This window comes from Bradyrhizobium iriomotense (genome assembly GCF_018129405.1).
Taxonomy (GTDB): domain Bacteria; phylum Pseudomonadota; class Alphaproteobacteria; order Rhizobiales; family Xanthobacteraceae; genus Bradyrhizobium; species Bradyrhizobium iriomotense_B.
The window spans coordinates 112,287-222,698 of the sequence record NZ_JAFCLP010000004.1; the positions used below are offsets into that span (position 1 = coordinate 112,287).

117 protein-coding genes (1 of these 117 cut by a window edge) are annotated in these 110,412 nt (G+C 65.2%); 59 read left to right on the forward strand and 58 right to left on the reverse strand.

Annotated features, from left to right (window positions below; translation table 11 throughout):
- Positions 1–47 precede the first annotated feature (47 nt).
- The 3 genes from JQ592_RS11940 to rplI all read left to right on the forward strand — a co-directional run bounded on the left by JQ592_RS11940 (position 48) and on the right by rplI (position 2,562).
- Entirely contained in the window at positions 48–476 is a 429-nt protein-coding gene (locus JQ592_RS11940) for a hypothetical protein (RefSeq protein WP_211403053.1), read from the forward strand.
- Between the two features lie 458 nt (positions 477–934).
- Positions 935–1,915: a DUF2232 domain-containing protein gene (locus tag JQ592_RS11945; protein ID WP_211403054.1), complete on the forward strand. Its 981-nt coding sequence runs from the start codon at positions 935–937 to the stop codon at positions 1,913–1,915.
- A gap of 47 nt (positions 1,916–1,962) precedes the next feature.
- Positions 1,963–2,562 (forward strand): 50S ribosomal protein L9, encoded by a 600-nt coding sequence (rplI, locus tag JQ592_RS11950; RefSeq protein WP_183239590.1) that lies wholly within the window; start codon positions 1,963–1,965, stop codon positions 2,560–2,562.
- Positions 2,563–2,675: 113 nt separating this feature from the next.
- Here rplI and JQ592_RS11955 read toward each other — a convergent pair whose 3' ends face one another.
- From JQ592_RS11955 to JQ592_RS11965, 3 genes are all read right to left on the reverse strand, one after another.
- The gene (locus tag JQ592_RS11955; protein WP_211403055.1) at positions 2,676–3,143 is read right to left on the reverse strand and encodes a PaaI family thioesterase; all 468 of its coding nucleotides are present in this window, start codon (positions 3,141–3,143) and stop codon (positions 2,676–2,678) included.
- A gap of 14 nt (positions 3,144–3,157) precedes the next feature.
- Complete coding sequence (locus tag JQ592_RS11960) at positions 3,158–3,751, reverse strand: TetR/AcrR family transcriptional regulator (RefSeq protein WP_211403056.1); 594 nt, start codon at positions 3,749–3,751, stop codon at positions 3,158–3,160.
- A gap of 104 nt (positions 3,752–3,855) precedes the next feature.
- Positions 3,856–4,809: a hypothetical protein gene (locus tag JQ592_RS11965; protein ID WP_211403057.1), complete on the reverse strand. Its 954-nt coding sequence runs from the start codon at positions 4,807–4,809 to the stop codon at positions 3,856–3,858.
- A gap of 277 nt (positions 4,810–5,086) precedes the next feature.
- Between JQ592_RS11965 and JQ592_RS11970 the strand changes: the two genes are divergently transcribed.
- Positions 5,087–6,337 (forward strand): SAM-dependent methyltransferase, encoded by a 1,251-nt coding sequence (locus tag JQ592_RS11970; RefSeq protein WP_211403058.1) that lies wholly within the window; start codon positions 5,087–5,089, stop codon positions 6,335–6,337.
- A 3-nt stretch (positions 6,338–6,340) separates the two neighbouring features.
- On the opposite strand, the gene JQ592_RS11975 is transcribed toward JQ592_RS11970, so the two are convergent.
- Positions 6,341–6,547 carry a transcriptional regulator gene (locus JQ592_RS11975; RefSeq protein ID WP_211403059.1) on the reverse strand — a complete coding sequence of 69 codons (207 nt, stop codon included), beginning with the start codon at positions 6,545–6,547 and terminating at the stop codon, positions 6,341–6,343.
- A 548-nt stretch (positions 6,548–7,095) separates the two neighbouring features.
- On the opposite strand from JQ592_RS11975, the gene JQ592_RS11980 reads away from it, so the two are divergent.
- Entirely contained in the window at positions 7,096–8,607 is a 1,512-nt protein-coding gene (locus JQ592_RS11980) for a replicative DNA helicase (RefSeq protein WP_211403060.1), read from the forward strand.
- Between the two features lie 64 nt (positions 8,608–8,671).
- Positions 8,672–9,931, forward strand: coding sequence for an alanine racemase (gene alr, locus JQ592_RS11985; RefSeq protein WP_433996415.1), 1,260 nt, complete (start codon positions 8,672–8,674; stop codon positions 9,929–9,931).
- An 11-nt stretch (positions 9,932–9,942) separates the two neighbouring features.
- Here the strand turns inward: alr and JQ592_RS11990 are convergent, their stop codons facing one another.
- On the reverse strand, positions 9,943–10,161 hold the full coding sequence (locus JQ592_RS11990) for a hypothetical protein (RefSeq protein ID WP_211403061.1): 219 nt from the start codon (positions 10,159–10,161) through the stop codon (positions 9,943–9,945).
- Positions 10,162–10,202: 41 nt separating this feature from the next.
- Here JQ592_RS11990 and JQ592_RS11995 point away from each other — a divergent pair, with 41 nt between their 5' ends.
- The gene (locus tag JQ592_RS11995) at positions 10,203–10,973 is read left to right on the forward strand and encodes an exodeoxyribonuclease III (protein ID WP_211403062.1); all 771 of its coding nucleotides are present in this window, start codon (positions 10,203–10,205) and stop codon (positions 10,971–10,973) included.
- A 3-nt stretch (positions 10,974–10,976) separates the two neighbouring features.
- Here JQ592_RS11995 and JQ592_RS12000 read toward each other — a convergent pair whose 3' ends face one another.
- On the reverse strand, positions 10,977–11,345 hold the full coding sequence (locus JQ592_RS12000; protein ID WP_211403063.1) for a GFA family protein: 369 nt from the start codon (positions 11,343–11,345) through the stop codon (positions 10,977–10,979).
- Between the two features lie 296 nt (positions 11,346–11,641).
- Here JQ592_RS12000 and JQ592_RS12005 point away from each other — a divergent pair, with 296 nt between their 5' ends.
- From JQ592_RS12005 to JQ592_RS12045, 9 genes are all read left to right on the forward strand, one after another.
- The gene (locus JQ592_RS12005) at positions 11,642–12,382 is read left to right on the forward strand and encodes a FadR/GntR family transcriptional regulator (protein ID WP_211403064.1); all 741 of its coding nucleotides are present in this window, start codon (positions 11,642–11,644) and stop codon (positions 12,380–12,382) included.
- Between the two features lie 43 nt (positions 12,383–12,425).
- Positions 12,426–13,325, forward strand: a complete 900-nt coding sequence (locus tag JQ592_RS12010; RefSeq protein WP_211403065.1) for an NAD(P)-dependent oxidoreductase — start codon at positions 12,426–12,428, stop codon at positions 13,323–13,325.
- 10 nt (positions 13,326–13,335) lie between these two features.
- Complete coding sequence (locus tag JQ592_RS12015; protein ID WP_211403066.1) at positions 13,336–14,019, forward strand: amino acid ABC transporter permease; 684 nt, start codon at positions 13,336–13,338, stop codon at positions 14,017–14,019.
- A gap of 7 nt (positions 14,020–14,026) precedes the next feature.
- On the forward strand, positions 14,027–14,695 hold the full coding sequence (locus tag JQ592_RS12020; protein ID WP_211403067.1) for an amino acid ABC transporter permease: 669 nt from the start codon (positions 14,027–14,029) through the stop codon (positions 14,693–14,695).
- A gap of 1 nt (position 14,696) precedes the next feature.
- Positions 14,697–15,452 carry an amino acid ABC transporter ATP-binding protein gene (locus tag JQ592_RS12025; protein WP_211403068.1) on the forward strand — a complete coding sequence of 252 codons (756 nt, stop codon included), beginning with the start codon at positions 14,697–14,699 and terminating at the stop codon, positions 15,450–15,452.
- A 20-nt stretch (positions 15,453–15,472) separates the two neighbouring features.
- A complete protein-coding gene (locus tag JQ592_RS12030; protein ID WP_211403069.1) occupies positions 15,473–16,264 on the forward strand; it encodes a transporter substrate-binding domain-containing protein in 792 nt (263 codons plus the stop codon).
- 68 nt (positions 16,265–16,332) lie between these two features.
- Positions 16,333–16,779 carry a ribose 5-phosphate isomerase B gene (rpiB, locus tag JQ592_RS12035; RefSeq protein WP_211403070.1) on the forward strand — a complete coding sequence of 149 codons (447 nt, stop codon included), beginning with the start codon at positions 16,333–16,335 and terminating at the stop codon, positions 16,777–16,779.
- A gap of 9 nt (positions 16,780–16,788) precedes the next feature.
- A complete protein-coding gene (locus JQ592_RS12040; RefSeq protein ID WP_211403071.1) occupies positions 16,789–17,715 on the forward strand; it encodes a ribokinase in 927 nt (308 codons plus the stop codon).
- A gap of 231 nt (positions 17,716–17,946) precedes the next feature.
- Positions 17,947–18,672, forward strand: a complete 726-nt coding sequence (locus JQ592_RS12045; RefSeq protein ID WP_211403072.1) for a sulfite exporter TauE/SafE family protein — start codon at positions 17,947–17,949, stop codon at positions 18,670–18,672.
- 6 nt (positions 18,673–18,678) lie between these two features.
- Here JQ592_RS12045 and JQ592_RS12050 read toward each other — a convergent pair whose 3' ends face one another.
- Together JQ592_RS12050 and JQ592_RS12055 are read right to left on the reverse strand one after the other, a co-directional pair.
- Positions 18,679–20,727 carry a putative bifunctional diguanylate cyclase/phosphodiesterase gene (locus JQ592_RS12050; RefSeq protein WP_211403073.1) on the reverse strand — a complete coding sequence of 683 codons (2,049 nt, stop codon included), beginning with the start codon at positions 20,725–20,727 and terminating at the stop codon, positions 18,679–18,681.
- 17 nt (positions 20,728–20,744) lie between these two features.
- Entirely contained in the window at positions 20,745–21,902 is a 1,158-nt protein-coding gene (locus tag JQ592_RS12055; RefSeq protein WP_246820373.1) for an ABC transporter substrate-binding protein, read from the reverse strand.
- A 204-nt stretch (positions 21,903–22,106) separates the two neighbouring features.
- On the opposite strand from JQ592_RS12055, the gene radA reads away from it, so the two are divergent.
- The 5 genes from radA to JQ592_RS12080 all read left to right on the forward strand — a co-directional run bounded on the left by radA (position 22,107) and on the right by JQ592_RS12080 (position 28,240).
- Positions 22,107–23,552 carry a DNA repair protein RadA gene (radA, locus tag JQ592_RS12060; protein WP_211403075.1) on the forward strand — a complete coding sequence of 482 codons (1,446 nt, stop codon included), beginning with the start codon at positions 22,107–22,109 and terminating at the stop codon, positions 23,550–23,552.
- A 166-nt stretch (positions 23,553–23,718) separates the two neighbouring features.
- A complete protein-coding gene (locus tag JQ592_RS12065) occupies positions 23,719–24,348 on the forward strand; it encodes a CvpA family protein (protein WP_011086837.1) in 630 nt (209 codons plus the stop codon).
- Positions 24,349–24,377: 29 nt separating this feature from the next.
- The gene (gene purF, locus JQ592_RS12070) at positions 24,378–25,901 is read left to right on the forward strand and encodes an amidophosphoribosyltransferase (RefSeq protein ID WP_211403076.1); all 1,524 of its coding nucleotides are present in this window, start codon (positions 24,378–24,380) and stop codon (positions 25,899–25,901) included.
- A gap of 145 nt (positions 25,902–26,046) precedes the next feature.
- Entirely contained in the window at positions 26,047–26,787 is a 741-nt protein-coding gene (locus JQ592_RS12075; protein ID WP_211403077.1) for an SDR family NAD(P)-dependent oxidoreductase, read from the forward strand.
- 229 nt (positions 26,788–27,016) lie between these two features.
- Complete coding sequence (locus JQ592_RS12080) at positions 27,017–28,240, forward strand: ABC transporter substrate-binding protein (RefSeq protein ID WP_211403078.1); 1,224 nt, start codon at positions 27,017–27,019, stop codon at positions 28,238–28,240.
- A gap of 141 nt (positions 28,241–28,381) precedes the next feature.
- On the opposite strand, the gene JQ592_RS12085 is transcribed toward JQ592_RS12080, so the two are convergent.
- From JQ592_RS12085 to JQ592_RS12120, 8 genes are all read right to left on the reverse strand, one after another.
- A complete protein-coding gene (locus JQ592_RS12085; RefSeq protein WP_211403079.1) occupies positions 28,382–29,632 on the reverse strand; it encodes a TCR/Tet family MFS transporter in 1,251 nt (416 codons plus the stop codon).
- Positions 29,629–31,011: a ribosome biogenesis GTPase Der gene (gene der, locus JQ592_RS12090; protein ID WP_211403080.1), complete on the reverse strand. Its 1,383-nt coding sequence runs from the start codon at positions 31,009–31,011 to the stop codon at positions 29,629–29,631. Before der ends, JQ592_RS12085 begins: the two co-directional genes overlap by 4 nt.
- A gap of 46 nt (positions 31,012–31,057) precedes the next feature.
- A complete protein-coding gene (locus tag JQ592_RS12095; RefSeq protein ID WP_211403081.1) occupies positions 31,058–31,606 on the reverse strand; it encodes a hypothetical protein in 549 nt (182 codons plus the stop codon).
- Between the two features lie 43 nt (positions 31,607–31,649).
- Entirely contained in the window at positions 31,650–32,303 is a 654-nt protein-coding gene (locus JQ592_RS12100) for a tetratricopeptide repeat protein (RefSeq protein WP_211403082.1), read from the reverse strand.
- A gap of 168 nt (positions 32,304–32,471) precedes the next feature.
- Positions 32,472–34,061 (reverse strand): class I adenylate-forming enzyme family protein, encoded by a 1,590-nt coding sequence (locus JQ592_RS12105; protein WP_211403083.1) that lies wholly within the window; start codon positions 34,059–34,061, stop codon positions 32,472–32,474.
- A 72-nt stretch (positions 34,062–34,133) separates the two neighbouring features.
- Positions 34,134–34,718 carry an NnrU family protein gene (locus JQ592_RS12110; protein ID WP_211403084.1) on the reverse strand — a complete coding sequence of 195 codons (585 nt, stop codon included), beginning with the start codon at positions 34,716–34,718 and terminating at the stop codon, positions 34,134–34,136.
- Between the two features lie 73 nt (positions 34,719–34,791).
- A complete protein-coding gene (locus JQ592_RS12115; RefSeq protein WP_211403085.1) occupies positions 34,792–35,370 on the reverse strand; it encodes a hypothetical protein in 579 nt (192 codons plus the stop codon).
- Positions 35,371–35,467: 97 nt separating this feature from the next.
- Positions 35,468–37,090 (reverse strand): peptide chain release factor 3, encoded by a 1,623-nt coding sequence (locus JQ592_RS12120; RefSeq protein WP_211403086.1) that lies wholly within the window; start codon positions 37,088–37,090, stop codon positions 35,468–35,470.
- Positions 37,091–37,249: 159 nt separating this feature from the next.
- Here JQ592_RS12120 and sugE point away from each other — a divergent pair, with 159 nt between their 5' ends.
- Positions 37,250–37,564 (forward strand): quaternary ammonium compound efflux SMR transporter SugE, encoded by a 315-nt coding sequence (gene sugE, locus JQ592_RS12125; protein ID WP_211403087.1) that lies wholly within the window; start codon positions 37,250–37,252, stop codon positions 37,562–37,564.
- Here the strand turns inward: sugE and JQ592_RS12130 are convergent.
- The 7 genes from JQ592_RS12130 to JQ592_RS12160 all read right to left on the reverse strand — a co-directional run bounded on the left by JQ592_RS12130 (position 37,557) and on the right by JQ592_RS12160 (position 44,053).
- Positions 37,557–38,564, reverse strand: coding sequence for an inorganic phosphate transporter (locus JQ592_RS12130; RefSeq protein WP_211403088.1), 1,008 nt, complete (start codon positions 38,562–38,564; stop codon positions 37,557–37,559). The two genes, sugE and JQ592_RS12130, sit on opposite strands and share 8 nt — an antisense overlap.
- 9 nt (positions 38,565–38,573) lie before the next feature.
- Positions 38,574–39,218, reverse strand: a complete 645-nt coding sequence (locus JQ592_RS12135; protein ID WP_211403089.1) for a DUF47 domain-containing protein — start codon at positions 39,216–39,218, stop codon at positions 38,574–38,576.
- Positions 39,219–39,374: 156 nt separating this feature from the next.
- Positions 39,375–40,343, reverse strand: a complete 969-nt coding sequence (locus JQ592_RS12140) for a branched-chain amino acid ABC transporter permease (protein WP_211403090.1) — start codon at positions 40,341–40,343, stop codon at positions 39,375–39,377.
- Position 40,344: 1 nt separating this feature from the next.
- A complete protein-coding gene (locus JQ592_RS12145; protein WP_145641006.1) occupies positions 40,345–41,208 on the reverse strand; it encodes a branched-chain amino acid ABC transporter permease in 864 nt (287 codons plus the stop codon).
- Positions 41,209–41,286: 78 nt separating this feature from the next.
- Positions 41,287–42,510, reverse strand: coding sequence for an ABC transporter substrate-binding protein (locus JQ592_RS12150; protein ID WP_211403091.1), 1,224 nt, complete (start codon positions 42,508–42,510; stop codon positions 41,287–41,289).
- Between the two features lie 48 nt (positions 42,511–42,558).
- Positions 42,559–43,305, reverse strand: a complete 747-nt coding sequence (locus tag JQ592_RS12155; RefSeq protein ID WP_211403092.1) for an ABC transporter ATP-binding protein — start codon at positions 43,303–43,305, stop codon at positions 42,559–42,561.
- Positions 43,298–44,053 carry an ABC transporter ATP-binding protein gene (locus JQ592_RS12160; protein WP_008551999.1) on the reverse strand — a complete coding sequence of 252 codons (756 nt, stop codon included), beginning with the start codon at positions 44,051–44,053 and terminating at the stop codon, positions 43,298–43,300. Before JQ592_RS12160 ends, JQ592_RS12155 begins: the two co-directional genes overlap by 8 nt.
- 342 nt (positions 44,054–44,395) lie before the next feature.
- On the opposite strand from JQ592_RS12160, the gene JQ592_RS12165 reads away from it, so the two are divergent.
- Entirely contained in the window at positions 44,396–45,037 is a 642-nt protein-coding gene (locus tag JQ592_RS12165) for a hypothetical protein (protein WP_211403093.1), read from the forward strand.
- A 7-nt stretch (positions 45,038–45,044) separates the two neighbouring features.
- Here the strand turns inward: JQ592_RS12165 and JQ592_RS12170 are convergent, their stop codons facing one another.
- The gene (locus JQ592_RS12170) at positions 45,045–45,398 is read right to left on the reverse strand and encodes an ArsC family reductase (protein ID WP_211403094.1); all 354 of its coding nucleotides are present in this window, start codon (positions 45,396–45,398) and stop codon (positions 45,045–45,047) included.
- Positions 45,399–45,504: 106 nt separating this feature from the next.
- Between JQ592_RS12170 and JQ592_RS12175 the strand changes: the two genes are divergently transcribed.
- The 3 genes from JQ592_RS12175 to JQ592_RS12185 all read left to right on the forward strand — a co-directional run bounded on the left by JQ592_RS12175 (position 45,505) and on the right by JQ592_RS12185 (position 47,481).
- Positions 45,505–45,876, forward strand: coding sequence for a tRNA-binding protein (locus tag JQ592_RS12175; RefSeq protein ID WP_026312471.1), 372 nt, complete (start codon positions 45,505–45,507; stop codon positions 45,874–45,876).
- 188 nt (positions 45,877–46,064) lie between these two features.
- Positions 46,065–46,715, forward strand: a complete 651-nt coding sequence (locus tag JQ592_RS12180; protein WP_211403095.1) for a TetR/AcrR family transcriptional regulator — start codon at positions 46,065–46,067, stop codon at positions 46,713–46,715.
- On the forward strand, positions 46,699–47,481 hold the full coding sequence (locus JQ592_RS12185; protein WP_211403096.1) for a sulfite exporter TauE/SafE family protein: 783 nt from the start codon (positions 46,699–46,701) through the stop codon (positions 47,479–47,481). Before JQ592_RS12180 ends, JQ592_RS12185 begins: the two co-directional genes overlap by 17 nt.
- Positions 47,482–47,483: 2 nt before the next feature.
- Here JQ592_RS12185 and JQ592_RS12190 read toward each other — a convergent pair whose 3' ends face one another.
- From JQ592_RS12190 to JQ592_RS12225, 8 genes are all read right to left on the reverse strand, one after another.
- On the reverse strand, positions 47,484–48,188 hold the full coding sequence (locus JQ592_RS12190) for a glutathione S-transferase N-terminal domain-containing protein (RefSeq protein WP_211403097.1): 705 nt from the start codon (positions 48,186–48,188) through the stop codon (positions 47,484–47,486).
- Between the two features lie 84 nt (positions 48,189–48,272).
- A complete protein-coding gene (locus JQ592_RS12195; protein WP_211403353.1) occupies positions 48,273–48,656 on the reverse strand; it encodes a hypothetical protein in 384 nt (127 codons plus the stop codon).
- A 147-nt stretch (positions 48,657–48,803) separates the two neighbouring features.
- Positions 48,804–49,463 carry a DUF429 domain-containing protein gene (locus JQ592_RS12200; protein ID WP_211403098.1) on the reverse strand — a complete coding sequence of 220 codons (660 nt, stop codon included), beginning with the start codon at positions 49,461–49,463 and terminating at the stop codon, positions 48,804–48,806.
- 1 nt (position 49,464) lies between these two features.
- Positions 49,465–50,670, reverse strand: a complete 1,206-nt coding sequence (locus JQ592_RS12205; RefSeq protein WP_211403099.1) for a serine hydrolase domain-containing protein — start codon at positions 50,668–50,670, stop codon at positions 49,465–49,467.
- 75 nt (positions 50,671–50,745) lie between these two features.
- Complete coding sequence (locus JQ592_RS12210; protein WP_211403100.1) at positions 50,746–51,438, reverse strand: GNAT family N-acetyltransferase; 693 nt, start codon at positions 51,436–51,438, stop codon at positions 50,746–50,748.
- Positions 51,439–51,442: 4 nt separating this feature from the next.
- The gene (locus JQ592_RS12215; RefSeq protein WP_018646107.1) at positions 51,443–51,790 is read right to left on the reverse strand and encodes a Lin0512 family protein; all 348 of its coding nucleotides are present in this window, start codon (positions 51,788–51,790) and stop codon (positions 51,443–51,445) included.
- A gap of 194 nt (positions 51,791–51,984) precedes the next feature.
- Positions 51,985–53,649, reverse strand: coding sequence for an acetolactate synthase large subunit (locus JQ592_RS12220; protein WP_211403101.1), 1,665 nt, complete (start codon positions 53,647–53,649; stop codon positions 51,985–51,987).
- 137 nt (positions 53,650–53,786) lie between these two features.
- The gene (locus JQ592_RS12225) at positions 53,787–54,680 is read right to left on the reverse strand and encodes a LysR family transcriptional regulator (protein WP_211403102.1); all 894 of its coding nucleotides are present in this window, start codon (positions 54,678–54,680) and stop codon (positions 53,787–53,789) included.
- Between the two features lie 104 nt (positions 54,681–54,784).
- Here JQ592_RS12225 and JQ592_RS12230 point away from each other — a divergent pair, with 104 nt between their 5' ends.
- Together JQ592_RS12230 and JQ592_RS12235 are read left to right on the forward strand one after the other, a co-directional pair.
- Positions 54,785–55,525, forward strand: a complete 741-nt coding sequence (locus tag JQ592_RS12230; protein ID WP_211403103.1) for an SDR family oxidoreductase — start codon at positions 54,785–54,787, stop codon at positions 55,523–55,525.
- A gap of 23 nt (positions 55,526–55,548) precedes the next feature.
- Positions 55,549–55,782 (forward strand): tautomerase family protein, encoded by a 234-nt coding sequence (locus tag JQ592_RS12235; RefSeq protein WP_211403104.1) that lies wholly within the window; start codon positions 55,549–55,551, stop codon positions 55,780–55,782.
- A gap of 15 nt (positions 55,783–55,797) precedes the next feature.
- On the opposite strand, the gene JQ592_RS12240 is transcribed toward JQ592_RS12235, so the two are convergent.
- Complete coding sequence (locus JQ592_RS12240; protein ID WP_211403105.1) at positions 55,798–56,424, reverse strand: PadR family transcriptional regulator; 627 nt, start codon at positions 56,422–56,424, stop codon at positions 55,798–55,800.
- A 160-nt stretch (positions 56,425–56,584) separates the two neighbouring features.
- Here JQ592_RS12240 and JQ592_RS12245 point away from each other — a divergent pair, with 160 nt between their 5' ends.
- From JQ592_RS12245 to JQ592_RS12260, 4 genes are read left to right on the forward strand one after another with little or no spacing between them, the layout of a single operon-like run.
- Positions 56,585–57,262, forward strand: a complete 678-nt coding sequence (locus JQ592_RS12245) for a GntR family transcriptional regulator (protein ID WP_246820376.1) — start codon at positions 56,585–56,587, stop codon at positions 57,260–57,262.
- The gene (locus tag JQ592_RS12250; RefSeq protein WP_211403107.1) at positions 57,259–58,509 is read left to right on the forward strand and encodes a dicarboxylate/amino acid:cation symporter; all 1,251 of its coding nucleotides are present in this window, start codon (positions 57,259–57,261) and stop codon (positions 58,507–58,509) included. The genes JQ592_RS12245 and JQ592_RS12250 overlap by 4 nt, the downstream gene beginning before the upstream one ends.
- Positions 58,509–59,552 carry a low specificity L-threonine aldolase gene (locus tag JQ592_RS12255; protein WP_211403108.1) on the forward strand — a complete coding sequence of 348 codons (1,044 nt, stop codon included), beginning with the start codon at positions 58,509–58,511 and terminating at the stop codon, positions 59,550–59,552. Before JQ592_RS12250 ends, JQ592_RS12255 begins: the two co-directional genes overlap by 1 nt.
- 44 nt (positions 59,553–59,596) lie before the next feature.
- On the forward strand, positions 59,597–59,959 hold the full coding sequence (locus tag JQ592_RS12260) for an MmcQ/YjbR family DNA-binding protein (RefSeq protein WP_211403109.1): 363 nt from the start codon (positions 59,597–59,599) through the stop codon (positions 59,957–59,959).
- A gap of 53 nt (positions 59,960–60,012) precedes the next feature.
- On the opposite strand, the gene JQ592_RS12265 is transcribed toward JQ592_RS12260, so the two are convergent.
- Complete coding sequence (locus JQ592_RS12265; protein WP_349630458.1) at positions 60,013–60,756, reverse strand: 2-keto-4-pentenoate hydratase; 744 nt, start codon at positions 60,754–60,756, stop codon at positions 60,013–60,015.
- Between the two features lie 77 nt (positions 60,757–60,833).
- Positions 60,834–61,325, reverse strand: coding sequence for a MarR family transcriptional regulator (locus tag JQ592_RS12270; RefSeq protein WP_211403110.1), 492 nt, complete (start codon positions 61,323–61,325; stop codon positions 60,834–60,836).
- Positions 61,326–61,435: 110 nt separating this feature from the next.
- Here JQ592_RS12270 and JQ592_RS12275 point away from each other — a divergent pair, with 110 nt between their 5' ends.
- The 3 genes from JQ592_RS12275 (at position 61,436) to JQ592_RS12285 (ending at position 63,250) form a co-directional block, all read left to right on the forward strand.
- The gene (locus JQ592_RS12275; RefSeq protein ID WP_211403111.1) at positions 61,436–61,837 is read left to right on the forward strand and encodes an Ohr family peroxiredoxin; all 402 of its coding nucleotides are present in this window, start codon (positions 61,436–61,438) and stop codon (positions 61,835–61,837) included.
- A 77-nt stretch (positions 61,838–61,914) separates the two neighbouring features.
- Complete coding sequence (locus JQ592_RS12280; RefSeq protein ID WP_211403112.1) at positions 61,915–62,328, forward strand: cupin domain-containing protein; 414 nt, start codon at positions 61,915–61,917, stop codon at positions 62,326–62,328.
- 49 nt (positions 62,329–62,377) lie between these two features.
- A complete protein-coding gene (locus JQ592_RS12285) occupies positions 62,378–63,250 on the forward strand; it encodes a bifunctional helix-turn-helix transcriptional regulator/GNAT family N-acetyltransferase (RefSeq protein ID WP_211403113.1) in 873 nt (290 codons plus the stop codon).
- On the opposite strand, the gene JQ592_RS12290 is transcribed toward JQ592_RS12285, so the two are convergent.
- Positions 63,247–63,972, reverse strand: coding sequence for an SDR family oxidoreductase (locus JQ592_RS12290; protein ID WP_211403114.1), 726 nt, complete (start codon positions 63,970–63,972; stop codon positions 63,247–63,249). The genes JQ592_RS12285 and JQ592_RS12290 overlap by 4 nt on opposite strands.
- A gap of 104 nt (positions 63,973–64,076) precedes the next feature.
- Between JQ592_RS12290 and JQ592_RS12295 the strand changes: the two genes are divergently transcribed.
- Complete coding sequence (locus JQ592_RS12295; protein WP_211403115.1) at positions 64,077–64,967, forward strand: LysR family transcriptional regulator; 891 nt, start codon at positions 64,077–64,079, stop codon at positions 64,965–64,967.
- 16 nt (positions 64,968–64,983) lie between these two features.
- On the forward strand, positions 64,984–65,370 hold the full coding sequence (locus JQ592_RS12300) for an ester cyclase (RefSeq protein WP_211403116.1): 387 nt from the start codon (positions 64,984–64,986) through the stop codon (positions 65,368–65,370).
- Positions 65,371–65,391: 21 nt separating this feature from the next.
- On the opposite strand, the gene JQ592_RS12305 is transcribed toward JQ592_RS12300, so the two are convergent.
- Positions 65,392–66,612, reverse strand: a complete 1,221-nt coding sequence (locus tag JQ592_RS12305; RefSeq protein WP_211403117.1) for an MFS transporter — start codon at positions 66,610–66,612, stop codon at positions 65,392–65,394.
- A gap of 329 nt (positions 66,613–66,941) precedes the next feature.
- Here JQ592_RS12305 and JQ592_RS12310 point away from each other — a divergent pair, with 329 nt between their 5' ends.
- Positions 66,942–67,400 carry a cupin domain-containing protein gene (locus JQ592_RS12310; RefSeq protein ID WP_211403118.1) on the forward strand — a complete coding sequence of 153 codons (459 nt, stop codon included), beginning with the start codon at positions 66,942–66,944 and terminating at the stop codon, positions 67,398–67,400.
- 127 nt (positions 67,401–67,527) lie between these two features.
- On the opposite strand, the gene JQ592_RS12315 is transcribed toward JQ592_RS12310, so the two are convergent.
- The 3 genes from JQ592_RS12315 to JQ592_RS12325 all read right to left on the reverse strand — a co-directional run bounded on the left by JQ592_RS12315 (position 67,528) and on the right by JQ592_RS12325 (position 70,171).
- Complete coding sequence (locus JQ592_RS12315) at positions 67,528–68,463, reverse strand: 2-dehydropantoate 2-reductase (RefSeq protein WP_211403119.1); 936 nt, start codon at positions 68,461–68,463, stop codon at positions 67,528–67,530.
- Between the two features lie 428 nt (positions 68,464–68,891).
- Positions 68,892–69,482 (reverse strand): DUF308 domain-containing protein, encoded by a 591-nt coding sequence (locus JQ592_RS12320; RefSeq protein WP_211403120.1) that lies wholly within the window; start codon positions 69,480–69,482, stop codon positions 68,892–68,894.
- A 104-nt stretch (positions 69,483–69,586) separates the two neighbouring features.
- The gene (locus JQ592_RS12325) at positions 69,587–70,171 is read right to left on the reverse strand and encodes a TetR/AcrR family transcriptional regulator (RefSeq protein ID WP_211403121.1); all 585 of its coding nucleotides are present in this window, start codon (positions 70,169–70,171) and stop codon (positions 69,587–69,589) included.
- 77 nt (positions 70,172–70,248) lie between these two features.
- Here JQ592_RS12325 and JQ592_RS12330 point away from each other — a divergent pair, with 77 nt between their 5' ends.
- Positions 70,249–70,746: a peptide deformylase gene (locus JQ592_RS12330; RefSeq protein WP_211403122.1), complete on the forward strand. Its 498-nt coding sequence runs from the start codon at positions 70,249–70,251 to the stop codon at positions 70,744–70,746.
- A gap of 142 nt (positions 70,747–70,888) precedes the next feature.
- A complete protein-coding gene (locus JQ592_RS12335; RefSeq protein ID WP_211403123.1) occupies positions 70,889–71,608 on the forward strand; it encodes a CPBP family intramembrane glutamic endopeptidase in 720 nt (239 codons plus the stop codon).
- Between the two features lie 27 nt (positions 71,609–71,635).
- Here the strand turns inward: JQ592_RS12335 and JQ592_RS12340 are convergent, their stop codons facing one another.
- Complete coding sequence (locus tag JQ592_RS12340; RefSeq protein WP_211403124.1) at positions 71,636–71,998, reverse strand: ArsR/SmtB family transcription factor; 363 nt, start codon at positions 71,996–71,998, stop codon at positions 71,636–71,638.
- Positions 71,998–72,660 carry an SRPBCC family protein gene (locus JQ592_RS12345; protein ID WP_211403125.1) on the reverse strand — a complete coding sequence of 221 codons (663 nt, stop codon included), beginning with the start codon at positions 72,658–72,660 and terminating at the stop codon, positions 71,998–72,000. The genes JQ592_RS12340 and JQ592_RS12345 overlap by 1 nt, the downstream gene beginning before the upstream one ends.
- A 267-nt stretch (positions 72,661–72,927) precedes the next feature.
- On the opposite strand from JQ592_RS12345, the gene JQ592_RS12350 reads away from it, so the two are divergent.
- A complete protein-coding gene (locus tag JQ592_RS12350) occupies positions 72,928–73,410 on the forward strand; it encodes a DUF3592 domain-containing protein (protein WP_211403126.1) in 483 nt (160 codons plus the stop codon).
- A 15-nt stretch (positions 73,411–73,425) separates the two neighbouring features.
- Here the strand turns inward: JQ592_RS12350 and JQ592_RS12355 are convergent, their stop codons facing one another.
- The 8 genes from JQ592_RS12355 to guaA all read right to left on the reverse strand — a co-directional run bounded on the left by JQ592_RS12355 (position 73,426) and on the right by guaA (position 83,310).
- Entirely contained in the window at positions 73,426–74,307 is an 882-nt protein-coding gene (locus tag JQ592_RS12355; RefSeq protein ID WP_211403127.1) for an AraC family transcriptional regulator, read from the reverse strand.
- Between the two features lie 205 nt (positions 74,308–74,512).
- The gene (locus tag JQ592_RS12360) at positions 74,513–75,763 is read right to left on the reverse strand and encodes a serine hydrolase domain-containing protein (protein WP_211403128.1); all 1,251 of its coding nucleotides are present in this window, start codon (positions 75,761–75,763) and stop codon (positions 74,513–74,515) included.
- 89 nt (positions 75,764–75,852) lie between these two features.
- Positions 75,853–75,975 (reverse strand): hypothetical protein, encoded by a 123-nt coding sequence (locus tag JQ592_RS38570; RefSeq protein WP_283816127.1) that lies wholly within the window; start codon positions 75,973–75,975, stop codon positions 75,853–75,855.
- Between the two features lie 19 nt (positions 75,976–75,994).
- Entirely contained in the window at positions 75,995–78,247 is a 2,253-nt protein-coding gene (locus tag JQ592_RS12365; RefSeq protein WP_246820377.1) for a hypothetical protein, read from the reverse strand.
- Positions 78,248–78,418: 171 nt separating this feature from the next.
- Entirely contained in the window at positions 78,419–78,715 is a 297-nt protein-coding gene (locus tag JQ592_RS12370) for a hypothetical protein (RefSeq protein ID WP_211403130.1), read from the reverse strand.
- A gap of 248 nt (positions 78,716–78,963) precedes the next feature.
- Entirely contained in the window at positions 78,964–79,863 is a 900-nt protein-coding gene (locus JQ592_RS12375) for an HNH endonuclease (RefSeq protein ID WP_211403131.1), read from the reverse strand.
- Positions 79,864–79,977: 114 nt separating this feature from the next.
- Positions 79,978–81,651 carry an SWIM zinc finger family protein gene (locus tag JQ592_RS12380; RefSeq protein ID WP_211403132.1) on the reverse strand — a complete coding sequence of 558 codons (1,674 nt, stop codon included), beginning with the start codon at positions 81,649–81,651 and terminating at the stop codon, positions 79,978–79,980.
- A 60-nt stretch (positions 81,652–81,711) separates the two neighbouring features.
- Positions 81,712–83,310, reverse strand: coding sequence for a glutamine-hydrolyzing GMP synthase (guaA, locus tag JQ592_RS12385; RefSeq protein WP_211403133.1), 1,599 nt, complete (start codon positions 83,308–83,310; stop codon positions 81,712–81,714).
- Between the two features lie 150 nt (positions 83,311–83,460).
- Here guaA and JQ592_RS12390 point away from each other — a divergent pair, with 150 nt between their 5' ends.
- The 3 genes from JQ592_RS12390 to JQ592_RS12400 all read left to right on the forward strand — a co-directional run bounded on the left by JQ592_RS12390 (position 83,461) and on the right by JQ592_RS12400 (position 84,989).
- Positions 83,461–83,832 (forward strand): nuclear transport factor 2 family protein, encoded by a 372-nt coding sequence (locus JQ592_RS12390; protein WP_211403134.1) that lies wholly within the window; start codon positions 83,461–83,463, stop codon positions 83,830–83,832.
- Positions 83,833–84,180: 348 nt separating this feature from the next.
- Positions 84,181–84,513, forward strand: a complete 333-nt coding sequence (locus tag JQ592_RS12395; RefSeq protein ID WP_211403135.1) for a DHCW motif cupin fold protein — start codon at positions 84,181–84,183, stop codon at positions 84,511–84,513.
- A gap of 266 nt (positions 84,514–84,779) precedes the next feature.
- On the forward strand, positions 84,780–84,989 hold the full coding sequence (locus JQ592_RS12400; RefSeq protein WP_008141931.1) for a cold-shock protein: 210 nt from the start codon (positions 84,780–84,782) through the stop codon (positions 84,987–84,989).
- A gap of 226 nt (positions 84,990–85,215) precedes the next feature.
- Here JQ592_RS12400 and JQ592_RS12405 read toward each other — a convergent pair whose 3' ends face one another.
- Positions 85,216–86,517 (reverse strand): RsmB/NOP family class I SAM-dependent RNA methyltransferase, encoded by a 1,302-nt coding sequence (locus JQ592_RS12405; protein ID WP_211403136.1) that lies wholly within the window; start codon positions 86,515–86,517, stop codon positions 85,216–85,218.
- A gap of 35 nt (positions 86,518–86,552) precedes the next feature.
- The gene (locus JQ592_RS12410) at positions 86,553–86,975 is read right to left on the reverse strand and encodes an MAPEG family protein (protein WP_211403137.1); all 423 of its coding nucleotides are present in this window, start codon (positions 86,973–86,975) and stop codon (positions 86,553–86,555) included.
- A gap of 160 nt (positions 86,976–87,135) precedes the next feature.
- Between JQ592_RS12410 and JQ592_RS12415 the strand changes: the two genes are divergently transcribed.
- The 10 genes from JQ592_RS12415 to JQ592_RS12460 all read left to right on the forward strand — a co-directional run bounded on the left by JQ592_RS12415 (position 87,136) and on the right by JQ592_RS12460 (position 95,589).
- On the forward strand, positions 87,136–87,771 hold the full coding sequence (locus JQ592_RS12415) for an acriflavin resistance protein (protein WP_211403138.1): 636 nt from the start codon (positions 87,136–87,138) through the stop codon (positions 87,769–87,771).
- 69 nt (positions 87,772–87,840) lie between these two features.
- Complete coding sequence (locus JQ592_RS12420) at positions 87,841–88,683, forward strand: metallophosphoesterase family protein (protein ID WP_211403139.1); 843 nt, start codon at positions 87,841–87,843, stop codon at positions 88,681–88,683.
- A 142-nt stretch (positions 88,684–88,825) separates the two neighbouring features.
- Positions 88,826–90,121, forward strand: a complete 1,296-nt coding sequence (locus tag JQ592_RS12425; protein ID WP_211403140.1) for an alanine racemase — start codon at positions 88,826–88,828, stop codon at positions 90,119–90,121.
- Between the two features lie 10 nt (positions 90,122–90,131).
- Positions 90,132–90,791, forward strand: coding sequence for an amino acid ABC transporter permease (locus tag JQ592_RS12430; RefSeq protein WP_211403141.1), 660 nt, complete (start codon positions 90,132–90,134; stop codon positions 90,789–90,791).
- A 10-nt stretch (positions 90,792–90,801) separates the two neighbouring features.
- A complete protein-coding gene (locus tag JQ592_RS12435; protein ID WP_211403142.1) occupies positions 90,802–91,452 on the forward strand; it encodes an amino acid ABC transporter permease in 651 nt (216 codons plus the stop codon).
- Positions 91,439–92,167, forward strand: a complete 729-nt coding sequence (locus JQ592_RS12440; RefSeq protein WP_211403143.1) for an amino acid ABC transporter ATP-binding protein — start codon at positions 91,439–91,441, stop codon at positions 92,165–92,167. The genes JQ592_RS12435 and JQ592_RS12440 overlap by 14 nt, the downstream gene beginning before the upstream one ends.
- A gap of 34 nt (positions 92,168–92,201) precedes the next feature.
- Positions 92,202–92,999: a transporter substrate-binding domain-containing protein gene (locus JQ592_RS12445; protein WP_211403144.1), complete on the forward strand. Its 798-nt coding sequence runs from the start codon at positions 92,202–92,204 to the stop codon at positions 92,997–92,999.
- 55 nt (positions 93,000–93,054) lie between these two features.
- Complete coding sequence (locus JQ592_RS12450) at positions 93,055–93,399, forward strand: RidA family protein (RefSeq protein ID WP_018645782.1); 345 nt, start codon at positions 93,055–93,057, stop codon at positions 93,397–93,399.
- Positions 93,400–93,454: 55 nt separating this feature from the next.
- The gene (locus tag JQ592_RS12455; RefSeq protein WP_211403145.1) at positions 93,455–94,483 is read left to right on the forward strand and encodes a succinylglutamate desuccinylase/aspartoacylase family protein; all 1,029 of its coding nucleotides are present in this window, start codon (positions 93,455–93,457) and stop codon (positions 94,481–94,483) included.
- 41 nt (positions 94,484–94,524) lie between these two features.
- Positions 94,525–95,589, forward strand: a complete 1,065-nt coding sequence (locus JQ592_RS12460) for a LacI family DNA-binding transcriptional regulator (protein ID WP_211403146.1) — start codon at positions 94,525–94,527, stop codon at positions 95,587–95,589.
- Between the two features lie 10 nt (positions 95,590–95,599).
- Here the strand turns inward: JQ592_RS12460 and JQ592_RS12465 are convergent, their stop codons facing one another.
- From JQ592_RS12465 to guaB, 3 genes are all read right to left on the reverse strand, one after another.
- Positions 95,600–95,893 (reverse strand): hypothetical protein, encoded by a 294-nt coding sequence (locus JQ592_RS12465; protein ID WP_211403147.1) that lies wholly within the window; start codon positions 95,891–95,893, stop codon positions 95,600–95,602.
- Between the two features lie 170 nt (positions 95,894–96,063).
- Positions 96,064–97,086 carry an NADP-dependent oxidoreductase gene (locus JQ592_RS12470; RefSeq protein WP_211403148.1) on the reverse strand — a complete coding sequence of 341 codons (1,023 nt, stop codon included), beginning with the start codon at positions 97,084–97,086 and terminating at the stop codon, positions 96,064–96,066.
- Between the two features lie 322 nt (positions 97,087–97,408).
- Positions 97,409–98,902, reverse strand: a complete 1,494-nt coding sequence (gene guaB / locus JQ592_RS12475; RefSeq protein WP_211403149.1) for an IMP dehydrogenase — start codon at positions 98,900–98,902, stop codon at positions 97,409–97,411.
- A gap of 455 nt (positions 98,903–99,357) precedes the next feature.
- On the opposite strand from guaB, the gene JQ592_RS12480 reads away from it, so the two are divergent.
- Positions 99,358–100,848 carry an MFS transporter gene (locus tag JQ592_RS12480; protein WP_211403150.1) on the forward strand — a complete coding sequence of 497 codons (1,491 nt, stop codon included), beginning with the start codon at positions 99,358–99,360 and terminating at the stop codon, positions 100,846–100,848.
- Positions 100,849–101,203: 355 nt separating this feature from the next.
- Here the strand turns inward: JQ592_RS12480 and JQ592_RS12485 are convergent, their stop codons facing one another.
- A complete protein-coding gene (locus tag JQ592_RS12485; RefSeq protein WP_211403151.1) occupies positions 101,204–101,884 on the reverse strand; it encodes an RlmE family RNA methyltransferase in 681 nt (226 codons plus the stop codon).
- Between the two features lie 2 nt (positions 101,885–101,886).
- Positions 101,887–102,960, reverse strand: coding sequence for a Ppx/GppA phosphatase family protein (locus JQ592_RS12490; RefSeq protein WP_211403152.1), 1,074 nt, complete (start codon positions 102,958–102,960; stop codon positions 101,887–101,889).
- 215 nt (positions 102,961–103,175) lie between these two features.
- On the opposite strand from JQ592_RS12490, the gene JQ592_RS12495 reads away from it, so the two are divergent.
- From JQ592_RS12495 to JQ592_RS12510, 4 genes are all read left to right on the forward strand, one after another.
- Entirely contained in the window at positions 103,176–105,548 is a 2,373-nt protein-coding gene (locus JQ592_RS12495) for a xanthine dehydrogenase family protein molybdopterin-binding subunit (protein ID WP_211403153.1), read from the forward strand.
- A 381-nt stretch (positions 105,549–105,929) separates the two neighbouring features.
- Entirely contained in the window at positions 105,930–106,433 is a 504-nt protein-coding gene (locus tag JQ592_RS12500; protein WP_211403154.1) for a YaiI/YqxD family protein, read from the forward strand.
- A gap of 2 nt (positions 106,434–106,435) precedes the next feature.
- Entirely contained in the window at positions 106,436–108,247 is a 1,812-nt protein-coding gene (locus tag JQ592_RS12505; protein WP_211403155.1) for an ABC-F family ATP-binding cassette domain-containing protein, read from the forward strand.
- 64 nt (positions 108,248–108,311) lie between these two features.
- The gene (locus JQ592_RS12510) at positions 108,312–109,391 is read left to right on the forward strand and encodes a D-TA family PLP-dependent enzyme (protein WP_211403156.1); all 1,080 of its coding nucleotides are present in this window, start codon (positions 108,312–108,314) and stop codon (positions 109,389–109,391) included.
- Between the two features lie 127 nt (positions 109,392–109,518).
- Here JQ592_RS12510 and JQ592_RS12515 read toward each other — a convergent pair whose 3' ends face one another.
- Positions 109,519–110,412, reverse strand: the 3' portion of a protein-coding gene (locus JQ592_RS12515; RefSeq protein ID WP_211403344.1) for an NAD(P)/FAD-dependent oxidoreductase. 336 nt of this gene lie beyond the right edge of the window; only the last 894 of its 1,230 coding nucleotides appear in the window; the start codon falls outside the window, past its right edge — the gene reads right to left on this strand; its stop codon occupies positions 109,519–109,521.

Below are 110,412 nucleotides of genomic sequence, written 5' to 3' on the forward strand. Positions count from 1 at the left end.
ATGCGGCGCAACCCAAGCTGCTGATTGAGGTAGGAAGGAGCCGGGTAATGGGCGAGTTGTTTCTGGTCCTAGGCGGTGTCGTACTGGTCGCGGTCATCCTTCTCGCGAGGAAGGGCCGACAGCAACGTGAGCGGGAGGAGACCGAGCGACGAGCGAATGCACGCGAGGCAAATCGCCTACTGAAGGATATTAACAAGAGCCTGGGCTTTCCCGAAGGCACAGGTCCGACCGGGATTATGGTCGATGGCGAGTATAGGGTCGTGAACATCGGTCACGCGGAGAGGATGAAGACCGACTCGACCTATGCGTTCGGCAACGAAGTAGCTGAAATCCTGCTCGAACTGAATGATCTTGAGGGCGCCCTCAAAGAAGCCGAAGCTCAATCCGACCATGGCCTCGCGGCCAAGATCAGAGTCGAGATGACAGTGCTGGAGAAACGAGCCATCGCAATGGCGGAAACGCAGCGGCGCTCATAGGCCGTCCGGATGCGGCGCGTCATCGTGGTCTGCACGATCATCAACGTGGTTGGCATTCGAAGGTACGACCACCCACCCGATGTCGCTGGCCGTTATGTCATGCGCCGCCGGTAGATGGAAACTGATTGCAGCTACTCTACTGCGGAGTCTCAGTGGCAACGATCCGGTAGACCTATCGCCATGTCATGCCGGGAACCTTCGACGACCTGCTCGACGCCGCCCATCAGATTGGGCGTTGAATATCAGGGCGAAAGTAGATAGAAGGCCGGCATTGGTTTGGGGCTCCCGTGGGGAGCCTCATTCGTTTGCGACTGCCGCGAGGTAGTTCGCAGGGCTGAGCGAGCTGAGGTTTCTGCTACGGTTTCTGCTACAGAGCATTGACCGACCTGCATAAGCCTCTGATAATACTAGCGTTCCGCTGGTCTCGCTCTAACCGCTCGAAGGGAGCGGGACAGCTGATGATGGCCTTTGGACTGATAGCCCTGATCGCCGGCGCTGCGTCGGCCCTGATGTTCGCCTCGATCGTTTCGGGCGCGCTGATCTCGCTCGTCCTGTTCTATCTCGCACCGCTGCCCTTGATGGTCGCCTCGATCGGCTGGGGACCGCTCTGCGCGAGCCTTGGCGGCATCACGGCTGCGATCGGCCTTGGCGCCCTGTTCGGCCTGCCCTACTGCATCGCTTTCGCCGTGACCGTCGCGCTGCCGGCCTGGTGGCTCGGCCATCTCGTCCTGCTCAGCCGGCAGGTCAGCCCCGTCGCGCCAGACGCTTCCGCCACCGAGCCGCCCGCCGAGCCCGAGCTCGAGTGGTATCCGGTCGGACGCTTGCTGCTGTGGATCGCCGGTTTCGCCACGCTGACCACGATCGCGGCCCTGCTCACGCTCGGCACCGACGCCGAGACCATCACCGCCACATTGCAGCGCGGCCTGATGCGCATCCTCCGCACCACCGATCCGCAGACCTCTGCCGACGCCAGCCAGTTCGTCGATGCGCTGGTGCGCATCGCGCCGGCCGCAGCGACCATCGTCGCGATGATGACGCTGACCCTCAACCTCTGGCTCAGCGCCAAGGTCACGGCGACATCGGGCCGGCTGCGCCGTCCCTGGCCGGATCTGAAGACGGCGGAGCTGCCGCCGATGACGCTGGTGGCGCTCTGTATCGCGCTCGCCTTCTGCTTCACCGGCGGGCTGCTCGCGATCGTCGCGCAGATCACAACGGCCGCGCTGATGATGGGCTATGCGCTCACCGGCTTTGCCGTGCTGCACACGCTGACGCTCGCGCTGAAGAGCCGCACCTTCTGGCTCGGCTCGACCTATGCCGTCGTGGTCGTGTTCGGATGGCCCGTCATCGCGATGGTGATCCTCGGCCTTGCGGACGCCGTGTTCGGCTTCCGCGAGCGCTTCCTGCGCAACCGGCAGCCGCCGCCGCTGCCAACCCCTTAAGTCCAACCCTGAAACTGAAACCCAGAGCACTTCAAAGGAGAACGAATATGGAAGTCATTTTGCTGGAACGCGTCAACAAGCTGGGCCAGATGGGCGAAGTCGTGAAAGTTCGCGACGGCTATGCCCGCAATTTCCTGCTCAAGCGCGGCAAGGCGCTGCGCGCCACCGCCGACAACCGCGCCAAGTATGACGGCATGAAGGCCGATCTCGAGGCGCGCAATCTCCAGGCCAAGGGCGAGGCGTCCAAGGTCGCCGAGAAGATCGAGGGCAAGAACATCATCGTGATCCGCCAGGCCTCCGAAGCCGGCCAGCTGTTCGGCTCGGTCACGGTGCGCGACATCGTCGCCGCGTTCGAGACCGACGGCGTCCACCTCGATCGTCCGCAGGTGCAGCTCGACGCACCGATCAAGACCATCGGCAAGCACACCGTCACCGTTGCCGTTCACCCCGAGGTCGAGGTCGAGATCACCGTCACGGTTGCCCGCAGCCAGGACGAGGCCGAGCGCATCAACCGCGGCGAAGACATCTCGACCCGCAACGAGGACCGCGATGCGGCCGCCGAGGCGATCGCCGCCGCCGGCGAGTTCTTCGATCCGGAAGCCCAGCACGACGAGGTCGAGCCGGCTCCGGCTGCGGAAGAGAAGTAACTCCAACGTTGTCATTCCGGGATGGTCCGAAGGACCAGACCCGGAATCTCGAGATTCCGGGTTCTCGCTTCGCGAGCCCCGGAATGACGAAGATGATCAAAAGCCCGGTCGCCTCAGGCGGCCGGGCTTTTCGTTTTTACGCCGACGTCCTCGCTCAGCATCGCGATCGAGGCGAGTGCGGTTGCCGTATGCTTCTCCACGCCGTTGCTGACGCAGAACACGTCGGCGGCGACCACCGAGACCTGGCGGCCCGGCTTGATCACCCTGGCACGGCAGATCAGCTTCTCGCCGACCGCGGGCGACAACAGGTTGAGCTTGTATTCCGCCGTCAGCGCCGGCTGGCCGCGCGAGGTGGCCGCCGCGATCGTCGTCGCATTGTCGACCAGGAAGGCGGTGACGCCGCCGTGGAAGAAGCCGTGCTGCTGCAACAGCTCCGGCCGCCGCTCCACGGCGATGGTGCAGGTGCCGCGCGACAAGTCCGACAGCTCGGCGCCGACCAGGTTCATAAAGCCCTGCCGGCCGACATTGGCGTGGATGCGCGCAGCGATCGGCTCGAAGTCGGGATCTGCTTCGGTTCGCATGAGGCCTCTCCTTATTACTTGTTGATGCGATCGGGCGGGCGCAGCGCGCGGTTGGCGCAGGCAATCAGCATGTCGGCTTCACTGCGCGGATCGGCGCGATCACGCCCCGACAGGAAGGCGCGGCAGAAAATCTGTGCCGGGCCGATCAGCTGGCTGACGAACATCACCGGCGTCATCGGCAGGAGCTCGCCATCCGCAACCAGCGGCGCGCGCCAGCGCTCGATGCCTTCGGCAAGCCGCGCATTCTGCGCGCGCTGGGCATCGCGGACGTCCTCGCTCCATTCGCTGCGGGAGATCTCGAAGAGATAGCGCGCCTCGCGCCGGCTCGAGACGACCCAGTCGAGATGAGCCCGGATCAGGCGGTCGATGCCCTGCTCGGCATCGGGAACGGGGTCGAGCGCGGCCAGCACCGCGGCGTGATAGTGCCTGAGCACCTCGAGGAACAGCGCACCCGCCAATTCCTTCTTCGAGCCGAAGACATGAAAGAAGCTGCCGTTGGAGGCGCGCGCTTTGGTGCGGATCGCCGCCACCGTTGCAGCTTCGAAGCCGACGCGGTCGAACACGACAAGCCCGGCTGCCAATAGGTCGTCACGCACGCTCGCCGTCATTCGAGCCTCCTAGAGTGTTACTCTAGAGTATTGCTCCAATTGCAGTCAATACGACGCGAAGGCCGCGATGACGCGGCCTTCGCAACTCGATCGGAAAATGGGGCTTACCGCGAGATCGGCGGGGCCGGCGGGCCCGAGGATTCCGCCGGCGGCGGGGCCGCAGCGGTCGCGGGCGCCGACTCCTGCGGCTTGGCCGCCGGTTCGGAGCTTGCGGCAGGCGGGGCCTGCTTGGGAGCCGCCTCTTCCGCCGCCTTGGGCGCGGCCGGCTCAACGGGCTTTGCGGCGGCCGGCGGAGCCGGCGTCACCTGCGGCACCGGATCGGGCCGCAGCGCCGGAGCTTCGCTGCCGCGCGGCTCGACCTTGGCGGTATCGGGCTTGGCTTCGGCGGGCTTCTCGGACGGCTTGATTTCTGACTTGGCTTCACCGGAGTCCACCTTCGCGGTCTCGGGCTTCGACTCCGCCTTCGGCTCGCTCTTCTTGTCCTCAGTGGCCGGCGCGGCGGCGTCGACCTTCGGCGCGTCTTCGGTCTCGGGCTTGCCGCGACGCTTGCCCTTGCGTCCCTCTGGCGCCGGCTGGCCCTCGGGCTTTGCGCCTTCCTCAGCCGGCCGCGCGGCACGCTTCTGGCGACCCTCGGCAGGCGGAGCTGCGCCCTCGCCCTCCGGCTTGGCGGCCTCCTGGGAGCGCTGACGGCGGCCCTGATGTTCGGGCGCCTGACCGGGCGCGGTTGCGGCTTCCTTCTCCTTGGCGCCGTCCTTCTTGCCGTCCTTGGCCTGGTAGCGGGTGTCGGTGGCGCCGTTGGAGACGAGATAGGAGGCGAGGATGCCCGCCATGTCCGAGCTCGTGGTGTAGTGCTGGCGCAGGAAGGCCGGCAGCGAGCCCGGCGCCACGGACTTCAGCAGCCCGCGGGGGCTCTTGTGGCAGGCATTGCAGGTCTGCGCGAAGAGCTGGGACGGGGTCTTGCCGGCCTCGAGGTTCGTCGCCTGCGCAAAGACGGCATCGGTCGCGCCGAAGCCAATCAGAAGCAATACCGTCGCGAGGCTGAGCGCTCGGCTCGACATTCCCATCATCTCCATTGATTTTCCGCGCACCCGGCAATCCGGCGCGCCGGCGGGTCACCTTTTAGCGGATTGAGCCGCGAATGGAAGCAGGCTCGGCGCGCAAGGTGTGGTTAAGCGCTTTTCGAATATCCGCATTGAACACAACGCAATAGCGGGGCCGGAACATCCTCCCTAAATTTAGATGCAAACGCATAGGAACCCGAGCGGGACCCTGAGCGTCAGATGTGAAGGCCGGGTTAGTCGCATCTCTTCGGGTTCGCTCGAGAGGAAGGTGTCGATGGACCGATTGTTGCGTCGATTTCTGTCTCAGTTCATCCGCCGCGGCTCGATGACGGTGACCACGGCGGCGGGATCGAAGTTCACTGTCGGCGACGGCTCAGGCGAGCCGGTCGCAGTGCGCTTCATCACTGCCGAGGCGGAGCGGAAGATCCTCGTCAATCCCGAGCTCGGGCTTGGCGAGGCCTATATGGACGGCGAGTTCGTGGTCGAACGCGGCACCATAGCTGATGCCCTCGCGATCCTGCTCGATCAACCCGACCTATTGCCGCAGTGGGCAAAGCCCTGGTGGCACCTGCGCTACCTGACGCGGCACCTCAAGCAATTCAATCCGCGCTCGCGTTCCCGCGCCAACGTCGCCCATCACTACGACCTCGATGCGCGGCTCTATTCGCTCTTCCTCGACGCCGACAAGCAGTATAGCTGCGCCTATTTCGAGACGCCGGAGACGACCCTCGACGATGCGCAGCTCGCCAAGAAGCGCCACATCGCGGCAAAGCTGCTCATCAAGCGCGGCCAGCGCGTGCTCGACATCGGCTCGGGCTGGGGCGGACTCGGGCTCTATCTCGCCGAGATCGCAGGCGCCGACGTCACCGGCGTCACGCTGTCGACCGAGCAGCTGCAGATCGCCAATGCGCGCGCGGCCGAAAAGGGCCTGACGGGATCGGCGAGATTCCTGCTCCAGGACTATCGCGACATCGACGGGCCGTTCGACCGCATCGTCTCGGTCGGCATGTTCGAACATGTCGGGGCGAGGTTCTACGATGCCTACTTCCAGCGCTGCGCCGAACTGCTGAACGAGAACGGTGTCATGCTGCTGCACTCGATCGGCCGTTCGCAGGGGCCGGATTCGACCAATCCCTGGATCGCCAAATACATCTTCCCCGGCGGCTACATCCCAGCGGTGTCGGAGGTACTGCCGGCGATCGAGCGGGCCGGCCTTCTGGTCTGCGACATCGAGATCCTGCGCCTGCACTACGCCGAGACGCTGAAGGCCTGGCGGGAGCGCTTCATGGCCCGCCGCGAGGAGGCCGTGCAGCTCTACGACGAGCGCTTCGCGCTGATGTGGGAATTTTATCTGGCAGCCTGCGAGATGACGTTCCGCAAGCAGGCCATGATGAATTTCCAGATCCAGCTCACCAAGCGTCAGGGCGTGGTGCCGATCACCCGTGACTACATCGCACGCAATGAATCCCGCCTGCGGGCCATCGAAGGCGGCGCCAAGACAAGGCTGAAGCTCGCAGGTGAATAGGTTCTAATGACGCAGCGTCGATATCGGGGATGAACGGAAAGAGGCCGTTAACGCCAATTGCGCCCGCAGTTCGACCAGGATCTCGGGGGCGACCGGCTGGCGGCGCACTTCGGGGCGCTCGGCGTGCTGCATGGCCGCGATCAGCCCGGACAGCCAAAGCCGGCTGCCTGCCTCGCTCCGCCAGATCTGCTGCTGCCGTTCTGGCCGCATCGCTCGCCTCGTCTTCCCGTTTCGGGTTGGGACAATCCCCTGCCCGCCTGCCTGTTCCGGCCCTACCCCGAAAGAATCCGGGGGGATGTGATCTGTTTCACATAAGTCTGGTCGGGTCCGGCTTAGACCGTCGCCATGAGCAAAGAGACCCAAACCTCATTCGACGTGCAGGACGACCTCCGCACCGATTACGCCCTGATCGTCACGGGCGTTGGGGCGGCGCTTGTTGCGCTGGTCTACCTCCTGCTGGTCTGAAGCCGAGCCGAAGGCGGCCAGTGCGCGACATTTCGCGCGCTTCCAGATAGGTCTGCGCGCCAATCCATAAGGTTCATGGTTTCGGGCTTTTTCCATGGCCAGGGCCTAGTCGCCATTTGGGGCGGGCGAGTTCCGCCGAAATCCGTCAAGCGCGGCGCATGCTGCGGCTGCTAATCATCCACCATTTTAACTGAGCGGTTGATAGCGGACAGCTTTCGCTTCCGCTTTGGCTTGAGGCGGCGCTTTATCCCGGCCCCGCATCTGCCCAAGAAAATTGCTAAGCACGTCCGACCATGGCCCTCACTGATTCGAACGTTCTCAAACTCGCGCCCGAGGCCGGAACTCCTGCCTATCGGAGTGCTCCGCATAATATCGAGGCGGAACAGAGCCTTCTGGGCGCCATCCTGGTCAACAACGATGCCTTTTACCGCGTCTCCGACTTCCTGGAGGCGAAGCATTTCTTCGAGCCGCTGCACCAGACCATCTTCGAGACCGCCGGCAGCCTGATCCGGATGGGCAAGATCGCCACGCCCGTCACACTGAAGACGTTCCTGCCCGCCGATACCGATGTCGGCGGCATGACCATCGGGCAATATCTGGCGCGGCTGGCGGCCGAAGCGACCACCATCATCAACGCCCAGGACTACGGCCGCACCATCTACGACCTTTCATTGCGGCGCGACCTGATCGGCATCGGCGAGGACATGGTCAATGTCGCCTATGACGCGCCGGTCGACTTCCAGCCGCGGGCGCAGATCGAGGACGCTGAGCGCAAGCTCTACGAACTCGCCGAGTCCGGCCGTTATGACGGCGGCTTCCAGAAATTCTCGCAGGCGTTGGCGGTCGCCGTCGACCTCGCTGCAAAGGCGTTCCAGCGCGACGGAAAGCTGTCCGGCATCTCGACAGGCATGCGCGACCTCGACACCAAGATGGGCGGCCTGCAGCACTCCGACCTCATCATCGTGGCCGGACGCCCGGGCATGGGCAAGACGTCGCTGGCCACCAACATCGCCTACAACGTCGCCAAGGCCTATGTGCCGGAGCTGCAGGCCGACGGCACCATGAAGGCCGCCAATGGTGGTGTGATCGGTTTCTTCTCCTGCGAAATGTCGGCCGACCAGCTCGCCACGCGTATCGTGGCCGAACGCACCGGCGTCCCCTCCTCCCACATCCGCCGCGGCGGCATCTCGGAAGCCGATTTCGAGAAGATCCGGGAGGTCTCGATCGAGCTGCAATCGCTGCCTTTCTATGTCGACGCGACCGGTGGCCTGTCGATCGCGCAGCTGATGGCGCGCGCGCGCCGGCTCAAGCGCCAGAAGGGCCTCGATCTGCTGGTGATCGACTACATCCAGCTCTTGTCCGGCTCGGGCAAGCGCGCCAGCGACAGCCGCGTGCAGGAAATCACGGAGATCACGACCAGCCTGAAGGCGCTCGCCAAGGAGCTCAACGTTCCCGTGATCGCGCTGTCCCAGCTCTCACGCCAGGTCGAATCCCGCGACGACAAGCGGCCGCAGCTCTCCGACTTGCGTGAGTCCGGATCAATCGAGCAGGACGCCGACGTCGTCCTGTTCGTTTACCGCGAGGAATATTACCTCGCGATGAAGGAGCCCCGCCCAGGCACGCCTGAACACGAGAAGTGGCAGCTCGACATGAGTCTTGCGCACGGAAAAGCCGAAGTCATCATCGGCAAGCAGCGTCACGGTCCGACAGGCACCGTCGATTTGGCGTTCGAAGCCTCGGTCACGCGGTTCGGCGACCTCGCGCCTGACAGCCAGCTGCCGGCTCGCAGCGACAACGACTACTGAGTTCCTTGAACCAGACCCGCCTCTTGCGTAAAACGGCGCCATGACAATGGCGTCCGACCCGAAAATGAACCTGCAATCCGGCCTTCTCTCCGCGGAGGCCAATCAGGCTGCCGCGCTCGCTGCCTATGGCGGTGTGCTCACCGTCGATCTCGACGCGATCATCGCCAATTGGCGCAAGCTCGAGAAGACGGCGGTGCCGGCCGAATGCTCGGCGGTGATCAAGGCCGACGCCTATGGCTGCGGGGCCGAGCAGGTCGCGCGCGCGCTGAGCAAGGCCGGCTGCAAGACCTTCTTCGTCGCCACCATCGAGGAAGCGCGCAAGGTGCGCGCGGCCGTGCCGGAACCCACGATCTACGTGCTCGGCGGCTACTTCCAAAACACCGGCGAGCATTACGCCCAGATCAACTGCCGGCCCGTGATCGGCGATCTCAACGAGCTCGCTGAATGGGACGTGTTCTGCCGCCGCACCGGCTGGAACGGCGGCGCCGCAATCCACATCGACACCGGCATGAACCGGCTCGGGCTGACGTTATCGGAAGCGCAGGCGATCATCCCCCGCATCAACGCCGGCGATCACGGCATCACGCTCGTCATGAGCCATCTGGTCTCGGCCGAGCAGCTCAACAGCCCCGTCAATGCCAAGCAGCTTGCTGCCTTCCGCGGCATTGCCAGCGAATTCTCAGGCGTGCCGGCAGCGCTCGCCAACTCGTCCGGCATCTTCCTGGGCGCGCCCTTCCAGTTCGACCTGGTGCGGCCAGGGGCTGCGCTCTACGGCGTCAATCCGACGCCGGAGGCCGACAATCCGATGCAGCAGGTTGCCGATCTCAAGGCGCGCATCGTGCAGGTCCGCAATGTCGAGCGCGGCGAGACCGTCGGCTATGGCGGCACCTGGACCGCGCGGCGGCCGACCAAGCTCGCGATCATCGCGGTTGGTTATGCCGACGGCTATTTCCGCGCCGCCAGCTCCAACGACGGCACGCGCGGCGCCGAGGTGATCGTCGCGGGCAAGCGCTGCCCGGTCGCGGGCCGCGTCTCCATGGACCTGATCGCGATCGACATCACCGATCTGCCGCCGAACGCCGCACGTCGCGGCCACATGGTGACGCTGCTCGGCGAAGGCATCACCGTCGACGAGCTCGCGCATCATTTCGGCACCATCGGCTACGAGGTGCTGACCAGCCTCGGCCACCGCTACGCCCGCGTCTACAAGGGCGGCAACGTGGTCGAGCCGCTGGCAAAGCCGGCTCCGGCGGCGGCAGCCGAGCAGCCGCCCTCACCGCCGCCGATCGAGCAGCAGGCAGCCCCGCCGCCGCTGCCGGGCTAAAAGACCGAGGCCTACTTCTTCCTTCTGCTGTCCAGCGCCGCCTTGCAGGTGGCGCTGAGCTGGTCGCGCTTTGCGTTGAGACAGGCGACGATGCCGCCGCCCGGCGCAATGCCGGCGCAGAATTTGTCGTAGTCCGCCTTGCACGCACCGCGCGTTTCGGCTGACTGTGCCGAAGTTGCCCCGGAGAACGCGACGACGAATGCAATAGCGGCAAAGCTCAACTTGGACATTGTATCTCCGGAAGGCGGAAGGCGAGAGCCGGTAGCTCTACATGAAGATCGCGACATTCAACATCAACAACGTCAACCGCCGCCTGCCCAATCTGTTGGCATGGCTGCGCGCGGCAAAGCCAGATGTCGTCGCACTTCAGGAGTTGAAGGCAAGTGATGGCGAATTTCCGGCCGCTGCCATCGAAAAGGCCGGCTACGGCGCGGTGTGGTGTGGACAAAGAACGTGGAACGGCGTCGCCATCCTCGCCCGCAACGCCGAGCCGGTGCTCACCCGCGATCGCTTGCCGGGAAAGCCTGATGATCTCGAAGCACGCTATATCGAAGCCGCCGTGCGCGGCATCATCGTCACCAGCATCTACTTGCCGAACGGCAATCCGCAGCCGGGACCGAAATTCGACTACAAGCTCGACTGGTTCGCGCGGCTCAAGCACCACGCGAAAACCTTCATCAAGCAGGACCTGCCCGTGGTGCTCGCCGGCGATTACAACGTCGCGCCTGACGAGATCGACATCTATCCGACGCGTTCATGGGACAAGGATGCACTGATCCAGCCGAAGAGCCGCGCGGCCTTTGCCTCGCTGGTCGAACAAGGCTGGTGCGATGCGATCCGCGCGCTGCATCCGGAGAAACGCATCTATACGTTCTGGGACTACAAGCGAAACCGCTGGTCGCGCGATGCGGGCCTCAGGCTCGATCATCTCCTGCTCAGCCCTGCCCTCGTCTCGCGCCTCGCGAAAGCCGGTGTCGACAAGAATGTTCGCGGCGAGGATGGCGCGAGCGATCATGCGCCGGCCTGGGTGGTGTTGCGGTGACCCTCACCACAAATTCTTGCCGTCGATCATGTTCACCGGCACCGCCTCGAGATCGAAATCGTCGAACAGGCGCGCGTTCACCGCGACCTTGGGATTGTCGAAATCGGGCTTGCCGCTCGACCAGTCCGGCGACTCCGAAAAGGTGCCGCAGCCGCAACTCGCGCAGAAATGATGTTTGACCGTGCGGCTGCCCCAGAGATAGGTCGAGACATTGTCCGCCGGCGACAACAGGCGAAACTGCGCCGGCGTGTAATAGGCCCACAACGCGCCGCGCTTGGCGCAGAGCGAACAGGTGCAGCGGGTCACGCTCGAAGGCGCCTCCGTCACCTCGAACACCGTCTCACCGCAATGACAGCTTGCCTCGATCGGCATGACCCGCTCTCCCCATTTGTCAGGAGATGGTCGTAGCCGCCCGCTGCTGCCAACATGCTGTCAGCAGCAAGGCGCGCAGGGGTTGGCGGCGTCCGGGGCCGCCCAACAAAAAAGACGAAAAACAACCCCATGCACAGTAGCCGGCCCTAATCGATTCAATGCCTTAGCAGACGCTTACTGAAGCCGCCTCGCCCCACTTCCCGGCCAGGGGCGCGAACCTCTTGACCTCAGCCGATTGGTTAGCATACTGGTCTGACCAAGATCAGACCAAACGGATCAGACCAAACGGGACGGGGATGGAGCTCAAGCGGACCACTGAGGGCGAAAAAGGGTTCGAGAAGGTGTTCGCCTTCCTGCGCGAGCGCCTGCTTGCAGGCTCGCTCAAGCCCGGCGACCGCCTGATCTCCGAACGCGAGCTGGCAACCCTGCTCGGCGTCAGCCGGCCGATCGTCCGCGAAGCACTGCGCGCCCTCACCGTGCTCGGCATCGTCGAGATCCGCGACCGCATCGGCACCGTGGTGACGCGGCCAGACGTCTCCGTGCTGAACGACTTCTTCACCTTCGCGCTGGCCCAGCAGGCCGACATGCTCGACGACGTCATGCAGGCGCGCGTCGCGATCGAATGCCAGGCGATCCGGCTCGCCTGCGAGCGCGCCAACATCGCCGATTTCGAGCGCCTGCAGCGCGCCCTCGCGAAGATCGGGGAGACGATCGACGAGGCCGATGCCGGCGGTATGGCCGATTTCGAATTCCACCGCGCCATCGTCGTGGCCTCGCATTCGGAGACGCTGACGGTCCTGCACAGCTCGATGGCGGGCCTGCTGACGCATTCGCATCGCAGCCGCCGCGAGCTGGTGCAGGCCTTCCCGTCGATGAAGACCTATCTGATCGAAGACCACCGCCGCATCTTCGAAGCCGTCATCGCGCGCGATCCGGAGCGCGCGGATGCGACGCTACGCAAGCATTTTGCCATTGGCGACGAATACCGCAGGCGCGCTGTCGTCGGCGACGTCGACAAGACCAGCGCTTCAGGCTGATCGCTGACCAACCAAGAAACTAACCAAGAAACGGATCGATAACATGGGACGGAACGACAAGGGCAATGTCGGCTTCATCGGCATCGGCACGATGGGCCGGGAAATGGTGCGCAACCTGCTCATCGCCGGGCACACGGTGCGCGTCTTCGATCTCAACGAGACCGCACTGGCCGACAGCGTCAAGGAAGGCGCGACGCGCGCCAAGAGCCCCGCCGATGCAGCTGAAAGCGCCGACATCGTCATCACCATGCTGCCCGACACGCCCCATGTCGAGGCGACCGTTTACGGCGAGCACGGCCTCCTGAAGTCACCACCGCCAGGCAAGCTCATCGTCGACATGAGCACGATCTCGCCGGTCGCGGTCCGCCGCATCCATGCCGACCTGCAAAAGACTGGCGTCAGCTTCATCGACGCGCCGGTCTCGGGCGGGCCGGTGGGCGCCAAGAACGCCGCACTCTCGATCATGGCCGGCGGCGATGCGGCCGCGTTCGCCGAAGCCGAGCCGTTCTTCCGTGCGATGGGCACCACCATCACCCATGTCGGCGCGTCCGGCGCCGGTCAGACGGTCAAGCTCTGCAATCAGCTGATCTGCGGCATCAACATTCAGGCGATCTGCGAGGCGCTGGCGCTCGGACGCGCTTCGGGCCTCGATCTCAATCTGCTGCGCCGGGTGCTGCTCGGCGGCTCCGCCGCCTCCTGGATGCTCGACAAGCTCGGCCCCGCGATGATCGCGGGCGACGTATCCGCCGGCTTCCGGATCGATCTGCAGCTCAAGGACCTCCGCCTGGTGCAAGAGCACGCACAGGCACTCAACGTACCCCTGCCCGGCACCGCGCTGGTCACCAGCCAATACGTCGATGCACGCGCGCATGGCGAAGGCAGCAACGGCAACCAGGCGCTGTTCCGCGTCTATGACCGCATGACCAACCAGACCACCGGCTGAAGCAACGGCGATGAGCCTGCAACTCGACTTTCCCGCAGTGCTGGAGCGTTGGCCGAGTTTTCTCGCCGGCGCCGTCCTCACGCTGGAGCTGGCCGCCTTCGCGACGGTGCTCGGCGCCCTGCTCGGCACGCTCGCGGCGGTCGGGCGCGGCACGCACAACGCACTGATATCAGGCGCCTGCAAGGCCTATGTCGAGACCATCCGTAACACGCCGCTGCTGGTGCAGATCTTCCTGGTCTATTTCGGCCTCGCCAGCCTGGGGCTGAAATTCTCCGCCTTCGCGGTCGCCGTGGCCGCGCTGACGATCAATGTCGGCGCCTACACTGCCGAGATCATGCGCGCCGGCTTCGAGGCGATCCCGCGCGGACAGATCGAGGCGGCCGAAGGGCTGGCGCTGTCGCGCCTGCAGATCTACTGGCACATCATCCTGCTGCCGGCGGTCGAGAAGGTCTATCCTGCGCTGACCAGCCAGTTCGTGCTCCTGATGCTGGCCTCCTCGGTCTGCTCGCAGATCTCGGCCGAGGAGCTCACCGCGGTCGCCAATTACATCCAGTCGGACACCTATCGCGCGTTCGAGACCTACATCATCGTCGCCGTGCTCTACGTCATCCTGTCGCTGGTGATGCGTGCGGGCTTCTGGGGCCTCGGCCTCGTGCTGTTTCCGCGCCGGCGCCGGCTCGGCACACCGCTGTGAGATGAGCATGGGCGGACATCTCAACGTCAACCATCTGATGTTCCTCGGCCAGGGCGCGCTGTGGACCATTGGCCTGTCGGTGATCGCGCTGATCGGCGGCGGCATCGTCGGCTTCGTGATCGCCCTGGCGCGGATCTCGCCGCTCAAATCGGTGCGGCTCGCCAGCGCCGTCTATGTTCAGCTCGTCCAGGGCACGCCGCTGCTCGTCATCCTGTTCCTGGGATATTTCGGCCTCGCCGCGATCGGGCTCAAGGTCTCGCCGCTTGTGGCCGCAAGCGCCTCGCTGACGCTCTACGTCGCCGCCTATCTCGGCGAGATCTGGCGCGGCTGCATCCAGTCCGTGCCGAAGCCGCAATGGGAGGCCGCCGAAGGTCTCGCGCTGACGCGGACCCAGCGCATGATCAAGGTGATCCTGCCGCAGGCGATCCGCATCGCGACGCCGCCGACCGTCGGCTTCATGGTGCAGATCATCAAGAACACCTCGCTCGCCTCGGTGGTCGGTTTCGTCGAGCTGATGCGCTCAGGCCAGATCGTCAACAACTCGCTGTTCGAGCCGTTCGCCATCTACGCCATCATCGCCGTCACCTATTTCGCCATGTGCTATCCGCTGTCGCTGTTCAGCCAGAGGCTGGAGCGGCGGATGGGGCGCGGCAGATCCAACCTCGCACCGGCTTGACATGCAGCAGAACACCTCCTCCGCCCCCATCGTGTCGCTCCGCAACGTGCAGAAGAGCTTCGGCCCGCTCCGTGTGCTCGACGGCGTCTCCTTTGCCGTCGAGCGCGGCGAGGTGCTGGCGCTGATCGGCCGCTCCGGCTCCGGCAAGAGCACCGCGCTGCGCTGCATCGACCGTTTCGAGAAGGTCGACGGCGGCGAGATCGTCGTCTGCGGCCACCGCGTCGATCGTCCTGACGTCGACCTGCGCGCGTTGCGCCAGGACGTCGGCATCGTGTTCCAGAGCTACAATTTGTTTCCGCATCTCACGATCGAGCAGAACATCACGCTCGCGCCTTGCGCGGTGAAGGGCATGGCGACGGCCCGGGCGAAGGATCTCGCACGAAAAGTGCTGGCGCAGGTCGGACTGGAGGAGAAGCTGCACGCCTATCCCGAGCAGCTCTCCGGCGGCCAGCAGCAGCGCGCCGCGATCGCCCGCTCGCTGGCGATGCAGCCGAAGGTCATGCTGTTCGACGAGGTCACCTCCGCGCTCGATCCAGAGCTCACCGCCGAAGTGCTGAAGGTGATCGAGCAACTCGCGGCCGACGGCATGACCATGGTGATGGTCACCCATGAGATGGGTTTTGCCAAAGGCATCGCCGACCGGATCGTGTTCATGCATCGCGGCAAGGTCCATGAGACCGGACCCGCCTCGATCCTGACGACGCCGACGACGCCCGAACTCACGCAATTCGTGGGGACGGGAAACCTAAAATCATAACAGGGAGAGGAGAACCAAGAATGACCAACAAGACATTGCTGGGCACCGCCGCGTTGTGCGGCCTCATCATGATGGCAGCAACGCCGGCTTCGGCCGATCTGCTCGACGACATCACCCAGGCCAAGAAGATCCGGATCTCGACCGACCTCGCCATCCCGCCCTCGGGCATGATGGACTCGAGCATGAAGCCGACCGGCTCGGACGTCGAGGTCGCGCAGCTGCTCGCCAAGGATTGGGGGCTCGAGCTCGAGTTCATCCAGACCACGGGGGCGACCCGCATCCCCAACGTCCTCACCGGCAAGGCCGACATCATCATCTCGACCCTGTCGGTGACGGCCGAGCGCGCCAAGGTGATCGACTTCACCAAGCGCTATGCGACACTGCAATCCGATGTCGGCTGCCTGAAGTCGTCGATGGTCAAGGACTGGCCCGACGTGAAGGAAAAGTCGATCGGCGTCTCGCGCGGCACCACGCAGGACACCACCCTGTCCAACATGAAGGACAAGGACCTCAAGATCGCCCGCTATGACGACGACGCCACCATGGTGACCGCGGCCGTATCCGGCCAGGTCGATTGCGTCGGCTCGTCCGCGACCATCATCAACCAGATCGGCGTCAAGAATCCCTCGCGCGTGTTCGAGTCCCGGATCCCTCTGGCGACCTTCGACCTCGCCATCGGCCTGAAGAAGGGCGAGCCGCGCCTGATGGACAAGCTCAACGCCTGGATCACCGAGAACGTCAAGAACGGCAAGCTCAACGCGATCTACAAGAAATTCCACGGCGTCGATCTGCCGGCGGACATGCGTAGCTGAAACCAGAGAGACCCGTGACAGCCGTTTTGCGGCTGTCACGGTCAATGCCAAATCAAGAAGGACATCACATGCGTCTCGTCATCGGATCCGACCACGCCGGCTGGCCGCTCAAGCAGACTGTCATCGACCACATCCGCAAGCTCGGCCACGACATCATCGACGTCGGTTCCTATGACGACAAGCCGGTGGACTTCCCCGATATCGCCCGCGCCGTGGCGCAGAAGGTGACGTCTGGTGAAGCCGCACGCGGCATCATGGTGTGCGGCACCGGCGTCGGCGCCTCGATCGCGGCCAACAAGATGAAGGGCATCCGCGCCGCGGTCTGCCACGACGTGCATTCGGCGCATCAGAGCGTCGAGCATGATGATGTGAACGTCATGTGCATCGGCGCTCAGATCGTCGGCGCCTGGCTCGCCGTGGACCTCGTCTCGTCCTACCTCTCCGCCGAATTCTCCACCGACGAGGATTTCCGCCGCCGCGTCGAGAAGCTGCGCGTCATGGACGAGCAAGGCTGACATCCCGCCATGATCCTGGTGTTCGGGTCGCTCAACATCGATCTGGTCGCGCAGGTCCCGGTCATTCCCGGCCCCGGCCGGACGGTGCTCGCCCCGTCCTACCAGACGCATTTCGGCGGCAAGGGTGCCAACCAGGCGGTCGCCGCCGCGCGGATCGCTGGCGCAGGACGGGTCCGGATGGCGGGCCGCGTCGGCCGGGATGGATTTGGCGACAGCGCGATCGAGAACCTCCGGACGAACGGCGTCGACACCGCTCTCGTCGTCAGGGCCGACGAGCCCACCGGCTGCGCCTTCATCACGGTCGATCAGGCCGGCGAGAATGCAATCACGGTGGCCAGCGGCGCCAACATGGCCGCGCGCGCCGCTGACCTGCCAGCCGCGCTTTTCAGGCCCGACACGGTGCTCGTGCTCCAGATGGAGGTGCCGTTCGCAGAGGCGCTGGAAGCGGCGCGCCGGACGAATTCGGCCTCCGGCACCGTCATCTGGAATCTCGCGCCGGTTCCGGAGAAGATCACGCGTGAGACGGTGACGGAGCTTCTCGCCGTGACCGACTATCTCCTCGTCAACGAGCACGAGGCGGTCGACGCCGCGACCGCCATCGGCCTCGCTCCATCCGATTACGAAACAGCAAGCGCGGACCTCGCGAAGGCCGGCGACCTCACTTGCATCGTCACCGCCGGCGCGCAAGGCGCCCTGGCTGTCGCAGCGACCGGAACCCGTTTGCGCGCACCCGCCCCGCGCATCACGCCGGTCGACACCACCGGGGCCGGCGACACCTTTGCCGGCGCGTTTGCGGCGATGATCCACGAGAAGGTTCCGCTGCAAATCGCCCTCCAGGTCGGATGCGAAGCGGCGGCCCAGAAGTGCCTCAAGTCGGGCGCGCAGACCGGCATGCCGATGCGTGGCGCGATCGCGGCACTGGCCCAGACGGCCTGAGCACGGCCTTCCAATGTCGTCCCGGCGAAGGCCGGGACCCATACTCCCGGGAGAAGTTGTGGCACGAGCTGGCAACCACGATTCTTCGCCAAACTTCTCCCTGTGGTTATGGGTCCCGGCCCCCCGCGCGCAATTGCGCGCTAGGCCGGGACGACACCGGGTGTGCAGCAACTGCATTCGCGCATAGCGCCTGCTCCGGCTACACTCGTTCGATTCCCGGAGCCGCTGCCCTTGGCCTTTCTCTTCGTCCTCACCGTCGGCCTGCTCGCCGGCACCATTTCCGGCATCGTCGGCACCGGCTCGTCGATCATGCTGATGCCGGTGCTGGTCTATGCCTACGGGCCGAAGGAGGCCGTGCCGATCATGGCGGTGGCCTCCGTGATGGCGAATTTCTCGCGGATCCTGGCCTGGTGGCGCGAGGTCGACTGGCGGGCCTGCGCGGCCTATTCGGTGACGGGCATTCCGGCCGCCGCGCTCGGCGCGCGGACGCTGCTGGCGCTGCCCTCGCACGCCGTGGATCTCGCCATCGGCATCTTCCTGATCGCGATGGTGCCGGTGCGGCACTGGCTGGCGCGGCATGACCTCAAGGCCAATCTCTGGCATCTCGCCATCGGCGGCGCGGTCATCGGCTATCTCACCGGCATCGTGGTCTCGACCGGCCCGCTCAGCGTGCCGCTGTTCCTGTTCTACGGCCTCTCCAAGGGCGCCTTCCTCGCCACCGAGGCGGCCTCTTCGCTCGGCCTCTATTTCGCGAAATCCGTGACCTTCGAACGTTTCGGCGCGCTCGCGGGCGATGTGTTCCTCAAGGGCCTGATCGCGGGGGCCTCGCTGATGTCAGGCGCGTTCATCGCAAAGCGCTTCGTGCTGCACCTCAAGCCGGACGTGTTCCGCCTCTTGATGGACGCGATCATGATCGCGGCCGGGCTCTCGATGCTCTGGAACGCGACGCAGCCGTAGGCCTGCTCAGGCGGCGAATTCGGGCGCGATCGACGGGCTGTCGACGCGGACGCGACTCTCGCCGGTCTGACCCTCGAGCCCTTGCAGCACGGCCGCGAGCGGCTGCGGACGGTGGTAGAGATAGCCCTGCCCGAGAGTCACGCCCATCTCGCGCATCGCCTCGGCCTGCTCAGCCCGCTCGATGCCTTCGGCGACCAGGGTCAGCCCCAGCGTGCCGGCGAGCGATGCAATGACGCCGACGATCGCCTTGTCTTCCGCGCTGTCGGGAATCTCGCTGATGAAGGCCTTGTCGATCTTGACCTTGTCGAGCGGAAACCGGCGCAGATGGGCGAGCGAAGAGTAGCCCGTGCCGAAATCGTCGAGTGCGATCGTGGCCCCCAGCCGCCGCAGGCGATGCAACGTTTCGGAGGCGCTGGCGATGTTGTTGATCAGCGAGCCCTCGGTGATCTCGAGCTCGAGCATTGATGCCGCGACACCGAAGCGCGCGCAGGTCGCGCGCAGTTCGGCGGCCAGCGAATGGTCGGCGAGCTCGGACGGCGGCAGATTGATCGCGATCCTGATATCCGGCCTGCCGGCGGCGGCCAGTCGTTGCAGCGCGCGGCAGGCGTCGGTCAGGACATAGCGCGTCAGCCGGGCATTGTTGCCGCTGCGCTCGATCAGCGGCAGGAATTCGCCGGGACCGATCACGCCGTGGTCAGGATGGCGCCAGCGAATGAGCGCCTCGAGGCCGACGACGGCCGCGCTCTCGAGGTCGACCTGGCCTTGATACCAGACCTCGAACTGTCCTTCGGCGAAGCCTGCGGGAATGGCGAGCTCGAGATCCCTGCGGCGGCGGTAGTCGCGCTGCAGTGCCTCGTCCAGCACCGCGACGGTGCCGGGCGCCTTGCTCTTGGCGTGGTAGAGCGCGATGTCGGCGAGCGCCGGGAGATGCGACAATTCGGGATCGCCGGCGCGGCGGACGGCAAGCCCGATGCTGGCGCGCGGCACGACCTGCTTGTCGTGCAGCCGGACCGGCTCGGAGATGGCATCCAGCAGCTGGTGCGCGAAGGCCTGCGCGGTCGCCTCATTGCTGACCTCGGGGCGGATCACCACGAATTCGTCGCCGCCGAGCCGCGCTGCCCAATCCTGCGGCTCGACCGCCTCGCGAAGACGCTCGGAGATGTGGACCAGGAACCTGTCGCCGGCATCATGGCCGAAAGTGTCGTTGATGCCCTTGAAATCGTCGAGGTCGATGAAGCAGAAGGCGATCAGCGAGTCCGGGGAGCCTGCATCGCCGCTCAAGGTCACGAGGCGCTCGGACAGCGAGCGCCGGTTGGGCAGGCCCGTGAGCGGGTCGTGCGACGCCATGTGCCCGAGCCGGTCGAGCGCGCCCGACGTCGTGTGCTGCATGGCGTTGAAGGCCTGCGCGAGCTGGCCGAATTCGTTCGCCGATCTGATATCCGCCGGATAGGCGCGGCCATCCTGCTTGCTGCGCTGGATCGCCGACATGATCGCGGCGAGCGGCTTGCCGATGAAGATATTGGCCGAGATGCGCATCGCCACCATGGTGGCCAGCGTTGCGAGCAGGCCGACGACGAGAAGCAGCATCAGCCGGCCGCCGGTGTCGGCATACACGGTCGCGTAGGAATAGGCGATCGCGATGCGCCCGGCCTGCACGGCGATGTTGCCGTTGCGATAGTTGATCGGACGCGAGACTTCCGCGACCGCCTGGTCCACGGGGCGCGCCACCACGCGGGCAATCGCAACGCCGGTGTCGTCATAGACGGCCGCCGCCACGATGGTCTCGTCGTGCATGATCTCGTTGAGCACGCCCGTGACCTGGTCGTAACGCATCTTCCAGAGCGGCTCGGCGATCAGCTCGGCGCGGCTCTCGGCAGTATGGGCGGTGCGCGCATCGAGCTGGCGGATCTGCGACCAGAAGCTCGTGGCCTCGACGCCGGCGGAAGCGAGCAATTGCACCAGCAGCAGGACCGGCACGGTGGCCCAGATCATCGCGCGGACGACCGAGCGCAAGCGCCGTGGCGCACCTTGCGCGTTGCGATCCGGACCGGCCATCGCCTCACCCTCGCCCATCAGTCACCGGCGCCATCGGGACGAGCCAGGGACGAGATGAGCGCATCGAGCGAGAAATCATAACGGCCGCAGCGTCCAGCCTTCGCCCTGAACCGCGTGAAATCGATCCGGTCGAAGGCGCGCGTCTTGATGAGGTCGCCCACTGACGCCAGATTGTCGCGCGTGATCGCGGATGTCTTGACCTCGACCCGGGGCGAGGCGTCGGCGAAATCGCAGCCATCGGCGTAGTCGCGGAGCAGGACGATCGACCAGCCGCCGAGCAGGAAGTGCCCGCCGTCGCTCAGGAGCAGACGGCCGGCCCTGATCTCGCGCAGCGCCTCCTCCGACCAGTTGAGGCCGACCACCTCGATGTTCCGGCCGGGCACGAGGCCGGCCGCGCTGATCGCGCGCAGCGCGCCGAGCGCCATCGGATCGTTCCCGGCCCATATGCCGGCGGGCCGGATCTCCTTGCGTGCGGCCCAGCCCAGATAATTCGCCGTGACCTGCTCGGCCTCGGACTGCGTCCAGTTGGCGAACAGCATCCGGTCCACCACCACGTCGGGCGCGGCGTCCGCGGCAAGCTTGAGACCGGCGTTGCGCGCGATCGAGGCCGGCGTGATCTCGTCGCCGCCGATGCCGAGAATGTGGATCTTGCCGTCCGGGCTCTGCCATTTCTCGGCACGCGCCGTGGCGATCAGTGCATTCGCCATCCGCGCGCCCGCGGTCTGAAGATCGGTCGTGATGTCGCCGAGCCAGGTCTTGAGCTTCTGGCGCGGCGGCCCGAGGCGCACCGCATCCTCGCCGATCAGCGTGTTCGACAGCAGCAGCGTCCTGACCCCGGCAGCCTCGGCCGCCTCCAGGATCGGAACGGCGGCGGATTCCTCGTTCGAGAGAATGAGGAAGTCGGGCTTGTCGGCACGCGCCACCACGCCGAGCCCGAGCTCCTGCATGGTGCGGTAATTGCGCTCGCTGGTCAGTACCTCGACATGCGCATCGAGCTTGCGGCCGGCGGCCCGCATGGTCTGGGCGACCATGTCCCAATAGACTTCGCCGGTCTTGCCGGGGCTCACGAAGACGATATCGAGGGATTTGGCATTGGCCGCGGCGATACCGCCTGCCGGCGCCAGCACGCCGCAGGCCATGCCCACGGCGAGCAATATCCGCAAAAATATCGTCATTGATGGCGCCATCCCGTATCCGTTCCGAAACTGGACCCGGGTCCGCTAACATTTGGCAAAGTCCGGGGTGGCGCGGCTCCCTAGAGCTAACAAAGGGTGTACCGGTCGTGTTGAATTGCGGTACTGCGCGCTGGGTGAGCGGCCTCAAGGCCCGCCATTCCGTGCTATCAGCAGATCCCAACACCTCCGACTCAACATCCCCCAATGGCCAAGAACACGCTTTCCTTCGTCTGCCAGAACTGCGGCGCGGCCTATAACCGCTGGCAGGGCAAGTGCGAGTCCTGCGGCGAGTGGAATACGCTCGCCGAAGAAGACACCAGCGGCAGCGTGCCGGTCTCGATCCGTTCAAAACGCAAGGGCCGGACATTCGCGCTGGAGAGCCTTGCCGGAAAGAGCCCGGATGCGCCGCGCCTGTCCTCAGGCATGACCGAGCTCGACCGCGTCACCGGCGGCGGTTTTGTCCGCGGCTCCGTTTTGCTCGTTGGCGGCGATCCCGGCATCGGCAAATCGACATTGCTGACGCAGGCCACCAGCATGATGGCGCGCGCGGGCCATCGCATCGTCTACATCTCCGGCGAAGAGGCGGTGGCGCAGGTGCGGCTGCGTGCCGAGCGGCTCGGGCTGTCGGATGCTCCGGTGCAGCTCGCGGCCGAGACCTCCGTCGAGGACATCGTCTCGACGCTGTCCGAGGGCGCGGTGCCCCGGCTGATCGTGATCGACTCGATCCAGACCATGTGGACAGACACGGTGGAATCCGCGCCCGGCACGGTCACCCAGGTGCGCGCTTCGGCGCAGGCGCTGATCCGCTTCGCCAAGAAGACCGGCGCTGCCATCATCCTGGTCGGGCATGTCACCAAGGACGGCCAGATCGCAGGTCCCCGCGTGGTCGAGCACATGGTCGATGCGGTGCTGTCGTTCGAGGGCGAAGGCTCGCAGCAATTCCGCATCCTGCGCGCCGTCAAGAACCGCTTCGGCCCGACCGACGAGATCGGCGTGTTCGAGATGACGGGCCTGGGCCTGCGCGAGGTCACCAACCCGTCCGAGCTGTTCCTGTCCGAGCGCGATCTCGGCACGCCCGGCACCGCGGTCTTTGCAGGGATCGAGGGCACAAGGCCCGTCCTGGTCGAATTGCAGGCCCTGGTCGCCCCGACCTCGCTCGGCACCCCGCGCCGCGCCGTGGTTGGCTGGGACCCGAGCCGCCTGTCCATGGTGCTGGCGGTGCTGGAGGCCCATTGCGGGGTCAAGCTGTCCGGCCACGACGTCTATCTGAACGTCGCCGGCGGCCTGCGCATCCACGAGCCCGCGGCCGATCTCGCGGCCGCGGCGGCACTGGTGTCCTCGCTGGTTAATGCGCAGTTACCCACCGATGCGGTCTATTTCGGCGAAATCTCGCTGTCGGGCGTGGTTCGCCCGGTGGCGCAGACCCCGGCCCGGCTGAAGGAAGCGGCAAAGCTCGGCTTCCAGCGCGCCGTGCTGCCCGAATCGGCGCGGGGCGATGCTGGCGGTGACGCCGGACTGTCCCTGAACGCGGTCAACAGCCTGACGACATTGGTGGCCGAGATCGCCGCCCGGGGCTCCCGCCGGGGCGAATCCAGCGCGCCGGCAGAGAAAAATGCCACACCGGCAAGATTCCGCCGTGGAGAGGGGTAGCCGGTGGTGACGTCGGAGGCCCCCGCCGCTATACAGCCGTCACAAAAGCAGCATGGGATTGCGTGGTTGCGGCCTTGCCGGGAACGCCGTCTACCCCTCTTTTAGGGCGGCGGCCAAACACCGATTCGCTGAGCACCTTTGAAGTACGAGCGGACCAGACCAGCCGATGCCTGTAACACTCCTCGACCTGATCCTGCTCGGTGTGATGCTGATCTCGGGCCTGCTCGCGATGGTCCGCGGCTTCATGCGCGAAATCCTGTCGATCGCGGCCTGGGGCGCGGCGGCAATCGTGACGCTGTACTCCTTCTCGAAGCTGCTGCCGACCGCAAAAACCTATTTCAACAACGACACGGTGGCGAGCGTGGTCGTGGTGGCCGGCGTGTTCGTCGGCACCCTCGTCGTGGTCTCCGTGATCACGGTCCGGATCTCCGACATGATCCTGGATTCGCGCATCGGCGCGCTGGACCGCACTCTCGGCTTCCTGTTTGGCCTGGCTCGCGGGCTTTTGATCGTCGTGGTCGCCTTCCTGTTCTTCACCTGGCTGGTGCCGGACAAGCAGCGCCCGGACTGGGTCACGGGGGCGAAATCCCGTGTCGTGCTCCAGGGAACCGGGGATTGGCTGATGGCCCTCTTGCCTGACGACCCCGAGAACACCATCTTGAAGAGATTCAAGAAAAACAAACCAGATGATGATCAAGCTGATTCCGAGCAGCAGCCTTCGGGCAGTGGCGACGGATACAGTAAACCGGCTCGTGACAGTTTGAAAAAACTGATCGAGAAACCCGCGGCACGTTGACTTGAGCCCTAGAGAGAGGCGCGAACGAGATGCGACACCCTGACCAGGACGCTGAACTTGATCTCGACGCCAAGGCCGGTTTGGGCCCGTCCGCGCTGGAGCTTCAGGACGATCTGGAAGGGGATACGCTGCGCGAGGAATGCGGCGTCTTCGGCATCTACGGCCACCCCGACGCCGCCGCCATCACCGCGCTCGGCCTCCACGCCCTGCAGCACCGCGGCCAGGAGGCCGCCGGCATCGTCTCCTACGACGGCAGCCGCTTTCACTCGGAACGCCGCCTCGGCCTCGTCGGCGACACCTTCTCCCGCCGCGAGGTGATCGACCGCCTGCCCGGCAGCATGGCGGTCGGCCATGTCCGCTATTCCACCACCGGCGCCACCATCCTGCGCAACGTGCAGCCGCTGTTCGCCGAGCTCAACGCCGGCGGCCTCGCGGTCGCCCATAACGGCAACCTCACCAACGGCCTGACGCTCCGCCGCGAGCTCGTGAGGCACGGCGCGATGATGCAGTCGACCACCGACACCGAGGTGATCCTGCACCTGGTCGCGCGCTCCAAGCGCGCCCGCTTCATCGAGCGCTATATCGACGCGCTGCGCGAGATCGAGGGCGCCTATGCGCTGGTCTCGCTCACCAACAAGAAGCTGGTCGGCGCGCGCGATCCGCGCGGCATCCGCCCGCTCGTGCTCGGCGAGCTCGACGGCTGCCCGATCCTGACCTCGGAGACCTGCGCGCTCGACATCATCGGCGCGCGCTTCGTGCGCGACATCGAGCCCGGCGAAGTCATCGTGTTCGACGAGAACGGCCAGGACATCCACAAGCCGTTCCCGCCGATGGCGCCGCGCCCCTGCATCTTCGAATACATCTACTTCTCCCGGCCCGATTCCATCGTCCACGGCCGCTCGGTCTACGAGGTGCGCAAGGCCTTCGGTGCGCAGCTCGCGCGCGAGAGCCACGTGCCGATCGACGTCGTGGTGCCGGTGCCGGATTCCGGCGTGCCGGCCGCGGTCGGCTACAGCCAGCATTCCGGCGTGCCGTTCGAGCTCGGCATCATCCGCAACCACTATGTCGGCCGCACCTTCATCCAGCCGACGCAGGCGATCCGCGAATCCGGCGTGCGCATGAAGCACTCGGCCAACCGCGCCGCGATCGAAGGCAAGCGCATCATCCTGATCGACGACTCGCTCGTGCGCGGCACCACCTCGAAGAAGATCGTACGCATGATGCGCGACGCGGGCGCCAAGGAAGTCCATTTCCGCCTTGCTTCGCCGCCGATCCTCTATCCCGACTATTACGGCATCGACCTGCCCGACCGCGGCGGTCTGCTCGCAGCGACGCATTCGCTGGAGGAGATGCGCGAGATCATCGGCGCCGACTCGCTCGCCTTCCTGTCGATCGACGGCATGTACCGCGCCATGGGCGAGCCCGGCCGCGACCCCGCCAATCCGAAATTCTCGGACCATTGCTTCACCGGCGCCTACCCGACCCACCTCACCGACCAGACCCAGACCGAGCCGCAGCCGCGGCAGCTGTCCCTGCTGGCGGAAGCGAGCTGACGGCTGTCGTCCTGGCGAAAGCCAGGACCCATTACCCCAGGCTCCCGTGGTTCGAAGAAGGTGTAACAACCGCCTTGCCATGCCAGAACCTTCACGGCGTATGGGTCCTGGCTTTCGCCAGGACGACGCTGGATAGAGCCTTTCGATGACAAAGCCCCTCGCCGACCGCATCGCTCTCGTCACCGGCGCCTCGCGCGGCATCGGTTTCGCCACCGCCAAGGCACTGGCCAAGGCCGGCGCACATATCGTGGCGACGGCGCGGACGCAGGGCGGGCTGGAAGAGCTCGACGACGAGATCCGGAAAGAGGGCGGCAGCGCCACCCTGGTGCCGCTCAATCTCACCGATTCCGACGGCATCGCGCGGCTGGGCGCCGGCCTGCACGAGCGCTATGGCAAGCTCGACATTATGGTCGGCAATGCCGGCGTGCTCGGCCCCTCCTCGCCGATCGGCCATATCGAGCTGAAGGCCTTCAACGACGTGATGGCCGTGAACGTCTCCGCGAACTTCCAGCTGATCCGCTGCATGGAGCCGCTGCTGAAGCAGTCCGATGCCGGCCGCGCCGTGTTCATCACCTCGGGCGCCGCCAACAAGGCGACCGCCTATGTCAGCCCCTACGCCGCCTCCAAGGCCGCGCTGGAAACGCTGGCGCGCGCCTGGGCGCAGGAGACCGCGAACACGCCTCTGCGCGTCACCCTGTTCAACCCGGGGCCGATCCGCACCCGCATGCGCGCCACGCTGATGCCGGGCGAAGACCCTGAGACGCTGGATACGCCCGAGCAGGTCGCCGAGCTCATCGTGCCGCTGTGCGCGCCCGACTGGACCGAGACCGGCAAGTTCTACGACTACAGGACTCGCAGCCTGATGAGCTTCCGCTCGCCCGCCTGATTGACTCACGACGCAGCTCGGCAAGCCCGAAATTCAAGCTGACGTCGGACGCGCTCAAATAGCGTCTTAACGCATTTTGCCCAATAGTTAACCGTCGGATGACGCTACGACGCAGCCTCATCCGGCTTTAGGTGCATTGCCGCCGGCCGTGGGACACGGTAGAGCCATCGACAGGAACAAGGCTCCGCAAGAGAGCCGTCCGAATATTAGACAATGGAGGAGACCTTTTATGACGACGTTCGCGCGCCGCACTGCGGCTCTTCTGGCATGCGCCACTTTCGGTTTTGCAACATCCGCCTACGCGCAGGACAAGACCATCAAGATCGGCGTGCTTAACGACATGTCGAGCCTCTATGCCGATATCGGCGGCCCGAACTCGGTCGCAGCGGTGAAAATGGCGGTCGAGGATTCCGGCCTGAAGGCCAAGGGCTGGACCATCGAGGTCCTCTCCGGCGACCACCAGAACAAGCCCGACATCGGCGTCAACATCGCCCGGCAATGGATCGACGCCGACAAGGTCGACGCCATCGCCGATACGCCGAGCTCCGGCGTTGCGCTCGCGGTGAGCAATCTCGTCAAGGATAAGAATTCGGTGCTGCTCAATTCGGGTGCGGCGACCGCCGACCTCACCGGCAAGGCCTGCACGCCCAACACCATCTCCTTCACCTACGACACCTACATGCTCGCCAACGGCACCGGCAAGGCCCTGACGAAAGCAGGCGGCGACAGCTGGTTCTTCCTGACCGCGGACTACGCCTTCGGCCACGCGCTAGAGCGTGACACCAGCGCCGTCGTCACGGCCACCGGCGGCAAGGTGCTCGGCGGCGTCAAGCATCCGCTCAACTCGTCCGACTTCTCGTCCTTCCTGCTGCAGGCGCAGTCCTCGAAGGCCAAGGTCATCGGCCTTGCCAACGCCGGCGGCGACACCACCAACGCGATCAAGCAGGCGGCCGAGTTCGGCATCGTGGCCGGCGGCCAGAAACTCGCGGCGCTGCTGCTGTTCATCAATGACGTGCACTCGCTCGGCCTGAAGACAGCGCAGGGTCTGACCTTCACCGAGTCCTTCTACTGGGATCTCAACGACGGTACCCGCGAATGGTCGAAGCGCTTCCAGAAGGTTTCGCCCAAGGGCGCGATGCCGTCGATGACGGTTGCGGGCCTCTATGCCGAGATCCTGCATTACCTGAAGGCGATGGATGCGATCGGCAGCAATCCGCATGACGGCGCCAAGGTCGTCGCCAAGATGAAGGAACTGCCGACCGACGATCCGCTGTTCGGCAAGGGCCCGCTGCGCGCCGACGGCCGCCGCCTCATCCCGGCCTATCTGTTCGAGGTGAAGAAGCCGGAGGAATCGAAGGGCCCGTGGGACTATTACAAGCTCGTCGCCACCATCGCGCCGGAAGACGCGGCCAAGCCGCTCGAGGCGAGCGATTGCCCGCTGGTGAAGAAATAAGAAGTCGTAGGGTGGGTTAGCACGCGGCTGCGCAAAGCGCAGTCCGCTGGCGTAACCCACCACTTCTATCTCTGCGGAAATCAAAGAGGTGGGTTACGCCTCGCGGTTTGCGCTTCGCGCGATCCGCGAGGCTAACCCACCCTACGATTTGGCGGCGCCCAGCGCCCGCAGCGCGATCGCCACGCATATCACCATCAGCACCGCCGCGAGCAGGAACGGCGCGCCGGGCAGATGCAGCGGCGCACTGGTGCCGATGAAATAGGAAAACGTCAGCGTGAACAGGAACGGGCCGACGAGCTGCGATACGCTCTGCACGCTCGCGGTCGCGCCCTGCAGCTGGCCCTGCTGATCGGGCGCGACCAGCCGCGTCATCAGCGACTGCATGGCGGCCCCTGAGATGCCCCACAGCGACATCACGGGAATGCCGATCCAGAACAACCGCCCGGTCGGCGCAGCCCCGAAGATCACGAAGCCGATCGCGCCACAGCAGAGGCCGAGCAACAGGGCCTTTCGCTCGCCGAGCACGCGCACGATCGGGCCGATGGCGAGCCCCTGCACCACCATGGCGCAGATGCCGACCATCGCCAGCGTCAGGCCCACCGTCTTGGAATCCCAGCCGTAGCGATAGGTCGCATAGAGCACGAAGGTCGAGGGCAGCACGACATGCGCGACCTGCGCGATGAAATTGACGATCGACAGACCGGCCAGCGCTGCGTTGCTGCGGAGCAGACGCAATGCGCCGACCGGATTGGCGCTGGTCCAGTGGAACGGCGCGCGTCTTTCCGGCGCCAGCGATTCCGGCAGCACCAGCAGTCCATAGAGCGCATTGGCAAAGCTCAAGGCTGCCGCGGCCCAGAACGGCAGGCGCGGATCGATGTCGCCGAGCAGGCCGCCCAGCGCGGGGCCCAGGATGAAGCCGGCGCCGAACGCGGCTCCAATCCTGCCGAACACCGCCGCGCGCCGCTCCGGCGGCGTGATGTCGGCGATGTAGGCAAAGGCGGTCGAGATGCTGGCCGAGGTGATGCCTGATATCACGCGGCCGATGAACAGCCACACCAGGGACGGTGCGAGCGCCATCAGCACATAGTCGGCCGCGAGCCCGAAATTCGACAGCAGCACCACCGGCCGCCGTCCGAAGCGGTCGGACAGCGCACCTAACACCGGCGAGAACACGAACTGCATCAGCGCCCAGGCGGTGCCGAACAGGCCGAAGATGCGGGCCGCATGTGCGGTGTCGTTGTCGACGAAGCCTTCGATCAGCTTTGGCAGGACCGGCATGATCACGCCGAGCGCGACCATGTCGAGCAGGATGGTGACGAAGATGAAGGCGACCGCGCCGCGCCGGAGTGGCGCAGCGCCCTGCGCCATCGCCTCGCTGGCGCCGTCGCTCACGACGGCCGCTTGCGCTTGTGCGCGAAGGGATTGGCCTTCTCGCGCAGGGTGATGCGCACCGGCGTGCCGGGCAGCTCAAACGTCTCGCGCATGGAGTTCGTCAAGTAGCGCAAATAGGACTGCGGCACCGCATCGGCACGCGAACAGAACAGCACGAAGCTCGGCGGACGCGCCTTGGTCTGCGTGATGTAGTTCAGCTTCAGCCTGCGGCCGGACACCGCGGGCGGCGGATTGGCCTGGATCGCCTGCTCGAACCAGCGATTGAGCGCCGCCGTCGGCACGCGCCTGTTCCAGACCGCGTAGGCGTCCTGGATCGCCTGCATCAGGCGATCGATGCCCTCGCCCATCAGGCCCGAGACGGCGACGATGGGCACGCCCTTGACCTGCGGCAGCCAGTGATCGGCATCGCGGCGCAGGCCCGAGATCGCGCCGCCGCCCTTGGTCTCCATCAGGTCCCATTTGTTGACGGCGAGCACGACCGCGCGGCCCTCGCGCTCGATCAGGTCGGCAATGCGCAGATCCTGCTCCTCGAAGCGGTTCTGCGAATCCATCATGAGCACGACGACTTCGGCAAAGCGCACGGCGCGCAGCGCGTCGGCGACCGAGAGCTTTTCCAGCTTCTCCTCGATGCGCGAGCGCCGGCGCAGGCCCGCGGTGTCGAACACGCGGAAATCGCGGCCCTTCCAGTTGATCTCGACCGCGATGGAATCGCGCGTGGTGCCGGCCTCCGGGCTCGTCAGCAGGCGCTCCTCGCCGAGCAGATGGTTGATCAGCGTCGACTTGCCGGCGTTGGGCCGGCCGACGATGGCGACCCGGATCGGACGCGTCGCGGCCTCCTCCTCGGAGAGCGGCTCGTCGTCCTCGATCTCATCGTCCTCGACGGGCTCCGGCATGAGCTTGGCGAGCGCATCGTAGAGCTCGCCCATGCCCTCGCCGTGCTCGGCCGAGATCTGGATGGGATCGCCGAGGCCGAGCGCGAAGGCTTCCATCGCACCGGCATCGCCATGCTTGCCCTCGCTCTTGTTGGCGACCAGCAGCACCGGCTTGTTGGCCTTGCGGGCGAAATCGGCGAAGGCGCGATCGGTGGGCGTAAGGCCGATGCGGGCGTCGATCACGAAGAACAGCGCGTCGGCCTGCGCGATCGCAGTCTCGGTCTGCTCCTGCATGCGCGCTGTGAGCGAGCCCCTGGCGCCCTCGTCGAGGCCGGCGGTGTCGATGATGATGAACTGGAGGTCGCCGAGCCTGGCCTCACCCTCGCGGCGATCGCGGGTGACGCCCGGCAGGTCATCGACGAGCGCGAGCTTCTGTCCGACCAGGCGGTTGAACAGCGTCGACTTGCCGACATTGGGCCGGCCGATGATGGCGATCGTGAAGGACATCGGTCATTCGTGCGCTGCCGGGGCTGCGCCTGTCAATGCAATGGAATTAGCGCGAGAAACTGCCGCTCGGCAGCGGCGCCGGGAAGCCGCCTTGCGATTGCTGCTGCGTGGTCTGGGTCGGTTGCGCCTGCTGGACCGGCTGGTCCGGCGGCGGCGCGGTGGTGCGCTTGCGCACGATCTTCTGCTTGGGCGGGGGAGCAGCCGTGGGTGGCGCGGCCTCGGGCTGGGCCTCGCCATCGACCTCGCCGGCGGGCGCCTCAGCCGGTGCGGCGGCGGTGGCCGGCTGATGGGACTTCTTCGCCTTGGCACCCTTGGCCGGTTTGGCTGGCTCGGGCGGCGGCTCGGCAGGCAGGGCCGCGACGGCAGGCGCGTTCGGATCCGGCTGCTGCTGCGCGCCCTTGTACATCTCTTTCGGGACACCCTGCTCGAGACCCGGAACGCCCTCGGGGAAGACCGGCTTGCGATCGCCCGGCAGCTTCTTCTTGGTGTCGAGGAAGTCGAGCATGTCGCTTGGATCGAAGCTGGAGCAGCCGCCCAGGACGCCCGTGAAGGCGATCAGGACGGCGGCTGCGATCAAGCGTGGCGTACGGCGCATATCGTATCTCGTCAGGTCAGAGAGCCCGTCGGTCAGCTCTTGGTCAGCTTTTGGCGACGGGCGGCAACAGAGCCGCCAGCGCCTCGGCACGGGAACGCAGGCCCGGCGGCGTCTCGCCGTCCTCGGCGATCGCGTCGAGCCATTTGCGGGTCGCGGTCATGTCATTGTTGCGCCAGGCCGACAGCGCCAGCATCTCGCGCGCAGTATGGCGGAAGGTCGATTTCGGGGTGGCCGAGGCCTCGAGCCGCTGCTGCATGTCGGCATAGGAGGCGCTGTCGACCAGGAGGCCGGCAGCGCGGATCCTGGCCAGATCCTGCCATTCGCCGCCGACACCGCGGTCGGCAGCGATGTCGTCATACAGCTTGGCGGCCGCCTTGGGGTCGCGGCTGGCAGCCTCGGCTGCGGCGCGCAGCCGCGCCAGGGTGCGATAGCCGGACGGGGCCTTGGCGGCGAGCTCGGTGAAGGCGGTCTCGGCCTCGGCATGCTTGCCCTGCTCGGACAGCTCGACGGCCTTCTCGAAAGCGGCGCCGGCCTCGGCGGCCTTCTTGGCCTCCAGGTACTTATTACCCTGCCAGCCAGCGGCACCGGCCACGATCAGCACCATCAGGGCGATGAAGTAGATCGAATACTTGTCCCACAGCTTCTTGAACTGTTCGCGACGTACTTCCTCGTCGACTTCGTCAAATAATTCAGACACTTATGCTAATCCCATGCCCGTCCGGGTGCGCGCGCCAAGGCGTTCGCGTCAGGAATCCCGTCCCCCGTGTGGCGGCGAGGTACCCTAACGATATGGCGGTGGCAAGGCAAAGCGAGCCCGATCAAGGCGTTAACCACCCGCCAGTGCCCGGAAAGCCGCCTGCCCGGCTCAGGTTCCCAAGATATCCCGCAGCTGCCGCTTCAGCACCTTGCCGTTGGCGTTGCGCGGCAGCGGCTCCGATGTGATCGCCATGGTCTCGGGGACCTTGTAGTCGGACAGCCGCTCGGCGCACCAGGCTCGCAAGTCGGCGTCGGCAACGGGTGCGCGCGTCACCACCACGGCATGGACGCGCTCGCCCAGCACCGGGCAGGCCCTGGCGATGATCGCGCTCTCGATCACCGCAGGATGCCCCGCCAGCACGGATTCGACCTCGGCCGAATAGATCTTCAGGCCGCCGCGATTGATCATGTCCTTCTGCCGGTCGAACACGCGCACGAAGCCTTCCGCATCGACCGAGCCGAGATCGCCCGAGTGCCAGAATCCGCCAGTGAAGCTCTCGGCAGTGGCCTTCGGATTATTCCAGTAGCCCTTGATGACGGAGGCGCTCTGGATCCAGAGCTCGCCGATCTCGCCAGGGGGAAGCTCGCGCCCGTCCGCATCCATCGCGACGATGCGTGCGCCGGGACACGGCAGGCCGACGCTGTCGATGTGGCTCGCCGTCAATTCGCCCGGCATGATCGTCGAAGGCGACGTCGTCTCGGTCGCGCCGTAGCAGTTCATCAGCTTGAGGCCGATCGTCGCCTTGAGCTTCTCGATGGTGGCGACCGGCATCGGCGCGCCGCCGAAGCCGCCGATGCGCCAGCTCGAGAGATCATAGCTGTCGAAATCGGGCTGCAGCAGGCAGAGATTATACATCGCCGGCACCATCACCGTGTAGGTGACGCGCTCGCGCGCGGCGAGCCTGAGATAATCGGCGGCCTTGAACTCCGGCATGATGATCAGCACGCCCGCGCAGCGGATCATGGTGGTGATGTTGGCGACGACGCCGGTGACGTGGCCGAGCGGCACGGCTGCGATGGAGCGATCCGCCTCTGTCAATTGCAGGCAGGACACGAACACCATCGAGGAATGGACGATGTTGCAATGGGCCAGCATCGCGCCCTTCGGCTTGCCGGTCGTGCCCGAGGTGTAGAGGATCATCGCGGTGTCCTCCTCGCTCGTCTCGACCGGGGCCGGCGCCGGCGGATTGTCTGCGAGCACCGCGAAGCGCGACAGCTGCGGATCGTCATCGACGGCGATGCGGTGGATCACGTCGGGCACATCTTGCGCCTCGGGCAGCCGCTCGGCGAGCGCCGCTTCGTGGATCAGGATCTTGGCACCGCAATCGGCGAGCACATAGGCGATCTCCGGCTTCTGCTGGCGCGTGCTGAGCAGCACCGTGATGAGGCCCTCATGCGCGGCAGCGAACAGCAGCAGCGGAAATTCGATGCGGTTGCCGAGCAGGATCGCGACGCGATCGCCGCGCTGCAGACCGAGCTTGCGAAAGCCCGCCGCGATCCGCGCGGCCTGCTCCACCGCCTGCCGCCAGCTCAGACGGACATTGCCTGCGATCAGCGCTTCGCCATCGGGATTGCGGGCGCAGGCGTCCGCAATCATCGCCCAAAGACTCGCCGGCCGGTCGGAGAACGCCGGGACAACCCGATCGCCAAAGCGCGCCTCGTACCGCATCGGCGGGATTTTTGAATGCGACCAGTCCATCGGAGCGCCTCGGCTTGTTGCTCTTGTTATCTTCCCCGCACGGTCACGCGAGTCCCGTCTTGCGCTGATCGGCTAGACGCCCACGACGGGAACACCGATCACGACCGGGTGGAACGCAAAGGCCAGCGCCAGATAGGCGACGACGCCGACGGCAACGGCGATCAGATCATTGGTGACGCCGCCGACCGGAATCGGCGGGCCGCCGGCATCCTTGCGATGCTTCAGCGTGATGCGGTCATAGACCGCCCAGCCCAGGAACGAGCCGAACAGGATGATGGAGCCGAGATCGCCATTGGCGAGCAGATGCGCGGCCGCCCACAGCTTGATGCCGGCCAGCATCGGGTGCTTCAGCGTCGCATAGATGCGCCCGCGCAAATAGGAGGCGACCACCAGGATGACGGCGGGAAGCATCAGCGCAAGCGTGATGTGCTTCAGCGCCTTCGGCGGATACCAGACGTCGATCCAGCCGGAGCTGCGATAATGGCCAAAGCCCCAGATGATCAGCGCCAGCCCCGCAAGCGAGACCACCGAGTAGAGGAGCTTGTAGGTCCCCTCGCCCAGCCTCGCGATGGCCTGCCCGCGCGCCTCGCGTTTCGTGGTGAAAACATGGGCCGCGAAAAACAGCACGAGCCCCAGGATCATGACCAGCAGACCCACGACATCCTCCCCTTTTGGCAAGCGCCCCCGCCTCTGAGGTATCATCGATTGGCCGATGCTCGCAACTGATGCGCTACTGACCGATCTGCCGGTTATCGACATAGCGGATCGCGATCGGCCGGCCGGCCAGGGCACCACCGAGACCGCTGGTGAATTTCAGCGGCAGGCAGGCGTCCAACGATGCATTGATGGCGTTCAAGTAGGTCGTTCGGGTGTCCGCGGGGACGCCCGCGGTCGCGTATGTGAGCCGCGGCGGCCCGATCAGGCTGCCCGCCTTGTTGAAGCTGAAGCGCACCGCCATCTGCATGCCCGCCCGCGCATTGTCCGCCGGCGGGGACCAGCAGGTGCGCAGCTCGGCGAAGAGGTCGCCGATGGTGTCGAGATCGTGATCCGGCTTCTGGTATTTGGCGCGATCGGCCGCGGACGGCACGCTCTCGATCGTCAGCTGCAGATTTTGCCCATAGGGATAGTCGATCTCGGGAATGCAGGGGCCTGGCTCGAGGGGACTGCAATAGGACGGTGTGCAGGGCCGATAGTCGAGCACGCTGCACGGCTCGTGCGCAAACGGAATCGGATTGATCTGGCGTCGCTGCGCGTCGGCGGCGTTCGTCGAGATCGTCAGCAGGATGAGAACGAGAATGCCGCGCCACATGGAGTAAGCTCGCAATGCCACGAGAAAAGTGGCATTGCCCATGACCGCGTCAAGTCCGCGCGCGTTCACATGCTCGCGCGCGACCGGCAGCGGCGCCCTACCCCTTCTTCTTGACGTCCTTGACGTTGGCGAACTCGATGCCCTCGGCGCGTTCTTTGGTGTAGCCGAGATAGAACTCGTTCCTGGCGAGGTACACGGGATCGCCGTCGACGTCGTCGGCGATGCTGGAGGTGTTGGCGGCGATGAAGGTGTCGAGCTTCTTGCGGTCCTCCGAGGAGACCCAGCGCGCCAGCTGGAACTCGCTGACCTCGAACTCGACCGGCAGCGAATATTCCGCCTCAAGCCGCGCCTTCAGCACGTCGAGCTGGAGCGCGCCGACCACGCCGACCAGCGCCGGGGCGCCGTCGCGCGGGCGGAACACCTGCACGACGCCCTCTTCCGACATCTGCTGCAGCGCTTCCTTGAGCTTCTTCGCCTTCATCGCGTCGGTGAGACGGACACGGCGGACGATTTCCGGCGCAAAGCTCGGCACGCCGACGAAGGTGAAATCCTCGCCCTCGGTCAGGGTATCGCCGATGCGCAGCGTGCCGTGATTGGGAATGCCGACGACGTCGCCGGCGAAGGCTTCATCGGCGACCGAGCGATCCTGTGCGAAGAAGAATTGCGGGCTCGACAGCGGCATGCTCTTGCCGGTGCGCACCAGCTTGGCCTTCATGCCGCGGCTGAGCTTGCCCGAGCACAGCCGCGCAAAGGCGATGCGGTCGCGGTGGTTCGGATCCATGTTGGCCTGGATCTTGAACACGAAGGCGCTCATGCGCGGATCGGTGGCCTCGACCTTGCGCTGATCGCTCTCCTGCGCGCGCGGCTCGGGCGCGAACCTGCCGAGACCTTCGAGCAGGTCGCCGACGCCGAAATTGCGCAGCGCGCTGCCGAAATAGACCGGTGTCAGATGGCCTTCGCGAAATGCTTCCAGCTCGAACGGTTTCGAGGCCTCGGTGACGAGTTCGAGCTCGTCCTTGACCGCTCCGACGTCGAGGTTCGCGTTGAGCTTGGCGAGCTCGGCGATCTCGATCTGCTGCGCCGCGCCGGTCTTGGCGCCGCCGCCTTCGAGCAGGCGCACGCCGCCGTTGACGACGTCATAGGTGCCGAGGAAGTCGCGGCCGCGGCCGACCGGCCAGGTCATCGGCGTGGTGTCGAGCGCCAGCGTCTTCTCGATCTCGTCGAGGAGCTCGAACACGTCGCGGCTCTCGCGGTCCATCTTGTTGATGAAGGTGATGATCGGGATGTCGCGCAAGCGGCACACCTCGAACAGCTTCCGGGTGCGCGCCTCGATGCCCTTGGCAGCGTCGATCACCATGACGGCGGAATCGACCGCCGTCAGCGTGCGATAGGTGTCTTCCGAAAAGTCCTCGTGGCCCGGCGTGTCCAGCAGGTTGAAGACGAGGCCTTCGAACTCGAAGGTCATCACCGAGGTCACGACCGAGATGCCGCGCTCGCGCTCGATCTTCATCCAGTCCGACCGCGTGTTGCGCCGCTCGCCCTTGGCCTTGACCTGGCCAGCCAGATTGATGGCGCCGCCGAACAGCAGCAGCTTTTCGGTCAGCGTGGTCTTGCCGGCGTCGGGGTGGGAGATGATCGCAAAGGTCCGCCGCCGCGCCACCTCAGTGGCAAGCGGGGAACGGGCCGGCGATTCGGCTGTGGTGGTCGCGATGTCGGACATGGCGGGAGCGTTTGGCAGGGAAAATGGGCTGGATCAAGCCTGATTTGGTGATTGCGGAGCCCCTCGGCCAGCCCCATATCGCGGTTTGGGAGGGACGGCCCTCCTTTCCCACCAACATATCAGCCGCGGGGACGACCCTGCCGTGAATGGAGGGTCGTCATGGCCTGGAGCATCCTGTTCGTCGCCGGCCTGCTCGAGATCACCTGGGCGATCGGCCTGAAATACACCGAGGGTTTTTCCAGGCTTGTTCCCTCCGTCATCACGCTCGCGGCGATGGCGGGCAGCGTCATCCTGCTCGGGTTCGCGCTCAAATCGCTGCCGGTCGGGACCGCCTATGCGGTCTGGACCGGGATCGGCGCAGTCGGCACCGCGATGCTCGGCATCGTCCTGTTCGGCGAGCCGGCCACGGCCTTTCGCCTCGCCAGCATCGGACTGATCGTCGCCGGCATCGTCGGGCTGAAGCTCGTCACCTGACGAAGATCTTGACCGCCCACCAGGTCAGCGCGGCCACGATGGCCGAGGCCGGGATCGTGATCACCCAGGCATAGACGATCGAGCTTGCGACGTTCCAGCGCACCGCCGAGACGCGACGGGCCGCGCCGACGCCGACGATGGCGCCGGTGATGGTGTGGGTGGTCGAGACGGGAACCCCGAGGAAGGTCGCCATGAACAGGGTCGCCGCGCCCCCCGTTTCGGCGCAGAAGCCCTGCATCGGCGTCAGCTTGGTGATGCGCAGGCCCATGGTGCGGACGATGCGCCAGCCGCCCATCAGCGTGCCCAGCGCCATCGCCGCCTGGCAGGACAGCACCACCCAGAACGGCACCGAGAACTCGCTGCCGAGATGGCCCTGCGAATACAGCAGCACGGCGATGATGCCCATGGTCTTCTGCGCGTCGTTGCCGCCATGGCCGAGCGAATAGAGCGAGGCGGAGGCGAATTGCAGGATGCGGAAGGCGCGATCCACGGCAAAGGGCGTCGAGCGCACCGAGGCCCAGGACACGATCGCAACCAGCATCATCGCGAGCAGGAAGCCGACCAGCGGCGACAGCACGATCGCCAGCACCGTCTTGGACAATCCGCTCCACACCGCCGCCGAAATCCCCGCTTTCGCCATGCCGCCGCCGACGAGGCCGCCGATCAGCGCGTGCGAGGATGAAGAGGGAATGCCGAGCGCCCAGGTCACGAGGTTCCAGACGATGGCGCCGACCAGAGCGGCGAAGATCACGTGGGCATCGACGATCGAGGGATCGATGATGCCGGTGCCGATGGTCTGGGCGACGTGCAGGCCGAACACCATGAAGGCGACGAAATTGAAGAACGCGGCCCAGAACACCGCGAATTGCGGCCGCAGCACGCGGGTCGAGACGATGGTCGCGATCGAATTGGCGGCGTCGTGCAGGCCGTTCAGGAAGTCGAACAGCAGCGCGACGGCGATCAGTCCGACCAGGACGGGAACACCCAACGCAGCATCCACGGGCCTGCCCTACACTTGCTCGATGACGATGCTGTTGATCTCGTTCGCGACGTCATCGAAGCGGTCGGCCACCTTCTCGAGGTGGTCGTAGATCTCGACGCCGACGATGAAGTCCATCGCGTTGCCCTCGCGGTGCTTCAGGAACAGCTCCTTCAGTCCGATGTCGTGGAGATCGTCGACGCGGCCTTCGAGCTTGCCAAGTTCTTCCGTGATCGCGGTCAGCATGGCGACGTTCGGACCGATCGATTGCATCAGCGGCAGCGCGCGGCCGACCAGATTGGCGCATTCGATCAGGAGCGCGCCGATCTCCCGCATCGGCGGCTCGAAGGCGCGGACCTCGAACAGCATCACGGCCTTGGCCGTTTGCTGCATCTGGTCGATGGCATCGTCCATCGAGGTGATGAGGTTCTTGATGTCGCCGCGGTCGAACGGGGTGATGAAGGTGCGGCGCACCGCCGTCAGCACCTCGCGGGTGATGTTGTCGGCATCGTTCTCGAACTGGTTGACGCGCTGGCAAAAGACCGGCGTCTCCTCGCCCCCGTTGAGCACGCCCTGGAGCGCAATCGCGCCCTGGATCACGGTCTGGGCATGGCGGTCGAACAGCTCGAAGAACCGCTCTTCCCTGGGCAGGAACGCACGAAACCATCGCATCATGGGGATAGGCTACCGGTTGGAAATGGCCCGGCCCGAGCGGGCCGTCACAAAACTGTCATAGACCATTTTCGATCCGCACGCGTGTCATCTCACGCCTGCGGAACCGGTTCATCCACCGCTTTCAGGTAACGGCTAACCTTGCATCAAATCAATGACTTAGAGCGAGCGTCGGAAGTAATGCGCGATTTCGCCAATGACGCCGCGGCGGAAGGTGAGCACGCAGATCACGAAGATCGAGCCCTGGATCACCGTCACCCACTGCCCGAAGCCCGCCAGATATTGCTGCATGGCGATGATCGCGAAGGCGCCGACGACGGGCCCGAAGATGGTGCCGAGGCCACCAACCAGCGTCATTAGTACGACTTCGCCCGACATCGACCAGTGCACGTCGGTGAGCGAGGCGTTTTGCGCCACGAACACCTTCAGCGATCCGGCGAAGCCCGCCAGCGTGCCGGACAGCACGAAGGCCAGGAACTTGTACTGGTCGGTCCGGTAGCCCAGCGAGATGGCGCGCTGCTCGTTCTCGCGGATCGACTTCAGCACCTCGCCAAACGGCGAATTGATGATGCGGAAGATCAGCAGGAACCCGGCGAGGAAGCCAGCCAGCACGACATAGTACAGCACCGTCGGCTTGGACAGATCGAGGACGCCGAACATGTGTCCCTGCGGAATGCCCTGGATGCCGTCCTCGCCATGGGTGAACGGGGCCTGGAGGTAGATGAAGTAGAGCAGCTGCGACAGCGCCAGCGTGATCATCGAGAAATAGATGCCCTGGCGGCGGATCGAGATGTAGCCGGTCACGATCGAGAGCACGAAAGCCGCGGCGACGCCGACGAGGATGCCGAGCTCCGGCGGCAGCCCCCACACCTTCAGCGCGTGCGCGCTGCAATAGCCGGCCGTGCCTAAGAACATCGCGTGGCCGAAGGACAAGAGGCCGCCATACCCGATCAGAAGATTGAAGGCGCAGGCGAGCAGCGCGAAGCACAGCGCCTGCATCACGAAGAACGGATAGACTCCCGTGAAAGGCACCGCCGCCAGCAGCAGCGCCATCACTGCGAATACGATCATCTCGTCGCGCATCGCACGCGGGCTCGCACGCAGCGTATCGTCCGTCAGGGTTGTCATATCAGGCCGCCCTTCCCGTCAATCCCGTCGGCTTCACCAGCAGCACCAGCACCATCAGCACGAACACGACGGTGTTGGAGGCCTCGGGGTAGAAATATTTGGTCAGGCCCTCGATCACACCGAGCGCGAAGCCCGTGATGATGGAGCCCATGATCGATCCCATGCCGCCGATCACCACCACGGCGAACACGACGATGATGAGGTCGGCGCCCATCAGCGGGCGCACCTGGTTGATCGGCGCCGAGAGCACGCCGGCGAGCGCCGCAAGGCCGACGCCGAGCCCGTAGGTCAGCGTGATCATGCGCGGCACGTTGATGCCGAAGGCGCGCACCAGCGTCGGGTTTTCGGTGGCGGCGCGCAGGTAAGCGCCTAGCTGCGTCTTCTCGATCAGGAACCAGGTGGCAAGACATACCACCAGCGAGAACACGACGACCCAGCCACGATAGATCGGCAGGAACATGAAGCCGAGATTCATGCCGCCCCTGAGCTGATCCGGAATGGCGTAAGGCAGGCCGGAGGAGCCGAAATAGTTCTGGAACACGCCCTGCACGATCAGCGCGATGCCGAAGGTCAGCAGCAGGCCGTAGAGATGGTCGAGCCCGGTCAGCCATTGCAGCATGGTCCGCTCCAGGATCATGCCGAAGATGCCGACGATGATCGGCGCCAGCAGCAACGCCCACCAGTAGTTGATGCCGCCGAGGTTCAGCAGGAAATAGGCCACGAAGGCGCCCATCATGTAGAGCGCGCCATGGGCGAAATTGATGATGTTGAGCATGCCGAAGATCACGGCAAGCCCGAGACTGAGCAGCGCGTAGAACGAGCCGTTGATCAGTCCCACCAGTAGCTGAGCGTAGAGAGCCTGCATCGATCCCGCACCCGGTCCCTTTTCGTCTTTCCTCAAAAGCGGGCCCGCGCCGTTGCGCGCCGGCCCGCATCGTCACCGTTACTTCTTCACAAGCGGACAGGCGCTCTCGGACAGCGGCCGGAACGCCTGATCCGCAGCCGTCGTGCCGATCAGCTTGTAATAGTCCCAGGGCCCCTTGGATTCCTCGGGCTTCTTGACCTCGAACAGATAGGCGGGATGAAGCTTGCGACCGTCCGCACGGATCGAGCCTTGGCCGAACAGTGGATCATCCGTCGGCATTTCCTTCATCTTGGCGACCACCTTGGCGCCATCGTGCGGATTACCACCCAACGCTTCCAGCGCCTTGAAATAATGGATCAGGCCCGAATAGACGCCGGCCTGCACCATCGACGGCATCGCCTTGTTCTTCATGCGCTCGGAGAAACGCTTGGAGAAGGCCCGGGTGCCGTCGTTCAAATCCCAATAGAAGGTTTCGGTGAAGTTCAGCCCCTGCGCCACCTTCAATCCGAGCGCATGGACGTCGGTGATGAACAGCAGAAGCCCCGCGAGCTTCTGGCCACCTGCGACGATGCCGAATTCCGCCGCCTGCTTGATCGTGTTAGTGGTGTCGCCACCTGCGTTCGCCATGCCGATGATCTTGGCTTTCGAGGCCTGCGCCTGCAGGAGGAATGAGGAGAAGTCCGCGGTATTGAGCGGATGCTTGACGCTCCCGACCACCTTGCCACCTGATTTGACCACTACCGCAGCGGTATCACGCTCGAGCGCGTGACCAAAGGCGTAGTCGGCGGTCAGAAAATACCAGGTGTCGCCGCCAGCCTTCACCAGCGCCTGTCCGGTGCTGTTGGCCAGCATGTAGGTGTCGTAGACCCAGTGGATCGTGTTCGGTGAACATTGCGCGTTGGTCAGATCGGACGTCGCCGCACCGGTGTCGATCAAAATCGCATTCTTTTCCTTGACGACATTGTTCACCGCCAGCGCGACGCCGGAGTTCAGCACGTCCATGAAGACGTCGACCTTCTCGACATCGATCCACTGCCGCGCGACCGCGGTGCCGATGTCGGGCTTGTTCTGATGGTCGGCGGAGATGAGGTCGACCTTCCAACCCTTGGCTGCAAGCCCGGAATCCTCGATTGCCATCTGCGCGGCCAGCGTCGAGCCGGGACCCCCAAGGTCGGCGTAGAGCCCGGAGTTGTCGGTGAGCACACCGATCTTGATGGTCTTGTCCTGCGCCATCGCGCCGCTTGTCGCGGCAAGCGCCAGCGCGGTGCCAAGCAGAAATGAAGCGATTGACCGGGTGTTCATGCGGCTTCCCTCTCTAAAAATTCGATGGTTCTAACTTCTTTGGCCGTCCTAGACGCCGAGATAGGTGTGGAGCTTGTCCATGTTGGCGGCGAGCTCCGAATTGGAAAATCCGTCAATGATCTTGCCGTGCTCGACCACATAGTAGCGGTCGGCGACGGTGGATGCGAAGCGGAAGTTCTGCTCGACCAGGAGGATCGTGAAGCCCTCCTTTTTGAGCCGCGCAATGGTATGACCGATCTGCTGGATGATGACGGGCGCGAGGCCCTCGGTCGGCTCGTCCAGCATCAGGAAGCTTGCGCCGGTGCGCAGGATGCGTGCGATCGCGAGCATCTGCTGCTCGCCGCCGGACAGCTTCGTGCCCTGGCTGTTGAGCCGCTCCTTCAGGTTTGGAAACAGATCGAAGATCTGATCCAGCGGCAGTCCGCCTTCGCGCACCACCGGCGGCAGCATCAGATTCTCGCGGACGTCGAGGCTGGCGAATATCCCCCGCTCTTCCGGGCAGAACGCGATGCCCATCCGCGCGATCTTGTCGGAGGTGGCGCGAATGATCTCCTGGTTGTTGAACTTCACCGAACCGGTACGCTTGCCGATGATGCCCATGATCGACTTCAGCGTGGTGGTCTTGCCGGCGCCGTTGCGCCCGAGCAGGGTGACGACCTCGCCCGCATTCACGTCGAAGTTGATCCCGTGCAGGATGTGGGACTCGCCGTACCATGCTTCCAGGTTGCGAACCTGGAGGATGTTTCCGCCGCTCGCAGTCTTTGCCGGAGCCTCGGCGATCGCAGTGTCAGGCATGACCGGCTCCCAAGTAAGCTTCCTTGACGCGCTCGTCCTTGGTGAGCTCGCTGTAATGACCTTGCGCGAGCACCTGCCCGCGCGTCAGCACGGTGATGATGTCGGAGAGATTGGCCACGACGCTCAGATTATGCTCGACCATCAGGATGGTGTACTTCGCGGAGATGCGCTTGATCAGCGCCGCGATCTTGTCGATGTCCTCGTGGCCCATGCCGGCCATCGGCTCGTCCAGCAGCATCATCTCGGGGTCGAGCGCGAGCGTGGTTGCGATCTCCAATGCGCGCTTGCGCCCATAGGGCATCTCGACCGCGGGCGTATTGGCAAACTCGCTGAGGCCGACATCGTTCAGCAGCTCACGCGCGCGATCGTTGAAACGGTTGAGCACCGACTTCGAGCGCCAGAAATCGAAGGAACTGCCGTGCTGGCGCTGAAGCGCGACGCGGACGTTTTCCAGCGCGGTGAGATGCGGAAATACCGCCGAGATCTGGAACGAACGGACAAGTCCCATGCGGGCCACGTCGGCCGGCGCCATCGCGGTGATATCCTGCCCCTTGTACAGGATCTTGCCGGCAGACGGTTTGAGGAACTTGGTCAGAAGATTGAAACACGTCGTCTTGCCGGCGCCGTTCGGGCCGATCAACGCATGAATGCTCCCACGGCGAACCTTGAGCGCAACGTCGCGGACGGCGAAGAAGCCCGCGAACTCCTTGGTCAAGCCTTCCGTTTCGAGAATGAACTCATCGGCCAAACAGATTTCCCCCTGCCCGCGCAACGCGCGTGGCTGTCCTTGTTGCTTCGGCATTCCGGAGGTCTTGGAGCCCGTCCGGAACGCCGCCTCCCGGCGCGGAATATGCCGGAGGTGACGGGGGTTAGGCAAGGCGGAAAGCTGAGCAGATCAGGCCTCCGGCTGGGATACAAATGCTCCCTTAGTCGGAGACGTTTTGATGTCGTGCCTGCCCGGCCTCCCGGTTCGCAAAAGCACCGGTCATCAAGCCGTCGTTAACGGTCTTTCACCCCGCGCGCCAGCCTTCATAGAAAATTTTCCCGCAAGCGGCATCATGCTGCGGGTATATCTGCCGGGAATATTGTTTTGGATTTCGCAAGCGCCGCTCCCTCCGTCGTCAAGTCGATCAGGCAGCGAGATCTGCTGAACACGTGGCTGCGACTTTATGCGCGCCAGGAGATCGCACCGGCGATCTGGGAGTACCAGCCGGCACGGCTCGAGGAAGAGCTGTCCGATCTCATCTATTATACGGTGGACAATTCGGCTGGCCTCCCGCGTCTCATCATCCAGAGCGAAGGCACGCGCATCTCGCGCGCCTACGGGCACACCGGCAAGGGCGTGCCGCTGGACGAATATATCGGGTCGCGGCTCGTCCCCTTGGTGATGCCCGTCTACCATGGATGCGTCGCGCGCGGGCTTCCGGTCTACAGCGTTGCCGACGTCGTCGACATCTATGGGCGCGTCGTCGCCTATGAGCGCCTGCTGCTGCCGTTCCTGACCGACGGCAAGGTCTGTCACGTCATCGCCTCGCTCAAGACCTTCTGCGAGGACGGCGGCTTCGAGATCAAGAATCTGATGCGCGGAAATGACGCGCTGCCGCGTCCCAAACTGTGCGCCGTGATCGACCGCGATCTCTTTCATCGCGTTCCCGGCCGCATCGCGGCCGCAGACGTCGTCGAGTTCGCCGATCAGCCCGGTGAGGCCACCGAGACCATCGAGCTGAACTAGAGCCGACTTACTTGCTCTTGACTTCCTTGGCATAGATGTCGGGCTTGAAGCCGACCAGCAGCTTGCCGCCGACTTCCAGCACCGGCCGCTTGATCATCGACGGCTGTGCCAGCATCAACGCCAGCGCCTTCTTTTCGGTGAGGCCTTCCTTGTCGGAGTCGGGGAGCTTCTTGAAGGTCGTGCCGGCGCGATTGAGCAGCGTCTCCCAGCCGACCTTGTCGCTCCATTGCTTGAGCTTGTCCTTCTCGACGCCCGCGGCCTTGTAGTCGTGAAACGCGTAAGCCACGCCATGCCCGTCGAGCCAGGTGCGCGCCTTCTTCATGGTGTCACAGTTCTTGATGCCGTAGATGATGTTGGGCAAGACAACTCCTCGCGCATGCGTGATGCTTCGGCAGCGGCCGTTGTACGAAACTCCGCTTCGCGCGACAATATTGCAAACGAAGCCCGCTCTGCAAAACGGACACATTATGCACGTCACCCACGATCCCGCGGCCGCCGCCTCGCCGACCATCGACTTCAACAGCTTCCTCGCCGTCGACATCCGCGTCGGCACCATCGTCGACGCCAAACCGTTTCCGGAGGCGCGCAAGCCGGCCTGGCGTCTCTGGATCGACTTCGGACCCGCGATCGGCGTGCGCAAGAGCTCGGCGCAGATCACCGAGAACCATCCGCTCGAGACGCTGGTGGGACAACAGGTCGCGGCGGTCGTCAATTTTCCGCCGCGCCAGATCGGGCCGGTCGTCTCGGAGGTGTTGACGCTCGGCTTCCCCGATGCCGACGGCAAGGTCGTCCTGGTGCAGCCGAGCAAGCCCGTGCCGAACGGCGGACGGCTGTTCTAGCCGCAGGGCCGAATCCGGCCTCTGCCGGCGGCTGATTCCCTCTTTGCGCAATCGGGACTTGACCGCGACCCCGCCTGGGAATAAAAAAGACTGATCGATCGTTTTTTATTTATGCATCCTTTATTGGAATCAGATCCGGGCGATGGACTAAAACCGATCGATCTGTCAGTTATTTAGGGACTCGGCGGATGCCCAAGATCAGCGACAAGCAGCGCGAAGGGCGGCGGCAGCAGATTCTCGAGGCCGCCCTCGCCTGCTTCGCGGAAGACGGATTTCACCAGACCGGCATGGCCGACATCGTCAAACGATCCGGACTCAGCCACGGCGCGGTCTATCTCTACTTCCAGAGCAAGGACGATCTGATCGAGGCGCTGGCCGACGACCGGCATCGCCGCGAGGCCGTGCTCAACTCGGTCGCGCAGGGATCGGGCGATCCGATTGAAGGGCTCCACGCGCTGGTTCGCGTCTACGCGCAATGGCTCACCGATCCCGCCGGCGAAGCCCGCCGCCGTGTCGGCATCCATGGCTGGGCCGAGGCGCTGCGCAACCGCCGCGTCCGCAGCAGCGTCGTCGAAGGCATCGACATGCCGCGCGCGTTGATCGTGGCGCTGGTCGAGCGTGGCCAGCACGACGGGCTCATCAAGCGCAACCTCGGCGCCGAGGCGATCGCGCGCGTGCTGATCGCGATCTTCCAGGGGTTTGTGCTGCAGAAATGCTGGGGCGAGGACTTTGACGTCGCGGCCTGCATGACGGCCGTCGATGGCGTGATCGATGGCTTGCGTACGCCGAAGGCGGACGTCAAGCGACGAACCAGAACGAACGATGACCTTCATTCATGAACTCCTCGCCGGCGCCGGTGTAGGTCTTGTCGCAGGATTGGCATCGGGCTTCTCGGGCACGAGCCCCGGTGGCGGCCTCGTCATCTTCTCCGTGCTGTTGCTCGGTGCCGAGCAGCACGTCGCCCAGGGCACGTCCCTGATCACGCAGATCCCACCGACAGGGCTTGCCGGCGCGCGCCGCTACTGGCAGAGCGGCAATCGCAGCCCCCTGCCATGGATCGTCTGGATCGGCATCGGATTCCTCATCGGCGGCGCCGGCGGCGGCTATGCAGCGGCCGCGGTTTCCGACGCGGTACTGCAATGGACTTATGTCGTCTATCTCGTCGCGCTGATCGCAGCGTTGCTGCTGCGCCGTGACCGCAAGGACGACGGCAGCAAGGCCGACGGTTCGGCCGAATTGCCGTGGCTTCCCCTATTTCTCATCGGTGCGCTGGCCGGCTTCTCCTCCGGCTTCATGGGGATCGGCGGCGGACTCGCAATCACCGTCGGTCTCGCCGCGGGCCTGCGCGTGCCGCAACATCAGGCGCAACTCGTTAGCCTGATCTTCTCGGTGATCCCGACCAACATTCCGGCCGCCTCGATCTACTGGAGCAAGGGGCTCATGGTCGGCTGGCCGGCCATCATCGGCATTCTGGCCGGCCTGTGGATCGGCACCGATCTCGGCGCACGCGCGGCCAACGGCGTCAGCAAAGCGGTGCTGCGCCGGGCGATGATCGCCCTCGTCTCGCTGATGGCGCTCTACATGACGTACAAAGCGCTGAGCTGATCTTACGGCCGCTTCGGAATATTCAGCCCGCGCTGCACCGCCGGACGCGCAAGTCCCCGCTCGAGCCAGGCACCGACGGACTTGAACTGGCTGAATTCGACGAGATCGCCGGCGCCGTAGAAGCCGATGAGATTACGCACCCAGCCCAGCATGGAGATGTCGGCGATGGTGTAGTCGTCGTCCATGAACCATTGCCGGCCGGCGAGATGCGTTTCCATCACGTCCAGCAGCCGCTTTGACTCGTCGACGTAGCGCTCCAGCGGCCGCTTGTCCTCAAACTCCTTGCCGGCGAATTTGTGAAAGAAGCCGACCTGACCGAACATCGGCCCGACGCCGCCCATCTGGAAATGCAGCCACTGGATGGTCTGGTAGCGCCGTGCGGCGTCTTGCGGCAGCAGCTTGCCGGTCTTCTCCGCGAGGTATTGCAGGATCGCTCCGGATTCGAACAGCGCCAGCGGCCTGCCGCCGGGACCGTTGGGATCGAGCATCGCCGGGATCTTGCCGTTGGGATTGAGCGAGAGGAATTCGACCGTCTTCTGATCGTCCTTGCCGAAATCAACGAGGTGAACTTCGTAGGGAAGTCCGATCTCCTCCAGCATGATCGAGACCTTGACGCCGTTCGGCGTCGGCAACGAATAGAGCTGGAGCAGTTCGGGATGTTTGGCCGGCCAACGTTTGGTGATGGAAAAGACGGACAGATCGGACATCAGGACCTTTGGTGCGTGGACTGAGGCGTGCTCAATCTAGACACGACACCGTACGGCGCAAGTCACGATTCGTCCCAGCTGCACTTACGGCGGCAGCGTTGCCATCGCCACGATCGGGGTCATCGCTTCATGTTGCAGTCGATACTCGATAAACCGCTGACCCGTGACCAACAGCAGGGCCGTAAAGGCAATCGCAAGTATCGCGGTCGCCAATTGGCACACGTCGTACATGGTATTTTGTCCCTCAACAGCCCTTAGGCGTAAACGTCGGCTCAAGCGCCACGTTCCGAGACGACATGGAAATATTGCCATTTTTTCCCGGAAGCCCTGCGAAGCCATCGCGCTGTTCCGGCGGCCCGCGCAGGGACCAATGGCACCTTCGCGCGTTGTCGCTGCATGAACATCGAGAAGCGCGCTTTGCTCGACCACGCTGAACGCTGTCGCCGCGTCGCGAACGATCTCGATCATGACGAAGCCGCGCAGCGGTTGCGAGCGATGGCCGACGAGTACGAAGCGAGAGCAACAAGGCTGCAGGACGAAGGCGTCTCCTCGACTCCGGGGCGCATGAGTCGCTGCCAGCTCGAAGGCACAGGCGATCGGGAGGGCTGATCGGCCTCAAAAGTTGATCTCCATCCGCAGTCCGCGCGGATCGATCTCCTCGCCGCCGACACGCTGCGTACTGTCGCGTGCCGCGACCGCGCAGGCGCAGGCATCGATGAGATCGTCGCGGCCGATGCCGGTGCCGTGACGCAACGTCAACCATTTCGGCAGACGCGTGAAGCCGCGTTGCTCCAGCAGCGCGATGCGCTGTTCGCGACCTTCTGCTGTCGTCTTCTTTGCAAGGCGGACTCGCCCTGCGAGATTCCAGAAGATCAACTCCGGGTGCGCTTCGCCGATCACCGCCTGCCGCGTTGGCGTCATGGCTTCGTCGACCTCTCTCATCTTGTCCCTGATATTCCAGAGCTGCGCCGACACGCCCTTGTCGTCACGCTGCCGGTAGTGCGCATTCGCCGTTGCCATGTCCGGGAACGTCCAGAGATCTCGGCGCGCACCGAGAAAGACGGCGGTGCCGACTAATTTGCGCGCATCCTTGTCGCAGCGACGATAGCCTTCGCTCTTCAATCCGATCGGCATGTCGATCATCGCGCGTGCGTGCGGGATCGCGAGCAGGCGCATCAAGCCCGGTGAATAGTCGAAGCCGTGATCGCCGCGCTCGTCGATCCAGGCTGCGACCCAGCCGAAGCGAAATCCGTCGAGGCCGAGATAGGCTCGCATGTCACGCCGAACGGATTCGCGGTAAGCCCCCGACCGCCTGATAGGCCAGGCGCTTGAACTCGAAGAAGAACGGATTCCAGAAGCCCATATAGCGCTGGGCCATCAACACGCCCGCGGTATTGGCCTGCGGGCAGATCCACCAATGGGTGCCGGCAAGCCCGCCCCACTGGAATTCGCCGGCGGAGTTCGGCGGATCGAACGGCGTCGGCGCGAAGGTCACGGCGCCGCCGAGACCAAAGCCCTTGCCGGGGATCGGACCGAGATTGGCAAAGCGGATGGTCTGGCCCGCAGGCAGCTGGTTGGTCATCATCTGCCGCAGCGTCTCCGGCTTCAGCAGCCCATCCGAGCCGGGCAACAATGCGCGCACCAGCGCGAGCATGTCAGGCAGGGTCGAGACCAGACCTCCGCCGCCCGAGAGCCGCGGGAACGGCCGCCGATAGGCCTGCGGAAAGGGAAGATTGTCCGCGCGCGTCAGGCCCGGCTTCATCGGGTCGAGCACGTCGGCCCCATTGTAGAGCGCGACCAGCCTGCCCTGCTGCGCCTCGGGGACGTAGAAGCCGGTGTCGGTCATGCCGAGAGAATCGAAGATGCGCGCCTTCAGGAAGGCATCGAGCGACTTGCCCGAGACGACCTCCACGATGCGGCCCAGCACATCGGTCGCCACCGAATATTCCCAACCGCTGCCGGGGTGATAGGACAGCGGCAGATCGGCGAGCTTGTCGATCATGTCGGAGAGCGGCGTCAGCGGATTGAGCACGCGCGCCTCGTTGTAGCCTTTGAACAACACCGTGCCGGGATCGAAGATGCCGTAGCTGAGGCCGGAGGTGTGGGTCAGGAGCTGGCGGATCGTGATCGGGCTTTTTGCGGGCTCCACGTCAGCCAGGCTCGTTGCGCCCTGCTTCAAGACCTTGCGATTGCCGAGCTGCGGCAGAAATTTCTCAACGGAATCGTCGAGCCCGACGCGGCCCTCCTCGACCAGCAGCATGATCGCGCAGGTGACGAAGATCTTGGTATTCGAAAACGCACGGAAGATGTGGTCGGGCCGAAGCGCCGCCTTTGCCTCGCGATCGGCGAAGCCGACGCATTGTTGATCGACGACCTGGCGGCCGCGCAGCACCGCCCAGGATACGCCCGGAATGATCTCCTGATCGACATAGCGCTGCATTGCCGTCCGTGCGGCGGAAAAATCTGTCGTTCTGGCGTCCACGTGTTTCCCCCAAATTATGGTTGGGATCGATATAGCGAAAATTTGCGGGAAATGAAGGGCACACCCGAGGTGGGCCTATCCTTCCCTCATGAACGCCGTCACGTACAGCCGACGCCGGATTCGCATGCCCTGCCGCCGGTACAGCGCGATGGCCGATGCGTTGTGGGAAAACACGTGCAGGAACGGGATTTCGCCGCGCGCCTCGATCCGTCGTGCGACCGCCGCGAGCAGCGCCTGCGCATAGCCGCGCCCGCGATAGTCAGGATGCACGCAGACGGCCGTCATCTCGACGAACTTTCCCGGCTTCATCCGCTCGCCCGTCATCGCGACCAGTTCGCCGCCGGCGCGGATGCCGAGAAACGTGCCGAGTTCATGGGTGCGCAGCGCGAATGGACCGGGCTTGGTGAGCTCCGTCAGTGCCATCATGGCGGGCACGTCGGCCGCCCCCAGCGTGACGATCTCGGTGTCGCGTAGCGGACTGTCGGCGGGCGAGCCGATCATCTGCTCGCCTGTCTCGGCGAGCACGACCTTGAACCCGGCGGGCATGTCGACCGGCTCCGGCGTGAACAGCGCTGCGACCTGCGTGCCCGACAGGAGATCGCGAAGCGCGGCAAAGCTTGCCGCGGACATGTCGACCATGTCGGCAAAGGGCGTCATGTCGACGGGATAGCGCAGCGCTTGCGGACCGCCCACAGCCAGGTGCTTCTGGCTCGTCGTCAACGCGCTCCAGATCGGGCGATCCAGCAGCGCCTCATCACTGTCGGACACCGGCCTAGTCCTTGTCGAAGCTGACGATGACGGCGGCATTGGCGATGAGGATGGGGTCGTTGGCGACTTCCGTGGCCGAGGGGATCTCCAGCCCACCCTTGACCGCAGTCACGGTCACGGTGCCGTAAGGCAGCTCCTTGGCAACGGCTTCCTTGTCCACCGCCTCGGGGTTGGGCACGCCGATCGTGACGTCGACGAACATGTCGTTCGCGGTCTTGCCGATCATCCGGAAGAAGCCGAGGCTCGAATGCCTGATGGCATCCGACACCGCGCGCTTGGCCGCCTTGGTGGCGTCCCTGCCGTGAACGTCGACGCCCATGCCCATCTCGGTGACACAACGAACGCGAGTCATTTCATAGTCCTGTGGTTGGTTGGGTGATTGAGAGTGTCGGCGATCGGAGGGCGCGAGACAAGTTGTTATCGTAGGGAGAGCGGAGCGTGGGGGCCTGTAGCCCGCATGAGCGAAGCGACATGCGGGAAGACTTTACCCGGATGTCGCTTCGCTCATCCGGGCTACAAAGCTGGATTGCTTCGCTGCGCTGTCCATCACGCCTTCGATTTCTCGTGCGCGCGCAGCTCGTCGACGAGCACGCGTACGTTCTCCGAATAGTCGATCGGGATCGACACCAAATGCACGCCGCCTTCCTTGAAGGCGGCATCCAGTGTCGGGCCGAAGCTGTCGATGCTCGCGATGCGGTGACCCTTGGCCCCGTACGATTTTGCGTACAGCGCAAAATCCGGATTGCCAAAGGTCATGCCGTAATCGGCAAAGTGATCGACGGCCTGCTTCCAGCGGATCATGCCGTAGGCGTTGTCCTCCAGCACCAGCACGACCAGGTTGAGCTTGAGGCGAACCGCGGTCTCCATCTCCTGGCTGTTCATCATGAAGCCGCCGTCGCCGGCGACTGCGAGCACGCGGCGATCGGGATAGAGCATCGCGGCCATCATCGCCGACGGCAGGCCTGCGCCCATGGTCGCCAGCGCATTGTCGAGCAGCAAGGTGTTGGCGACACGGGTGCGGTAATTCCGCGCGAACCAGATCTTGTACATGCCGTTGTCGAGCGCGACGATGCCGTTCTCCGGGATCACCTGGCGGATGTCGTGCACGATACGCTGCGGCGTCGGCGGCCAGCGCGCCTCGGTGGCACGGTCGGAAATGTGGCTGAGAATTTCTTCGCGCAGCGGCAACAGCGCTGCGGCCTGCGGCAGCTTGCCTTCGAGGCGATCGGCGAGCAGCTCCAGGCTCGGTCCGACATCGCCGACGACCTCGGCGTCCGGGAAATAGACCTGCTCGACGCTGGCCGAGGTGTAGCTGACGTGGATAACCTTCGGCCCCGACGGACCCATGATGAAGGGCGGCTTCTCGATCGGATCGTGACCGATCGCCACGATCAGATCGGCGGCGTCGATGGCATCATGGACATAGTCGCGCTCGGACAGCGCGGCGGTCCCCATATAGAGATTGGTGCCGCCGGGTACGGTGCCCTTGCCCATTTGCGTGGTGAAGAAGGGAATGCCGGTGCGGCGCACGAAGCTTGCGATACCGTGCGTCGAGCGCGGCCGGCTCGTTGCCGCACCCATCATCACCAGCGGGCGCTTTGCGGCCAAAATCACCTCGGCGGCGCGATCGAGCGCGGCGCGATGGGCGACGGGTATCTCGATCGGATGGATCGGGATCACGGGTACAGCCGGCACCTCGTCGCCTGCGATGTCCTCGGGCAATTCGAGATGCACCGGGCCCGGCCGCTCCTCCATCGCGACGCGAAAGGCATCGCGCACCACGGTCGGAATGCTGGAGGCACTGACGATCTGCCGCGACAGTTTTGTCAGCGGCTTCATGGTCGCGACCACGTCCACGATCTGGAAGCGCGCCTGCCGGCTGCTCATGATCGCCTTCTGGCCGGTGATCAGGATCATCGGCATCGCACCGAGATGCGCGTACGCAGCGCCCGTCGACAGGTTGAGCGCGCCGGGACCGAGCGTCGAGAGACAAACACCGGGCTTGCCGGTCAACCGCCCATGTGTCGCCGCCATAAAAGCGGCGGCCTGCTCGTGGCGGGTCAGGACCAGTTCGATCCTGGAGTTGCGCAGCGATTCGACCAGATCGAGGTTTTCTTCGCCGGGTACGCCAAAAATGCGATCGACGCCTTCGTTCTCCAGGGCCGCAACAAACAGGTCCGATCCCTTCACTTTGTGGTCCTGCCCGCTCATGTCGCCTCCCGGTCGTTGTGTGTCCCATGCAGGGAACGGTTGCATCGTAGCCGTCCGTGGCCCCGGCACAACTCACAAAGAGGCGTGCCACGGCTTCAACATTTTTTCCGCAGCGGCACTCTGAATTGCAGCGCCCGCTATAGCTTCGCCTCGGCAAAGATGCCCGATACCCAGTCGAGGAAGACGCGCAGGCGCAGTGCGAGCTGGCGGTTCTGCGGATAGAGCGCCGAGAGCGGCGTCGGCGACGGCGGATAGTCGGCGAGCACCTCGACCAGCCTGCCGCTGGCGAGATCGTCGGCAAAACGATAGCGGGGCGCTTGCACGAGGCCGAAACCGAGCCGGGCGAGATCGGCCATGGTGTCGGAATTGTTCACACGCACCCGGCTCGGCAGCACGATTTGGCGCAACGCGCCGCCGACGGAAAATTCCAGCGGCAGCACATCGCCGGTGCGCGAGGAGACGAAGCCCACCATCTGATGACCCTCGAGCGCATCAGGCGTTGTGGGCATGCCGTGCCTGGCGAGATAGTCCGGGCTCGCCACCGTGATCTCGGCAATGGTGCCGAGCCGGCGCAGGATCATGCCACTGTCCTCGGGCTCGCCCGACCGGATCACGCAGTCGATGCCCTCGCGCACGAGATCGACCAGGCGGTCGCCCTGCCCGATCTGCAAGTCGAGCTCGGGATAGCGCGCCAAAAATTCCGGCAGGTGCGGCAGGATGAAGGTGCGGGTCAGCAAGGGATGCGCATCGATACGGAGCAGACCGCGCGGCCGTGCATCGCGCATCGCAGCTTCAGCTTCCTCGACCTCGGCGAGGATGGCGACGCAGCGGCGGTAATAGTCCTCGCCGTCGAGCGTCGGGGTGACATGACGTGTCGTTCGTTCGAGCAGCCGCGCACCCAGGTGCGCCTCGAGACTGCGCAAGACCTCGCTTGCCGTCGAGCGGGGAATGCCGAGGTCGGCTGCCGCGGCCGTAAAACTCTGCCGTTCGACGAGGCGGACGAACAGGCGCATGGCGTCAAAGCGGTCCATGGCGGATTGTTCACCACAGCCGACAAGTGATGGCAAGTCCTGGACGATTATCCGGCCACAGCGATCAGGTATCCCTTGGCCTGACAGCATCGAGGAGACCCGCCATGACCAATCAATCTCAGCGCGCCGCCATCGTGACCGGTGGTTCCCGTGGCATCGGCGCAGCCATCGCCCGCCGGTTGGCGCAGGACGGGATCGCGGTTGCGATCAACTATGCCAGCGGCCGCGACGCCGCCGAGGCGCTCGTGGCCGAGATCGAGACGGCGGGCGGACGCGCCATCGCCGTGCAGGCCGACCTCGCCGATCCGGCAACGCCTGCGCGGCTGTTCGATGCGACCGAGCGCGCCTTCGGCGGTGTAGACATCCTCGTCAACAATGCCGGCATCATGGAGCTCGGGCCACTCGCGGCGGTGACCGACGAAGCGTTCGCGCGGCAGATCTCAATCAACCTCGACAGCGTGTTCCGGTCGTTGCGCGAAGCGGCGCGGCGGCTGCGCGACGGTGGCCGCATCGTCAGCTTCTCCTCCAGCGTTATCGGTCTCTACCAGCCCGGCTATGGCGTCTACGCCGCGACCAAGGCCGCGGTCGAAGCCATGACGCACATCCTTGCCAAGGAGCTCGGCAGCCGCCGCATCACCGTCAATGCGGTCGCGCCCGGGCCAGTCGAGACCCGGCTGTTCCTCGAGGGTAAGAGCGAGCAGCAGGTGCGTGCCATTGCCGCCATGAACCCGTTCGGTCGTCTTGGCCAGCCCGATGACATCGCCGGCGTCGTCGCCTTCCTCGCCGGCAGCGACAGCGGCTGGATCAACGGCCAGATCATCCGCGCCAATGGCGGCGTGGTCTGACGCCTCACACGGAGAGAACCATCATGCCTTTCGCCAACATCAAGGTCCCCCAAGCTGCGCTGTCGCGCGCGCAGAAAGCGGAGATCGTGCACCGCCTCACCGCGCTGTTCGTCGATTATTTCGGCGAAACGGCGCGGCTGCACACGATGGTGCTGATCGAGGAAGTCGCCGACGGCGGCTATGGCCGCGCCGACGAGGTGTTCATCGTTCCCGAGGCCTGGCGCGCAAGCGATACCGTCACGTCAGCTTCAGGCTGAGCTCGGTGCCGCGTTTCACTTCCCGAGGATTTCCGCGGCTGCGCGATCCAGGATCGCGGCGATGCGGCGCGCCTCGGCGGAGTCGCTGCCGTGCTTACTGCGCAGCGCGCGCTTGAGATTGTGGCGCGCACGGTGCAGCTCATCGGAGGCACCACCGTCGAGATCGCTGACACCGGCGAAGGCTTCGCGCACCTCGTCCATGCGGCGTCCGATCCGCGACAACGCCTGCAGGATCGCATCGGCGGTCGCGCGATTCTCGGCCAGATGCGCCTCGCCCTGCGGCGTGATGCTGTAGAGCTTGCGGCCGCCGTCCTGTTGGACGCTGCTGTGGCCGACCTCTTCGAGATAGGTCAGCGCCGGATAGATCACGCCGGGGCTCGGCGTGTAGAAGCCGTCGGAACGCTCCTCGATGATCTTGATCAGCTCATAGCCGTGCGCCGGGTTTTCGGCGAGCAGCGCCAGGACCACCAGTTGGAGATCCTGCGAGGATAGCCGCCGCGCGCCCGGGAAATCGTCGCCGCCGCGCCCGAAAAAGCCGTGCCCGCCGCGGCCGAAGCGATGCCGCCCGCCGCCGTGCCGGCCCATGGCGAAATGGGCGAAATGCCCGAAATGGAAGTCTTTGTGGTCTCGTCCGTGGTGCATATCGCAAGTCCTTTTGTAAAACATATCTTACGATATAGTTTGCGATAGCCTGAGCGCAAGCCACCAGCCCGTGATTTTGTTTCTGGGTTGGTTTCACCAGCGAAATCAGCCGCCAAGCTTGACATGCCTGTGACATACCGCTGGTATGTCAGTTATGCCCATGACCTCCCTCGAGCGCGATCGCGCCTATTCGCTGCTTCGCGACCTCGTCACCTCCGGCGAGTTCGGGCCCGACGAACCTCTTTCCGAGCGCAGTCTGTCGAGCAGGCTCGCGCTCGGCCGCACCCCGATCCGCGAGGCTCTGAAGGCGCTCGCCAGGGACGGCCTTCTCACCATCCATCCGATGCGCGGCACCTTCGTGCGCCAGATGTCGTTCGACGATCTCCGCGAGATCCACGAGTTGCGGCTCGCGCTCGAAGGCATGGCCGCCTATCTGGCCGCGACGCGCGGGCCGACGGAGCCGCTGCGCCAATGCGCCGAAGAGCTGCGCAGCATTCAGTCGCGCGAGAACCTCGATGTGGAGGAAGCGCAGCACGTCGGCTGGGCCTTCCACGACGAGCTGTTTCGCGCCACCGGCAACGGCCGGCTGGCGCAGTCCTACGACAATCTGCGCGCGCAGAGCGGCCTCGCCCTGCAGAAGATGCGGCAATACAGCGTCGAGCGTACGCGCCAGGCCGTCAGCGAGCATCTCGATATCTACGCGGCCATCGAAGCGCACGACCCCGATACCGCGCAGCAGCGCATGTGGCGGCATCTGTCGTCGGCCTTCGAGGCCCGCCTCACCGCGCTCGGCGCCATCCGCACGCAATATCCGGGACAAGGAGACCATCACGCATGATCCGGCCGCTGCTCAGATTGCCGCTCGTTGTCCAGATGCTGCTCGGCCTGGTGCTGGGTCTTTGCGTCGGCCTGCTCTGGCCGGATGTCGGCGCAAGCCTGCGGCCGATCGGCACCGCCTTCGTCGAGGCTGTGAAGATGATCGTCATTCCCGTGGTGTTTGCGGCGGTCACGCTCGGCCTCTACCGCATGGGCAGCGAGCTGAAGGTCCTGGGCCGCGTCGCCGCGATCAGCCTCGGCTATTTCTACCTCGCCACCGTGATCTCGATCCTGATCGGCCTCCTGCTCAACGCCGCCTTCCATCCGGGCGCCGGCGCGCCGCTGGCCGCAACAGGCAAGGTGCCGCAAAACCTTGCCGTGTCGGTCGACTGGATCAAGTTCTTCATGGACATGATCCCCTCCAACATCGTCGCGGCCATGGCCGAGCAGAAGATTCTGCCGACGCTGGTCTTCGCCATCCTGTTCGGCCTGGCGCTGGCCTCGATCGGCAAGGTCGGCGAGCCCATGGTCGCCGTGCTCGAAGCGGTGATGGCGGCGATGTTCAAGATCACGAAATGGATCACCTCGCTGGCCCCGATCGCGATCTTCGCGGTGATGGCCTGGCTGTTCGCGACGCAAGGGCTCGCCACCGTGGTCGCGCTCGCAAAGCTCGTCGGCGTCATGTATCTCGGTCTTGCGATCATGGTCGCGATCTTCTGGCTGATGCTGCTTGCGATCGGCGAGAAGCCGATTGCCGTCACCAAAGCGGTGATGGAGCCGATGATCCTCGCCTTCTCCACCCGTTCCTCGGAAGTGACACTGCCGCTGCACATGGAGAAGCTGCGTGCGATGGGCGCCTCGGAGCGCATCGTCTCGGTGGTGCTGCCGCTCGGCTATGCCTTCAACCGCGACGGCGCCATCATGTATTTCGCGCTCGCCGTCACCTTCCTCGCGGAGGCCTATGGCGTGACGCTGACCTGGTCGACGCTGTTCACCATCGTGATGGTCACGACCATCGCGAGCAAGGGCAGCGCCAACGTTCCCTCCGGCGGGCTCGTTGCGATTGCCATGGTGCTGTCGGCGATCGGGCTGCCGATCGAGGCGCTGGCAATCATCGCCGGTGTCGACGCATTCCTCGACATGGGCCGCACCGCGATCAATGTGTTCGGCAACACGGTTGCGGTGAAGCTGGTCGAACGGTTCGCCGGCGACCTGGCCGCCGATGAGACGCAGCCGGCGCCGGCCGGCCTGCAAGTGCAGGACGCCTGATGACTGCGCAAGACAGCCGCAGCGACGGTATCGTCGACCTGCGCAGCGACACCGTCACGCTGCCGACCGCGGCGATGCTGGAGCGCATGCAGCGCGCCCCGCTCGGCGACGACGGCCGCGAGGGCGATCCGACGGTCCGCGAGCTCGAGGCGCGCGGCGCCGCCTTGACCGGCAAGGAGGCCACGCTGTTCGTGCCGAGCGGCACGATGGGCAATCTGCTGGCGATGCTCGCCCATGCCGAGCGCGGCGCGGACGTCTTCGCCGATGGCGGTGCGCACCTGCTCAACTCCGAGCTCGGCAGCGTCGTAACGATCGCAGGGCTGGTGGCCAAACCGATACCGGGCCATCGCGGCGCAATGGACGAGACGGCGCTCGCGGACGCGATCCGCTCCTCGGAGCGCCCCGGCCTGATCGCGATGGAGACGACGCATAATGGCGCCGGCGGCGCCGTGCTGGCCCTGGCGCACATGACGCGAATTCACGCGCTCGGGCAGGCACGCGGGATTCCCGTGCATCTGGACGGCGCCCGCCTGTTCAATGCGTCGGTCGCGCTCGGCGTCCCGGCCGCGCACATCGCCGCGCACGCTGACAGCGTGATGGTCTGCCTGTCCAAGGGATTGAGCGCACCGGTCGGCAGCCTGCTATGCGGCTCCAACGATTTCATCACAAGGGCAAGAGCCTTGCGAAAACTCGTCGGCGGCACCATGCGCCAGTCCGGAATCGTCGCGGCCGCGGGCCTCGTCGCGCTGGAGACGATGATCGACCGGCTCTCCGAGGATCATGCGGCCGCGAAACGGCTCGCCGCGGCTTTGAGCTGGCTCGACCCGGCGCTCGCCGATCCCGACCACGTGCAGACCAACATCCTGCGCGTCGACGTCTCCGCAAGCGCGCGCGACGCCGCCGCATGGGCCGAGGGCGTGAAACAGCACGGCATCCTGGTGCAGGCGAGCGGCCCCTCGCAGCTCCGGCTCGTCACCCATCGCCACATTGGCGACAGCGCAGTCGACCGCACCATCGCCGCCTTCGCCGCGCTCGGCCGCTAGCCGGCGGCCTTGCAAGCCGCGTTTGGCGTGCTATCGCTCGCGCCATGACGCCGAAAACCTTCGAAGCACGCTGCCTGCGCCTGCCCGCGGTCACCAAGGTGGTGCAGTGGGAGGGCACCTCCGTGTTCAAGGTCGGCGGCAAGATGTTCGCGCTCGGCGGCGGCTTTGCCGCAGGCTCCGGCGGCTACATGTTCAAGGTCTCGGACATGGCCTATGGGATGCTGATCGAGCACGGCCTGGCGAGGCCGGCACCGTATCTCGCTCGCGCCAAATGGGTGCAGCTCGTCAGCAACAACGCCCTGCCGGATGCCGAGCTCACGGCCTATCTGATGCAGGCGCATGCGATGATTGCGGCAAGGCTGACACGCAAGACACGCAAGGCGCTGGGGCTCGCCTCGCCGGCATGACCATCCCCGCGTGCAGTACACGGACCGCTCGCGGCGACGCCGAACCTTCTTTCTCAGAAGTCGACGGCAACCTCGCCGAACCCCACAAGGCGCGCGCGGGCGCTGCTCCCCGCTTCCGCGAAGACCATGCCTGTGCACGAACCGGTCGTGACGATCTGGCCCGGCAAGAGAGGCACACCCCGGTCCGCACAATGGCGGATGAGCCAGCGCAGCAGACGCCAGATGTCGCCCGCAGGGTTACCTCCAATGGTTCGCCGGCTGATGTCTTCACCGATGGAGAGATGCGCCTCGACGCTCCTCAGATCGATGGAGGCAGGGCTGACTGTCGAGGCTGCTCCGATCAGCAACGCGCCGTGGCTCTGCAAGTCCGCAAGCTGGGACAGGGCGGCGCTGTTCGTCCAATCCTCGAGGCGCGTCTCGACCACCTCGATGGCGGGATAGACGGCGTCGAAGGCGCGTGCCAGCTCGTGATCGGGCAACGCGGCGTCGTCAGCCGCGAGCGCTCGCCCGACCCGGAGCGCGACTTCCACTTCAACACCGCGCAGGCGGAATTCCGGACCGAGCCGCGCGCCGGAGGCAAGCAGGCCGGACGCAGGCAGCGGCGCGCAGACGGGCTCGGCGTCCGGGCCCGAGGCGCCGACCTTCCAGCCGCCGAGCGGACCGATCCGGGCAAGCGTGGCATCCTGGATGGCGTAGGCGCCGGCGCGATCCGAAGGGAGAATGTCACGCCAGGCAACCGCCCGCCCGCTGCTTCGCGCTGCGATCAACCGGTCCGCCGCTTCACTCGCATTGCTCACGATGTCCTCCGTAGCGGGGCCCGGCCTCGGCGACGGACTGCCGCGGCGGAAACTCCCGATGTGTGTGTCTCGATACGTTAGTCGTCGGCCTTGGTCGCACGCAGCAGATTGTCGCGCAATCGGCTCACCGTCTTCTGCACCACAGGAAAATCGTCGCCGAGACCTGTCGCCTCGATCAGGGAGCCGCCGAGATCCTGCTCGATCAGCCTGCGCCCGGCAGGCGTCAGGCTCAGGCGCACCTGCCGCTCGTCGGCGGGATCGCGGTGGCGCTTGATCAGCCCCATCTGCTCGAGCTTCTTCAGGATCGGCGTCAGCGTGTTGGATTCCAGGAACAGCTTCTCGCCGAGCGCGCTGACGGTCTGCTCGTCCTCATCCGACAGCGCCACCAGAGCGATGTACTGGGTGTAGGTGAGCCCGACCTTGTCCAGCAGAGGCTTATAGGCCCGGCCGAAGGCGAGATTGGCCGAATAGATCGCAAAGCAGAGGAAATTCGAGAGTTTTCGGCCTTTGCCGGCAGTTTTGGGGGAACGGGCCACGGGAACCTCCGCAATTCGTGATCGCGGATCCATATAAATCGTATCCGATTAAATCGGAAGAGCTTGACCGCGGCCCGCCCCGGGATTATTTCGACGCGCATCCGATTAGATCGGATACGATCAATAATACAAAGGATACGACCATGACCTCCGCTGCAAAGGTTCTCTTCACTGGCAAGACCCACGTCACCTCGGGCGCCGACGGCGCCGCGCACTCCAGCGACGGCTTCCTGAACGTCAAGCTGGCCCAGCCGCACCCGGCCGCCGAAAACCTGTTCGCCGCTGCCTGGTCGGCCTGCTACCTCGGCGCGCTCGGGCTCGCCGCTGCGCAGCGCAAGGTCAAGTTGCCGAGCGAGCCGTCGGTCGACACCGCGATCGACCTGAACAACGCCGGCGGCGCCTTCTTCCTGCGCGCCCGTCTCGACGTCAGCGTCCCCGGCGTCGATCGCGCGGTCGCGCAGGAACTGATCGAGGCAGCGCACGGCATCTGCCCCTACTCCAAGGCGGTGCACGGCAACATCGAGGTGACCACCACCCTCGTCTGAAGCGCCACGACGCGGACCGGCCGGCATCGGCCGGGCCCGCGCGGCGCGGACAATCTCGTGATCACAAGGAGCCGACTATGAGCCATCGTCATCTGCGAGCCTTGCGCGTGCTGTCGAGCGCGGTCCTGTTCGCGGCAAACCTGTTCACACTGCCGGCTGCGGCGGCGCAGGCCGGCGTCGCGCGCATCGACCTCCAGCGCCACGATCTCAGCGCACCGGGGCGTGAGGCTGTGCAAGTGCGCGTCGACCTCGCTCCCGGCGTGGCATTCGGCCGGCACACCCATCCAGGCGAAGAGATCATCTACGTGCTGTCGGGCGCCATCGAATACGACGTCGAGGGCAAGCCGCCGGTCACGCTGAAGGCCGGCGACGTGCTGTTCATCCCCGCCGGCACGGTGCATGCGGCGAAGAATGTGGGCGTTGAAACTGCGAGCGAGCTTGCGACCTATATCGTCGCCAAGGACAAGCCGCTGCTCACGCTGGCGAAGTGAGGCGGCCGTCCCGGTTGACCCGCGCATGATATCTGACTAAAGTCAGATAATGCTCGACCCCATCTCCCGCGTCCGCCGCTTCAACCGCGCCGTCACCTCTGCCGTCGGAGCACTCGATACGTCCTTCCTGGGACGCGGGCGGCCGCTGGGTGCCGCGCGCGTGCTCAATGCGATCGGGCACGGGTATTCGGACGTCGCCGAGATCCGCGACTATCTCGGACTCGATTCCGGGCTGATGAGCCGGCTGCTTCGCAGCCTCGAGGACGAGGGACTGGTCGAGACCACAGCGCATGCAGACGACGCCCGCCGGCGCGTGGCAAAGCTGACGCGCACGGGCCGGCGCGAATTCGCAGCCTACGAGGCACTCTCGAACACGCAGGCCGATGGCTTTCTCGCGCAGCATTCGCAAGCCGACGCGCTGCTGGCGGCGATGGACCTTGTCGCCTCCGCATTGACGCGGGAGCGCGTTACGCTGGACGAGATCGATCCTCAATCCGAACAGGCGCGCTATTGCCTCGGCGAATACTATGCCGAGCTCGGCCGCCGCTTCAAACAGGGCTTTGACGTCTCGCTGTCGCGCGACCCCGATGCCAAGGACATGCGCCGGCCGCGCGGCACGTTCATCGTCGCGATGTCGGACACGCTGCCGATCGGGTGCGTGGGCTTGAAGGGAACCGATCACGGCTATGCCGAGATCAAGCGACTCTGGGTCGCCCCGGCCGCGCGCGGGCTGCGGCTCGGCCGGCGCCTGATGGACGCGACCGAGGCCGCGGCGCGCGAGCTCGGCGTCGCCCTGTTGCGGCTCGACACTAACAGCGCGCTGCCCGAGGCCGCCCAACTCTACCGCAACACGGGCTGGCGCGAGATTCCGCGCTTCAACGACGATCCCTACCCAGACCTGTTCTTTGAGAAGCGGCTTTAGGTCGTCCGCGTCGGACGCACGACGATCTCGTTGACATCGACATCGTCGGGCTGCTCGATCGCGAAGCGCACGGCCCGCGCGATCGCGTCAGGCTGAAGTGCGATGGCGCGATAGGTCTTCATCGCCTCCGCGGCCACGGGGTCGGTGATGGTATCGGCGAGCTCGCTCTCGACCACGCCGGGATGAATGCAGGTGACGCGGATGTTGTCGTGCTCCTGGCGCAGGCCGTCGGAGATCGCCCGCACCGCATATTTCGTCGCGCAGTAGACCGCCGCCGTCGGCGACACGCTCAAGGCACCGATCGAGGCGATGTTGATGATTTGGCCCGAACCGCGCGCCACCATTTCCGGCAGCACGGCCGCGATGCCGTAGAGCACGCCCTTGATGTTGACGTCGACCATCCGGTCCCACTCCTCGACCTTGAGCGAGGCCATCAGCGACAGCGGCATCACGCCGGCATTGTTGACGATGACGTCGACCCGGCCCCAGACGCCGCGCGCGGCATCCGCAAAAGCCGCAACGCTGGCGCGGTCGGTGACGTCGAGCGGATGGGCGAGCGCCGTTCCACCTCGCCCGTTCAGCTCGGCTGCGAGCTCCTTCAGACGGTCGGCGCGCCGCGCGCCTAACAAGACCTTGGCGCCGGCCGCGGCCAGCTCGCGCGCGAGACTAGAGCCGATGCCGCTGGAGGCGCCGGTGATGAGAATGACTTTGTCGATTGGCATGAGAACCTTCCCGTCGCTTTCGGAGTGACTGCGGGAAGATGGACCGACGCCTTCGCTGTGATAAGACGATGATATCTAACCACGCTAGCAAGCTGCGCTAACCGATGGAAACCGACCTCAACGCCCTCGCCGTCTTTGCGCTGGTCGCCGAAGAGCGGAGTTTTCGTGCCGCGGCGGACCGTCTCGGCGTGACCCGCTCGGCCGTGAGCCAGACCATCCGACGGCTGGAGGAGACGCTCGGCATCGCACTGGTCCAGCGCACGACGCGGAGCGTCAGCCTCACCGAGGCCGGCGAGCGGCTGCATAGGGAGATCGCCCCTGCCATCGCGGACATGCGCGCCGCGCTCGGCAACACCGAGGCGCTGGGCGGCCGGCCGCGCGGGCTATTGCGGCTCGCGGTCTCCTCGATCGCCGAGCATTTCCTCTCGGGTCCGTTTCTTGCCGGCTTTGCCGAAGCCAATCCGGAGGTACAGCTCGACATCACCGTGACCGACGCGGAGTTCGACATCGTCGCGGCCGGCTATGATGCCGGCGTGCGGCTCGGCGAGGTGATCGAGCAGGACATGATCGCGCTGCCGATCGCCGGCGACGAACGCCAGCTCGCGGTCTGCGCGCCGGCCTTTCGCGATCGCTTCGGTGTGCCCTCGCACCCGTCCGAACTCGCATCGTTCCGCTGCATCGGCTGGCGTCCGGGGCCGAACGTCACGCCCTATCGCTGGGAGTTTGCCGAAGGCGGCAAGGAGTTCAGCGTTGCGGTCGCGCCTGAGATCACGACCAACGACATGGCGTTGATGATCAAGCTCGCCGTGGCCGGCGCCGGCATCACCTTCGGCATGGAGGCGAGCTTCCGCGCCGCGATCGCGCGCGGCGAGCTGGTGCCGATCCTGGAGGACTATTGCCCCTTCTTCGCCGGCTTCTATCTCTACTATCCGAGCCGCCGCAACGTCGCGCCAAAACTGCGCGCGCTGATCGAGCATTTGCAGCGGCGCGCGTGAGCCGAAGGAACCTGCCGTGACCAGGAACGAGCTTGCCGCCATCTATCACGACTACATCGCCTGCCTGAACCGGCAGGATTGGCCGGCGCTCGGACAGTTTGTGCACGACGATGTCGTGCACAACGCGCGGCCGCTCGGGCTGTCCGGTTATCGCGCGATGCTGGAGCAGGATTTTCGTGAGATTCCGGACCTGCACTTCGACGTCGAACTGCTGGTGTCGGACCCACCCGCGATCGCGGCGCGGCTGAGGTTCGATTGCGCGCCGGTGGGGACTTTCCTTGGACTTGCCGTCAACGGGCGGCGCGTATCCTTCTGCGAAAACGTGTTCTACGAATTCCGCGAGGGAAAGATCCGGCAAGTGTGGTCGATCATCGACAAGACAGCGATCGAGACGCAGCTCTGACGCCGCGCCTCGATCTCACGTTCATGCCGCCGCCGGCGCCACCTCCCCTTGCGGCTTCGCGAACGGCCGGAACGTCATCGCCATCAGGAAGGCCCCGAGGCCCATTGCCCAGGAGGCGATGTAGAGCCAGGCGTAGCTGGAGAACGCGTCATAGATCAGGCCGCCGGCGAGCGGGCCCGTCGCCATGCCGAGGCTGCCGGCCATCGCGGTGCCGCCGATCACCGTGCCCATCATCCGCAGCGGAAAGTTTTCGCGGATCAGCACGGCGTAGAGCGGCATGGTGCCGGCATAGATGAAGCCGAACACGGCGCCGACCGCGTAGAATGTCGCGAGCTGGTGGGCGAAGACATAGGCCAGCGCGCCGAACGCCTGCAGCAGCAACCCCGAGACGAGCACGCGCTTGGCACCGAAGCGGTCGCCCATCAGCCCGAAGGCAATGCGCCCGCCGAGGCCGGCAAAACCCTCGATGCTGTAGATCGTCACCGCCGCGACCAGCGGGATGCCGCAGCTCACGGCATAGGAGACGGTATGGATGATCGGGCCGGAATGGGTGGCGCAGCAGAAGAAATTGGTGGCAAGCAGAATGAAGAATTGCGGCGAACGCAGCGCTTCGCCCATCGACATCTCGCTCTGCGCAGCCCCCTCGTCCGCAGGTGCGGCCGCGGCCTGCGCGAGCGCGGGTGGACGGCGCACCAGCAAGGAGACCGGGATCATGATGGCGGCAACCACAAGCGCGATGATCTGCATCGAGGTGCGCCAATCGTGGCCGGAGACGAGCCAGGCCGCGAGCGGCGACATCGTCATCGGCGCCATGCCCATGCCGGCGGAGACCAGCGACACCGCGAGGCTGCGATTGGTATCGAACCAGCCGGTGACGGTCGCCATCATCGGCGCGAAGATCGCGGCGCAGGACGCGCCGACCAAAAGGCCGAACACGAACTGAAATACGATGAGCGAGGTCGCATGGCTCGCGGCGAACAGGCTCAGCGCCAGCACGGTCGATCCGGTCAGCACCACCGGCAGCGGCCCGAACCTGTCCGTCGCCGTGCCCCAGGCCATGCTGGTGAACGCCATCGCCAGGAAGCCGATCGTCATCGCGCTGGAGATGCCGGTCACCGACCAACCGGTGTCCTTCGCGATCGGCTGCAGGAACACCGGCAGCGAAAACATGCCGCCGATCGCGACGCAGCCGAGCAGGCCGCCTGCGGCGACGATCACCCAGCGATAGTGGGAACGAAGCATCTTTGGTCTCCCGTCAGATTTGTCTGGGTGGAAGACGAATGGGAACTGCGCCGGCCGACAGCGGCACGTCACTTTTGCCGCACGCTTTTGTGAGCAACCAGCAAAAAGTGCGAAAACAACCCCATGCACAGTAGCCGGCCGCAGTGAGATCAATGACTTACGAGGCAAGTCGCGTGCGTTGCCAGGAGGCGTTTGACCCGTCGGGCAAAACACTGGGAGAATGGCATCATCCCACGAGTTTGGTCGCATCTGCTTGGACGCCCGCCGGTCATGGCAGGGTGCCGATCCAGTGCGTTTTCAATACTCGGATTTTCGGACGGAACGTTCCCATGCCCAAGATCGATCTCGCCGCTGTCCCAGCCCGCAAGGGCTCCGGCTATCCCGCGGCCTTTGCCGCCCCGTGCGCCGAGCGCATCCGGCAGCGGCTCGGCAATGCTGGCGGCCTTTCCGATTTCGGCGTCAACTTGATGCGCCTGCCGCCGGGCAACTGGTCGAGCCAGCGGCACTGGCATTCGCATGAGGACGAGTTCGTCTACGTGCTCGAGGGCGAACTGGTGCTGATCGAGGACGAGGGCGAAACCGTGCTGCGCGCGGGCGACTGCGCCGCCTTCCCGAAGGGCAGCGGCAGCGGCCATCACATGATCAACCGGTCGGATGCGGTGGCCGTTTATCTCGAAGTCGGCTCGCGCTCGCCTGACGATCTCACGACATGCTCGGACATCGACATGATGAGCGCGAACTCGGACGGCCGGTTCGTGCACAAGGACGGCACACCCTATCCGGACTAGGCCGTGTACCATGAACGTGGCGGCGTCATGTGACCGGTGACTACGTCCGCTTTGCTCCCATAGCGACGAAGTTCGCGCGGCAGCGCAGTATGTCGCGATGGGCCAGAACCGGACATCGGTAAAGCAATCAGGATAAGCGCCCTGCGGCGCGCCGTTGCTCGAAAGCCTTGACGTTGGTGTAGGCGAGCAACAGCGTGTTGCACGGTATCTTCGCTTTCTCCGCCTTGCCCAGCATGAAGCCGAGGATGTGCTCCACCTCCGTCTGCCCGCCACGTTCGATGTCGCGCAGCATCGACGTCGAATACTGCGAGTCCTGCTGGGAGAACGTTTCCTCCCACGATTTCATGAAGGCCGTGCTGGGCGCGTGGCCGTTGGCCGCAGCGATCGCAGCGCCACAGCGAAGCTGATCCAAAAAAAGCTCACGGCCATAAGGGGTGCGGACAATCTCGCCGACATTTGCCCGCATCAGGCAGGTCATGGCGGCTGCGGTCGAAAGGTGAACCAGCTTTTCCCACATTCGCTGAACGATATCGGCGACCACGAAGACCTCCACTCCCTTCGCAGGCTCGAACAGCGCGGCCAATGCTCTCACGCGTTCCGTCATCTCCCCCGATTGCTCGCCAAAGGTAAGCGTTCGCCAGTCGTTGAACTGCCGGATCGCGCCATCCGGCATGATCGTCGCCTGTATCTTTGCCGTGCCACCGAGCACACGGTGCCGGCCAAATTTCTCATTCAGGACGTCGATATGCGCAATGCCGTTCAGGAATGGAAGGACATAGCCGTTCGACGCCACGGCGGGTGCGATTGCCGCAACTGCAGCATCGAGATCATATGACTTGCAGGTCAGGATCACCGCGTCATAGACCGGCGCCACCTCTGCCGCGACCACTGTCTTCACTGCTATTTGTGCGTCCCCGAACGGGCTCTCGATCCGCAACCCTTGCTCGGAAAGACTCTTGCGCCGCCCGTCGCGGACGAGAAACGTAACATCAGCTCCGCTCTCGGCGAGGCGGCCGCCGAAATAGCCACCGGTGCCGCCCGCACCCAACACTAGGTACCGCATTTGCTTGCCCCGACGTTCGCTTTTGGCAGATCCATCAAAGCATGCCGAGTAACCCTTGAGCTAGAGGCAATGTCCGTTTCGGGGCATTCTCAACGGTTCAGCGGAGAGTGTCGGCAGGAATGCTCTGCTTGGCGAACTGGCGGGCCCGGATGCAGCCGGGCCGTCGCCCTTCGAGGCACACTCCGCAGTGCGATGCGCCGCAGCGCGCGCACCTCAGGGTGACGGTGACAAATATGAACGCGCGCTGCATCAACCTCGTCATTGCGAGCCACCGGGTCCGCGCAAAGCGCGGCCCGATGACAGGCTCCGCGAAGCAATCCAGAGTCTTTCCGCCGAGACAGTCTGGATTGCTTCGTTGCAAGGGCTCCTCGCAATGACGACATCCGGGCCGCGCTATCGCTCGGTGCACGACATGGGACACAACACAATCATCCCAATTGAGCTTGCCTCGCACGCTGCCGCCATGCGCTGACGGTGAGCCAGACGGCGGAGACCAGGAAGTAGGCCGCACCGACCGCGGCATAGCCCGTGACCGTCGCGATCGACGGCGACATCGGCGTCGTGGCCTGGAAGATGAAGAACGCGCCAGCGAGCGCCGACTGGCCACCGCTGAGCACCATGGCCCATTGCGCGCCAAGACTTTTCCAGCGCCGCACGGCTGTCCCCAGTTGGAGCAATCCGGACAGGATCGCCCAGGCGCCGAACACACCAAGGACCCAATTCATGCTCGCCTGCAACGCGAGAAGGACCGCGACCGCGGTCGCAAGGCTGACCACGACGTTCAACATCTGCGTGCGGTTTTGATTGAGCCCACCGCTGCGCAAGCCATCGACAAAATTGGCCGCGGCGTCCCATGCCGGATAGAGCATGAGCAAGACGCCGGCGATGGCAGCAGACGACGGCCCGACCGCCAACGCAGCAACAACCCAGGCGATCGAGAACGTCGCCCGCAAGAAATAGTATTGCTTCAGCCATCGTTCGCGCTTGGCACGAACCAGATCCAGTTGATGTTGAGCCATTTGCATCCTCTCCTTTACCTACTAGTTGGTAGTCTCCGCACGCAGCAAGACGCCTTCACCCCGGCTCGCCTGCGCGGGGTGCCGTCATCGTCTTGCCGATGTCTTCAGTGCTTAGTGGACAGCCGGTCCAGCAGCGGGGTGGTGATCACGCCGAACATTTTTGGATCACCATAGGCGCGCGCCGACAGCATCGCACCGTGAATGGTTGCCATGAATCCTTCAGCTTCGACCTTGGCTGAGTTGGAGAGGTGAAGCCGCCCCTTCCGCTTGCCGCGCTCCATCACCGACGTCAGCCAGGACGCCAGCGCGCGGAAATGCGCGCGGACTTCGAGCGCCACCTCCCCCGGCAGGATCGGAAGCTCGCTGGCGAGCAGCGCACAGACGCAGAATGGCGCCGTCGCATCCGCAATGCACGCTTCCCAATATCCGACATAGCTTTTGAGCTGGTCGCGCGGATCAGGAACATTGCGTTCGAGGGCCGCCAGCCCCGTCTCCGCTTCCTCGCGATAGCGTGCCACGAGGGTGCGGACCAGATCGACCTTGCTGGCGAAATGGTGGTGGATGCTCGGCTTGCGGATGCCGACGACGTCGGCGATGTCGGCATAGCTGAAGCCATTATAGCCGCCCGCGATGATCAGGCTGCGCGCGCAGGCCAGGATGTCGTCGGCGGTCGAGGAAACGTTGGTCATGGCGGATTAACTACCTTCCAGTTGGTAGGCCGTCAAGAACAGGTGCTTCAACGATCCGTGAGTGGTAGGAGCCTTAAATGACCATTCGCCCGATCGTCCGCTATCCCGACCGCCGGCTCGCAATGCCGGCCCGCCCTGTCACCGCGTTCGACGAGAGCCTGCGAGAGCTTGCAGCTGACCTGCTGGACACGATGCGCGCCGCGCCCGGCATCGGCATCACGGCGCCGCATGTCGGCGTGCCGTTGCGCATCGTCGTGCTCGAGCTCGACGCCAAGGACGGCCCGCGAACCTACGTCAATCCCGAGATCGAATGGGCCTCGCCCGAAATGATCATGCACAAGGAAGGCAGCGTCTCGATGCCCGGCGTCAACGACGAGGTGCAGCGCCACGCCCGCGTGCGCATCAGCTACCGGGATCTCGACGGCAACATCCAGATCGAGGAGTCCGAATCCTTGCGCGCCGTCTGCCACCAGCACGAGATCGACCAGCTCGACGGCATGTTCTGGATCCAGCGGCTGTCGCGGCTGAAACGGGAGCGGCTGGTGAAGAAATTCGAGAAGATGTCGCGCAGCTGAGACGTCGCCGGGGCAGACGATGCGGGATTTGATCAGGGCGAACGCTGTCCTCTCATTCTACGCCCTGGCGTTCGCAATATCCTGGGGCGGCGTCTTGGCGATCGCAGGTGGTCCCCAGGGCTTCCCGGCTGACGCCGGCCAGTTGGAACGGCTGCTGCCCGCCGTGGTCCTGGCGATGGTCGCCGGCCCCTCGCTCGCCGGCATCTTCATGACGGTCTATGTGTCGCGCGCGGCGGGTCTGCGCACGCTGCTTTCACGCATCCTGACATGGCGCGTGGGCGCCATCTGGTATGTCGCGGCGCTCTTCATCGCGCCGTTGACGGTTGTTGCGGTTCTGCTCGCGCTGACGCTGGTGTCGCCTCATTTTTTGCCGACGATCTTTGGCGCCGAGGACAAGGCGGCGATCCTCCTTCCCGGCCTTGCGGCAGGATTGGTCGCCGGATTGTTCGAGGAGATCGGCTGGACCGGCTTCGCCATACCACGCCTCAGATCGCAGTTCGGATTCGTCGCCACCGGACTCATCGTCGGCGGCCTCTGGGCCTTGTGGCACTCCGCCGTGGCGCTGTGGGGAAGCGGAACGGCTTCCGGCCAGCTCGCGCCCGTGATGTTGCTGTCCCAGATCGCGTTCTATGCCGGTGTGCTGCCGCCCTATCGACTGCTCATGCTGTGGATTCATGACCGCACCGGGAGCCTGCTCCTGGCGATGCTGATGCACGGCTCCCTGACGGCTTCGACGACTTTCGTGTTCGCACCGCCCGTGAGCGAGGCAGAGCGCCTTGCCTACCATATCGTGTTGGCCTGCGCATTCTGGATCCTCGCCGCGATCGTGGCGGCGCGGCGCGGGCGTGTGGGTCCACACTGATTCCGCCCGGCGCAGCGTACGGGCTGCTCAGGCCCTCTTCCCGCCCCGTTTGATCACGGGCGCATTCCGACGCTCCCGTTTGCCGCGCGCGATTTCGGTCGCCAGCGCATCCAGCTTCGGCTCCCAGAAATTCCTGAACCGGCCGATCCACGCGTCGACCGCGCGAAGCCCGGCGACGTCGACCGAATAGAGGCGTCTTTGCGCCTCCGCCCGAACCGTTGCAAAGCCGCTCTCGCGCAGCACCTTGAGGTGCTGGGACACGGCCGCCTGGGTGATCCCGAACTCGGCCCCGATCGCCTCGACGATCTCACCGGACGCCATCTCCTTAGGGCCGAGCAGCTCGAGGATGCGACGGCGCACGGGATCGGCGAGGACCTCGAAGACGTGCATCAGCTTCCTGTGCCTGGATGTGCGATATCAGGCGGCATCTCGCCGCGATAGAATGCGATGGTGCGGTCCGAGCGCTCCTTTGCCGAAGCCGGATCGACCCCGCTTGCGACATGCGCCGCGCGCCAATATTCGCCGCTGGTCGTCATGAATTCCTTGCCCTCAGGCGAGACCATCCATGCCTCGGCCGTCTCATGATCGACCGATGCTCCGGTCGCAAAATATCGCTCAAGTCCCGCAAGGGCGAGGTCCCAACCGATCCCAACCGCACCTGGTCCGAACTTATTCCAATGATCCTCGATCATCGCGGTGTGCTCAAGCGTCAAACGCGCCTGACTTCGTTCTGCTGCCAGCTTGACGTCGATCCAGCTCGTCGCGCCACCGAATTCCCATGTCGCGGCAAAATGGGCCGGCGGCGTGCACGCCGTGATGGTGCCGCCCGCGTTGCCCTTGACCTGGTACCTTCCCCCGAGCTGGAGCTCTCCCTCGATCGGCGCAAACCAGCGCGGAATACGCTCCCTGCTGGTCACCGCGTCCCAGAGATCCTCGATGCTCGTCTCGTAGAGACGAGTCAGTGTCACCGTACTGGCCGGTTTGCCGTCCTTCTCGAAATTCATCACCGAGCGCGTGACAAGGCCCAAGACCCTGGCGACGTCGATCTGCATTGCGATCCTCCCTCTTATCATTGAGCCCGATGGGGAATATCGGCTCATGCTAATATAAGTCAATACTTATATTAATGTCGGTGGATTGGCGCCGCACCCTCACCGCAGGCTGACAAATGATTGCCGGCCATCGCTGCATCAGCGCCCTCGCCCTCACGGGTCCTTAACCGACCGGGGCAATAGAACTGGCGTGCAAGCTGCCATTGATCTAGAGCGACCAAAGCGAAAGGCGGACACCCGTTCCACTCCGAAGGTTGAAGATCGACCTTGCAGCAGATCTGGAACAATTTCTGGATGAATGTCTCGGCCCTGTTCGAGGCAGCGCTGATGCCGTTCCAGGCTGCCGCGCGGCTGGTGGGACTCAATCCATCGATCCCGCAGACCTACTTCTTCCTGGTCGCGGCACTGTTCGCATCCTGGCTGCTCGTCCAACTCTATGGAGATTTCGTCCTTCTGCGCCGAGGCCGCCGCACGGCCGGCACGGTCGTCGGCATCGATCCCGGTGACGAGTCTCCCAATCGGCCGATCATCCGGTTCAAGGATGTGTCCGGCCGGGAGTTCACGTTCACCTCGGTGCTGAGCTGCAACGACACCACGCGCCGGATCGGCGCGCAGATCGAGGTGGACTACGATCCGGCAAAACCCAGCCGTGCCCGCGAAGCCGGCCGTCCGGTGGCAGAGCTGCTCTACCTCGCGCTGCTGACCTTCATCACCGGACTTCCGCTGGCCGCGGTTTTTGTCGTCCGTTGAACGTGCGGCTCGCCATTATTTCAGCGGCAGAAACAGCTCCGCGACCGTCTCATGCTCCGGCACCTCCGGGAAGAAGCTCAGGCGCTGGCAATAGATCGGGAAGTCGCGCGCCTCCTCGCCGCTGGCCGGAAGCCAGTCGCGATAGAGGTAGAGCGCGGCGGGCTCCAGATTGTCGGTGTGGCCGACCACGCGCAGCACCGCGCAGCGCCCGCCGGGGATCTCGCCGGTCTTGATCCCTTCGCCGCATCCCGCGGTCGGCTGGTCGGTGCCGACGCAGAGGTCGACACTGTAGTCGGCTGGCGAGGCAGGACGCCGCTCGGAACGCCAGACATTGAAGGTCGGGCTCGTGCTGGGGTGCAGGCCGGCCTTCTTGCGCCAGGCGATGAAGCGCTGGATGGTGGCGCCAAGCGTCGCGGGGTCGCCCCGATGCTCCATGATCGCTACCTTCGTGGTCGGCACGTCGCGGATGGTCACGTCGTCGGTGGTAAAAGTCTTCTGCATGAGCTTGCTCCTCGCGATATCGAGAGGCCCGAAGGCCGCAAGCCACGGCTCCCAGTCGGGAGACTTCCTGAACGACGACGGCGATTGCCCGAACCGTTGCCGAAAGGCGCGGGCGAAGGCGTCCGGTGCGTCGTAGCCGGCATCCATCGCGATGTCAGTGACGCCAAGGGTGTCACTGTAGGCCAACTGACGCGACGCGCGCTTCATGCGGGCCAGCTGGACATAGCGATGCACTGATAGACCGAAGGTCGCCGTGAACTGCCGGTGGAAATGGAATTTCGAGAAGGCCGCAACAGCGCTCAAGCTTTCCAGATCCAGATCATCGTCGAGATGCCGGTCGATATGCTCCAGCACCCGCCGCATCCGGGCCTGATAGTTTTGCAGCGCCGCCTTCATCGTCCCTCCTCCGTGGCGGCTCCAGCTAGCCGCAGACGGGCATGGCGCGCTCGACCGATCTTGCGGTTCGGCAGGGAGCCGTAGCCCGGATGGAGCGAAAGCGTAATCCGTGACAGACCAACCGCATCGCGCAACTGCCTGTGCGGAACGAAACCCGGATTGCGCTGCGCTCCATCCGGGCTACGAAGGGGCCGGATCGCGCACCCTACCCGCCCGCCATCAGCTGCTTCGCCAGCGCCATGTAGGCCGGCAGCGTCACGGGATCATTGGCGGCGTTGCCGGCGACGGGGTGCGAGGCGTAGCGCGTGATCACCATCTCGCACTTGGGATCGACATAGATGCCCTGGCCGTAGACGCCGCGCGCCATATAGGCGCCGTGCTCATTGTGCGTGACCCACCATTGATTGCGGTAGGAGGCCCCTGGCAGGGTGGTGTAGCCGGCCGGCTTGAACTTTTCGGGGTCGCCGCCGCGCGCGATGTCCTCGACCACGGTCGACGGTACGATCTGGCGGCCGTTGAAGCGGCCGTGATTGCGCATGGTCTCGCCGAAGCGGGCGAGATCGCGCAGTGTCGTGGAAAGACCGCCGCCGCCGCTTTCCGTGCCGATGCGGTCGACGTGATAATGCGCGTCCTCCTCCGCACCCATGGGCGCCCAGATGCGCTCCGACAACAGGTCGGACAGCGTCATGCCGCTGGCGCGCCTGACGATCCAGGCGAGCACGTCGGTGTTGACGGTCTTGTAGGCGAAGGCCTTGCCGTGCTCGCCCTGCTTCTTCTGCGCGACGAGGAAATCGAAAATATTGGTCGCACCATCATAGTCGGGCGGGATCGGCGCCATACCGTTGGCGCGCCTGAGACCCCACACATGCGAATTCTTGTCGGTGTAGACCTCGGTGTATTCGAGCCCGGTGGTCATATCCATGACCTCGTGCACGCGCGCATCGCCGAACGCACTGGGCTTCAACTCCGGCACATAGTCCGTGACGGGCGCCTGCGGATCGATCCTGCCTTCCGTGACCAGAATGCCCGCGAGCACGCCGGTGAACGACTTCGTCACCGACATCGCGATATGCGGCTTGTGCGGCTTCAAGGCGCCAAAGTAGCGCTCATAGATCAGCTTGCCCCGATGCAGCACCGCGATGCCGTCGGTGTAGGTCTCCTCCAGCATTTTTGCGAAGGTCATGGGCCGGCCGTCCATGGTGGTCGAAGCGACGGCGCCGATGTCATGATCCGCACGCGGCAGCACCGAGGCCGGCCCTGCCCCACGCCAGACGTTCACGGTCGGCACCAGCTGGCGCACATTGCTCCAGGCCCAGCGCAGCTCGGGGAAGCTGCGGAACGAACCGTTCTGGAAGGTGATCGTGCGATCGGGGGATGGCGGAAAGCCCTTCATCCAGCCGAGCGTTTCAGGATCAGTTTCGGTCGCGGTGGCGGGCGCTTGAGCAGCAGCAGACATGAACACGGCTCCGGTGAGGATGCCGATGTCGTAGCATAGGAGCGCACGACTTTAGATCCTGCGTTTGTGCAAGGGCACCTGCACAACGATCAGAGGCGACGCGCGAAGCCCATCAATCCCGGCTTGTTTGGCGCCACCCGGCGGAGGTGACGACGCGCACCCACGACATCGTCGCAGGTGCGCACCGTCGCTTCGACATCGGCGGTCTTCATCGAGGCCTGGCGAACCCGCCTACCCTTTCCGCCCCGCGCGCTTCTTTGCCTTCGCCGCGCGCTTGCGTCCCGGGGCTGCCGTTCGCGCCGGTCCGCGTGGCGCGCGGCCGCCGGTGTCGACGGTGAGCTCGGGGCGCAACCTCGCGAGCTTGGCGCGGTCGGGCAGCAGGTCCGCAAAGCCGGCGAGCACGCTTGGCGCGGGCGCACCGTCGCCGGCCATCGCTGCGGGCGCCTCGGTCTGGCTGAGCGCCTGCAAGCGCCGGCACGCTTCACCGAGATGATAGGCATCGCCGCCGAGCGCCACCCATTTGCCGACCTCGGGATGCAGCACGAGATTGGCCGAATGGTTGTCGGTGGCGCTGGTCGGATAATCGACGAACATTTCGATGCCCGACTGCACGCCCACCATCACGCCCTGCGCCGACCACGACACGGCGACGTCGACGCGGTAGCGGCCCGGCTTCTCGAACGCAAAACCGGCCGTGCTCCAGAACACTTTTGCCGAGGCCGTAACGCTCTTGCCGGGCTCGAGCTCGCCGAGCTTGGCGTGCTCGCACAGGATCACGAACGGCCGCACGGGGCGCTCGCGCCCTTCCCCGTCGGTGACGGTGATCGACGCGAACAGGGCCTCGATGCTGACGTCGTTCGGCGCGCGCAGCGACACGCCGCTGTTGTTCGTCATCGTCCAGGTCAGATCCAAGGGCTGGCCGAGCGCGACGCGGTCGGCCCCGGCCGTCACCGTCAGCGCCAGCTCGGAAGGCTCGAAATCGTGCCGGTCGGCGGCTTGCGGCGCGCCGGTCGGGAACCAGCTTGCGAACGGCCATCCGCCCGGACGGATGACCGGATCGGGCATGTGGTTGAGGTGATGCCGGACGTTGGTGTTGTGCGCGAGCTTGATCTGGTCCGGGAACACGCCGGGCGCACCGGTCGCGGGACCGCCGAGCACGTCCGCGACGCTCGGCGTCGTGGTCATGATCGAGTTGTCGGCCGCCGTCTCCTGCTCCTGGTGGATCTGGTTCAGCGTATGCGTCAGCTCGTGGGTCGCGCTGCGCAGGAACGCGCGCGGCACGTCGCGCTGCTTCTTGTTGGCGGCAAGACCGAAGTTCGAGGAGTCCGCGACGGGATAGCCGTCATCGGAGAAGCTGGCGCAGCCTTCGCGGGGAACGCCGATCTGATCGTACATGATGCCGCGCGAGCAGCCGAGTTTTGCAGGCACCACGATCATGTGCACGCGCCATTCGGTGTCGAGGTTGGTCGACGGCTTGCGTACGCTGGTCATCAGCGCGTGCAGATCCGCCGAGCTCCAGCAATTGGTCGCCACCACGCCCGATGGCACCGGGACGTTGAGCTGGTCCTGCACGACCGTCAGCTGCCAGCCGGTCTTGGCGAACACCGTGTCGAAGAACTCGGTGCCGCCGGCGCCATCGGGCACCGGCGCGGGCCTGACGGCGCCGACCAGCGTGTCGATCTCCAGCGTGCAGCGGCGGAAGAACTTTGACACCCAGGCCAGCGTGACGCTGCCCTTGTCGACGCCGCCCTCGAACAGCCGGCCCTGGTAGAACGGCCCGCCGGTCAAAGAGAACGGGAACGGCGCCGGCACCTTCGCAAGCTTCATCGTCACGGTGCGCGACGGCGTCGACGGGAACGTGCCCTTGAACTGGCCGACCGGCGGCTGCGTGTAATTGAACTGCTCGGCGACGATCGTCAGCTCGCACTTCTTCGGGACCGGCACCGCGATCGGCGCGGACACGCTGGTCACCCTGAGATAGGAGTGATAGCGCGCGCGGGGGAAGATGGGGATTTTTGGCCTGCGGATCGGAAGCGGAATCAAGGGTTCATCGACCGCGCTGAGCGAGGCGGCGAGGCTCGTCAGGCCTGCGTCCGCGGCTGCTTCATCTTCGTCCCTGCTGCCCACAGGCGGCACCGGCGGGATCGGGATCGGGACCGGGATCGGCGGCAGCGGCGGGATCGGCGGCTTGATGATCGGCAGGCGGGAGTAGAGATCGCCGCTGACGATCAGATGGTCCGCGCCGCCGTCGGGCGCAGAGCGATCGACGCGCAGCGTACCTTCGAAGGACACCAGGCTCGCCGTCGGCCTGAAGTTGATCTGGTAGCAGCCTTCGCGGAAGTCGAGCCTGCAGAGCCTGAACGGCGGAATGGGGTGCAGATCGGTCGAGGCCGCGTGATCGCCGGACTCGTCATCGCTGAAACTGATCTGGCGCGACAGCGGCACCTGCGGCTTCATGGCCGGCGCGACCGATGCCTCGGTCATCTTCGAAAGGCTTCCGCTCGCTTCATGCTCTGAGCAATTGCACATGTCGTAATCTCCTCGTTGAAAAATTGGAGGCGATCGAAATGAGCAGCGGGCTCGTTGGCGGTTGAACCGAGTTTCTTGTTGGCCAGGGCGTAAAAAATCGGGCGTAAAAAAATCCGGCGCGCAAACCTATGCGCGCCGGTACGTCACAAGACAGCCCTCTGAATCCGTGAACTCAAATCGGTCGGCCTCGAGTGAAATGTGATAGGTCACAAGCTCATCGTTCGCCGTCCCGACGACGAGTGTCTTGGCGTCTTCGAGACGGTAGATTCCCGCATCCCACCACACCATGCCCTGCCCCTCGCCGCGCATGCCGCGGTAGGTGCCGGCCAGGAATGTGAGGGTGGCGGGATATTTGTCTGCGCACGCAGCCGCCGTGGTTTTGGTCCACGTACCAACCATGCTCTGTCCGAGTTTGTCAGCCATAGTGTCTCCATAGCTCCCATCGGCCTTCTGGCCACTTGGAGCTATTTCAACATGTCGTTCTGGCGTGTGCAGCTCATTTCAAGCCGATGTGGTGGCGATTGACCACGCACAATCACAGCAGGTATTTTGTCGCATGATTGATGTGAGCGTGCGTGTGAGGTGGTTCACAGCGAGGTGCGACAATTGGGCGCCGGGGCGATGAACAGATGAAATTGCGGAGTTGAAGCAGCGAGCCGCTGCTTACGCGCTCATTGCTTAAAGCAATGCTCGCGGTGCCACTTTAAAAAATGCGGATGAGGCCGATCCGAAGGTCTTCTTGGCTCGAGTGCACGACCGGTCTTGTTGATGACCGATCGAACTCCTTCCAGATCGTTTGTCTGGCGTGAGATCAAGATTTCCAGATCATCGCCCAAGCTGATCAAACCACGGTCGAACATCCAATGCGCGGTACCGGACAAGGCGATTCCATTACTCACAATGTCTGGCCCGTTTGCTTCCACAGGACGAATGTGCGCCGCCGCGACTTCTGCACGCCCCATTCCATTGATGAGCTTCAGCCCGGTTATGGCGCAGCGCTCGTTGTAGGCGCGCAGTACGATCCGACGAAAAACGCGATCGCGCAGAACTCTGGATACTCTAAGGCTGACGCGATCCCGTTGCTGCTCAAATATGAACGGCGCCTGCTCCTCATCGAGTTGCGACAATCGAACATCGGCATCAACCCGGGGCAGCAGCGGCGCGCCTTCTGCAAAACCAAGTTCAAATATTCTATTGAAATCGTCGGGCGATATTGGGCGGACTGCCGACTGAGCACGTCCCGAAATTCGCCCTTGCTCGTTCAAGACGCCGCGCTCAACGGGACCAGTTGCGCCATTGAAAGGAACCGGGTTCGCAAAATCGAGGTAGCTTCCCGGCTCAATCAGCGCGAGATACATTCCCGGAGCACCTGGGTCCGGAATAACCTGCTGAACCCGCGCAATCGCAAAGTAGCCGCGCGTCTCGGCTACCTTGCTTGGTTCGTAATAGATGATCCAATCGCCAATGCAGGCTTGAACGCGACGCAAGTACTGACTGGGAAACTGATATCGTTCAGCCGGGCTGTCATCGTAGACCGAGTCCGATCGATGGATGAAGACGCCAAATCCCATGCTTCAGTTCATGCCTCCCGCTGGAAAGACCGTCAAACTCGTCTGCACCCTCGTTGGGTTTCGCTGCGCTCTACCCATCCTACGGGCTCTTCGATCTTTGCGCGCGTCACCGCCTCACTCCAACAATTTCATGAAATTGCGCTTGCGGCCATGCCGCGTCTTGAGATCGGCAACGTAGGCTGCCTGCTCGGCCGTGCTTCGCAACCTCGCCATGCGGCGAATCAGCTTCATGGCTTCTTCGTACCCCGCTCCATTCAGCTGGCGCTCGACCTCAGCGACGTAGAACTCAAGCGCTTGGCGCGGAAACTTGACGTCACTAGCCTCGGCCAGCGCCTCCCTCACGTACGACGAGGCGCCGAACCTGTTCACGGACTGCCACGCATCGTCGAACCGCTTCTCGTGCATGTAAATCTCGACCAGGAGATCGGGACGATCATGCCACGTCCTGCCTGACTTCTGGCCAAGGCCGGCCTCCAGCAAAGCTGCAACGCGCTCGGCCGTGGGGTCACCGCCAATCTTGCGAAGCTGCTTGAATATTTCCAGGCTCGGCTGTTTCTCGAATGCCCGCCACAAATGCGCCTCCGCCTCCGGCTTGCGGCGGGCCTTCGCCAACAGCTTCACGGCAAAGAACAACAACCGTTCGTCCACCCGCCGGTCCTCGAATAGCCAAAGGCCGTCCTCGGCACGCCGCAAGGCTTCGTCCTCACGCCCTTCCGACGCGCAAATCTGCGCGAGTTCGAGATAGTCCCACGGCGATTCGAGATTCTTCGCATACAAGGCGATTCGCGCATCGACGTCACCTTCACGTTTCGCAAAGAAGTCGAGAATTCCTTGCAGCGCGTGGACAGGACCGCCCGCCCGCTCCGACGACCCGCGGGTCGTGCTCGAACGCGCGGGCAACTTGTCCCACGCAGCGGTCGCAAGACGCTTGTACTCGGCCAGGCCCGGCTCACCCAACACATCCGCGTACCGTTCCGCGGCATCCCGAAAGGTTTCGAAGTCGCTCTTCGTCTCTCGCTCGAACAGGCTGCGAGCGAACCCGATGGGCTCCGGCCGCACGGCCTCCGCCGCCGTATGATGTATGTCAGACGCTTGAGAAAGCAGCTCGCCAAGCACGCTGTCGGAATCATCGATCGCCTCGAACTTGCCTTCGATGGCCTCGATTGCATGGTCGATCAACCCAAGCGCGACGCGAGCGCGCGGTCCCGACGCGAGTTGGGCTACAGCCTCAAGCACCTCCTCCACTTTGGCTTGCCAGCGCGGAGCTTCGCGGTAGTCGATATATCCCCGCGTGCGGATTGTCGCGTCGATCGCCTTGCGCAAGCGCTTCCCAAGCGTTTCGTCGTCCGCCTGCGTTGCGGCCGATTGAAGCTCGAGTCTGCTGTGCAACTCGGGATACTGCTCTGCGAGGCCGAGGATCAGATCGACCAGATCGTCCGCTGTCTTGCCTTTCAGGTATTGGCGCATTCGCGACCGTGCGTCGGTCGTTTCGACTTCGGCGCTATCTCCCCCAGCATTTGCCGCAAGTGCCGTTGCGACCATATGCTTGCAGAAACCTTGTTCCGCAAATGCGGGACAAGAGCAACTCCCGCCAATCTCGCTCCCCCGCCCCGTCAGAATCGTGCGGTAGTCCTCGGACCCGGCAACCTCGGCCACGACGCGCTGCGGAGTGAGAGACTGAATCTCGACACTTCCGTCCTCGAAATATTCCTCGCCTCGCTCAAAGGTCTTTCCACCCGCAAGTTTTTTGACCTTCGCAATGTCAAAGCGGGCGGAGCTTTGCGCCATCACACGACCGTCGCTTCACCGAAGCCGCACGCCGGGCGGCCAAGACTGCCGATTACTTCCTCACTCCCACTCGATCGTCCCCGGCGGCTTGCTGGTCACGTCGTACACCACCCTATTCACGCCCTTCACCTCGTTGATGATGCGCGTCGCCGTCTCGCCCAAAAACTTCATGTCGAACTGGTAGAAGTCGGCGGTCATGCCGTCGGTGGAGGTGACGGCGCGGAGGCCGACCACATAATCGTAAGTGCGGCCGTCGCCCATGACGCCGACGGTCTTGACCGGGAGCAGCACGGCGAAGGCCTGCCAGATCTCGTCGTAGAGGCCGTGCTTGCGGATCTGATCTATGTAGACGGCGTCCGCCTTGCGCAGGATGTCGAGCTTATCCCTGGTGATGTCGCCGGGGCAGCGGATGGCAAGGCCCGGGCCCGGGAACGGGTGGCGACCGACGAAGATTTCGGGCAGGCCGAGCTCACGGCCAAGCTTGCGCACCTCGTCCTTGAACAGTTCGCGCAGGGGCTCGACGAGCTTCATGTTCATGCGCTCGGGAAGGCCGCCGACATTGTGGTGCGACTTGATGGTGACCGAGGGGCCGCCGGTGAAGGAGACGCTCTCGATCACGTCGGGGTAGAGCGTGCCTTGCGCGAGGAAGTCGGCGCCGCCGATCTTCTTGGCCTCAGCTTCGAACACCTCGATGAAGAGGCGGCCGATGGTCTTGCGCTTGGTTTCGGGATCGCTGACGCCTTCGAGCTCGCCGAGGAATTGCTTGGAGGCATCCACGTGCACGAGCGGGATGTTGTAGTGGTGGCGGAACAGGTCGACGACGGTCTTGGCTTCGTCGAGACGCAGCAGGCCGTGATCGACGAAGACGCAGGTGAGCTGGTCGCCGATGGCCTCGTGGATCAGCACGGCCGCCACCGCTGAATCGACGCCGCCGGAGAGGCCGCAGATCACCCTGCCCTTGCCGACCTGCTGGCGGATCTTTGCGATCTCCTCCTCGCGGAAGGCGCGCATGGTCCAGTCGCCGGTGAGGCCGGCGATCTTGCGCACGAAATTGCGGATGAGTTTTGCGCCGTCGGGCGTGTGCACCACTTCGGGGTGGAACATCAGGCCGTAATATTTGCGCTTCTCGTCCTGGATGATCGCGAAGGGCGCGTTCGGCGAGGTGCCGGCGACCGAGAAGCCTGGCGGCATTTTTGTGATGCGGTCGCCATGGCTCATCCAGACCTGGTTCTTGCCACCGGGCGACCAGACATCCTCGAACAGCTTGCTCGGCGCCTTCACCTCGACATCGGCGCGGCCGAATTCGCGGTGATGGCCGCCCTCGACCTCGCCGCCGAGCTGCGCGGCCATGGTCATCTGGCCGTAGCAGATGCCCATCACCGGCACGCCGGAATCGAAGATCAGTTGCGGGGCGCGGGGCGAGCCGGCCTCGTGGACCGATTCCGGACCGCCGGAGAGGATCACCGCCTTCGGCTTCATCTCGTTGAAGGCGCTTTCTGCCTTGTTGAACGGGACGATCTCGCAATAGACGCCGTCCTCGCGCACGCGACGCGCGATCAGCTGCGTCACCTGGCTGCCGAAGTCGACGATGAGAATCTTGTCATGCGCCGAGGCCAATGAGGGCGTCGACGCGGAGCGGTCGTTCTGTGCTGCTGTCATGGCAAGCAGATACGCGACGGAGCCCCCGCCCGCAACCGCGCTGGCTCGCGCGCCCACATTCTTCTTTGGGCATAGACAAATCAATATATGTCAGTATTATTGACCTAATTTGCCCCAACAGGAAACAGGGGTCAATCAGGGAGAATGCTCATGTCACAGCATCATCAGCCATCAATGTTGGCCGCGCTCGGCCGGACCTGGGTCGAGGCCTGGAACGCGCGGGATCTCGAACGCGTGCTCGCGCTCTATGACGAGGCGGCCGTGATGACCTCGGACCGGATTCCCGTGCTGGGCTTCGACGCCAGCGGAACGGTGCGCGGAAAGGAGAGCCTGCGGGCGTATTGGGGCAAGGCGCTGGGGCTGCTGCCGGGGCTGCACTTTTCGCTGATCGATGTGTTCGTCAGCCCGGACAGTGTCGTGGTGTTCTATGCGAACGAGCGGGGCAAGAAGATCTGCGAGTATCTGCGGGTGAACGATGCGGGGCTGATCGTGCAGGGGTCGGCGAACCATTTGGTGCATTGAGGGCTCGCTGCGTTGGCCGGTGCGGCCCCACCCACCGCCGTCATTCCCCGCGAAGGCGGGGAATCCGGTACGCCGCGGCTTCTCCGCATCGCGGCGCGGCCTCTGGAATACTGGATCGCCCGATCAAGTCGGGCGATGACAGTGAGAGTGAGGCGCGAGCGTGCCGCAAGCGTCATTGCGAGCCAACGGGTCCGCGCAAAGCGCGGCCCGATGACAGGCTCCGCGAAGCAATCCAGACTGTCGCTGCGGATGCATTACTGGATTGCTTCGCTGCGCTCGCAATGACGGAGACTGCGGCACGCGCGTGCGCTAACACTGCGCCCGCCGGCTCTTAGACAGGATCCCCCGATGAAACTCCCGACCTCCCCCTTCACCGTCACCGACTGGAGCAAGGTTGCGCCGACCACGCATGCCGGCGAGACCGGGCAGGCCACATGGCGCACGCTCAATATCGGCGATCTCCGGGTGCGGATGGTCGAGTATTCGCCGGGCTATCTCGCCGACCATTGGTGCGACCGCGGCCACGTCATTTTCGTGGTCAAGGGCGAGCTCGATTCGGAACTTCGCGACGGCCGCAAGTTCAAGCTGACGGCGGGCATGAGCTACCAGGTTTCGGACTTCGGCGACGCCGCGCACCGGTCCTCGACGGCGTCAGGCGCGACGCTGTTCATCGTCGATTGAGGGCTGACTCGCGGTGTATTTGCACCGCAAAATAGAAAACCAGCGCGACGTGCCGGGCCACGGGTGGTGCCTTGAAGAAGTCCAATTATCTCGCTATATTGTGATCATCGATACTTGGCCGAACGACTGGGCCGCTTCGCCTCGTCTAAGACAGGCGCGCACGCTTCAGATGATTTCTCCAAAACATCGACTCATCAGGGCTATGGGCGCAGCGTCGCGTACCGGTCCACGTGCGTACTGTCTCTAACTAACCAAAGGAAATTCCCATGGCTATGGGCACCGTGAAGTGGTTCAACACCCAAAAGGGTTATGGTTTCATCCAGCCGGACGACGGCCAGAAGGACGTGTTCGTGCACATCAGCGCCGTCGAGCGCGCTGGCCTCTCCTCCCTCAACGAGGGTCAGAAGGTCTCGTTCGACATCGTCGCCGACCGCCGCAGCGGCAAGTCGTCGGCTGACAATCTCCGCGTCGGCTAATCGCCAGCGCAACGTTCTGACCGCGGACGTACCGGCAGAACGCCAGAACTCGAAAGCCCCGCGACCGGGACCGGTCTGCGGGGCTTTTGTTTTGAATCCTGGGATGACAACGTCGATCATCGGCGTTGTGGTGCCGTAGGGTGGGCAAAGCGAAGCGTGCCCACGTCTTTCGCAGATGATTGAGAGATGGTGGGTACGGCGCGCAAAGGGCGCGCCTTGGCCCACCCTACGAGACCTTTTTCAACACCGAGACGAAAAACCCGTCGGTTCCCGTGCGGCGCGGCGTCATCTGCCAGCCCTCGGCCGACTGCAGCGCGGCGTCGGCAAAAGCCTGGGCCTTGTCCCAGAGCACGCTGGCGGTCTGCTCGGGCGGCACCACCGCGAACTCGGGATGGCGGCCGACGAATGCCCTCACCTGCTCGCCGTTCTCTTCCGACAGCACCGAGCAGGTAATGTAGGCGATGCGGCCGCCCGGCTTGACCAGGGGAACCGCGCGCGCGAGCACCTCGGCCTGGTCGCGCAGGCGGATCTCCAGCGCGCCCGGGCGCATGCGCCATTTGGCGTCGGGGTTGCGGCGCCAGGTTCCGGTTCCCGTGCAGGGCGCGTCGATCACGACGAGGTCGGCGCTGCTGCGGATGTCGGCCAGCGGATCGGCCTCGCCCTTGGGCGTGCGGATATCGGCATTGTGGACGCCGGCGCGCGACAGGCGCTCGTGGATCGGGGCGAGCTGGCGCTTGTCGCGGTCGGTCGCGATCAGCCGGCCCTTGCCCTGCATCAGGGCGGCGAGCGCCAGCGTCTTGCCGCCGGCACCGGCGCAGAGATCGATCACCTGCTCGCCGGGTTTTGCCGCGGTGACCTGGGCCGCAAGCTGCGATCCCTCATCCTGCACTTCAATTCCGCCCTTGATGAAATCCTCTTCCGCCTGGATGCCGGGGTTGCGCGCATCGGCCGAAAGCTCGATACGCACGCCGGTTGCCGACCACGGCGTCGGTTTCGCATGAAGATGAGCAAGCGCCTTCAGCACCTTGTCGCGATTGGATTTTAGCGTGTTGACGCGCAAGTCGAGCGGCGCCCGGCTCGCCATCGCAGCGGCCTCCGCCGCGCGCTCCTCGCCGAACACTTTTGCGAAGTGCGGATCGAGCCATTCCGGGTAGTCGCCGGCGACGGAAGCCGGGGCGTCCTTCAGGGAGCGCTGGCTGAGCGCGGCCTGCTCTGCTTCCGTCAGCGGCGCCGGCGCAAAGCGGCTGCCGTCGAACAGCGCGGACATGGTGGCCGTGTCCATGTCGCGTTCGAGGCGGAGCATGCCGATCAGCCTGGCGCGTGCGGTGTCGGCGTCCATGAGGAAGGCGCTCGAGGCGTAGCGGCGCAGCACGTCCCAGACGAGGCCGGCGATGGCGGCGCGGTCGCCCGAGCCGGCGAAGCGGTGCGCGGTGCCCCACTCCTTCAGCGCCTTGGCCGCGGGCACGCGGTCTTTCTCGATGGTCTCGATCAGTTCAATGGCTGCGGACAGCCGGGCAGCGGGGGTCATTTGAATCTTTCAGGTCAGGATTGGCGTCTAAGCGCCTAGATCACCAAGAGCATTCTCAGCGCGAAGTAGATCCACATCGCCAGCAGCACCAGCGCGCCGGCGAGCCAGATCGTGGAGCGGCGGCCGAGATCGTTGGAGGAGACGAACACGCCGGCATGGGCAAAGCGCGCCACCACGAACACCCAGGACATCAGCACGATGAAGAGATCGGCATGGCGCAAGGGCAGCGCCAGCGCGATCAGGGCGTAGAACAGCACCGGCAGCTCGAACTGGTTGCGGTAGCAATTGCCGACCTGGGTGGCGTCCTTGGGCCAGTTCGGCTCGCCGAGTGCAATGTCGCGGATCTTGGTCTCGCCCGAGACCAGCGAGCGGCGGCGCGCGAACACCATCCCGATCAGGAGCGCGAAGGTGAGACCGACCTGCACGAAGACAGGCAGCAGGACCATTTGGACGGACATCGGAACTTTCCCGTAAATCGCGGATCGCCGCGGACCGTCATTAGCCGCGACTTCTGACGCTGACAATCAGCGAGTTGAACCGGTGTTCCCGCTCTTGCGACCAACCACCGATTGTTAAAGCAATTTCGCCCCGTTTCGGGGCGCAAGGCGAGCGACCGCCATGAACACCCTCTCCAGCCAGATTGCCGGCCTGATCGGCACTTTCGCCGAATCCGCTGACGGCCAGCTCGGCATCCTGATGTCGGCGCTGGCTGGCATCGCCACGGCGCTCGCGGTGGCGCTGGCGATGACGGTGTATTTCCGCCTGAGCTACCGAACGTGGCAGGACGTGGTCAGGCATGGCCTCGCCGCACTCGCCGCCGTCGTCCTCCTCGCCTTTGCCGCCTACGACATGCGCCACGCCGCGCTCGCCTATCTCGGCCTCAACCCGTCCAAGCCTGCGGTCGAGTTCGAGATCCGCATGCCCCGGGAGACGCTGACCGCGGTGACCGACAGCCAGATCGAGCTGCACACCGACCGCAACCAGACACTGGCCTTGGTTGGCGGCGTGCGCGACCTCGCCGACGGTCGCGCAGTGCTGCGCGGCGCGGTCGCGCTCAACCATCGCACCGCGGACCGCGTGCTGGTCGTGAACCTGCCCGGCAAGGGCACGTTCGAATTCCGCCTGCGTCTGCCCGCCGAGCCGCATCGCTCCGTAGAGTTCGGCCCCTGGCACCTCGCCGACCGCATCGCTTCGCCGCTGGCCGGCAGCGTCGCCCCGCAGGACGCCTACACGATCCGCTATCGCGTGCTTTAAACTTTGTTCGGTCGCGAAACGTGGCGTGCCGTCATCGTTCCGACGCGTGGCCCGGCCTATGATCGGCCCATGTCCGAATTTCGCCTCACGCAGATTTCCGACACCCATCTCGGCCGGCGCTTTCCCGGCCTGATCGCGAACTTCCATCGTGTCTGCGAACACATCGACACTGAGCGACCCGACCTCGTCATCAACACCGGCGACGTCTCCTTCGACGGCCCGACCAGCCGCGACGATGTCGAATTCGCCAAAGGCCTGCACGACGCCCTGCCCGTTGCCTGCCGCTACATCCCCGGCAATCACGACATCGGCGACAATCCGACCGCGATCGGTCCCGCGCCGAAGCCGCCGGTCAACGAAGCGCATCGCCGGCAATTCTGCGAGATCATCGGCGAGGACCATTGGTCGTTCGAAGCCGCGGGCTGGCGCTTCATCGGCCTCAACACGCTGGTGATGAATTCAGGCCTCGCCTTCGAGGCCGAGCAGTTCGACTGGCTGGCTCAGGAGATCTCGCGCGTGAACGGCAGGCCGGTCGCGCTGTTCCTGCACAAGCCGCTGTTTCTCAATCTGCCCGATGATCCCGAGACGCCGGAAACCTCGATCCGCTACGTGCCGCAGCCGGCGCGTGCCCGGCTGATCGAGATGTTCGCGCGCCTCGATCTGCGCCTCATCGCCAGCGGTCACGTGCATCAGCGGCGCGACTTCACTTATCGTCACACCCGCCACGTCTGGGCGCCGTCGGTCGGCTTCAGGATCAACGACGCGCGCCAGGACCGCATCGCGATCAAGGAGACCGGCCTCGTCGAGTATCGCTTCCGACGCGACAGTTTTGAAGTCCGCCACCTCAGGGCGGCCGGCCAAGCCGATATCGACATCGAGGAAGTCCTCGCCCAGATGGGCGGCGGGCACTAGCTCAATTCGCGGGCACAAATCCTTATCTAAATACCTCATTGCCTCGAACTTGTCCCCATGATGGCCAGATTTCGCTAATGACAACGTTGTCATTCGAACATATCGTTCGTTCCAGCGGTCGAGGGCCGCTGAGGGAGCGACGATGCAGTTCTTGTCCCGGTGGGATAGCCAACGCCTTTCGACGACCATTCGGGGCATTCCCCTGGTCGATGGCGTGGCCGCTGAGGACATCGGCAGCCAGCGCTGGTCGCCTTCGCGCGGCGATCTCGCCCTGCCCGCCCTCACCCTTGATGAGGCCGCCTTCGCGGCCAACCGCGACCTCTTCCTGAAATGGTGCGCGAGCGCCGGCGTCAGCGTCGCGCCCCACGCCAAGACCCCGATGTCGCCGGAGCTCGCGCGCTCGCTACGCGCAGCCGGTGCCTGGGGCACGACGGTTGCCAACATCCAGCAGGCCGCCGTGCTGCTCGCGAGCGGCGAGCGGCGCCTGCTGCTGGCCAACGAGATCGGCGGGCTCGCCGCCGGCCGACGCCTCGGCGGGCTGCTCGGCGCCCATCCCGATGTGGAATTTCACGCCTTTGCGGATTCACCGGCCGCGGTCGCAGCGCTCGCTGAAGCAGCGCGGATCGCAGGCCGCAGCGAATTGTCGGTGCTGGTCGAGCTCGGTGCGGGCCGCGCCGGTGCGCGCGACCGCGCCGCGGTCGAGGCGACGCTCGCAGCCGTGCTCGCCGCCGATCGGCTCGTCCTCGGCGGCGTCGCGACCTATGAGGGCGCGGCCGCAACGTCCGATACCGACGCGACTATGCGCGCCATCGCAGCGCTGCTGGAGCGCACCATCGAGACGTTTGCACTGGTGCGCGCCGCCGCTTCGCAGCGGCCGTTGATCATGAGCGCCGGCGGCTCCGCCTATTTCGATATCGTCGCGCACGCGCTGGCGCCGGTGGCGCAGGCCGACGGCAATGCCAGCGTCATCCTGCGCTCCGGCGCGCTGTTCTTCGCCGACCACGGCATCTATGCGCGGGCCTTCGCCGAGATCGATCGGCGCGGCGGCCCCCTCATCGACGGCCTGCGCCACTCCGCCGTGGAGGGCTTTCGTCCCGCGCTGACGCTTTGGGCCGAGGTGCTGTCGCGGCCCGAGGACGGGCTTGCGATTGCCGGCTTCGGCATGCGCGATGCCTCCTTCGACCAGGGACTGCCTGTGCCCTTGCGCGTATTCCGCGACGGCGTCGAGCAGCAAGGGCTCACTGCTGCCCTCACAGTGACCCGCCTCAACGACCAGCATGCGTTCCTCTCGGTCGCGCCCGACTCCGCGCTGGCCGTCGGCGACATCATCGCCTTCGGCATCTCGCATCCCTGCACCTGTCTCGACCGCTGGCGCGTCATCTTCGGCCTCGACGCCGACGGCGTCGTGACGCGCGCCCTTCCCACCCAGTTCGGCTGAGAGCGGCGCGATGAACTTCCTGCCGCTGTGGCGCTACCAGAACCAGCTCATCGACGGCGCCATCGTCACCCTGGAGCTGACGGTGATCTCGGCGCTGGCCGGGCTGGTGATCGGCATCGCCGGCGCGGTCGCGCTAAAGGGGCGCATCACGCCGCTGCGCTGGCTGGTACGCGGTTACATCGAGCTGTTCCGCAACACGCCCTCGCTGATCCAGATCTTCATCGTCTTCTTCGTGCTGCCGAACTTCGGCCTGAAGCTGCCGGCCTTCGAGGCCGCCGCCGTCGCGCTGTCGCTGTATTTCGGCGCCTATTCGGTCGAGATCATCCGTGCCGGCCTCGATTCCATTCCCCGCAGCCAGGTCGAAGCCGGCCAGTGCCTCGGTCTCTCAGGCTGGCAGGTGTTTCGCCACATCATCCTGCCGCCGGCGCTGCGCAACGCCTATCCGGCCGTCACCAGCCAGTTCGTGCTGCTGCTGCTCGGCACCTCGCTCGCCTCGCAGGTCGCGGCCGACGAGCTGTTTCACGTCGCCGGCTTCATCGAGAGCCGCACCTATCGCAGCTTCGAGGTCTATGCGGTGATCTGCGCGGTCTATTTCGCGATGGCGATGTCGTTCAAGGCGCTGTTCGCCGTCATTGGTCTCGCCGCCTTCCGCTGGCCGCGGCGGCGCTGAGGGACAAGCGATGCGATCCTTCTCCCTCATCGACTTCGTCTCGCTGTTCGCGGCGCTGCGCTGGACCGTCGCGCTCGTCGTGCTCGCGCTCGCCTTCGGCGCGCCATTGGCGCTGGGGCTCGCGCTCGGCCGCATCAGCCGATTCGCCGGTCTGCGCTGGGCGATGGCGGCCTGCATCCAGGTGATCCAGAGCGTGCCGCTGCTCGGGCTGTTGTTCTTCTTCTATTTCGGCATGCCCGTTTTCCTCGGCATTCAGGTGCCGGCGCTTGTCGCCGTGACCGTCGCCTACACGCTCTACACCGCCGCCTTCCTCGGCGAGATCTGGCGCGGCGGGCTGGAGGCCGTGAAGCAGGCGCAGTGGGAGGCCGGCGCCTGTCTCGGCCTCTCTGCCTGGCAGCAGTTCCGCCACATCATCGCGCCGCAGGCGCTGCGGCTGTCGCTGCCGCCGACCGTCGGCTTCCTGGTGCAGCTCATCAAGGGCACCTCGCTCGCCTCGATCCTCGGCTTCGTCGAGCTCGCCCGCGCCGGACAGGTGGTGAGCGCGGCGACGTTCCAGCCGCTGCTCACCTACGCGCTGGTCGCCGCGATCTATTTCGCGCTGTGCCTGCCGCTCACGCTCTGGTCCCGCTCCCTGGAGGCCCGCCTCGATGGCTCTCGTTGAAATCCGCGACGTGCACAAGACATTCGGTAAGGTCGAGGTGCTCAAGGGCGTCTCGCTCGATGTCGAGGAAGGCGAGATCGTCACCATCATCGGCCGCTCCGGCTCGGGCAAGTCGACGCTGCTCCGCTGCATCAATGCGCTGGAGAGCGTCGATTCCGGCGAGATCCGCGTCGAGGGCCAGAAGGTCCACGCCAGGATGCCGGACCTGAAGAAATTCCGTCAGCGCGTCGGCATCGTGTTCCAGGCCTTCAATCTGTTTCCGCATCTGAAGGTCGAGCGCAACATCACGCTCGCCCCGCTCCTCACCGGCCGCATCGAGAAGGCGAAAGCCCGTGCGCTGGCCGCGGACGTGCTCACCCGCGTCGGCCTCGCCGACAAGATCGACGCCTGGCCGGAGCAGCTCTCCGGCGGCCAGCAGCAGCGCGTTGCGATCGCGCGGTGTCTGGCCATGGCGCCTCACCTGATGCTGTTCGACGAGGTGACCTCGGCGCTCGACCCCGAGCTGGTCGGCGAAGTCCTGAAGGTGATGGAGGCGATGGCGAAGCAGGGCATGACCATGATCCTGGTCACCCACGAGATGGGCTTTGCCCGCAACGTCGCCAACCGCATCGTCTTCATGCACCAGGGCCGCGTCTGGGAACAGGGACCGCCGGCAAAACTGTTCGCCAACCCTGAAACCCCCGAGCTCGCAAGCTTCATCGCTTCCGCGAAATGACCATCGTCCACCAATCCGCCACCAGGAGAGAGCTATGAGAAAGTTGAAGTCCTTCTTCACCATCGCAGCCGCGGCACTTGCCGTTCTCGCCGCGCCGAATCTCGCCAACGCCGACAAGCTCCAGGACGTGCTCGGCTCAGGAAAAATTCGGGTCGGCATTCTCACCGACGCCGCACCCTGGGGCTTCAAGGACGACAAGGGTGAGATCGCGGGCCTTGACGCCGATCTTGCCAAGCTGATCGCGGCCGACATGGGCGTGAAGCTCGAGCTCGTGCCGGTGACGGGCGCGGCCCGCATCCCGAGCCTGCTCTCGGACAAGCTCGACATTTTGATCGCTGGTCTCGGCGCCACGCCCGAGCGCGCCCAGCAGGTGATGTTCTCGCAGCCATATGCGGTAGTGAATCTCGGCGTTTATGGCGCCAAGTCGATTCCAGCGGCAACAGGCAAGAAGCCCGACAATCTGGAGGGCCGAACGGTTGCCGTCGCCAAGGGCACGACGCTCGACGTCTGGCTCACCGATAACGCGCCGAAGGTGAAGCTGGTGCGCTTCGAGGACACGCCGGCCGCAATTGCGGCCTATCTCGCCGGACAGGCCGACACGTTTGCGGAGAACAGCGCCATCGCGCTGAAGGTGCAGGACCAGAACCCGACCAAGGAGGTCGAGCTGAAGTTCCTGATCCGCCAGTCGCCGGCCCATGTCGGCGTGCGCCAAGGCGAGCAGAACCTGCTCAACTGGATCAACACCGACATCTTCTTCAACAAGCTCAACGGCAAGCTCGGCGCTCTTCAGCTGAAGTGGTTCAAGGAAGAGCAGTCGCTGCCGACGCTGTGAATTCACGCGCGGCTCCCGCGTCATGCGGGAGCCGGTCTTCACGAGGAGAATTGAGATGATCAAACGTTATGTCGTCGGCTCGCGCATGAGCCAGGCCGTCGCCGCAGGCGGCATGGTGCACATCGCAGGCCAGGTCGCCGATGACCGCAAGGCGGGTATCGTGTCGCAGACCCAGCAGGTGCTCGCCAAGATCGACGCGCTGCTCAAGGAGGCCGGCTCCGACCGCTCCAAGCTGATCGCGGTCAACGTCTTCCTGCCGCACATCACCGACTTCGACACCATGAACTCGGTCTATGACGCCTGGATCGATCCGGCCAATCCGCCGGCGCGCGCCTGCGTCGAAGCCCGCCTCGCCGATCCCGATTTGCGCGTCGAGATGACCGCGGTCGCGTTGCTGTAAAGACCACTTCCAACCTTCGGCCGGCGCCGGCAACGGCGCGGCCTCGAGGCCTCCCATGCATACCGGACTTTTTCACGAGATCGACTTCGAGAAGGACCAGAAATGGTCCGGCCATCTCGGCATCCCCTTCTCGATCGATCGCTCCCCCTACTTCCAGCTCAAGATCCCGATCTTCCGGATCAAGAACGGCGCCGGGCCAAAACTGCTGTTGATGGCCGGCAATCACGGCGACGAATATGAGGGCGAGATCACGCTGACGCGGCTGTATCGCCGGTTAGATGCGAAGGACATCAAGGGCGAGATCACCATCCTGCCCTTCGCCAACCTGCCCGCGGTGATGGCGGCGCGCCGCCGCTCGCCGCTCGACGAAGGCAATCTCAACCGCGCCTTCCCCGGCGATGCCGCGGGCACACCGACCTTCCGGCTTGCGCATTTCCTCGAGCACGAGCTGTTTCCGCGCCACGACGTCGTCTTCGACATCCATTCCGGCGGCACCTCCATGGCGCACGTGCCTTGCGCGCTGATCGAGCGGCAAGGACCGCCCGAGATGTTCGGCCACGCGCTGCGCCTGATGGAAGGGCTCGGGATGCCCTTCGCCTTCGTCGCCGAGAACGGCGCGACAGCGCCGACGTCGATGGCGGCGGCCGCACGCGCCGGCGCGATTGGCCTCTCCGGTGAATTCGGCGGTGGCGGCACCGTCACGCCGCAGACCATGGCGTTCACCGCGCGCGCGGTCGACCGGTTGCTGCTCGCGCTTGGCCTGGTCCAGGCGCCCGTGCTGGGGCCGCATGCGCCGGTCGAGCGCGCCACCGAGCTGCTGGCCCTGCGGAGCCATGCCCAGGCGGTATTCGCGACGCGCCGCGGTTGGTTCGAGCCTGCTGTCACCGTCGGTGCGCGGGTCAAGGCGGGCGACATCGCCGGCTGGTATCACGACTTCGAGCGTCCCGAGCTTGCCGAAGAGGTGCTGCGCTTCCCCGCCGACGGCATTGTGATCTCGCAGCGCCTGCACACCGACAGCCAGAGCGGCGACTGCCTGGTCCAGGTCGGCCGCGCGCTGTCGCGTGAGGAGTTGCCTGCGCGCTGAACTTTGGCGACGACACCGACTTCGATTAATCTCGAGAATCGATGACCGATCCGGCCAAGCCGAGCTATGACGACGTCGTGCGCATTCCGGCGCCGCCCGGCCGCAGCAATGCGACCGGACGGCCGCCGCGCATCGAGGAAGTGGCGGAGCGTGCCGGCGTCGCGCCGATCACGGTGTCGCGGGTGCTGCGCCATCCCGAGAAGGTCAATCGCAAGACCCGAGACCGCATCCTCGAGGTGATCGAGGCGACCGGCTATGCCTCCAACCCGCATGCGCGCGCGCTGCGCTCGGGACGGTCGAATGTCGTCGTCGCCTTCGTCTCCAACATCCTGAGCCAGCAGTTTGGCCTCGCGGTGCGCAGCTTTGCCGCGACGCTGGAGCCGGAAGGTTTTGAGGTGCTGGTCGGCCAGACCTCCTACTCCTATGCCAAGGAGGTCGCGATGATCCAGTCGCTGCGCGGCATCCGCCCCGCCGCAGTGATGTTCACCGGCGTCATCGAGCTCGAGGAGAACCGCACAGCGCTCGCCGAGCTCGGCATTCCCGTGATCGAGACCTGGGCGTTTCCGCGCGATCCCATCGACATGCTGGTCGGCCTGCCCAATGCGGATGCCGGCGCGATGGCGGCACGCCGGCTGGCCGAGGCCGGACATCGCCGCGTCGCCTTCATCGGCCGCAGCAGCGGCCGTGGCGCGTTGCGCCGTGACGGGTTTCGTGCCGCGGCGAAGCAGTTGGGCCTCGAAATCGTTCATGAGATCGGTGTCGGTGAGATCACGGGCCTCGTCGACGGCCGTGCCGCCTTCACCGCCCTGCTCGACCGCGGCGGCGACGTCGATGCCGTGTTCTGCGCCAACGACCTGCTCGCGACCGGCGCGCTGATCGAGGCCCGCGCCCGCGGCCTTTCCGTGCCGCGCGATCTCGCCGTGCTCGGCTTCGGCGACAACGACGTCGCCGATCAGATCACGCCCGGTCTCACCACCATCTCCTTCGATGCGGCGGCCCTGGGGCGCATTGCGGGGGAATTGCTCCTGGCGCGGCTCTCCGGTGCACCGGCAGCCGAGCAACGGCTTGCGGTCGAACTGTCCCTGATCGAGCGCGGCAGCGTCTGAGCGTTGCGATTTAAGCGACGCTCTTGAGATCCTGCTGAATCGCAGCCAGCAGGGATTGCAGCGCCGCGCTGTTCACGGGCTTGGCCTCTGGGAGCACGGGCTGGACACTGGCGGGCTGCGCAGCTTTCACCGGACGCTTCGGGAACGGCGGCGGCGCCGGCATCGCGGCTGGCGTGAAATCGCCCTCCTCGTCGGCATGAACGAACTTGCCATGGATGACGTCGTCGCGGCGGCCCATGACGAACATCGTCGCCCAATAGCCGGCGGCCAGGAGAATTACGCAGAAAAGAACAATCTCTAACATCGCAACACCCAAAATATGCGCGATGATTCAATGCCTTCGCCGGCCCGTCAATGAACAGGCGGTCACACCTGCGGCTTTTGCGGGCAGGTGTGACCGATTGGTGACTCTTTCTTAACCATCCCCAGCCGGCATGTGTCTGCGGCGCAACGGGAGTCCCATTCCCTGTCGCCCTAGACCTTGTCCGGCCCCACACGTACCAGCTGCTTGCCGAAATTGGCACCCTTCAGCAGGCCCATGAAGGCGGCGGGGGCGCTTTCCAGGCCCTCGGTCACGAACTCCTTGTACTTGACCTTGCCGTCGCGAACCCAGGCGGACATGTCGCGCAGGAAGTCGCCGTGGCGGGCGGCGAAGTCGGAGACGATGAAGCCGCGGAAGGTCAGCCGCTTGGTCAGGGTCGCACGCATCATGCTGGCGGCCCATCTCGGGGGCTTGGCCTCGGTGTCGTTGTAATGGGCGATCAGGCCGCAGACCGGCACGCGCGCGAACGGATTGAGCAGCGGGAACACCGCCTCGAACACGGCGCCGCCGACATTCTCGAAATAGACGTCGATCCCCTTCGGGCACGCGAATTTCAGCTTGGCCGGAAAATCGGTTTCGCGATGATCGAGACACTCGTCGAAGCCGAGCTCCTTCTTCACGTAGTCGCACTTGTCCTTGCCACCGGCGATGCCGACCGCGCGTGCGCCCTTGATCTTGGCGATCTGGCCGACGGCCGAGCCGACCGCACCGGAGGCACCGGCGACGACGACGGTCTCGCCCGGTTGCGGCTTACCGATGTCGAGCAGGCCCGTATACGCCGTCATGCCGGGCATGCCGAGCACACCGATCGAGGTCGAGATCGGGCCGAGCTTCGGATCGACCTTGATCAGGCCCTTGCCGTTCGAGATCGCATGCGTTTGCCAGCCGGAACGGATGCGCACGATGTCGCCTTTGGCAAAGTCAGGATTGTTGGAGGCCGCGACCTCGCTGACCGCCTCGCCCTCCATCACGCCGCCGATCGGCACCGGCGCGGCGTAGGACGGCCCCTCGCTCATGCGCCCGCGCATATAGGGATCGAGCGACAGCCAGATCGTGCGTAGCAGGACTTCGCCCTGCCCCGGCGTTGGAACGGCGAATTCCTCGATGCGGAAATCAGACGGCTTGGGCTCGCCGACGGGACGTGCGGCGAGAACGATGCGTTTGCCTTGGGACATGGCTTCCTCCACTTTTCTGTCATTGCGAGCGAAGCGAAGCAATCCAGCCGCGTCAACACAAAAGGGCTGGATTGCTTCGTCGCAAGGGCTCCTCGCAATGACGAAGTCGACGAAGCTCGCACCACATACTCACTGTCATCGCCCGACTTGATCGGGCGATCCAGTATTCCAGAGGCGGTCGTTGTTGAGCCGAGAAGCCGCGGCGTACTGGATGCCCCGGTCCCGTCTCCGCCAAGGCTACGCCGGGGCCACAAGGGTGCTCGGCCCGCCGGAGCTTTAGCGAAGACGGCAAGCCGGGGCATGACAGCGGTGGGTGGAGTAACTAACCCCCGCCCGGATAGTTCGGGGACTCGCGCGTGATGGCCACGTCGTGGACGTGGCTTTCGCGCAGGCCCGCGCCGGTGATGCGGACGAAGTTCGCCTTCTCGTGCAGTTCCTTCATGTCCTTGGCGCCGACATAGCCCATCGCGGCGCGCAAGCCGCCGGCGAGCTGGTGCATGACGTGGCCGACCGCCCCCTTGTAGGGCACCTGCCCCTCGATGCCTTCGGGCACGAGCTTGAGCGTGTCCTTGATGTCCTGCTGGAAGTAGCGGTCGGCAGATCCGCGCGCCATCGCGCCGACCGAGCCCATGCCGCGATAGGCCTTGTAGGAACGGCCCTGCCACAGGAACACTTCGCCCGGCGTCTCATCGGTGCCGGCGAGCAGCGAGCCGACCATGGCGATGTCGGCGCCGGCGGCGAGCGCCTTGGCAAGGTCGCCGGAATATTTGATGCCGCCGTCGGCGATGACGGGGATGTCGGACTTCTTCGCCGCTTCCACAGCATCCATGATCGCGGTGAGCTGGGGAACGCCGACGCCGGCGACGATGCGGGTGGTGCAGATCGAGCCCGGGCCGATGCCGACCTTGATGCAGTCCGCGCCTGCATCGATCAACGCCTGCGCGCCTTCAGTGGTGGCGACGTTGCCGGCAACGACCTGCACGGAATTGGAGAGGCGCTTGATGCGGTTGACCGCATGAAGCACGTGGCGGGAATGGCCGTGCGCGGTGTCGACCACGACGAGATCGACGCCGGCATCGATCAGCCGCTCAGTCCGCTCGAAGCCGGTGTCGCCGACCGTGGTGGCAGCGGCGACGCGCAGGCGCCCCTGCGCGTCCTTGCAGGCGAGCGGATGGGCGACCGCCTTCTCCATGTCTTTCACGGTGATCAGGCCGACGCAGCGATATTGCTCGTCGACCACCAGCAGCTTCTCGATGCGATGCTGGTGCAGCATCCGCCGCGCCTCGTCCTGGCTGACATTCTCGCGCACCGTGACGAGCCCCTCATGCGTCATCAGCTCGGAGACTTTTTGCCGGCGGTCGGTGGCAAAGCGCACGTCGCGGTTGGTGAGGATGCCGACCAGCTTGCCGGGCGTATTCTTGCCGGCGCCGGTGACGACGGGAATGCCGGAGATGCCGTGGTCGCTCATCAGCTTGAGCGCGTCGTCGAGGCTGGCCTCGGGACTGATGGTGAGCGGGTTCACCACCATGCCCGACTCGTAGCGCTTGACCTGCCGCACCTGTGCGGCCTGCCCTTCGGGATCGAAATTGCGGTGGATGACGCCGAGGCCGCCGGCCTGCGCCATGGCGATCGCCATGCGGGCTTCGGTGACCGTGTCCATCGCGGAGGCCATGATCGGGATGTTGAGCGGAATGGCGCGGGTGACGCGGGAGCGGATGTCGACCTCGCCCGGCATGACGTCCGAAAGGCCCGGCTTCAACAGCACGTCGTCGAACGTAAAGGCTTCGCGGATGCCTTGAAGTTGCACCGTGGCCATCTGCCAACTCCTTCCTGCGGCCCTGCCGCAAATAGCTATGGATGAGCGCCGCCCTCGGCGTACCTTGCGGCATCGCCGGAGAATCGGAGCCCATCGGTGGGGTTGACGCGGGTCGATAGCACGGTCGCGTGACGAATCAAAGCAATTCGAGCCGCTGGCCAGCCATGCACAGGCTTTTTAGGGTAAATTCGGCGTGGATAGCCCGTGCGCGCCCCAGCCACCGTCCTTCCGGGGCGCGACGAAGTCGCGGGCCCGGAATCCATCCCCCAGCGGACCCTGCGGCCCAATGGATTCCGGGCTCGCGCCAAGGGGCGCGCCCTGGAATGACGAGGGAGGGTCACACCGTTGTTACGCGGGATTTAGGTGCTATGCGTCGATCCGCAATGGTCGCGGCCCGGTGGCGGTGATAAGCCGCAATTCTCACCCGTCCTTCCGATTTTCATTACCAATCCGTCATGGTCGACAAGCAACGCATCATTCCGCTGATCGTGGCCACTGCTCTCTTCATGGAGAACATGGATTCGACCGTCATCGCCACCTCGCTGCCGGCGATTGCGGCCGACATCGGCACCAGCCCCTTGACGCTGAAGCTCGCGATCACCTCCTACCTGCTGTCGCTTGCGGTGTTCATCCCGGCGAGCGGCTGGACCGCCGACCGCTTCGGCGCGCGGATGGTGTTCGCGATCGCCGTCGGGGTGTTCATGGTCGGCTCGGTCGGCTGCGCGCTGTCGACCTCGGTTACCGATTTCGTGTTCGCGCGCATCCTGCAAGGCATGGGCGGGGCGATGATGACGCCGGTCGGGCGCCTCGTGCTGCTGCGCTCGGTCGACAAGAGCGCGCTGGTCAATGCCATGGCCTGGGTGACGGTCCCTGCCCTGATCGGCCCGGTGATCGGCCCACCGCTCGGCGGTTTCATCACGACCTACGCGTCCTGGCACTGGATCTTCCTGATCAACATCCCGATCGGGCTGCTCGGCATCTTCATGGCCTTGAAGTTCATCGATCCCATCAAGAGCGAGACCCAGGAGCCGTTCGATCTCTACGGCATGGTGCTCGCCGGCATCGGCCTTGCCGGCATCGCGTTCGGTCTCTCCGTCGCCGGGCTCAACCTGCTGCCCTGGAGCACGGTGGCCGCGCTGGTCGTGGGCGGCGCGATCTCGATGACGCTCTATGTCCTGCACGCGCGGCGGACGGGATCGCCGGTGCTGGACTTTTCGCTGCTCAAGCTGCCGACGCTGCGCGCGGCCATTTATGGCGGCTTCCTGTTCCGGCTCGGCATCGGCGCGCTGCCGTTCCTGCTGCCGCTCCTGATGCAGATCGGCTTCGGCCTGTCGCCGTTCCATTCCGGTCTCGTCACCTTCGCCTCCTCGTTAGGGGCCATGGGCATGAAGACGCTGGCGGCGCGCATCATCCGTACCTTCGGCTTCCGCAATCTGATGACGGTGAATGCGATCGTCAGCGCCTTCTTCCTCGGCGTCTGCGCGCTGTTCACGGTGACGACGCCGCTGCTCATCATCATGGTGATCCTGGTGGTCGGCGGCTTCTTCCGCTCGCTCGAGTTCACCGCCATCAACACGGTCGCCTATGCCGACGTGGAGAGCCCGCAGATGAGCCGCGCCACCACGCTCGTCAGCGTCAACCAGCAGCTCGCGGTCTCCGCCGGCGTCGCGGTCGGCGCGGCCTCCGTGGAGACGACGATGTGGCTCAGCCATGTCAGCGAGCTCAACGCCACCGTGTTCGCGCCCGCCTTCGTCGTGGTCGCGCTGACCTCGGCAGCATCGAGCTGGTTCTTCTGGCAGATGCCGGCCGATGCCGGCCACGAGATCTCCGGCCGCAAGGCGGTGGAGATCGCGAGCCGCAAGGGCGCCGGCAAGGGCGCAGCCAAGGCCGCCGTGAAGGCGGCAACGGAAGATACGCAGGACGTGCGGGATCAGCGGCTGGGGTAGTTAGGCGAGCGGGCGCCACACTTTCAGTGTCGTCCCGGCCTAGTGCGCAATTGCGCACGGGGGCCGGGACCCATAACCACAAGATGACATTTGGCGAAGATTGCCAATTGCCATCTCGTTCCTACAATTGCTGCACGGCGTATGGGTCCCGGCCTGCGCCCTAGGCTATGCACACATCTTTTCGAGTCGAAAAACCGACTCTTGATCAAGGACTTGGCCGCTGCTCGATGACGAAAGTTCGCGAGCGCAGCTTCGCGAGAATGCATCATTTCTCTGCGTTCGCGAGCCAAGTCGTTGATAAGACTCCAGAAGATGTGTGCATGCACTAGGGCCTGCGCCGGGACGACGGTGGTGGTTACGCCCCACCCCGAAACCCCGTCGCCAGCACGTAGCGTTCCGATGAATCCTGCCGGCTCGCTGCCGGCTTCACATGACGCACCGTGGCAAAGTCGCGCTTGAGCTGGGCGAGCAGCTCGGCATCGGCGCCGCTCTGGAACGTCTTGGCGAGGAACGTCCCGCCGGGCTTGAGCACATCGCAGGCGAACGCGGCCGCCGTCTCGACGAGGCCGACGATGCGGAGCTGGTCAGTCTTGCGGTGGCCGGTCGTGTTGGCGGCCATGTCCGACATCACGACGTCGGCGCCGCCGCCCAGCATCGCGGTGAGCCTCGAAGGCGCATCATTGTCCATGAAATCGAGCTGGGCGAAATCGACGCCGGGAATCTCGGGCATCTCCAGCAGGTCGATGGCGACGACCTTGCCCTTGCCTTCCGTGGAGCCGACGCGCTTGGCGGCGATCTGGCTCCAGCCGCCGGGCGCAGCACCAAGGTCGACCACGGCCATGCCGGGCTTCAAGAGCCGGAACTTGTCGTCCATCTCCAGCAGCTTGAACGCGGCGCGCGAGCGATAGCCCGCCGCCTTGGCCTTGGCGACATAGGGATCGTTGAGCTGCCGCTCCAGCCACAGCTTCGACGACAGCTTGCGCTTGCCGCCGGTCTTGACCTGGACGTGCAAGCGGCCGGTGGTGTCCTTGGCCATTCTCACCAGCTCCTGAGCGCGCCGTCCTCGCGCATCATCTCGACCAGCATGCCTTCGCGCAAGCCCCGGTCGGCGACGCGCAGGCGCGGCAGCGGAAAGGCGCGCCTGATGGCGTCGAGGATCGCGCAGCCCGCCAGCACGAGGTCGGCGCGCTCGACGCTGATGCAGCTGTTGTTCGCACGCTCCTCGTAACTCATGCCGAGCAGCTTGTTGATGGTCGCGGTGATGTCGGAATCGTTCATCCAGATGCTGTCGATGCGGCGGCGGTCGTAACGCGGCAGATTGAGATGGATGCCGGCCAGCGTCGTCACCGTGCCCGACGTGCCAAGCAGATGCATCTCAGTGAGATCGCGGCCGTGCTCATGGGCGAACGGCGCGACATGGCTTGCGACCTCGCGCTCCATCGCGGCATAGATCTCCGGCGTCACGTCGCGGCCGCCGAACTGCTCGGCGAGCGTGACCACGCCGAACGGGATCGACATCCAGGCCTTGATCCGAGGTTCCGGATTCTCCGGGTCACGTTCGATCCGCACCAGTTCGGTCGAGCCGCCGCCGATGTCGAACAGGATGGCGCCGCGCCCCCTCGGGTCGACCAGCGGCGAGCAGCCGAGCACGGCGAGCGCGGCCTCGGTCTCGCGGTCGATCACCTCGAGCTCGATGCCGGTCTCGGCCGCGACGCGGCTGCGAAACCCCTCCGCGTTCGAGGCCGCCCGGCAGGCTTCGGTCGCGATCAGCCGCAACCGCCGCGCCTTGCGCAGATTGATCTTGTCGCGGCAGATGCTGAGCGCCGCTATGGCGCGCTCGATCGCGGCCTCGCTGATCGAGCCGGTCGCCGAGACCCCCTCGCCGAGCCGGATGATGCGCGAGAAGGAATCGACCACGCGAAAGCCGTCCTGGGTCGGACAGGCGATCAGCAGCCTGCAATTGTTGGTGCCGAGGTCCAGCGCCGCGTAGACGCCGGTTCCGGCGACTTGCGCGGGGACGGCCGGTCCGGTGGCCAATGCCACCGCCGCCATCGACCCATCCAGCTCACCGTGCGGCGCATGGCCGTCGCGGAGCCGCGTGTGGTCATTCATACAAACTGTCTTTCCGCGGCCGGGTGGGGCCGATCTGGAATTGCTTTTTCGCCTGAAACATTAGCAGCGCGGCGGGCCTGCGCAACAACGCATCACATAGGACCATGCCCATTCGTGCGTTGTCGTGAACGGGGTGGTGGGTTATCTGAAGGGGGTCCGGCCCCCTCCAGGCGCCCCGCAAAATCGCGCAAATGCCGGCTTTTCAGGTCGATTCCATGCAAGAACACACCAAATCGTCCACGCTCGAAAACGCTATTGCACTGCAAAAATATGGCGTCGGGCAGCCCGTCCGCCGCAAGGAGGACGACACCCTGGTGCGCGGCAAGGGCCGCTACACCGACGATTTCAACCTGCCCGGCCAAGTCTACGCCGTGGTCGTGCGCTCGACCCACGCCCATGGCGTCATCCGCGGCATTGGCCTTGATGCCGCCAAGGCGATGCCGGGCGTGCTGGGGGTGTGGACCGGCAAGGACCTCGATGCCGCCGGCTACGGCCCGTTCACCTGCGGCCTGCCGCTGAAGAGCCGTGACGGCTCGCCTTTGCTGCAGACCAACCGCCAGCCGCTGGCGACCGACAAGGTCCGCTTCGTCGGCGATCCCGTCGCCTTCGTGGTGGCGGAGACGCTGGCCCAGGCGCGCGACGCGGCCGAGGCGGTCGAACTCGACATCGAGCCGCTGCCGGCGGTGACCGATCCCGAGGAAGCCGCCAAGCCCGGCGCGCCGCAGCTTTACGACCACATCCCGAACAATGTCGCGCTCGACTACCATTATGGCGACATGGACAAGGTCAATGCAGCCTTTGCCAGCGCCGCCCACGTCACCAGGATCGACATCGAGAACACCCGCGTCGCCGTGGTCTCGATGGAGCCGCGCGTTGGGCTAGCCTCCTACGACGAGAAGACCGAGCGCTACACGCTTCAGGTGCCGACGCAGGGCGTTGCGGGCAACCGCGCAAATCTCGCCAAGAACCTGAAAGTGCCGAACGAGAAGGTGCGCATCCTCACCGCCAATGTCGGCGGCTCCTTCGGCATGAAGAACATCAACTATCCCGAATACATGTGCATCCTGTACGCGGCGAAGGCACTGGGACGGGCGGTGAAGTGGCTCGACGAGCGCTCCACCAGCTTCCTCTCCGACAGTCACGGCCGCGCGCAGAAGATCCATGCCGAGCTCGCGCTCGATGCCGAGGGGCACTTCCTCGCGGCGAAGCTTTCGGGTTACGGCAATCTCGGCGCCTATATCACCGGCGTTGCGCCGGGGCCGCTCTCGCTCAACACCGGCAAGAATTTTTCCAGCGTCTACCGCACGCCGCTGATGGGCGTCGACATCAAGACGGTGCTCACCAACACCACGCTGATGGGCGCCTATCGCGGCGCCGGCCGGCCCGAGGCGAACTACTACATGGAGCGGCTGATCGACCGCGCCGCCGACGAGATGGGCATCAACCGGCTGACCCTGCGCAAGCGCAACTTCATCAAGCCGAACCAGATCCCGTTCGCGGCGTCCTCCGGCGTCACCTATGACAGCGGCGACTTCCAGGCCGTGTTCAGCAAGGCGCTGGAAATCTCCGACCACGAGAATTTTGCCAAGCGCAAGAAGGATAGCCGGAAGGCCGGCAAGCTGCGCGGCATCGCCGTCGGCTCCTATCTCGAGGTCACCGCGCCGCCGAGCCCCGAGCTCGGCAAGATCGTGTTTGATGCTGACGGCACCGTGCAGCTCATCACCGGCACGCTCGATTACGGCCAGGGCCATGCGACGCCGTTCGCGCAGGTGCTGTGCGATCAGCTCGGGGTGCCCTTCGAGAGCGTCAAGCTCGTGCAGGGCGACAGCGACATCGTCCACACCGGCAACGGCACCGGCGGCTCGCGCTCGATCACCGCGAGCGGCCAGGCCATTGTTGGGGCCGCCAAGCTCGTCATCGAAAGAGGCAAGCGTGCAGCCGCGCATATGCTGGAGGCGTCCGAAGCCGACATCGAGTTCGCCGATGGCAGCTTTACGATCGCCGGCACCGACCGCAGCATCGACATCATGGAGCTCGCCAGGAAGCTGCATGATGGCAAGGTGCCCGATGGCGTGCCTGACTCGCTCGACGTCGACCACACCAGTGAACCGGTCGCCTCCGCGTTCCCGAACGGCTGCCATGTCGCCGAGGTCGAGATCGACCCTGAGACCGGCGTGGTGCAGATCGTGCGCTACAGCGCGGTCAACGATTTCGGCACGGTGATCAATCCGCTGCTGGTCGCAGGCCAGCTCCATGGCGGCGTGGTCCAGGGCATCGGCCAGGCGCTGATGGAGCACGTCCGCTACGACGAGAGCGGCCAGCCGATCACGGGCTCGCTGATGGACTACGCCCTGCCCCGCGCCGAGGACGTGCCGTTCATGACCGTCGGCGACCACCCGGTGCCGGCCACGACCAATCCGCTCGGCAGCAAAGGCTGCGGCGAAGCCGGCTGCGCCGGCAGCCTGTCGACGGTCGTGAACGCGGTGCTCGACGCGCTCTCCGACTACGGCATCAAGCACATCGACATGCCGCTGACCCCGGAACGGGTGTGGCGCGCGATCCAGGACGCGAAGGGCCAGGCGGCGTGAGGGGTGCTATCGTCGCTACAAACTCCACTGTCATCGCCCGGCTTGACCGGGCGATCCAGTACGCCGAGGCGGCAGCGATTGACCGAGAAGCCGCGGCGTACTGGATGCCCCGCCTTCGCGGGGCATGACACCGACTTTGAATCTCACCAGTCGTTCCGGGGCGATGCGAAGCATCGAACTACGGTGCGCACTTTGCGCACCTGAGAACCTCGAGATTCCGGGTTCGGTCCCCGCGGACCGCCTCGACACGCCAGGTTTCGAGCCGGTTCGGCATGTGGGCCTTTCCCCAAATTCTTGTTGTTTCAGGGCCAATCGTAGGCCCCGGGGAACAGCGGTCAATCCCCTCGCCTTTGCGGCCCGAATGGGGTACCACGCGGCGGAATGACCGACACTCCCACCCGCATCTATGTCGACGCCGACGCCTGTCCCGTGAAGGACGAGATTTACCGCGTCGCCATCCGGCACGGCGTGCCCGTGAGCGTGGTCGCCGGTAATTTCATTCGCGTGCCGCAGGACCCGCTGATCGAGCGCATTGCGGCCGGCGCGGGCATGGACGCGGCCGACGACTGGATCGCGGAGCGGGCCAAGCCCGGCGACGTCGTCGTGACATCGGACATTCCGCTGGCCAGCCGCTGCGTGAAGGCGGGTGCCGACGTGATCGCCCCGAACGGCAAGCCGTTCACGGAGGAGTCGATCGGGATGACGCTGGCGGTGCGCAACCTGATGACGGATCTGCGCTCCGCGGGCGAGGTCACCGGCGGCCCGCGCTCGTTCTCCCCGCGCGACCGCTCCGCGTTCCTCTCGGCGCTCGACCAGACGCTGCGCCGGATCCAGCGCCGCCGCGCCGATCAGGCCGCAACGAGCCAGAATTTGAGTCAGGGCTGATCATGGCGCCGCCGCTGATCCAACTGAAAGACATCAGGCTGACCTTTGGCGGCACGCCGCTGCTGTCGGGCGTCGAGCTCAATGTCGCGCCAGGCGAGCGCGTCTGCCTGATCGGCCGCAACGGCTCGGGCAAGTCGACGCTGCTCAGAATCGCGGCGGGCCTTGTCGAGCCCGACGGCGGCACGCGCTTCGTGCAGCCCGGTGCGACAGTCCGCTATTTGCCGCAGGAGCCGGACTTCGGCGACCACAAGACCACGCGCGCCTATGTCGAGGCGGGGCTCGCGCCGGGTGACGACCATCACCAGGCGCGCTACCTCCTCGAGCAGCTTGGCCTCACCGGCGACGAGAACCCGCATGATCTTTCCGGCGGCGAGGCGCGTCGCGCCGCGCTCGCCTGCGTGCTGGCGCCCTCGCCCGACATATTGCTGCTGGACGAGCCCACCAACCATCTCGACCTCTCCACCATCGAGTGGCTGGAGCAGGAGCTCGACAGCCGGCGCGGTGCGCTCGTGATCATCAGTCATGACCGCCGCTTCCTCACCAATCTCTCGCGCTCGACCGCCTGGCTCGACCGCGGCAGGATCAAGCAGATCGACCGCGGCTTTGCCTCGTTCGAGACCTGGCGCGACGAGGTGCTCGCGGAAGAAGAGCGCGACCAGCACAAGCTGGACCGCAAGATCGTCGACGAGGAGCACTGGCTGCGCCACGGCGTCTCGGGCCGGCGCAAGCGCAACGTCAAGCGCCTCGCCAATCTGCACGCGCTGCGCGACCAGCGCCGCAACTATCGCGGCACGGCGGGCACCGCCAGTCTCGCTGCGGCGGAAGCCGAACAATCCGGCAAGCTGGTGATCGAGGCCAAGGGCATCACCAAGGCCTATGGCGAGAGAAAAATCGTCGAGAATTTCTCGACCCGCATCCAGCGCGGCGACCGGCTCGGCATCATCGGCCCGAACGGCGCCGGCAAGACCACGCTGGTCAATCTGCTTACCGGCGGTTCGCAGCCGGATTCCGGCACCGTGCGTTTAGGTGCCAATCTGGAGACGGCCACGCTCGACCAGCACCGCGAAAGCCTCGATCCCAAGTCGACGCTGGCGGAAGCACTGACCGGCGGCCGTGGCGATCAGATCATGGTCGGCGGCAAGCCGAAGCACGTCGTCGGCTACATGAAGGACTTTCTGTTCGCGCAGGAGCAGCGCGGCACGCCGGTGGAAGTGCTCTCGGGCGGCGAGCGCGGCCGGCTGATGCTGGCGCGCGCACTGGCAAAGCCGTCGAACCTCCTGGTGCTGGACGAACCGACCAACGACCTCGATCTCGAAACCCTCGACGTGCTCGAGGAGATGCTCGGCGACTACGATGGCACCGTCATCCTGATCAGCCATGACCGCGACTTCCTCGATCGCGTCGTCACCTCCGTGATCGCGCCTGAAGGCAACGGCAAGTGGATCGAGTACGCCGGCGGCTACAGCGATATGCTGGCGCAACGCGGTGCGGACCTCAAGCGCGAAACGGCGAAGCCGCAACCAGCTGCGGAGAAGAAAGAGGAGCGCGCCGCTGCTCCGTCGTCGGCGCCGAAACGGAAGCTGAGCTTCAACGAGAAGCACGCGCTGGAAACGTTGCCGAACAAGATGGAAACGCTTCACGCCGATATTGCAAAATTGCAGCGCGTGCTCGACGATCCCAACCTCTACGCCAAGGATCGCAAGAAATTCGACGATACGTCGGCCGCGATCGCCAAGGCGCACGAAGAATTGTCTGCCGCCGAAGAGCGTTGGCTCGAACTTGAAATGCTCCGCGAAGAGATCGAACAGGCCTAGCGCGCATTCTGCAAAAGTGGGTACCGGTTTTGCGATCAGAATGCGCGCCAACTAAGAGACTCCCATGACAACTGCCCTTGCCGCCAAGATCGCCCGCGAATATGGCACGCCCTGCGCCGTCATCGACATGGACAGGGTCGAGCGCAATATCGCGCGCATCCAGAAGGCCTGCGACGACGCCGGCATCGCCAACCGCCCCCACATCAAGACGCACAAGAACCCGACCATCGCCAAGATGCAGGTGGCGGCCGGCGCGAAAGGCATCACCTGCCAGAAGCTCGGCGAGGCCGAGATCATGGCCAATGCCGGCATCGACGACATCCTGATCAGCTACAATCTGCTCGGCGACGAGAAGATGGCGCGGCTCGGTGCGTTGCAGGCGAAGGCGAACATGACGGTGGCGGCCGACAACTCGACGGTCGTCGCCGGCCTGCCCAAGGCTGCCGCGGCCTCCGGGCGTCCGCTCTCGGTCGTGGTCGAATGCGACACGGGCCGCAAGCGCGCCGGCGTCGAGACACCGGCCGAGGCGATTGCGCTCGCGCGCGAGATCGCGGCGTCCAAGGGACTGCAGTTCGCCGGCTTCATGCTGTACCCGACCGAGACCGGCTGGACTGACGCGCAGAAGTTTTACGACGAGGCGCTGGCCGGTGTGCGCGCGCACGGGCTCGATGCAAAAATCGTCTCGACCGGCGGCACGCCGAACCTCGTCAATATCGGCAAGCTCAAGGGCGGCACCGAGCATCGCTTCGGCACCTACATCTACAACGACCGCATGCAGGTCGCCGCGGGATCTGCCACTTGGGACGACTGCGCCCTGCACATCTATTCGACAGTGGTGAGCCGCGCCGCGCCCGAGCGCGGCATTCTCGATGCCGGCTCGAAGACGCTGACGACGGACACCGGCGGGCTCGACGGCCACGGCCTGATCCTGGAGCACCCCGAAGCTAGAATCGCGAAGTTCGCCGAGGAGCACGGCTTCCTCGACCTCTCCCGCAGCAACACGCGCCCGAATGTCGGCGATGTCGTCCGCATCGTGCCGAACCATGTCTGCGTCGTCGTCAACATGATGGACGAGGTCGTGATGGTGCGCGGCGAGGAGATCATCGGCACGCTGCCGGTGGCGGCACGGGGGAAGCTGCGATAGGCGCCGGAGCGCCCGCGCATCCTTCGAGCGGCAAACTGCCGTAGGGTGGGCAAAGCGAAGCGTGCCCACGACTTCTCGTGATAACTGCGAAAGATGGTGGGCACGGCGCTTCGCGCCTTTGCCCACCCTACGATTTCTGCGATTGGGCGAACCACCCCAGCACGCCCCTGCCTGCCGCAGCCCCCGTCGCAAACGACGCCTGGAGCAGATAGCCCCCGGTCGGCGCTTCCCAATCGAGCATCTCGCCGGCGGCGAACACGCCGGGAGATTTGCGCAGCATGAAGCGTTCGTCGAGCTCGTCGAAGGTGATCCCGCCTGCCGTCGAGATCGCCCGCTCGATCGGGGCGACGCCGGTGAGCTGAACCGGAATGGCGTTGATCAGCTGCGCCAGCTCGGCCGGCGAGAGCGATGCGAGCGGCCGGCCGGAGGCGATGGCGGCCTCCTGCATCAGGCCGATGCCGACCGGCGACAATTGCGCGGCCTTGCGCAGGAAATTTGCGAGCGATTGCTTGCCGCGCGTGCCTGACAGGCGTGTGGTCAGCGCGGCGGCGTCGAGGTCGGGCCGCAATGCGATTGTCAGCCGCGCCTGCCCGAGATCCAGCACCGCCTCGCGCAGCTCCGCCGACAGCGCATAGATCGCGCCGCCTTCGATACCGCTGCGGGTGATCATCGCTTCGCCGCGCATCGTGTGTGCGCCGATGGTCAGCGCCACGCCCTTGAGGGGCTGGCCCTCGAAACGGTCGCGGAACACATCGGACCATGCGACCGTGAAGCCGGAATTGGCCGGCCGGAGTTTTGAGACGGCAATGCCTCTTGTCGCGAGAAGTTCGACCCAACCGCCGTCCGATCCGAGCCGCGGCCAGCTCGCCCCGCCAAGCGCGAGCACGGTCGCATCGGCGGCGATGGCAAGCCGGCCATCGGGTGTTTGAAATTGCAGGCGCCCCTGCTCGTCCCATCCGGTCCAGCGATGCCGAAATGCGAATTGCACGCCGGCCGCATCCAGTCGCCGCAACCAGGCGCG

Bases quoted from the DNA above. Each gene is read 5' to 3' on its own strand.
- JQ592_RS12240 (WP_211403105.1), bottom strand. From the start codon at position 56,424: ATGCACCACGGACGAGACCACAAAGACTTCCATTTCGGGCATTTCGCC.
- JQ592_RS38570 (WP_283816127.1), bottom strand. From the start codon at position 75,975: ATGAAGACCGCCGATGTCGAAGCGACGGTGCGCACCTGCGACGATGTC.
- JQ592_RS11945 (WP_211403054.1), top strand. From the start codon at position 935: ATGATGGCCTTTGGACTGATAGCCCTGATCGCCGGCGCTGCGTCGGCC.
- JQ592_RS12430 (WP_211403141.1), top strand. From the start codon at position 90,132: ATGAACTTCCTGCCGCTGTGGCGCTACCAGAACCAGCTCATCGACGGC.
- JQ592_RS11995 (WP_211403062.1), top strand. From the start codon at position 10,203: ATGAAGATCGCGACATTCAACATCAACAACGTCAACCGCCGCCTGCCC.
- JQ592_RS12255 (WP_211403108.1), top strand. From the start codon at position 58,509: ATGACTGCGCAAGACAGCCGCAGCGACGGTATCGTCGACCTGCGCAGC.
- JQ592_RS12115 (WP_211403085.1), bottom strand. From the start codon at position 35,370: ATGTGGCGCGGCATTCTCGTTCTCATCCTGCTGACGATCTCGACGAAC.
- JQ592_RS12270 (WP_211403110.1), bottom strand. From the start codon at position 61,325: ATGGATCCGCGATCACGAATTGCGGAGGTTCCCGTGGCCCGTTCCCCC.
- JQ592_RS12180 (WP_211403095.1), top strand. From the start codon at position 46,065: ATGCCCAAGATCAGCGACAAGCAGCGCGAAGGGCGGCGGCAGCAGATT.
- JQ592_RS12030 (WP_211403069.1), top strand. From the start codon at position 15,473: ATGACCAACAAGACATTGCTGGGCACCGCCGCGTTGTGCGGCCTCATC.
- JQ592_RS11955 (WP_211403055.1), bottom strand. From the start codon at position 3,143: ATGCGAACCGAAGCAGATCCCGACTTCGAGCCGATCGCTGCGCGCATC.
- JQ592_RS12175 (WP_026312471.1), top strand. From the start codon at position 45,505: ATGCACGTCACCCACGATCCCGCGGCCGCCGCCTCGCCGACCATCGAC.
- JQ592_RS12405 (WP_211403136.1), bottom strand. From the start codon at position 86,517: ATGACCCCCGCTGCCCGGCTGTCCGCAGCCATTGAACTGATCGAGACC.
- JQ592_RS12250 (WP_211403107.1), top strand. From the start codon at position 57,259: ATGATCCGGCCGCTGCTCAGATTGCCGCTCGTTGTCCAGATGCTGCTC.
- JQ592_RS11960 (WP_211403056.1), bottom strand. From the start codon at position 3,751: ATGACGGCGAGCGTGCGTGACGACCTATTGGCAGCCGGGCTTGTCGTG.
- JQ592_RS12055 (WP_246820373.1), bottom strand. From the start codon at position 21,902: ATGACGATATTTTTGCGGATATTGCTCGCCGTGGGCATGGCCTGCGGC.
- JQ592_RS12495 (WP_211403153.1), top strand. From the start codon at position 103,176: ATGCAAGAACACACCAAATCGTCCACGCTCGAAAACGCTATTGCACTG.
- JQ592_RS11970 (WP_211403058.1), top strand. From the start codon at position 5,087: ATGGACCGATTGTTGCGTCGATTTCTGTCTCAGTTCATCCGCCGCGGC.
- JQ592_RS12040 (WP_211403071.1), top strand. From the start codon at position 16,789: ATGATCCTGGTGTTCGGGTCGCTCAACATCGATCTGGTCGCGCAGGTC.
- JQ592_RS12375 (WP_211403131.1), bottom strand. From the start codon at position 79,863: ATGGGATTTGGCGTCTTCATCCATCGATCGGACTCGGTCTACGATGAC.
- JQ592_RS12105 (WP_211403083.1), bottom strand. From the start codon at position 34,061: ATGGACTGGTCGCATTCAAAAATCCCGCCGATGCGGTACGAGGCGCGC.
- JQ592_RS12220 (WP_211403101.1), bottom strand. From the start codon at position 53,649: ATGAGCGGGCAGGACCACAAAGTGAAGGGATCGGACCTGTTTGTTGCG.
- JQ592_RS12390 (WP_211403134.1), top strand. From the start codon at position 83,461: ATGTCACAGCATCATCAGCCATCAATGTTGGCCGCGCTCGGCCGGACC.
- JQ592_RS12355 (WP_211403127.1), bottom strand. From the start codon at position 74,307: ATGAAGGCGGCGCTGCAAAACTATCAGGCCCGGATGCGGCGGGTGCTG.
- JQ592_RS12490 (WP_211403152.1), bottom strand. From the start codon at position 102,960: ATGAATGACCACACGCGGCTCCGCGACGGCCATGCGCCGCACGGTGAG.
- JQ592_RS12410 (WP_211403137.1), bottom strand. From the start codon at position 86,975: ATGTCCGTCCAAATGGTCCTGCTGCCTGTCTTCGTGCAGGTCGGTCTC.
- JQ592_RS12435 (WP_211403142.1), top strand. From the start codon at position 90,802: ATGCGATCCTTCTCCCTCATCGACTTCGTCTCGCTGTTCGCGGCGCTG.
- JQ592_RS12050 (WP_211403073.1), bottom strand. From the start codon at position 20,727: ATGGCCGGTCCGGATCGCAACGCGCAAGGTGCGCCACGGCGCTTGCGC.
- JQ592_RS12345 (WP_211403125.1), bottom strand. From the start codon at position 72,660: ATGCAGATCGACGTCGCCAGGGTCTTGGGCCTTGTCACGCGCTCGGTG.
- JQ592_RS11980 (WP_211403060.1), top strand. From the start codon at position 7,096: ATGGCCCTCACTGATTCGAACGTTCTCAAACTCGCGCCCGAGGCCGGA.
- guaB (WP_211403149.1), bottom strand. From the start codon at position 98,902: ATGGCCACGGTGCAACTTCAAGGCATCCGCGAAGCCTTTACGTTCGAC.
- JQ592_RS12460 (WP_211403146.1), top strand. From the start codon at position 94,525: ATGACCGATCCGGCCAAGCCGAGCTATGACGACGTCGTGCGCATTCCG.
- JQ592_RS12360 (WP_211403128.1), bottom strand. From the start codon at position 75,763: ATGTCTGCTGCTGCTCAAGCGCCCGCCACCGCGACCGAAACTGATCCT.
- JQ592_RS12215 (WP_018646107.1), bottom strand. From the start codon at position 51,790: ATGACTCGCGTTCGTTGTGTCACCGAGATGGGCATGGGCGTCGACGTT.
- JQ592_RS12480 (WP_211403150.1), top strand. From the start codon at position 99,358: ATGGTCGACAAGCAACGCATCATTCCGCTGATCGTGGCCACTGCTCTC.
- JQ592_RS12135 (WP_211403089.1), bottom strand. From the start codon at position 39,218: ATGATGCGATGGTTTCGTGCGTTCCTGCCCAGGGAAGAGCGGTTCTTC.
- JQ592_RS12080 (WP_211403078.1), top strand. From the start codon at position 27,017: ATGACGACGTTCGCGCGCCGCACTGCGGCTCTTCTGGCATGCGCCACT.
- JQ592_RS12505 (WP_211403155.1), top strand. From the start codon at position 106,436: ATGGCGCCGCCGCTGATCCAACTGAAAGACATCAGGCTGACCTTTGGC.
- JQ592_RS12075 (WP_211403077.1), top strand. From the start codon at position 26,047: ATGACAAAGCCCCTCGCCGACCGCATCGCTCTCGTCACCGGCGCCTCG.
- JQ592_RS12500 (WP_211403154.1), top strand. From the start codon at position 105,930: ATGACCGACACTCCCACCCGCATCTATGTCGACGCCGACGCCTGTCCC.
- JQ592_RS12015 (WP_211403066.1), top strand. From the start codon at position 13,336: ATGAGCCTGCAACTCGACTTTCCCGCAGTGCTGGAGCGTTGGCCGAGT.
- JQ592_RS12195 (WP_211403353.1), bottom strand. From the start codon at position 48,656: ATGATCGAGATCGTTCGCGACGCGGCGACAGCGTTCAGCGTGGTCGAG.
- JQ592_RS12230 (WP_211403103.1), top strand. From the start codon at position 54,785: ATGACCAATCAATCTCAGCGCGCCGCCATCGTGACCGGTGGTTCCCGT.
- JQ592_RS12365 (WP_246820377.1), bottom strand. From the start codon at position 78,247: ATGACCGAGGCATCGGTCGCGCCGGCCATGAAGCCGCAGGTGCCGCTG.
- JQ592_RS12010 (WP_211403065.1), top strand. From the start codon at position 12,426: ATGGGACGGAACGACAAGGGCAATGTCGGCTTCATCGGCATCGGCACG.
- JQ592_RS12395 (WP_211403135.1), top strand. From the start codon at position 84,181: ATGAAACTCCCGACCTCCCCCTTCACCGTCACCGACTGGAGCAAGGTT.
- rpiB (WP_211403070.1), top strand. From the start codon at position 16,333: ATGCGTCTCGTCATCGGATCCGACCACGCCGGCTGGCCGCTCAAGCAG.
- JQ592_RS12330 (WP_211403122.1), top strand. From the start codon at position 70,249: ATGACCATTCGCCCGATCGTCCGCTATCCCGACCGCCGGCTCGCAATG.
- JQ592_RS12510 (WP_211403156.1), top strand. From the start codon at position 108,312: ATGACAACTGCCCTTGCCGCCAAGATCGCCCGCGAATATGGCACGCCC.
- JQ592_RS12370 (WP_211403130.1), bottom strand. From the start codon at position 78,715: ATGGCTGACAAACTCGGACAGAGCATGGTTGGTACGTGGACCAAAACC.
- guaA (WP_211403133.1), bottom strand. From the start codon at position 83,310: ATGACAGCAGCACAGAACGACCGCTCCGCGTCGACGCCCTCATTGGCC.
- JQ592_RS12025 (WP_211403068.1), top strand. From the start codon at position 14,697: ATGCAGCAGAACACCTCCTCCGCCCCCATCGTGTCGCTCCGCAACGTG.
- JQ592_RS11940 (WP_211403053.1), top strand. From the start codon at position 48: ATGGGCGAGTTGTTTCTGGTCCTAGGCGGTGTCGTACTGGTCGCGGTC.
- JQ592_RS12315 (WP_211403119.1), bottom strand. From the start codon at position 68,463: ATGCGGTACCTAGTGTTGGGTGCGGGCGGCACCGGTGGCTATTTCGGC.
- JQ592_RS12420 (WP_211403139.1), top strand. From the start codon at position 87,841: ATGTCCGAATTTCGCCTCACGCAGATTTCCGACACCCATCTCGGCCGG.
- JQ592_RS12290 (WP_211403114.1), bottom strand. From the start codon at position 63,972: ATGCCAATCGACAAAGTCATTCTCATCACCGGCGCCTCCAGCGGCATC.
- JQ592_RS12320 (WP_211403120.1), bottom strand. From the start codon at position 69,482: ATGGCTCAACATCAACTGGATCTGGTTCGTGCCAAGCGCGAACGATGG.
- JQ592_RS12455 (WP_211403145.1), top strand. From the start codon at position 93,455: ATGCATACCGGACTTTTTCACGAGATCGACTTCGAGAAGGACCAGAAA.
- JQ592_RS11975 (WP_211403059.1), bottom strand. From the start codon at position 6,547: ATGCGGCCAGAACGGCAGCAGCAGATCTGGCGGAGCGAGGCAGGCAGC.
- JQ592_RS12235 (WP_211403104.1), top strand. From the start codon at position 55,549: ATGCCTTTCGCCAACATCAAGGTCCCCCAAGCTGCGCTGTCGCGCGCG.
- JQ592_RS11990 (WP_211403061.1), bottom strand. From the start codon at position 10,161: ATGTCCAAGTTGAGCTTTGCCGCTATTGCATTCGTCGTCGCGTTCTCC.
- JQ592_RS12380 (WP_211403132.1), bottom strand. From the start codon at position 81,651: ATGGCGCAAAGCTCCGCCCGCTTTGACATTGCGAAGGTCAAAAAACTT.
- JQ592_RS12470 (WP_211403148.1), bottom strand. From the start codon at position 97,086: ATGTCCCAAGGCAAACGCATCGTTCTCGCCGCACGTCCCGTCGGCGAG.
- JQ592_RS12140 (WP_211403090.1), bottom strand. From the start codon at position 40,343: ATGACAACCCTGACGGACGATACGCTGCGTGCGAGCCCGCGTGCGATG.
- JQ592_RS12285 (WP_211403113.1), top strand. From the start codon at position 62,378: ATGCTCGACCCCATCTCCCGCGTCCGCCGCTTCAACCGCGCCGTCACC.
- JQ592_RS12005 (WP_211403064.1), top strand. From the start codon at position 11,642: ATGGAGCTCAAGCGGACCACTGAGGGCGAAAAAGGGTTCGAGAAGGTG.
- JQ592_RS12465 (WP_211403147.1), bottom strand. From the start codon at position 95,893: ATGTTAGAGATTGTTCTTTTCTGCGTAATTCTCCTGGCCGCCGGCTAT.
- JQ592_RS12020 (WP_211403067.1), top strand. From the start codon at position 14,027: ATGGGCGGACATCTCAACGTCAACCATCTGATGTTCCTCGGCCAGGGC.
- JQ592_RS12150 (WP_211403091.1), bottom strand. From the start codon at position 42,510: ATGAACACCCGGTCAATCGCTTCATTTCTGCTTGGCACCGCGCTGGCG.
- JQ592_RS12450 (WP_018645782.1), top strand. From the start codon at position 93,055: ATGATCAAACGTTATGTCGTCGGCTCGCGCATGAGCCAGGCCGTCGCC.
- JQ592_RS12275 (WP_211403111.1), top strand. From the start codon at position 61,436: ATGACCTCCGCTGCAAAGGTTCTCTTCACTGGCAAGACCCACGTCACC.
- der (WP_211403080.1), bottom strand. From the start codon at position 31,011: ATGTCCTTCACGATCGCCATCATCGGCCGGCCCAATGTCGGCAAGTCG.
- JQ592_RS12445 (WP_211403144.1), top strand. From the start codon at position 92,202: ATGAGAAAGTTGAAGTCCTTCTTCACCATCGCAGCCGCGGCACTTGCC.
- purF (WP_211403076.1), top strand. From the start codon at position 24,378: ATGCGACACCCTGACCAGGACGCTGAACTTGATCTCGACGCCAAGGCC.
- JQ592_RS12145 (WP_145641006.1), bottom strand. From the start codon at position 41,208: ATGCAGGCTCTCTACGCTCAGCTACTGGTGGGACTGATCAACGGCTCG.
- JQ592_RS12440 (WP_211403143.1), top strand. From the start codon at position 91,439: ATGGCTCTCGTTGAAATCCGCGACGTGCACAAGACATTCGGTAAGGTC.
- JQ592_RS12245 (WP_246820376.1), top strand. From the start codon at position 56,585: ATGACCTCCCTCGAGCGCGATCGCGCCTATTCGCTGCTTCGCGACCTC.
- JQ592_RS12155 (WP_211403092.1), bottom strand. From the start codon at position 43,305: ATGCCTGACACTGCGATCGCCGAGGCTCCGGCAAAGACTGCGAGCGGC.
- JQ592_RS12280 (WP_211403112.1), top strand. From the start codon at position 61,915: ATGAGCCATCGTCATCTGCGAGCCTTGCGCGTGCTGTCGAGCGCGGTC.
- JQ592_RS12340 (WP_211403124.1), bottom strand. From the start codon at position 71,998: ATGCACGTCTTCGAGGTCCTCGCCGATCCCGTGCGCCGTCGCATCCTC.
- JQ592_RS12095 (WP_211403081.1), bottom strand. From the start codon at position 31,606: ATGCGCCGTACGCCACGCTTGATCGCAGCCGCCGTCCTGATCGCCTTC.
- JQ592_RS12325 (WP_211403121.1), bottom strand. From the start codon at position 70,171: ATGACCAACGTTTCCTCGACCGCCGACGACATCCTGGCCTGCGCGCGC.
- JQ592_RS11965 (WP_211403057.1), bottom strand. From the start codon at position 4,809: ATGTCGAGCCGAGCGCTCAGCCTCGCGACGGTATTGCTTCTGATTGGC.
- JQ592_RS12190 (WP_211403097.1), bottom strand. From the start codon at position 48,188: ATGTCCGATCTGTCCGTCTTTTCCATCACCAAACGTTGGCCGGCCAAA.
- JQ592_RS12485 (WP_211403151.1), bottom strand. From the start codon at position 101,884: ATGGCCAAGGACACCACCGGCCGCTTGCACGTCCAGGTCAAGACCGGC.
- rplI (WP_183239590.1), top strand. From the start codon at position 1,963: ATGGAAGTCATTTTGCTGGAACGCGTCAACAAGCTGGGCCAGATGGGC.
- JQ592_RS12295 (WP_211403115.1), top strand. From the start codon at position 64,077: ATGGAAACCGACCTCAACGCCCTCGCCGTCTTTGCGCTGGTCGCCGAA.
- JQ592_RS12185 (WP_211403096.1), top strand. From the start codon at position 46,699: ATGACCTTCATTCATGAACTCCTCGCCGGCGCCGGTGTAGGTCTTGTC.
- JQ592_RS12200 (WP_211403098.1), bottom strand. From the start codon at position 49,463: ATGCGAGCCTATCTCGGCCTCGACGGATTTCGCTTCGGCTGGGTCGCA.
- JQ592_RS12120 (WP_211403086.1), bottom strand. From the start codon at position 37,090: ATGTCCGACATCGCGACCACCACAGCCGAATCGCCGGCCCGTTCCCCG.
- radA (WP_211403075.1), top strand. From the start codon at position 22,107: ATGGCCAAGAACACGCTTTCCTTCGTCTGCCAGAACTGCGGCGCGGCC.
- JQ592_RS12400 (WP_008141931.1), top strand. From the start codon at position 84,780: ATGGCTATGGGCACCGTGAAGTGGTTCAACACCCAAAAGGGTTATGGT.
- JQ592_RS12260 (WP_211403109.1), top strand. From the start codon at position 59,597: ATGACGCCGAAAACCTTCGAAGCACGCTGCCTGCGCCTGCCCGCGGTC.
- JQ592_RS12065 (WP_011086837.1), top strand. From the start codon at position 23,719: ATGCCTGTAACACTCCTCGACCTGATCCTGCTCGGTGTGATGCTGATC.
- JQ592_RS12225 (WP_211403102.1), bottom strand. From the start codon at position 54,680: ATGGACCGCTTTGACGCCATGCGCCTGTTCGTCCGCCTCGTCGAACGG.
- JQ592_RS12000 (WP_211403063.1), bottom strand. From the start codon at position 11,345: ATGCCGATCGAGGCAAGCTGTCATTGCGGTGAGACGGTGTTCGAGGTG.
- JQ592_RS12310 (WP_211403118.1), top strand. From the start codon at position 66,942: ATGCCCAAGATCGATCTCGCCGCTGTCCCAGCCCGCAAGGGCTCCGGC.
- JQ592_RS12415 (WP_211403138.1), top strand. From the start codon at position 87,136: ATGAACACCCTCTCCAGCCAGATTGCCGGCCTGATCGGCACTTTCGCC.
- sugE (WP_211403087.1), top strand. From the start codon at position 37,250: ATGGCCTGGAGCATCCTGTTCGTCGCCGGCCTGCTCGAGATCACCTGG.
- alr (WP_433996415.1), top strand. From the start codon at position 8,672: ATGAACCTGCAATCCGGCCTTCTCTCCGCGGAGGCCAATCAGGCTGCC.
- JQ592_RS12425 (WP_211403140.1), top strand. From the start codon at position 88,826: ATGCAGTTCTTGTCCCGGTGGGATAGCCAACGCCTTTCGACGACCATT.
- JQ592_RS12305 (WP_211403117.1), bottom strand. From the start codon at position 66,612: ATGCTTCGTTCCCACTATCGCTGGGTGATCGTCGCCGCAGGCGGCCTG.